Source organism: Candidatus Binatia bacterium (assembly GCA_029243485.1).
Taxonomy (GTDB): domain Bacteria; phylum Desulfobacterota; class Binatia; order UBA12015; family UBA12015; genus VGTG01.
Genome location: JAQWRY010000010.1, coordinates 1 through 95,061, shown reverse-complemented (window position 1 = coordinate 95,061; position 95,061 = coordinate 1). Strand labels below are relative to the sequence as shown.

At 64.8% G+C, this 95,061-nt stretch carries 97 protein-coding genes and 3 pseudogenes; 56 read left to right on the top strand and 44 right to left on the bottom strand.

Going from position 1 to position 95,061, the window contains the following annotated elements; translation table 11 throughout:
- The first annotated feature begins 152 nt into the window (after positions 1-152).
- A complete protein-coding gene (locus P8R42_05385; GenBank protein MDG2304080.1) occupies positions 153-1,358 on the top strand; it encodes a hypothetical protein in 1,206 nt (401 codons plus the stop codon).
- A gap of 73 nt (positions 1,359-1,431) precedes the next feature.
- Positions 1,432-2,526 (top strand): serine hydrolase, encoded by a 1,095-nt coding sequence (locus P8R42_05380; protein ID MDG2304079.1) that lies wholly within the window; start codon positions 1,432-1,434, stop codon positions 2,524-2,526.
- Positions 2,527-2,609: 83 nt separating this feature from the next.
- Here P8R42_05380 and P8R42_05375 read toward each other — a convergent pair whose 3' ends face one another.
- A complete protein-coding gene (locus P8R42_05375; protein MDG2304078.1) occupies positions 2,610-2,819 on the bottom strand; it encodes a peroxidase family protein in 210 nt (69 codons plus the stop codon).
- A gap of 211 nt (positions 2,820-3,030) precedes the next feature.
- Here P8R42_05375 and P8R42_05370 point away from each other — a divergent pair.
- A pseudogene (locus tag P8R42_05370) lies at positions 3,031-3,339 on the top strand (sigma 54-interacting transcriptional regulator).
- Between the two features lie 55 nt (positions 3,340-3,394).
- Positions 3,395-3,679, top strand: a complete 285-nt coding sequence (locus P8R42_05365; protein MDG2304077.1) for a helix-turn-helix domain-containing protein — start codon at positions 3,395-3,397, stop codon at positions 3,677-3,679.
- A gap of 30 nt (positions 3,680-3,709) precedes the next feature.
- Here P8R42_05365 and P8R42_05360 read toward each other — a convergent pair whose 3' ends face one another.
- The 7 genes from P8R42_05360 to P8R42_05330 all read right to left on the bottom strand — a co-directional run bounded on the left by P8R42_05360 (position 3,710) and on the right by P8R42_05330 (position 9,871).
- Entirely contained in the window at positions 3,710-5,113 is a 1,404-nt protein-coding gene (locus tag P8R42_05360; protein MDG2304076.1) for a sugar porter family MFS transporter, read from the bottom strand.
- A complete protein-coding gene (locus P8R42_05355; protein MDG2304075.1) occupies positions 5,110-5,751 on the bottom strand; it encodes an alpha-ketoglutarate-dependent dioxygenase AlkB in 642 nt (213 codons plus the stop codon). Before P8R42_05355 ends, P8R42_05360 begins: the two co-directional genes overlap by 4 nt.
- Positions 5,748-5,975, bottom strand: a complete 228-nt coding sequence (locus P8R42_05350) for a hypothetical protein (GenBank protein ID MDG2304074.1) — start codon at positions 5,973-5,975, stop codon at positions 5,748-5,750. The genes P8R42_05355 and P8R42_05350 overlap by 4 nt, the downstream gene beginning before the upstream one ends.
- Complete coding sequence (locus tag P8R42_05345) at positions 5,953-7,179, bottom strand: MerR family transcriptional regulator (GenBank protein MDG2304073.1); 1,227 nt, start codon at positions 7,177-7,179, stop codon at positions 5,953-5,955. Before P8R42_05345 ends, P8R42_05350 begins: the two co-directional genes overlap by 23 nt.
- A 110-nt stretch (positions 7,180-7,289) precedes the next feature.
- Complete coding sequence (locus tag P8R42_05340) at positions 7,290-7,952, bottom strand: Coq4 family protein (GenBank protein ID MDG2304072.1); 663 nt, start codon at positions 7,950-7,952, stop codon at positions 7,290-7,292.
- Between the two features lie 9 nt (positions 7,953-7,961).
- Positions 7,962-9,380, bottom strand: coding sequence for a glycosyltransferase family 39 protein (locus tag P8R42_05335; protein MDG2304071.1), 1,419 nt, complete (start codon positions 9,378-9,380; stop codon positions 7,962-7,964).
- A gap of 134 nt (positions 9,381-9,514) precedes the next feature.
- A complete protein-coding gene (locus tag P8R42_05330) occupies positions 9,515-9,871 on the bottom strand; it encodes a hypothetical protein (GenBank protein ID MDG2304070.1) in 357 nt (118 codons plus the stop codon).
- Between the two features lie 246 nt (positions 9,872-10,117).
- Here P8R42_05330 and P8R42_05325 point away from each other — a divergent pair, with 246 nt between their 5' ends.
- The gene (locus P8R42_05325; GenBank protein MDG2304069.1) at positions 10,118-11,917 is read left to right on the top strand and encodes a histidine kinase N-terminal 7TM domain-containing protein; all 1,800 of its coding nucleotides are present in this window, start codon (positions 10,118-10,120) and stop codon (positions 11,915-11,917) included.
- On the opposite strand, the gene P8R42_05320 is transcribed toward P8R42_05325, so the two are convergent.
- Positions 11,897-12,361, bottom strand: coding sequence for a wax ester/triacylglycerol synthase family O-acyltransferase (locus tag P8R42_05320; protein MDG2304068.1), 465 nt, complete (start codon positions 12,359-12,361; stop codon positions 11,897-11,899). The two genes, P8R42_05325 and P8R42_05320, sit on opposite strands and share 21 nt — an antisense overlap.
- A gap of 69 nt (positions 12,362-12,430) precedes the next feature.
- On the opposite strand from P8R42_05320, the gene P8R42_05315 reads away from it, so the two are divergent.
- On the top strand, positions 12,431-12,577 hold the full coding sequence (locus P8R42_05315) for a hypothetical protein (GenBank protein ID MDG2304067.1): 147 nt from the start codon (positions 12,431-12,433) through the stop codon (positions 12,575-12,577).
- 7 nt (positions 12,578-12,584) lie between these two features.
- Here the strand turns inward: P8R42_05315 and P8R42_05310 are convergent, their stop codons facing one another.
- On the bottom strand, positions 12,585-13,598 hold the full coding sequence (locus tag P8R42_05310; protein MDG2304066.1) for a hypothetical protein: 1,014 nt from the start codon (positions 13,596-13,598) through the stop codon (positions 12,585-12,587).
- Positions 13,573-14,988: an MBOAT family O-acyltransferase gene (locus P8R42_05305; GenBank protein ID MDG2304065.1), complete on the bottom strand. Its 1,416-nt coding sequence runs from the start codon at positions 14,986-14,988 to the stop codon at positions 13,573-13,575. The genes P8R42_05310 and P8R42_05305 overlap by 26 nt, the downstream gene beginning before the upstream one ends.
- 271 nt (positions 14,989-15,259) lie before the next feature.
- Here P8R42_05305 and P8R42_05300 point away from each other — a divergent pair, with 271 nt between their 5' ends.
- The 6 genes from P8R42_05300 to P8R42_05275 all read left to right on the top strand — a co-directional run bounded on the left by P8R42_05300 (position 15,260) and on the right by P8R42_05275 (position 20,525).
- Complete coding sequence (locus P8R42_05300; protein ID MDG2304064.1) at positions 15,260-15,655, top strand: hypothetical protein; 396 nt, start codon at positions 15,260-15,262, stop codon at positions 15,653-15,655.
- Positions 15,656-15,715: 60 nt separating this feature from the next.
- Positions 15,716-16,162, top strand: a complete 447-nt coding sequence (locus P8R42_05295; GenBank protein ID MDG2304063.1) for a hypothetical protein — start codon at positions 15,716-15,718, stop codon at positions 16,160-16,162.
- A gap of 51 nt (positions 16,163-16,213) precedes the next feature.
- Complete coding sequence (locus P8R42_05290) at positions 16,214-16,696, top strand: peroxiredoxin (protein MDG2304062.1); 483 nt, start codon at positions 16,214-16,216, stop codon at positions 16,694-16,696.
- 111 nt (positions 16,697-16,807) lie between these two features.
- The gene (locus tag P8R42_05285) at positions 16,808-17,932 is read left to right on the top strand and encodes a hypothetical protein (protein ID MDG2304061.1); all 1,125 of its coding nucleotides are present in this window, start codon (positions 16,808-16,810) and stop codon (positions 17,930-17,932) included.
- A gap of 437 nt (positions 17,933-18,369) precedes the next feature.
- Positions 18,370-18,822, top strand: a complete 453-nt coding sequence (locus tag P8R42_05280) for a nuclear transport factor 2 family protein (protein ID MDG2304060.1) — start codon at positions 18,370-18,372, stop codon at positions 18,820-18,822.
- A gap of 77 nt (positions 18,823-18,899) precedes the next feature.
- The gene (locus P8R42_05275; protein ID MDG2304059.1) at positions 18,900-20,525 is read left to right on the top strand and encodes a hypothetical protein; all 1,626 of its coding nucleotides are present in this window, start codon (positions 18,900-18,902) and stop codon (positions 20,523-20,525) included.
- A gap of 369 nt (positions 20,526-20,894) precedes the next feature.
- Here P8R42_05275 and P8R42_05270 read toward each other — a convergent pair whose 3' ends face one another.
- Positions 20,895-21,161 (bottom strand): hypothetical protein, encoded by a 267-nt coding sequence (locus P8R42_05270; GenBank protein ID MDG2304058.1) that lies wholly within the window; start codon positions 21,159-21,161, stop codon positions 20,895-20,897.
- A gap of 164 nt (positions 21,162-21,325) precedes the next feature.
- Here P8R42_05270 and P8R42_05265 point away from each other — a divergent pair, with 164 nt between their 5' ends.
- Genes P8R42_05265 through P8R42_05250 form a run of 4 tightly spaced genes read left to right on the top strand, consistent with a single transcriptional unit; the run spans position 21,326 to position 27,344 of the window.
- Positions 21,326-22,975, top strand: coding sequence for a carboxyl transferase domain-containing protein (locus tag P8R42_05265; GenBank protein MDG2304057.1), 1,650 nt, complete (start codon positions 21,326-21,328; stop codon positions 22,973-22,975).
- A complete protein-coding gene (locus P8R42_05260; GenBank protein MDG2304056.1) occupies positions 22,972-24,906 on the top strand; it encodes a biotin carboxylase N-terminal domain-containing protein in 1,935 nt (644 codons plus the stop codon). Before P8R42_05265 ends, P8R42_05260 begins: the two co-directional genes overlap by 4 nt.
- A 9-nt stretch (positions 24,907-24,915) precedes the next feature.
- Positions 24,916-26,673, top strand: coding sequence for a DUF1446 domain-containing protein (locus tag P8R42_05255; protein ID MDG2304055.1), 1,758 nt, complete (start codon positions 24,916-24,918; stop codon positions 26,671-26,673).
- On the top strand, positions 26,670-27,344 hold the full coding sequence (locus P8R42_05250) for a TetR/AcrR family transcriptional regulator (protein MDG2304054.1): 675 nt from the start codon (positions 26,670-26,672) through the stop codon (positions 27,342-27,344). Before P8R42_05255 ends, P8R42_05250 begins: the two co-directional genes overlap by 4 nt.
- Here the strand turns inward: P8R42_05250 and P8R42_05245 are convergent.
- The 4 genes from P8R42_05245 to P8R42_05230 form a co-directional block, all read right to left on the bottom strand.
- Positions 27,341-28,156, bottom strand: a complete 816-nt coding sequence (locus P8R42_05245) for an SDR family oxidoreductase (GenBank protein ID MDG2304053.1) — start codon at positions 28,154-28,156, stop codon at positions 27,341-27,343. The two genes, P8R42_05250 and P8R42_05245, sit on opposite strands and share 4 nt — an antisense overlap.
- 11 nt (positions 28,157-28,167) lie before the next feature.
- The gene (locus tag P8R42_05240) at positions 28,168-28,914 is read right to left on the bottom strand and encodes a VOC family protein (protein ID MDG2304052.1); all 747 of its coding nucleotides are present in this window, start codon (positions 28,912-28,914) and stop codon (positions 28,168-28,170) included.
- A gap of 104 nt (positions 28,915-29,018) precedes the next feature.
- The gene (locus P8R42_05235; protein ID MDG2304051.1) at positions 29,019-29,567 is read right to left on the bottom strand and encodes a hypothetical protein; all 549 of its coding nucleotides are present in this window, start codon (positions 29,565-29,567) and stop codon (positions 29,019-29,021) included.
- Between the two features lie 414 nt (positions 29,568-29,981).
- Entirely contained in the window at positions 29,982-31,469 is a 1,488-nt protein-coding gene (locus tag P8R42_05230) for an MBOAT family protein (protein ID MDG2304050.1), read from the bottom strand.
- 94 nt (positions 31,470-31,563) lie between these two features.
- Between P8R42_05230 and P8R42_05225 the strand changes: the two genes are divergently transcribed.
- Positions 31,564-32,784, top strand: coding sequence for a hypothetical protein (locus tag P8R42_05225; GenBank protein MDG2304049.1), 1,221 nt, complete (start codon positions 31,564-31,566; stop codon positions 32,782-32,784).
- A gap of 383 nt (positions 32,785-33,167) precedes the next feature.
- Here P8R42_05225 and P8R42_05220 read toward each other — a convergent pair whose 3' ends face one another.
- Positions 33,168-33,581: an SRPBCC family protein gene (locus P8R42_05220; GenBank protein ID MDG2304048.1), complete on the bottom strand. Its 414-nt coding sequence runs from the start codon at positions 33,579-33,581 to the stop codon at positions 33,168-33,170.
- Positions 33,582-33,885: 304 nt separating this feature from the next.
- On the opposite strand from P8R42_05220, the gene P8R42_05215 reads away from it, so the two are divergent.
- From P8R42_05215 to P8R42_05205, 3 genes are all read left to right on the top strand, one after another.
- Complete coding sequence (locus P8R42_05215) at positions 33,886-34,023, top strand: hypothetical protein (GenBank protein MDG2304047.1); 138 nt, start codon at positions 33,886-33,888, stop codon at positions 34,021-34,023.
- A 10-nt stretch (positions 34,024-34,033) separates the two neighbouring features.
- Positions 34,034-35,251, top strand: a complete 1,218-nt coding sequence (locus P8R42_05210; GenBank protein MDG2304046.1) for a cytochrome P450 — start codon at positions 34,034-34,036, stop codon at positions 35,249-35,251.
- Between the two features lie 68 nt (positions 35,252-35,319).
- Complete coding sequence (locus P8R42_05205) at positions 35,320-35,469, top strand: hypothetical protein (protein MDG2304045.1); 150 nt, start codon at positions 35,320-35,322, stop codon at positions 35,467-35,469.
- A gap of 85 nt (positions 35,470-35,554) precedes the next feature.
- Here the strand turns inward: P8R42_05205 and P8R42_05200 are convergent, their stop codons facing one another.
- The 3 genes from P8R42_05200 to P8R42_05190 all read right to left on the bottom strand — a co-directional run bounded on the left by P8R42_05200 (position 35,555) and on the right by P8R42_05190 (position 38,726).
- On the bottom strand, positions 35,555-36,328 hold the full coding sequence (locus P8R42_05200; protein ID MDG2304044.1) for an enoyl-CoA hydratase/isomerase family protein: 774 nt from the start codon (positions 36,326-36,328) through the stop codon (positions 35,555-35,557).
- A 47-nt stretch (positions 36,329-36,375) separates the two neighbouring features.
- Positions 36,376-36,684, bottom strand: coding sequence for a hypothetical protein (locus P8R42_05195; protein MDG2304043.1), 309 nt, complete (start codon positions 36,682-36,684; stop codon positions 36,376-36,378).
- 188 nt (positions 36,685-36,872) lie between these two features.
- On the bottom strand, positions 36,873-38,726 hold the full coding sequence (locus tag P8R42_05190; protein MDG2304042.1) for a pectin acetylesterase-family hydrolase: 1,854 nt from the start codon (positions 38,724-38,726) through the stop codon (positions 36,873-36,875).
- 346 nt (positions 38,727-39,072) lie between these two features.
- Between P8R42_05190 and P8R42_05185 the strand changes: the two genes are divergently transcribed.
- The 6 genes from P8R42_05185 (at position 39,073) to P8R42_05160 (ending at position 46,752) form a co-directional block, all read left to right on the top strand.
- Positions 39,073-39,828 (top strand): SDR family NAD(P)-dependent oxidoreductase, encoded by a 756-nt coding sequence (locus P8R42_05185; GenBank protein ID MDG2304041.1) that lies wholly within the window; start codon positions 39,073-39,075, stop codon positions 39,826-39,828.
- A gap of 5 nt (positions 39,829-39,833) precedes the next feature.
- The gene (locus P8R42_05180; protein ID MDG2304040.1) at positions 39,834-40,634 is read left to right on the top strand and encodes an SDR family NAD(P)-dependent oxidoreductase; all 801 of its coding nucleotides are present in this window, start codon (positions 39,834-39,836) and stop codon (positions 40,632-40,634) included.
- A gap of 22 nt (positions 40,635-40,656) precedes the next feature.
- The gene (locus tag P8R42_05175) at positions 40,657-41,820 is read left to right on the top strand and encodes an acyl-CoA/acyl-ACP dehydrogenase (protein ID MDG2304039.1); all 1,164 of its coding nucleotides are present in this window, start codon (positions 40,657-40,659) and stop codon (positions 41,818-41,820) included.
- A 24-nt stretch (positions 41,821-41,844) separates the two neighbouring features.
- Positions 41,845-43,473: an AMP-binding protein gene (locus tag P8R42_05170; protein MDG2304038.1), complete on the top strand. Its 1,629-nt coding sequence runs from the start codon at positions 41,845-41,847 to the stop codon at positions 43,471-43,473.
- 180 nt (positions 43,474-43,653) lie between these two features.
- Positions 43,654-45,333 (top strand): class I adenylate-forming enzyme family protein, encoded by a 1,680-nt coding sequence (locus tag P8R42_05165; GenBank protein MDG2304037.1) that lies wholly within the window; start codon positions 43,654-43,656, stop codon positions 45,331-45,333.
- A 123-nt stretch (positions 45,334-45,456) separates the two neighbouring features.
- Positions 45,457-46,752 (top strand): acyl-CoA dehydrogenase family protein, encoded by a 1,296-nt coding sequence (locus P8R42_05160; GenBank protein ID MDG2304036.1) that lies wholly within the window; start codon positions 45,457-45,459, stop codon positions 46,750-46,752.
- 86 nt (positions 46,753-46,838) lie between these two features.
- On the opposite strand, the gene P8R42_05155 is transcribed toward P8R42_05160, so the two are convergent.
- The 4 genes from P8R42_05155 to P8R42_05140 are packed head-to-tail and all read right to left on the bottom strand — an operon-like array spanning position 46,839 to position 49,086.
- Entirely contained in the window at positions 46,839-47,597 is a 759-nt protein-coding gene (locus tag P8R42_05155) for an SDR family oxidoreductase (protein MDG2304035.1), read from the bottom strand.
- A 52-nt stretch (positions 47,598-47,649) separates the two neighbouring features.
- Positions 47,650-48,534 carry a PDZ domain-containing protein gene (locus tag P8R42_05150; protein ID MDG2304034.1) on the bottom strand — a complete coding sequence of 295 codons (885 nt, stop codon included), beginning with the start codon at positions 48,532-48,534 and terminating at the stop codon, positions 47,650-47,652.
- Between the two features lie 41 nt (positions 48,535-48,575).
- The gene (locus P8R42_05145; GenBank protein MDG2304033.1) at positions 48,576-48,803 is read right to left on the bottom strand and encodes a hypothetical protein; all 228 of its coding nucleotides are present in this window, start codon (positions 48,801-48,803) and stop codon (positions 48,576-48,578) included.
- Positions 48,804-48,828: 25 nt separating this feature from the next.
- Entirely contained in the window at positions 48,829-49,086 is a 258-nt protein-coding gene (locus P8R42_05140; GenBank protein ID MDG2304032.1) for an FAD-dependent oxidoreductase, read from the bottom strand.
- Positions 49,087-49,132: 46 nt separating this feature from the next.
- Between P8R42_05140 and P8R42_05135 the strand changes: the two genes are divergently transcribed.
- A complete protein-coding gene (locus P8R42_05135; GenBank protein MDG2304031.1) occupies positions 49,133-49,519 on the top strand; it encodes a RidA family protein in 387 nt (128 codons plus the stop codon).
- Positions 49,520-49,536: 17 nt separating this feature from the next.
- Here the strand turns inward: P8R42_05135 and P8R42_05130 are convergent, their stop codons facing one another.
- A complete protein-coding gene (locus tag P8R42_05130) occupies positions 49,537-50,196 on the bottom strand; it encodes an HdeD family acid-resistance protein (protein ID MDG2304030.1) in 660 nt (219 codons plus the stop codon).
- A gap of 260 nt (positions 50,197-50,456) precedes the next feature.
- Here P8R42_05130 and P8R42_05125 point away from each other — a divergent pair, with 260 nt between their 5' ends.
- From P8R42_05125 to P8R42_05110, 4 genes are all read left to right on the top strand, one after another.
- Positions 50,457-50,633, top strand: coding sequence for a hypothetical protein (locus P8R42_05125; protein ID MDG2304029.1), 177 nt, complete (start codon positions 50,457-50,459; stop codon positions 50,631-50,633).
- A gap of 56 nt (positions 50,634-50,689) precedes the next feature.
- The gene (locus tag P8R42_05120) at positions 50,690-51,061 is read left to right on the top strand and encodes a DUF3127 domain-containing protein (GenBank protein ID MDG2304028.1); all 372 of its coding nucleotides are present in this window, start codon (positions 50,690-50,692) and stop codon (positions 51,059-51,061) included.
- Between the two features lie 475 nt (positions 51,062-51,536).
- Positions 51,537-52,205: a hypothetical protein gene (locus P8R42_05115; protein MDG2304027.1), complete on the top strand. Its 669-nt coding sequence runs from the start codon at positions 51,537-51,539 to the stop codon at positions 52,203-52,205.
- Entirely contained in the window at positions 52,151-52,780 is a 630-nt protein-coding gene (locus tag P8R42_05110; GenBank protein MDG2304026.1) for a PaaI family thioesterase, read from the top strand. Before P8R42_05115 ends, P8R42_05110 begins: the two co-directional genes overlap by 55 nt.
- Before the next feature lie 7 nt (positions 52,781-52,787).
- Here the strand turns inward: P8R42_05110 and P8R42_05105 are convergent, their stop codons facing one another.
- Together P8R42_05105 and P8R42_05100 are read right to left on the bottom strand one after the other, a co-directional pair.
- Positions 52,788-53,633, bottom strand: coding sequence for a phytanoyl-CoA dioxygenase family protein (locus tag P8R42_05105; GenBank protein ID MDG2304025.1), 846 nt, complete (start codon positions 53,631-53,633; stop codon positions 52,788-52,790).
- Between the two features lie 166 nt (positions 53,634-53,799).
- A complete protein-coding gene (locus tag P8R42_05100; protein MDG2304024.1) occupies positions 53,800-54,867 on the bottom strand; it encodes a GDSL-type esterase/lipase family protein in 1,068 nt (355 codons plus the stop codon).
- Positions 54,868-55,365: 498 nt separating this feature from the next.
- On the opposite strand from P8R42_05100, the gene P8R42_05095 reads away from it, so the two are divergent.
- Positions 55,366-56,910, top strand: a complete 1,545-nt coding sequence (locus P8R42_05095; GenBank protein MDG2304023.1) for a radical SAM protein — start codon at positions 55,366-55,368, stop codon at positions 56,908-56,910.
- 107 nt (positions 56,911-57,017) lie between these two features.
- Here the strand turns inward: P8R42_05095 and P8R42_05090 are convergent, their stop codons facing one another.
- The 3 genes from P8R42_05090 to P8R42_05080 all read right to left on the bottom strand — a co-directional run bounded on the left by P8R42_05090 (position 57,018) and on the right by P8R42_05080 (position 60,354).
- Positions 57,018-57,299 (bottom strand): hypothetical protein, encoded by a 282-nt coding sequence (locus P8R42_05090; protein ID MDG2304022.1) that lies wholly within the window; start codon positions 57,297-57,299, stop codon positions 57,018-57,020.
- Between the two features lie 261 nt (positions 57,300-57,560).
- Positions 57,561-59,924, bottom strand: coding sequence for a multiheme c-type cytochrome (locus tag P8R42_05085; GenBank protein ID MDG2304021.1), 2,364 nt, complete (start codon positions 59,922-59,924; stop codon positions 57,561-57,563).
- A gap of 220 nt (positions 59,925-60,144) precedes the next feature.
- Positions 60,145-60,354, bottom strand: coding sequence for a hypothetical protein (locus tag P8R42_05080; protein ID MDG2304020.1), 210 nt, complete (start codon positions 60,352-60,354; stop codon positions 60,145-60,147).
- On the opposite strand from P8R42_05080, the gene P8R42_05075 reads away from it, so the two are divergent.
- Both P8R42_05075 and P8R42_05070 read left to right on the top strand, forming a co-directional pair.
- Positions 60,353-61,756: an aldehyde dehydrogenase family protein gene (locus tag P8R42_05075; protein MDG2304019.1), complete on the top strand. Its 1,404-nt coding sequence runs from the start codon at positions 60,353-60,355 to the stop codon at positions 61,754-61,756. The two genes, P8R42_05080 and P8R42_05075, sit on opposite strands and share 2 nt — an antisense overlap.
- Positions 61,757-61,830: 74 nt before the next feature.
- The gene (locus tag P8R42_05070; protein ID MDG2304018.1) at positions 61,831-62,337 is read left to right on the top strand and encodes a phytanoyl-CoA dioxygenase family protein; all 507 of its coding nucleotides are present in this window, start codon (positions 61,831-61,833) and stop codon (positions 62,335-62,337) included.
- A gap of 14 nt (positions 62,338-62,351) precedes the next feature.
- Here P8R42_05070 and P8R42_05065 read toward each other — a convergent pair whose 3' ends face one another.
- Both P8R42_05065 and P8R42_05060 read right to left on the bottom strand, forming a co-directional pair.
- Positions 62,352-62,570, bottom strand: a complete 219-nt coding sequence (locus tag P8R42_05065) for a hypothetical protein (protein ID MDG2304017.1) — start codon at positions 62,568-62,570, stop codon at positions 62,352-62,354.
- A gap of 158 nt (positions 62,571-62,728) precedes the next feature.
- Positions 62,729-63,301: a lipocalin family protein gene (locus P8R42_05060; protein MDG2304016.1), complete on the bottom strand. Its 573-nt coding sequence runs from the start codon at positions 63,299-63,301 to the stop codon at positions 62,729-62,731.
- 93 nt (positions 63,302-63,394) lie between these two features.
- On the opposite strand from P8R42_05060, the gene P8R42_05055 reads away from it, so the two are divergent.
- Complete coding sequence (locus tag P8R42_05055) at positions 63,395-63,784, top strand: CbiX/SirB N-terminal domain-containing protein (GenBank protein MDG2304015.1); 390 nt, start codon at positions 63,395-63,397, stop codon at positions 63,782-63,784.
- Positions 63,774-64,856, top strand: coding sequence for a hypothetical protein (locus P8R42_05050; protein ID MDG2304014.1), 1,083 nt, complete (start codon positions 63,774-63,776; stop codon positions 64,854-64,856). Before P8R42_05055 ends, P8R42_05050 begins: the two co-directional genes overlap by 11 nt.
- Before the next feature lie 12 nt (positions 64,857-64,868).
- Here the strand turns inward: P8R42_05050 and P8R42_05045 are convergent, their stop codons facing one another.
- On the bottom strand, positions 64,869-66,416 hold the full coding sequence (locus tag P8R42_05045; protein MDG2304013.1) for a class I SAM-dependent methyltransferase: 1,548 nt from the start codon (positions 66,414-66,416) through the stop codon (positions 64,869-64,871).
- 870 nt (positions 66,417-67,286) lie between these two features.
- Here P8R42_05045 and P8R42_05040 point away from each other — a divergent pair.
- The 7 genes from P8R42_05040 to P8R42_05010 all read left to right on the top strand — a co-directional run bounded on the left by P8R42_05040 (position 67,287) and on the right by P8R42_05010 (position 74,605).
- Positions 67,287-67,691 carry a chalcone isomerase family protein gene (locus P8R42_05040; protein MDG2304012.1) on the top strand — a complete coding sequence of 135 codons (405 nt, stop codon included), beginning with the start codon at positions 67,287-67,289 and terminating at the stop codon, positions 67,689-67,691.
- Positions 67,688-68,281, top strand: coding sequence for a hypothetical protein (locus tag P8R42_05035; protein ID MDG2304011.1), 594 nt, complete (start codon positions 67,688-67,690; stop codon positions 68,279-68,281). Before P8R42_05040 ends, P8R42_05035 begins: the two co-directional genes overlap by 4 nt.
- Complete coding sequence (locus tag P8R42_05030) at positions 68,282-69,319, top strand: 1-acyl-sn-glycerol-3-phosphate acyltransferase (GenBank protein ID MDG2304010.1); 1,038 nt, start codon at positions 68,282-68,284, stop codon at positions 69,317-69,319.
- Between the two features lie 319 nt (positions 69,320-69,638).
- Positions 69,639-70,658, top strand: coding sequence for a PHB depolymerase family esterase (locus P8R42_05025; GenBank protein MDG2304009.1), 1,020 nt, complete (start codon positions 69,639-69,641; stop codon positions 70,656-70,658).
- 75 nt (positions 70,659-70,733) lie between these two features.
- The gene (locus tag P8R42_05020) at positions 70,734-72,209 is read left to right on the top strand and encodes a deoxyribodipyrimidine photo-lyase (protein ID MDG2304008.1); all 1,476 of its coding nucleotides are present in this window, start codon (positions 70,734-70,736) and stop codon (positions 72,207-72,209) included.
- 93 nt (positions 72,210-72,302) lie between these two features.
- On the top strand, positions 72,303-73,472 hold the full coding sequence (locus tag P8R42_05015; protein ID MDG2304007.1) for an acyl-CoA dehydrogenase family protein: 1,170 nt from the start codon (positions 72,303-72,305) through the stop codon (positions 73,470-73,472).
- Between the two features lie 17 nt (positions 73,473-73,489).
- Entirely contained in the window at positions 73,490-74,605 is a 1,116-nt protein-coding gene (locus tag P8R42_05010; protein ID MDG2304006.1) for an acyl-CoA/acyl-ACP dehydrogenase, read from the top strand.
- A gap of 32 nt (positions 74,606-74,637) precedes the next feature.
- Here the strand turns inward: P8R42_05010 and P8R42_05005 are convergent, their stop codons facing one another.
- Positions 74,638-75,543 (bottom strand): hypothetical protein, encoded by a 906-nt coding sequence (locus P8R42_05005; GenBank protein MDG2304005.1) that lies wholly within the window; start codon positions 75,541-75,543, stop codon positions 74,638-74,640.
- 141 nt (positions 75,544-75,684) lie between these two features.
- Between P8R42_05005 and P8R42_05000 the strand changes: the two genes are divergently transcribed.
- The 6 genes from P8R42_05000 (at position 75,685) to P8R42_04975 (ending at position 80,591) form a co-directional block, all read left to right on the top strand.
- A complete protein-coding gene (locus P8R42_05000) occupies positions 75,685-76,077 on the top strand; it encodes a hypothetical protein (GenBank protein MDG2304004.1) in 393 nt (130 codons plus the stop codon).
- Between the two features lie 19 nt (positions 76,078-76,096).
- Entirely contained in the window at positions 76,097-76,405 is a 309-nt protein-coding gene (locus P8R42_04995; protein ID MDG2304003.1) for a DUF378 domain-containing protein, read from the top strand.
- A complete protein-coding gene (locus P8R42_04990) occupies positions 76,402-77,778 on the top strand; it encodes a TIGR01777 family oxidoreductase (protein ID MDG2304002.1) in 1,377 nt (458 codons plus the stop codon). The genes P8R42_04995 and P8R42_04990 overlap by 4 nt, the downstream gene beginning before the upstream one ends.
- Entirely contained in the window at positions 77,775-79,229 is a 1,455-nt protein-coding gene (locus P8R42_04985) for an SDR family oxidoreductase (GenBank protein ID MDG2304001.1), read from the top strand. Before P8R42_04990 ends, P8R42_04985 begins: the two co-directional genes overlap by 4 nt.
- 318 nt (positions 79,230-79,547) lie before the next feature.
- Complete coding sequence (locus P8R42_04980; GenBank protein ID MDG2304000.1) at positions 79,548-79,697, top strand: hypothetical protein; 150 nt, start codon at positions 79,548-79,550, stop codon at positions 79,695-79,697.
- A gap of 57 nt (positions 79,698-79,754) precedes the next feature.
- Entirely contained in the window at positions 79,755-80,591 is an 837-nt protein-coding gene (locus P8R42_04975; protein ID MDG2303999.1) for a class I SAM-dependent methyltransferase, read from the top strand.
- 136 nt (positions 80,592-80,727) lie between these two features.
- Here P8R42_04975 and P8R42_04970 read toward each other — a convergent pair whose 3' ends face one another.
- A complete protein-coding gene (locus P8R42_04970) occupies positions 80,728-81,258 on the bottom strand; it encodes a fasciclin domain-containing protein (protein ID MDG2303998.1) in 531 nt (176 codons plus the stop codon).
- A 139-nt stretch (positions 81,259-81,397) separates the two neighbouring features.
- Here P8R42_04970 and P8R42_04965 point away from each other — a divergent pair, with 139 nt between their 5' ends.
- The 5 genes from P8R42_04965 to P8R42_04945 all read left to right on the top strand — a co-directional run bounded on the left by P8R42_04965 (position 81,398) and on the right by P8R42_04945 (position 84,961).
- Positions 81,398-81,610: a TIGR02450 family Trp-rich protein gene (locus P8R42_04965; GenBank protein ID MDG2303997.1), complete on the top strand. Its 213-nt coding sequence runs from the start codon at positions 81,398-81,400 to the stop codon at positions 81,608-81,610.
- A gap of 148 nt (positions 81,611-81,758) precedes the next feature.
- A complete protein-coding gene (locus P8R42_04960; GenBank protein MDG2303996.1) occupies positions 81,759-82,157 on the top strand; it encodes a class I SAM-dependent methyltransferase in 399 nt (132 codons plus the stop codon).
- A gap of 147 nt (positions 82,158-82,304) precedes the next feature.
- A complete protein-coding gene (locus P8R42_04955) occupies positions 82,305-82,505 on the top strand; it encodes a hypothetical protein (GenBank protein MDG2303995.1) in 201 nt (66 codons plus the stop codon).
- 57 nt (positions 82,506-82,562) lie between these two features.
- Positions 82,563-83,309, top strand: coding sequence for an SDR family oxidoreductase (locus P8R42_04950; protein ID MDG2303994.1), 747 nt, complete (start codon positions 82,563-82,565; stop codon positions 83,307-83,309).
- A gap of 227 nt (positions 83,310-83,536) precedes the next feature.
- Positions 83,537-84,961, top strand: coding sequence for a wax ester/triacylglycerol synthase family O-acyltransferase (locus P8R42_04945; GenBank protein MDG2303993.1), 1,425 nt, complete (start codon positions 83,537-83,539; stop codon positions 84,959-84,961).
- Between the two features lie 307 nt (positions 84,962-85,268).
- On the opposite strand, the gene P8R42_04940 is transcribed toward P8R42_04945, so the two are convergent.
- From P8R42_04940 to P8R42_04925, 4 genes are all read right to left on the bottom strand, one after another.
- Complete coding sequence (locus P8R42_04940; protein MDG2303992.1) at positions 85,269-87,941, bottom strand: FG-GAP repeat protein; 2,673 nt, start codon at positions 87,939-87,941, stop codon at positions 85,269-85,271.
- A gap of 33 nt (positions 87,942-87,974) precedes the next feature.
- Positions 87,975-88,388: a hypothetical protein gene (locus tag P8R42_04935; GenBank protein MDG2303991.1), complete on the bottom strand. Its 414-nt coding sequence runs from the start codon at positions 88,386-88,388 to the stop codon at positions 87,975-87,977.
- A 134-nt stretch (positions 88,389-88,522) separates the two neighbouring features.
- A complete protein-coding gene (locus tag P8R42_04930) occupies positions 88,523-88,744 on the bottom strand; it encodes a hypothetical protein (protein ID MDG2303990.1) in 222 nt (73 codons plus the stop codon).
- A 4-nt stretch (positions 88,745-88,748) separates the two neighbouring features.
- Complete coding sequence (locus P8R42_04925) at positions 88,749-88,943, bottom strand: hypothetical protein (GenBank protein MDG2303989.1); 195 nt, start codon at positions 88,941-88,943, stop codon at positions 88,749-88,751.
- 34 nt (positions 88,944-88,977) lie between these two features.
- Between P8R42_04925 and P8R42_04920 the strand changes: the two are divergent.
- Positions 88,978-89,595, top strand: a pseudogene (locus P8R42_04920) (DDE-type integrase/transposase/recombinase).
- 222 nt (positions 89,596-89,817) lie between these two features.
- Here P8R42_04920 and P8R42_04915 read toward each other — a convergent pair.
- Both P8R42_04915 and P8R42_04910 read right to left on the bottom strand, forming a co-directional pair.
- On the bottom strand, positions 89,818-90,795 hold the full coding sequence (locus P8R42_04915; GenBank protein MDG2303988.1) for a sigma-54 dependent transcriptional regulator: 978 nt from the start codon (positions 90,793-90,795) through the stop codon (positions 89,818-89,820).
- Between the two features lie 282 nt (positions 90,796-91,077).
- On the bottom strand, positions 91,078-91,296 hold the full coding sequence (locus P8R42_04910; protein ID MDG2303987.1) for a hypothetical protein: 219 nt from the start codon (positions 91,294-91,296) through the stop codon (positions 91,078-91,080).
- Positions 91,297-91,637: 341 nt separating this feature from the next.
- On the opposite strand from P8R42_04910, the gene P8R42_04905 reads away from it, so the two are divergent.
- Positions 91,638-92,240 (top strand): 4'-phosphopantetheinyl transferase superfamily protein, encoded by a 603-nt coding sequence (locus tag P8R42_04905; GenBank protein ID MDG2303986.1) that lies wholly within the window; start codon positions 91,638-91,640, stop codon positions 92,238-92,240.
- A 103-nt stretch (positions 92,241-92,343) separates the two neighbouring features.
- On the opposite strand, the gene P8R42_04900 is transcribed toward P8R42_04905, so the two are convergent.
- From P8R42_04900 to P8R42_04890, 3 genes and pseudogenes are all read right to left on the bottom strand, one after another.
- Entirely contained in the window at positions 92,344-93,798 is a 1,455-nt protein-coding gene (locus tag P8R42_04900; protein MDG2303985.1) for a sulfatase-like hydrolase/transferase, read from the bottom strand.
- Positions 93,799-94,285: 487 nt separating this feature from the next.
- Positions 94,286-94,420, bottom strand: a complete 135-nt coding sequence (locus P8R42_04895; protein MDG2303984.1) for a hypothetical protein — start codon at positions 94,418-94,420, stop codon at positions 94,286-94,288.
- A gap of 134 nt (positions 94,421-94,554) precedes the next feature.
- A pseudogene (locus P8R42_04890) lies at positions 94,555-95,061 on the bottom strand (integrase core domain-containing protein).

The window sequence follows — 95,061 nt, the reverse complement described above, 5'->3', positions numbered from 1 at the left end:
GTTGTACCCTGCCCGCCGACGCTGTAAACCCTTGCCCCCCCCCCCCCGCCCCGACGCTCAACCGGAGCGCCGCTCTGGACGCGAGCCTCGAGCAATGGCAGGAGGATGCCCTGGCCGTGCGCCACGGGCTCACGCCCCGACGACCCTCCTTCATGAGAACACTGGATTACTTCGGCCGCTTCACCTGTGGAGCGCTTCTCCTCTTTGTGATCGCGTGTTCCCCGCCGCCTCCGGAAGCTCCGGCCCCGCGGAAAATCCCGTCTCAGGACGTCGGCTCACGGGCCCTCTTCGGCTTCAAAGTAGCCCTCTCAAAGGACCTGATCGCGGTCGGGGCACCCCACGCTCGCGCGAACGATCACAGGAAGGCCGGCGCGGTCCTGCTCTTCGACCGCAAGACGCTCGCTCTCGTTCGCAAGGTCGAATCACCCGATCCGTCCGAGGGCGCCCTCTTCGGTTTCGCGATCGCCCTGCGGGGCGACCGATTGCTCGTCGGGTCCGCCGGGCGGACCGTCGATGGCGTCCCCGTTGCCGGTGCGGCCTACTTGATCAACGTGAGGACGGGTCTCTCCGTCCGCCGCTTCGTCGAATCCCCGCCCCACGCGAAGGCCGAGTTCGGATCGGCCGTAGGGTTCATCGGGGAAGACCCCGTCATCGGCTCGCCCTCGAGCGACGTACAGGGCCACGTCAACGCCGGGATCGCCTACCGTTTCAGCGCGAACACCGGGGAACTCCTACTATCCTACCATCTCCCGACGCCGGAGGATCACATGGCCCTCGGACAAGTCCTTACGGCGTCCGGCGACACACTGCTCCTCGGCGGACCTGCAGCGATGATGGACGGCGTCGCACATGCCGGCGCCGCGTTCGCCTTCGATGCCAATACCGGGGCGCTAAAGCGACGGCTCCTGGAACCGGCCGCAGGCGAAGGAAGCTCCTTCGGTGCGTCCCTCGCAACGGACGGAAAGTTCGTGGTGATCGGCGCGCCGAACGCGAACCATCGGGCCGGCCGAGCGTACGTCCTGGATCTCGCCAGCGGAAAAGTCGTAGCAGCCCTCCATGACACCGCGAACCTCGAGGACGGTGCGATGTTCGGCTACTCGCTCGCGCTCACTGACGACGGAATCATCGTCGGCGCGCCGCACGACACGGTGAAGGGAATCCCGGGCGCCGGCGCGGTGTACTACTTCGACCGCGCCACGCGGAAGTTCGTCGCGCGCCTCGCTGTGCGACCGGTCGGCGGCGCCGATTTCGGGATTGATGTCGCCGGCGCCGGCAGCGAGTATGTAACCGGCGCGCAGCGCGGCCCGAAGGGCGGCACTGCCTACATCTCCGAGGACGCACCCAAGGAAGTCCCGTAGAGGGCTCGCGCCGCCGAGCCCATCGCCATCACCCGATTTGAATCTTGGACGGGCCTCGGCCTATCGTCGACGCATGTCGCAATTCGGTGCGCAGCCCGCCAAGAAGCCGACCCTCCTCCCACTCCCTCCGCATCCCGAGGGACTCGCCTGGCCCACGCAGGAGTGGCCGCGCGACGAGTTGGATCCGAGAGTGGACCGCGCCTCGCTGGACCGACTGCTCGACCACGCCTTCACCGACCCGGGGCCCGACGACCTCGAACTCACCTACGGTGTCGTCGTGGTGCAGCACGGCGCAATCGTCGCGGAGCGATACTCGCCGAGCGTGTCTCCCGACGACGCATTCCTCTCATGGTCGATGGCGAAGAGCATCACGAACAGCCTCATCGGAATCCTGGTTCGTCAGGGCAAGCTCGACATCTCGAAGCCGATCTCGGTGAAGGAATGGAGCGCGGGCGACCCTCGCAGCCGGATTACGATCGACCAGATGTTGCGCATGGTAGACGGACTGCGGTTCCGCGAGGCGGAGCACCTGGGGGGCGGCTCAGTGCGCTACTACGACGAGAACGAATCCGACGTGATCCCGATGCTGTTCGGTGCCGGCAAGAACGACACGGCCGGCTTCGCTTCGACGCTCCCGTATCTCGCGCCACCTGAGGAACGCTGGAACTACAACAGCGGCGCCAGCAACCTCCTCTCACGGTTGGTCCGTGAAACGATCGGTGGCGGCGAAGCGGAGATGCTCGAGTTCATGCGCGAGGAGCTCTTCGAGCCGCTCGGCATGACGACCGCCGACCCGAAGTTCGACGCGGCCGGCAACTTCATCGGCTCGGCGACTTGCTACTGCAGCATCCGTGACTTCGCGCGGTTCGGATACTTGTTCCTGCGCGACGGGGAATGGGACGGACGACGGATTCTTCCTGCAGGTTGGGCCGACTACTGCCGGACGCCGACACTGCAATCTGACGGAACGTACGGTGCCCACTTCTGGACGATCCCCGGCAGCCTCGGGATCTTCTACTGCAGCGGCATGGGCGGGCAGCGGGTTCTGATCAGCCCCAAGCTCGACCTGATCGTAACGCGAATGGGCAAGACGTCACCGCACAAGGTCGCCGCCGTCGTGCAGTACTGCAAAGAACTCATCGACGCGTTCCGACCGACCGCCGACTGAGTCCCCCACCGCTTCGGGCGCGACGAACCCGACCCGGAGAATCCGAATCGGGTTCATCGAACACCCTTCCTGTCGGTCGTCGATCAGGGTGCAGGAACGCGGAACACGTCGTCGGCCAACTCGTCACCGACGTCGGTGTTGCGCCGAATGATGTCGGAGAGCAGCGTGGCCTCCACCTGAGCCCGCTGGTTCGGGCCGAGCGTGCGCGTGTACCAGAACCGATCTCCGTCTCGGAGCGCCGAGTTCGAGGTCGTGATTCCGTAGGAGCTACCATGGCCCGAGGTCGAAGTCATCGTGCGCACCGCGCACGGCACCGTCGACAGCGCGATCGAGGCGATGAAACTGGGCGCCTACGAGTATCTGCAGAAACCCACCAGCGGCCCGGCCGAGCTTCGCCTCGTCGTGAAACGCGCCCTCGAACGACGCGCCCTCCTCGACGGAAGAGAGGCAGCCTCGCGTGAGCAGGAGCCCGCAGGCATCAAGCTCTCGTTCGGCTCCAAGGTGATGAAACCAGTCGAGTCCGCGCTCCGGAAAGTCGCACGCACTGCGTCGACCGTTTTGCTGCAGGGAGAAAGCGGGACCGGGAAGGAAGTCGCGGCCCGCGCGCTGCCCGAGAGTGTCCTCGAAAGCGAGCTGTTCGGCCACGAGAAGGGCGCGTTTACGGGCGCCGTCGAACGCCGGCGCGGTCGAATCGAACTGGCCGACGGCGGCACCTTCTTTCTCGACGAGATCGGCGAACTGAAACCGGACCTCCAAGCGGCTCTTCTCCGCGTCCTCGAGAACCGGAGCTTCGAACGCGTCGGCGGTAGTCGAACGATCCGGGTCGACGTCCGCTGGATCGCCGCGACGAACCGCAATCTCCACGTCAATGATGCAACAAGGAACGTTCCGCGAAGACCTCTATCACCGCCTCTCGGTCTTTCCGGTCCGGCTGCCCCCCTTGCGCGAACGGCGCGAGGACATCCTCCCGCCTACCAACGCCCTCCTCCCACGCATCGCATCGGAGCTCGGCGTCCCGACTCCGGCGCTCTCGCCGGCTGCCGTCGACGTAGTCCTCGCAAGCAGCGACGGCAACCGAAAACAGGCCGCCGAGCGACTCGGCATCGGCCTGCGTACGCTCTACGACAAGCTCAAGCGCTACGAGATCGAGTAGCCCCGGCCAACACCCGAGGGCCTGTGAACGTCAGCCTTCCATGCTCTCGAGCTCGAGGCCCTTGGTCTCGTGCACCATCGCGAGGACGAAGAAGACCGAGAGGATCGCACAGGCCGTGTAGAAGCCGTACGCGCCGCCGAGACCGATCGAAGTCAGCATGATCGGGAACGTCATCGTGATCGCGAAGTTCGATCCCCACTGAAAGAGGCCCGCGACAGCGAGGCCCGACCCGCGAATCTGATTCGGGAACATCTCGCCGAGCATCACCCACATGACCGGGCCCCAGGACATGTTGAAGAAGAACACGTAGGCGTTCGCCGAGATCAAGGCGGCCGTGCCAGCGGCGTCGCTGAGGAGCAGATTTCCCTCGGCGTCGACGTCGGCGCCGGCGAATGCAAACGCCAGCGCTCCCAGGGTGACCGACATTCCGACCGAACCGAGGACAAGGAACGGCTTGCGCCCGAGCCGATCAATGAAAATCATGGTGATCGCACACGCACCGATACTCACGGCCCCAGTGATCACGTTGATCAGGAGGGCGTTACTCTCGGAGAAGCCCACCGACTGCCAGAGGACGGCGCCGTAGTAGAAGACGACGTTGATCCCGACGAGTTGTTGGAACGTCGCGAGACCGATCCCAACCCACACGATCCGGCGCACCCCACCTCTCTCGGCGTCGAGCAAGTCCGCGAACGAGGGGCGGTGATGATCGAAGGCGAGAGAAGCATCTATCTCGTCGGCTTTCTCCGAAGCCACGGCCTCGCCGTAAAGGCGCGCCAGCACCGCGAGCGCATCGTCCTTCCGCCCCTTCAGAACGAGGAAGCGCGGACTCTCGGGAATGAAGAGCAGAGCCAGGAGGAAGATCACCGCAGGCGTGATCTCGATCCAGAACATCCAGCGCCACGCCTCAAACCCGAACCACAACGGGGTGTTCGCCGATCCGGCGACGCCCGCGAGGAAGTAGTTGCTCAAGAAGGCCACGAAGAGCCCCGTGATGATCGCGATCTGCTGAATCGTCGACAGGCGACCGCGCAACTCCGCCGGAGCGATCTCGCTGATGTACGCCGGCGCCATCACACTCGCCGCGCCGACGGCGAGGCCGCCCAAGATCCGATAGATCACGAACTCCCCGGACGAGCCCGCGACGCCCGAACCCCACGCGCTCACCACGAAGAAGGCCGCGGAGACGAGCAGCAGCGTACGGCGGCCCAACGCGTCGGCGAGACGACCCGCGAAGAACGCGCCGACCGCACAACCCAGCAGCATCGAGGCCACGTTGAACCCGGTACCGACACTGTCCGACTCGAATGCGATGCGCAGCCCGTCGACGGTCCCGTTGATGACACCGCTATCGAACCCGAAGAGGAAGCCGCCGATGGTCGCGACGATACTGATGCGGATGATGAAACCGAGGTCGCCGCCGCCGTTGCTCATAACGCCCCCTCGTTCCGAATCCTGCGAAACGTCAGATTCACGCGTAGCTCCACGAGCCGTCGCGTCTTCGGAACCGCGTGGTGCCAGTGGGCCTGCGTATCGCCATCCATCACGAGAAGCGATCCGTGCTCGAGATCGAGCGCTACCGGGTCGAGGTCTTGCCGACGGTGCCGCAGGCGGAACCGCCGCGTCGCCCCGAGGCTCACAGAGGCGATCACCGGCCGCACGCCGAGCTCCGGCTCGTCATCACTGTGCCAGCCCATGGAGTCCCTACCGTCGCGGTAGGCGTTCAGAAGCACCGAGTTGAACGGATGCCCGGTGGCCGACTCCACCTCGCGGCGAATCTCATTCAGCAAAGGCGAAAAGGGTAGTGGAAGGTAGGTGTGACCCGAGTACGCGTAGTGCGCGCCGTCGACGCCGTACCAGGCCGAGAGCCGGGGACAGGGCACTCGCCGACCGGCAATTCGCACGTGATGCTGCGACCACTCGACCTCATGCCAGAGGCGATCCAGCATCTCGCTCGCCCGCGGCGGCTCGAAGAAGGACGACCAGATTCGCAGATGGCCGCCGGCGAGATCGTGATCGCGGAGCGACGGCGCAAACGGCAACGTGGGCTCGGCCAAAGCGTCCCGGCTCAACTCCGCCGAAGCGGTCCGCGGCGAGCCGGCTTCGACCCGTCTTTACCCACCACATCGCCTTCGGCGATCAGACGAAGGAGCGTGTTCTTCCGCAGCAGGCTGATTATCTTGTTCACGAGATCGATCCCGTGCTCCGCCATCTGTACGGCCGCGTCTCCTTCGACGCGTCCGGTGACCCCACGCGCGAACATGCGGAGCTCCTCACGTGCGAGCCACTCCACCATGTCGACGTACAGACCGATCTGTTCGGACGGGAAGCCCGCGTCCGGACTGTACCCAGCCTTCCAGATTTCCCCCCAAAGCTCGAGAACGGCGGGCGACCACGACGAGGCGCTCGCCTTCCAGCTTCGGGCTACCCTCGACCTGCGGGAAGAGCTTCCCGTCGAGATCCAACAGTGCCTCGACCTCAGCCCGCGACGAATCGCCGTCGCTCGCGAGCAGGCGCCCGATCACATTCAGCGGCAGGTATCGTTTCTCCTGCAGCTCCTTGATGAAGCGAATCTTCTCGACGAAGGACTCGTCGTACCAGGCGACGTTGCGCGCCGGCCGCTCCGGCTCCGGCAGGAGCCCCTCGCGGATGTAGTACCGAATCGCTTCGCGCCCGACCGCGGCGACCTCCTCCACGTTCCGATGACGCTCGTCGAACTGCAGTGCAACCTCCTCGTCGTTCCGACCGAGCTCTTCGACATTCGTATCGGCGAAGCCCAGAACCCCCATGTCCGCGTAAGCCTTCCGAACTCGGGGGCCCCACAGGCCGATGTCCTTGATGGTCGGAACGATCCGGCTGAACAGAGCCGAGCGATACTGACTCATGAACTCCGAACGTTCCGTCGCCGCCTTGCACTCCCTAACGGGCAACCCGAGCGTCTCCCAGACTTCCTCTCCGAGGAAACGATCCCGCAGGAGGTAGGAGCCTTCGACCACAAACTCCTCGCGCTCGTCGCGCTCTTTGTCCGTGAGGTGGGGGTAGTAGTCGCGTAGCGCGAGGCGCCCGAACGCGACGTGGCGTGCCTCGTCGACCACCTGCGTCGACGCGTAGAACTTGGCGTCCATGTTCGGTACCTGCTGAACGATCTTGGCGGTGCAGACGAGCGCGCCCTGTTCGCCGTGCAGGAACTGCGAGATCTGCCACGCCTGGAAATGGCGACGCACGTTCGTGCGGCCCGCCTCGTCGAGGCGGTCCCAGATGTCAGTGCCGTAGATGCCGAGCACCTCGTCGGGCAGACCCCCGGGATTGTGCTCGTCGAGCTCCTGCGACCAATCTATGCGATCGGCGGCATTCCACTGGAGCTTCTTGCCCTTCTCGTAGAGGCTCAGCAGGTTGTCGCGGCCGTCGTCGTACTCCCAGCAGAACGTCGAGTCGAAGTTCTGCGCGACATTCCATGTATCGGTCTCGGGGCGGGTCGGACAGCGGTCTGCGGTCGACATGGGCTCACCCCTCTCGTTCCTGGTTACACAGCACGTAGCCATACTACGCATTCAAGCCCGAATTTAACCCCCTTCTGAAGTGGTCCGCCCTCGACCCGCCGCTGGCTCCCCTATGCCAGGTCGTACTCGGCCCGAAGCTCGGCCAGGGGCCGCTCCCAGTGGTCTTCCCAGTGAACCGGCAGCAAAGATTTAGCCTTGCGGCCGAGAGCCCAACCTTCGGTGATCGCGTCCATCACGACGGGTAGGAGCTCGGGTTTGTACAGGACCATCTGCAACGGACGACTCGCTATGATCATCGCGGGATACGGCGCGGGGGTCTGCGCGACGGTGAAACTCACCACGCGGACCTCGCCGAGCGGCGTCGTGTCGAAGCCCGTCAGGACGTGGAACAGATCGTGGAGCTGGAAGCCTCGCTCCGCGAGGTAGCCGACGTCGTCGCCGCGCTCGCGGTGCGCCGGAATGAACGCGGATTCACGTAGAAGATTCGCATCGAGCCCGTTTTCGGTCAGATACCGCTCGAACTCCCTGCCGAGCGTACCGTCCGGCAGCGTCGCGAGGTACGCGACGTCCGGCGCGGGACTGAGGTAACGGTCCTGCAGCATCTCCGGCGTGCTCGGGTTCGCGAGCGCCATCGCATCGAAGCCCTTCAGGGCCTCCTCATCGCCGACGCGCATGTAGGTGAGTGCGAGCGGAACGGACGCACGCGGGTCCCAACTCGCAAGGGAATCGAGAAGCCCCTGCACCAATTCCGGATCTAGCTTTGGAGATTCCATGACAGGAGCCTAGCGCACGGTGCCCTTCTCTGGGAGGTGCCGACGGACCGGTCGGCGCGCGGGTCGACCGAACGCCGCCGCAACCTTTCCGCCGTTCTCGAAGCGCTCCAGGATCTCCCACCGCTCGCCTTCGGCGCGTGCGACTAAACTCTGCGTGAATGCGTCCCCCTGCGCAGTCCAGGCGAGGATCTCCGGATGCTGATGCGTCGATGCGGAATTGAGGGGGACCGAAACGTATCCGAGCCTGGGCTCGCGCAGCACTTGGCCGAGCGGCCATCCGGCTGCGATCACCGCACCTTGGTGATGGGCCTCGAGCCACGCCGCCAGCTCCCGGTGCGTCTCGACCACATCGACGTACTCGAGGTTGTTTTCGTAGGACCCCGAGCCCTCGCGCGTGCCGTCAATCGTGAGCGCGAACGACGCTCCTGCCGCGATGACGGCCACGACCGGCACGAGCTTCCACCTTCGGCCAAGCGCGACCACCCCCAGGCCCGCCGCCACCGACAGGAAAGGGAAGGCAGGAAGGAGATACCGCGGGAGAACGTACAAGGCGCCGAACGCCGCCCAGAAAGGGATCACCACAAGTGCCAGCAGCGGAAGTTCGCGGAATCGGTACTCCCGTCGTCCGAACGTCAAGGCGACGACCGTGCACGCCGTCAGAATCCATCGCCCTTGCTCGACGAAGAGCCAACGAGAAACCCACCGCACCTTTTCGAACGAGAGCGTTACGAGCGTGTTTGTGTCGAAGTACGAGTTGTTCAGGAGCCGACCGGTCGTGATCCACGACGCCGCGAAGAACGCGGCGAGCATGAGCCCGGGTGTCGCCAGCACGACCGCTTCCCGCAAATGCCGAGGCCGGTCGGATCGAACGAGTGCGTGGTACACCGCAATGCCGACCACGATGCCGAGGCCGGTTTCCTTCGCGAGCAAAAGCGCAACGGCGGAGACGAAGTACGGCAGCCGCCGCTCCTCGAGATAGAAGAGGGTCGCGGCGAGTCCGAGCGCGGCGACGGCCATGTCTCCGTGCATCAATCCGGCCTGGGCGAAGAACAGCGGATTCAGCAGCAGGAACAACGCCGAAACGAATGCCGCGGCAGAACCTCCGATCCGCTCACCGACGCGGAACGTTAGATAGAGGGTCGTCGCTCCGAGAGTCACGGCCACGAGATGGGTCAGCCAGATGCTATGTCCGAAGAGCCGGTAGGCCGACGCCAGTAGCAGATAGAGCCCCGGTGGATGACCGAAGAACTGGGTCGGCGGATGGAGTCCGGGCAAAGCGCGGTGAAGCCCCGAATCGGCGAGCCAGAGCGCGCGCGAAACATACGCGCCGGCCTCGTCCCAGTGATACGGAAGCGCCAGCAGCGGCAGCTTCAGAACAAAGAGCGAGCCGAAAGAGAGCGCCGCCAGGGCCCGGGATCGTCGCTCCACGCGTCTGGCCTACCACCAAGGGGCTCGACGCCCAATCGCCACCTTCCGGCCGGCGTACGACCGACTTTCGCTCAAATCCCGAGGGAGGACGCTTCTTGTCGAAAGAGCCTCGGGAAGGTTCCCGCGAGCGTGGACTACAGCGACCTCGCGCAGCTCCCATTCCCGGCCCCGTGAAGATCTCTCGCGCCGAAACGAATCTCGACACGCTCGCCCAGAAAAAGTGCGTCCAGGGTGGCGCCTCGGCCCCGGCGGCGCTCGGCTTCGTCAATCGCACGAGCCCCGGCGAGACCATTCCCATCGCCGACTGCATAGACGTAAACGCGTGCCTCGTGTGCCTCGCCGACACCCACGCCAACTCCGAATCCGACTCCGACTCCGACGCCCACACCGATCCCCACCCCGACACCGAACCCCACACCGACGCCCACGGCGGCGGCTCGGATGTCGATCTCGATTCCGAGACGCGACTGCCGCCCGGAACGCAGTACCACGTGAATTACTACCAGCGGTTCGGCTTCATACCGCCCAGGGTGGGGGGCCTGCGTCAGCGGCGCCAAGGTGAACGTGAACTCGACTGGCTGGGACCTCCTCCTGGCCCAAATCACGATCACGAACCACAGCAACGTCCACAACGGCGTGCACGGCACGCTCCTCACCCACACCCCGCGCTGACCGAACCGGGACTTTCGGAGAGCATTGGTCGCCCCGGCCACCGAGATGGGGTAGCCTATCGCGTCTTGGGCAACGTCGTCCTCAACATCCTGTACCTGCTGTCCCTTGCGTCGATGATCCCATTGGCGACGGCGGTCTGGAGAAGGCGCACAGCCCCCGGCGCGCCCGGCCTCTTAGTGCAGATCATCGGAATCGCGATCTGGTGCTTCGGATACGGACTGGAAAACGCATCGTGGACGCCGTGGTGGAAACTTCTCGGCACCAAGATCGGCTACATCGGCATCGTGATGGTGCCGCTCAGCTGGCTCATGTTCACCGCGAAGTTCCTGCGAGGCCGCCCTCTGCCCAACGGCTGGATCGTTGGTCTCGCGGTGATCCCGGCGATCACGCTCATCGCGGTGTGGACCAACGGGCTCGAGGGGGGTCTCCAATGGAGCCGGCTCGAGTTCGACCCACCCCACCTCCGCCTCACTCCCGGCCCTTGGTACTGGGTCGCCTACGGGTACAGCACGGTCGTCTTCGTGATCGCCACCTGGTCCGTGATCCGCGGGCTTTCGCATTCCACCAAGCTGATGAGACGCCAAGCCCGCGTACTGCTCGCGGCAGCGCTGATCCCCTGGATCGCGAACGTGACCTACACCACCGGGCTCAGCCCGTGGCCCGACGTCGACCTCGCACCATTCGCGTTCGGCCTCGCCGCCGTCCTCGTCACGTGGAGCCTCCTGCGTATCGGCTTTCTCGATCTCGCGCCGATCGCCCGGGGGATCGCCGTCGAGCAGATGCGCGACGGCTGGATCGTCGTCGACCACCGCGGCCGCGTCGTCGATCTGAATCCGGCCGCGGAGAGATTTCTCGGTCGCCCGACGTCGCTCGTGAACGGCTGTGACCTCGCCGACATTCTTCCCGAAGGACCCGACGCGCTGCGGCTCGCGCACGACAAGACGGGCCGGCTCGAATCGGCCGGGATCGAGATTGCGCGCGGTAACCTCGGCGACCGCCGCTGGTATGAGCTTCGCGCCTGGCCGCTCAAGGAGCGCTCCGGCCACTTCGTCGGCGACATGCTCGTAATGCAGGACCGAACGGAGAGCATCGTCATCGCGCGCTCCCTTGCCGATGCGCGCGACCTCGCACAATCCGCCGACGACGCAAAGAGCGACTTCCTCGCGACGATGAGCCACGAGATCCGGACACCAATCCACGGCATCCTCGGCATGACCGAAATTCTCCTCGACTCCGATCTCCAAGACGAGCAGCGCGAGTGCGCCGAGCGCTCCCGGGCGGCGACGCTCAACCTCCTCAACATCATCAACGACATCCTGGACTTCTCGAAGATCGAAGCCGGGAAGCTCATACTCGAGCGCGAGCCGTTTGAACTGCGCCGGGTCGTAGACGAGACCCTCGGTCTCGTCGCGACCGCCGCCGTCGAGAAAAAGCTGGCATTGACCAGCACGATCGAGCCAGGCGTTCCCGAACAGGTCCTCGGAGACGTGGGCCGGATCCGACAAATCTTGCTGAACCTCGTCGCCAACGCCGTGAAGTTCACCGAGACCGGAGAGGTCGCCGTGCGCGTCGACGCCTGCCGTAACGGCGGACCGAAAGACCGTCTGCACTTCGAGGTGCGCGACACCGGCATTGGGATCCCCGACGAAGCGAAGGAGAAGCTCTTCGAATCGTTCTCCCAGGTCGGCCCCTCGATCGCTCGCAATTACGGGGGAACGGGACTCGGGCTCGCCATCGTGAAGCGCCTCGTCGAGCAGATGGGCGGCGAGGTCGGCTTCGAGAGCGCTCCGGGCGCCGGCAGCACCTTCTGGTTCCGAGTCCCGCTTGCCGCCGAAACCGCGGGTTCAACCGCCTCCGGGAACTGACTCCGGCTGGGCCTCGGCGAGCCGGCACCGGGCGATCCAGTCACTGCCGATCGATCCCACGTAGAGGTCCAACGGTGCCCGCAGGCCGCGCTTCGCTTCGTCCGTCAACAGGGTGAGACCACTCGGCGCTTTGCGCGGACGCCACGGGGGCGCCTCCTCGATCGAATCGTCGGGCTCGACCAGCATCAGGACGGTCGAGATGTCGACGCCCGAGACGCCGTCGATCATGCAGTGATGCGTTTGGGTGACCATCGCCCACTGGCCGTTCGGGAGCCCCTCGACGATCCACAACTCCCAGAGCGGACGATTTCGGTCCAATCGCTGAGACATGATGCGCCCGACGAGCGCCTTCAACTTCGCGTCATCACCGAGACGCGGAAGCCAAGTGTGGCGAACGTCGTACCGCACGTTGAATCGATCGTCGTCGGACCTGTTGTTCGACACCATCCGCGATCAGTTCGGCAGCATCCGGGAAGCACCGAGAGACGGGATCGAGCGCGCGCCGGAATCCCCGTGGGGCTGATGAGCTACGACGGCCAGGTCTGCTGGTGCATGACGTCGGATGCGAAGCTCGTCCCCGACATCGAGAAGTTCGGCTACGCCCTCGGGGCGTCATTCGCCGAGCTGCACGCCTCGTTCAGCGAAGCCGCAACCGTATAGGCCCGGCTCAGCTCGGCCCGGCGAGCTGCCGTTGCAGCACTCGCGCAAGCGCCCGCGTGAACTCCGGCGCGTCGCGAAAGTCGATGTGCGAGCCGTCCGGCGTGGCGATCGACCGTAGCTCCTCGTAGTCCTCGAAGTGGATCGCGGGACCACCGACGCGCCGCACAAGCACTTCCCAGAAGCTCTCGCGCGGAAACTTCTGCTCCTCCATCGCCGCCAGCGCTCCACTTCCCGGCATCCGGACCAGGACGACCTCTCCGCCTCGCGCGCGAATCGCTTCCACAGCCTTCGCAACCTCGTCGAGGATCCGCCCCCGGACGACGGCTCCGGGCGGCTCCTCCGCGGCCAACCGTCGCACCCAGCGATTCTCCAGAATGGCGGCGCGAGCGCGCGAGAAGTCCATCTTCGCGGACCGGTCGGGAAGAACCCACCGCTCCCGCGGCACGAGCGCGAAGCCGCCGTGAGCGAGGCCGAGCATTCGATCGAAAGACAACTCCGGATTACGGAACGCGAGATGGCCACCGACGGCACCGTCGATCCATGCCTCGAACGTCTCGGTCTGGCTCGCCGCGAGCGCGTGGCTCTCCTCCACACGCCGCCGCGCGCGTGCCTCACGCTGCCGCGTCCATTGGAAGAGGATTCGTTCCGTCACCTCGACAATCACGAGCCCCGAGAAGGACGCGTCCGCCGCGAGATCTTCGAGCACGGGAAGCGGCGAGCGCCCTTGGAGAGCCAGTTGGATCGGCGCGGGCCAACCGGTCTCGTCGGCAAACACGTCCAGATCGAACCCGTACTGCGCCCGCGACGCGCCCACGATCACGCTGCCCGGCTGCTCGACGCCGTCGGCCCGACGTCGCTGCGCACTCCACAGTCGCGCGGAGTCGCTGACCGCGACTGTAAACCCGCGCGCGCGCCACTGCTGTTCGGCGCCACCCAAGACGAGCGCCGCCAGGACGACCGCCAGGAGCCACGTGCGCCCCCACGGCCCACCGACCTCAGAACTGGAAGTAGAGGAAGGCACGGTCATTCCCGGGGCTGAGCGCGATTGCCACCAACATCGCCGCGAGCACGACGGACCTCCCCCACCAGGGGAGAAGTCCCGCCGTTCCCGCGAACGTGCGTTCGCGCATGAGTTGATTGCCGATGAGCATGAGGGCCGTCGCAGCAAGCCCCAGCTCGAGTTGGACGCGATCCAGGGCGAGCTCGCCCGCACCGCCGGTCCACATCGTTGAGGACATGGACAGCGCGCTCCCGAGATCAGGCGCGCGGAAGAAGACCCAAGCGAAGCATACCAGAAGATAGGTCCCGACCGTCACGAGAGCGCGGCCAAGTAGTCCACCGGGCTCGACCCAGTGCGGATAACGCTCGCGGATCTTCCTCTCGACCATCAGGTAGAAACCGTGCAGCGCTCCCCACACGACGAAGAGCCAGCTCGCCCCATGCCACAGGCCACCGAGCAGCATCGTCACTAGAAGATTCATCGACACGCGAATCGGAACCCGCCGGTTCCCACCGAGCGGAATGTAGAGATAGTCCCGCAACCAGGTCGACAAACTGATGTGCCAGCGACGCCAGAAGTCCGAAAAGCCGAGAGACGCGTACGGGCTTCGGAAGTTCGTCGGGAGCGTGAAGCCGAGGCAGCGCGCCGCGCCGATCGCGATCGTCGAGTAGCCCGCGAAATCGAAGTAGATCTGCCCCGAGAAGGCGAACACGCCCGACCAGGCCGCGATGAATCCCGCCTTCTCCGCGTCGGCGAAGACCGTATCAGCAAGCGGCGCCAGCATCGCATCGGCCAGGACGGTCTTGAAGAACAGCCCGACGACGATCAGCGACAAGCCCCAACCGAGATCCTCGTCGCTGCTTCGTCGGGATTCGCGACACTGCGGAAGGAACTCTCCCGAACGAACAATCGGACCCGCGACCAGTTGCGGAAAGAACGTCACGTACAACGCGAAGTCGAGGAACGACGGCCACGGCTTCTGCCCGCGATACACGTCGATCGTGTAGGACAGCGTCTGGAACGTGTAGAACGAGATGCCGACCGGAAGCACGATGTTGGGCGCGGCCGGCTGGAAGTCGCCGCCCATCGACTGGACGAGCGCAACGAAATTCTCGAGCAGGAAGCCGCCGTACTTGAAGAAGCCGAGGAGACCGAGGTTCGTCGCGAGACTCAGGCCCAGAAACGCGCGTCGCCGCCCGATCGTCGTCGCGCCTGCGATACCCCGCGACGCGAACCAGTCGATGACCGTCGAGATCCAGATGAGCAGAACAAACGGCGGATTCCAGGCAGCGTAGAAGACGTAGCTGAAGAGCAGCAGCATCCCCTTCCGCCACGCCCACGGCAAAGGGAGCTGGTAGCCGGCGACGACTACGGCAAAGAACAGAAGGAAGCTGAAGGAATCGAAGACCACCGGCGTGCGAACTCGGATCGCCCACGATAGTGCCGCGCCGCGGGCGCTGTTGGCAACCCCGCATGGCCCATATTGACAACTCCCCCCCCCCGCGGGGCCGAAGCTCCCCTCGTCGTGCCCCCGGCCCGAGCGCAGAACTTCGACTATTCCCAATCGCCCGTTCCCGTCCGCGACGATATCGTCAGAGCAAACGAACGGGCCTCGGATCAGCTCCGCCATGCGGGCAACCGGTGGGCCGGATTGTCACCGATTCCACCCGCCTCACGCACGATTGGGTGAACAAGATCGCCGCGCAGGAGGCCACCACGTCGAACTACTCGGCATCGTCGTCACGATCATCAGCATCGACGAGTTGCATCGCGGACTCGGCATCGCGCTCCTCCCGCTGCCGACACCTACACCCGGTGAGCCCACGCGGGTCCGACCCGACGGCTTGGCCGAAGGCGTCGCCTGGGGCCCGATGATGACCGCCGGCGGCTCCCGGAACGGCCCGAACGCGGACCTCTTCGAGGGCCTGCCGATCGTACCGAACGTGATCGCCGCAATGAGCCTCGTGCCCTATGCCGTTCGGGAGCTGAAGGACCTGTCCGAATCGTACTACGTCCCACTGCTCCAGGTCGCGAATCCTAGCTCCCACGGCAAGGCGCTCAACCAGTGCTTCTATTGAACGAGTGCGCACGCCGGCCTGCTCCGTGCGAGTGGCCAAGCCCAAGGGACCGATCTGAACGTGAGCGCCATCGCCGAAGGGGCCTCGCGCGCCAGTGATTCCGGCATCGCGCACGCCGACCTTCTGATTCGATTCGCCGAAGCCCTCGTTGCGTACGACGAGGCCGCGCTCGCAAAGCTCCGCGGCCCGATCACCGAAGCCGTCGGGCCGGAGGACTTCCTCGAAGCTGCGGCCGTCGCGGCGAACTTCCAGCGGATGGTGCGCATCGCCGACTCGACCGGTACCCCGCAGGACGCTCCCGTGATGGCTCTCGCGGGCGACGCCATCGACCAGCTCGGGCTCCGCGACTTTCCGCCGGCCGCGAACACCCCGCCGACTAGCATGATGGCCCGCGTGATCGGTCCGCTGATCCGGCCGTTTGCCGCGAAGATCAGGACGTTGAACGCCCGCCTCATGAAAAGTACTACCGCCAATCCCACGCTTGAGCGCCTGCTCGCCCGCAGGTAGCAATCTGGACGAACCCAGCCGTGGCCTCGGCCACGCCAAAGTGAGGAAATCATGGCAATCAAAGAAGGCGACTCGCTCCCCGGCGTCACTCTGACCGAAATGGTCGACGGCGCACCCACTCCCACCGCGCTTGCGGACCTGACCAAAGGCAAGAAGGTCGTCTTCTTCGCCGTTCCCGGTGCATTCACCCCGACGTGCTCCGCCAAGCACCTGCCCGGCTTCGTCGAACAGGCCGGCGCGCTCAAGGGTAAGGGCGTGGACGAGATCGTCTGCCTCTCGGTCAACGACGTGTTCGTGATGGACGCCTGGGGCAAAGCCCAGAGCGCTGGCGGCAAGGTCCGCATGATCGCCGACGGCAACGGTGAGCTCGCCGCCGCGATGGGCCTGCAGATGGACGGCAGCAAGTTCGGGATGGGCCAGCGCTCGCAGCGCTACGCCATGATCACGAACGACGGCAAGGTCGAAAAGCTCCTCGTCGAGCAGGGCCCCGGTTTGGACGCGTCCAGCGCCGAATCGGTTCTCGGTAACCTCTAGGATTCCCGTTTCGAATCGGAACCCGGCGGCGCTCGAGAGGGCGTCGCCGTTTTTCGTGGAACCAGAGCCGCACCTTTACAAACGAACCAGAGCTGTTGTTTACCTGCTTCCGTGACTGATCGACTCAAATCCGCCCACCAGACCTGGCTCGACGCCCAGGGGCGTGTCGTCGAGATCCTCGAGCAGGCGAAGCAGCCCGGCGCGCCGGCCGATTGGGCCGAGGGATATCGATGGGCGACCCGGCTCGCGTCCATCGCGCTCGAATGGGTCGTGGAGAAGAACGATCCAGAACACCCGGTGATGTTCCTGCAGCAGGATGCCTACAAGAAGTTCATCGTCGACAACCCCGACGTGAGCTATCACTTCTGCGTTCTGGACGACGGGCAGAGCTATCGCCTGTCCGGGAACCGTGGCGAAGCACCCTACGTGGGCCTCACCTTCGGCAGTGACATCTTCCACTGGGGCCAGGGAGGGGGCGGGGGGGGAACGCTCGCCCAATCGAATCTGGACGACTTCGAGATCGCCGACGACGGCACCTTCGAGATCACGATCAGCCGGGAGCGGTGCGACGGCAACTGGGTCGAGATGGTGCCCGAGATCCAGCACCTCGCCGTTCGCGAGACGTTCTTCGACAAGGAGACGCAGCGGGGCGCGGTCCTGCACGTCGAGCGCCTCGGCGAACCAGTGCCTCCACCGCGCCTCACGCCCGACGCATTCGCGGACAAGCTCGAGCTCGCCGCGAGCTTCCTCACGTTCGTCGCGCAGACGTGCGTGTCGATGTACGAGGGGACCACAGCCAACACCAACCGCATCACGGGCGCGCCGGGACAAGCCCACGTCGACGCTCAGGACGACGAAGTCGACACGCACTGCAGCACGGAGATGCTGTACATGGGCGGTCGCTGGAAGATCGAGGACGACACCGCACTGATCGTCACGATCAAGCGACCACCGGCGGACTTCATGTACTGGGGACTCGTTCTCGTGAACCCCTGGGCTGAGTCCTACGACTACCGCTACGCGCCGACGTGCACGAACAACCACCGCGCGACGGCGAGCCCGAACGGGGACTGGCGAATCGTCATCGCCGCACGCGATCCAAGCGTTCCGAACTGGCTCGATACCGGAGGACGGCTCGAGGGTCAGATGCTCCTGCGCTGGGTCCTGGCCCCGAACAGCACGCAGAACCCCGAGTGCGCGGTCGTTCCGCTCGACCGCGTCTCCTCAGTCCTCTGAGGAAACGTCCGGCACCGTTGCTTACGGAACGCAGGCCGTAGCAGCAGGTGCGTTCCGGGGTTCCGGACTTAGAGCGTCGCACCGAAGCCTTGTCGGATCCCCGATCTCGATCGACGAGTCACGCGAGGTGAGCGTCAATCGGCGACCCGCATCCGAGCGAAGGCCGTCCCTCATACGTAGAAGCCGCCCGCTTGCGGCGCGCCACGCAGCTCGCCTCAATCCGGCTCCCCGAACAGCAGATGAGTCTGAAATCCGGCGACATCGACCGGCGCACCACTCTCGACGCGCGGCGTCACCAAATCGATCAGCCCCTGGGCCTTCGCCGGCGTGTACTCGGTAAAGTTCTCGCTGAGAACCCGCTGCGTCGTCGGTGCCCCGTCGCGGGCCAGTCCACCCGGACAGCTGGAGTGCCGCCCGGAGTCCCAGTAAGCTCACGCATGGCCGACAGCGCACGTGAGATCGAAAACCTCCTGTACACCTACGCCGAACGGATCGATGCCGGGGACCTCGGCGGGGTGGCCGACCTCTTCCAGCACGGGCGGATCCTCCCCTCCCCCGATGCAGCGCACGAAGTCGGGTTCGAAGGAAGAGACAAAGTCCTCGGCATGTACCAGGCGGCGACGCGCCTCTACCAGGACGGCACGCCGAAGACGCGCCACATGACGACCAACGCGATCGTGGAAGCGAACGACGACGCCGGAACCGGGTCAGCGCGAAGCTACTACACGGTCTTCCAAAGTACCGATGCGCTCGCCCTGCAACCGATCATCTGCGGCCACTACCACGACACGTTTCAGCGCATCGACGGCCAGTGGTGGTTCGATACTCGGACGATGTTCATCGACCTCGTCGGGGATCTGAGCCAACACCTGCTCTACGAGCTCGGCTGAGGCGCAACCGGCCGAAAAAGTTCGTTGCCGCGCGGGGGGCGCGGTCGTGTATAAGGGAAGGCCAATCGGAGGTCCTTATGCCCAGCTACTCAGCCCGCTTCTTCTCCGTTTCCGTGGCCGCCCTCGGCGTGCTCACGGCCGCGCTCGCCCTTCCCGATACGGCCGCTGCCCTGTCGAATGAAGCCACCTGTCTCGTGAAGATGAGCAGCGGCGCCGCGAAAGTCGCGAAGGCACAAGGCGGCGAAGCCCGGCGCTGCCTCAAGGCGCGCGCGAAGGGCGACCTCGACGCCGCGGAGGCCACGGCCTGCCTCCTCGCCGACGGGAAGGGCAAGGTGGGCAAAGCGACGGGCAAGACCACCGACACCGAGGCATCGAAATGCAGCGCGATCCCGAGCTTCGGGTTCAGCGGCGCCGCACAGGTAAACTCGAGCGCCACAACAGAACAGCTCGGCGTGGCCCACGAGATCTTCGGAGCCGACATGGGTGACGCGGCGATTCTCTCCGCAACCGATTCCACCGGAGCCTCGTGCCAGGCCGCCGTGCTCAAAGCGACCGGCAAGGTTGTCGCGCAGGAGCTGAAGGCCTTCTCCAAGTGCCAGAAGACGGGCCTGCAGGACGACTCCATCAGCGACACCGTGTCGCTCGCTGCTTGCCTCGACGACGTCGCGGCTGACGCGAACGGCAAGATCGCGAAAGCCCGCGCCGGCATCACGAAGGCACTCGACCAGAAGTGCGGAGGCGTCGATCTCGATACCGCTCTTCCCGGTACGTGTAGCGGCTCAGGCGACTTCTCGGCGTGCCTGTCTAGGCGCGCCGATTGTCGGGCGTGTCTCCTCCTTTCCGACTCGAGCGCACTCGGCGCCGGCTGCGACTTGTACGACGACGGCACCGCGAACCTGAGCTGCATCCAATGCAATGGAGCCGCATCACTCTGCGATCGCCCGTTCGATGAGGTCTCCTACGCGACCTCCCACAACGCGATGTCGACCGACGCCGAGGGCTGGCTCGCACCCAACCAACAGGTCTCAGTGCCCGACCAGCTCGACGCCGGAATTCGGTCCTTGATGTTGGACACATGGTATTGGGGTGGCGACGCCGTCCTGTGCCACGGCGGCGAGATCGCCCCCGGCCTCGGCTGTGACATCACCGGTGAAAAACCCCTGGACGTCGGCCTCGCGGAGCTCACGACCTACCTCGATACCCACCCGCACGAAGTGCTGTCGATCATCTTCGAGAGCTACATCTCCGAGGCGGACACCGCGGCCGATTTCGCGGCAAGTGGGCTCTTGGCCCACGTCCACACGCAGCCCGTTGGCACACCCTGGCCGACGCTTCGCGACCTGATCGCCGCCGGCACCCGCCTCGTCGTGTTCACGGACGACTGGGGCGGGACGCTCCCCTGGCATCACTACGTATGGGCCCACGCCTGGGAGACGCACTTCTCGTTCACCACCCCGGCCGCCTTCTCCTGCACGCCGAATCGCGGCTCGACGAGCAACGCGCTGTTTATCCTGAATCACTTCTTGACGAAACCGTTCGCGTCTCAGGCACTGGCCGAGATGGTGAATCACAGCCCACTCTTCATCGATCGGGCGGAGCAGTGTCAGAGCGAATCGGAGGACCTGCCGAACTTCGTCACGGTCGACTTCGAGAACATCGGAGAGGTCTACGACGTGGTGCGGTCGATGAACGGCCTCCCTTGAAATCGCACGCCGTCCAGAAGTAGATCCGCAACGGCCCGCACGCGCGGGACCGATGGCATACCGCACGCGCAGACGAGGTGGAGCTCGCTCGACGGCGCGAAGCTTCTCGTCGGCGATGCTACTAGCCACACGGCGTGGGGCTGGGAGAACAGCATCGAGCCCGGAACCTTCTCCCACGACGGGCCCCGTAGTGTGGCGATCCTGCACCGCCTGAGAAGGCGCGCCCGCGAGCATCCGGCCCTCGAGGTCCATCTCGGCCACCAGCGGTTCCCCTGAACGCGACGCCTGGCTGCCCTTCGGGAGCACCCGGCACCCTGACGCGCGAAAGCGCCTGAGTACCGGGGCCCAAAAGGCTTGGTTACTTCAGAATCAGCCGTTCGCGGGAACGCGCTTCATCATGGGGACCTTCAACGGGCGATAGCGCCGCGGCGAAGAGTTCTCCCACTTCCAGTTCGAGACCGTCACCGGACGGCCGGTCCGCGAGTACATCTCGTTGCGCTTTTGAACCTGGTTCCTCTGGATGTTGCGCGCCTGGATGCCGAAGTTCTTCCCGCCCACGTTGGGGCCGGCATGACCGGCAGCCACCGAAACCAGAACGAATGCTCCTGCAAGAACTGCGATCCCCATCTTCTTCATTTGTCGTCTCTCCTCCGTTTACTTCCGAGCATTACCGCTCGGTCGACACCATGGTTAGCCGAGTTCGATGCTGTGGCAATGTCTTGCGGTAATAATGCTTGATTTTCATTACCGGCCCGGATAGCGAAGGCGCTTCAACGCTCACCGCTTTTCGGAGGACCAACATGCAACCAGCGCTGCTCGCCCCCCCCCTGCGCTCGACGCTCGACCCCCGTACCCCGGAGTTCCAGGAAAACCGCGATTCGATGGTCGAAAAGCTTGGGGAGATCGAAGAACTTCTCGACCAGGCCGAGATCGGCGGAGGCCTCCATCACCACGAGCGCCTGGCCAAGCGGGGGAAGCTGCCCGTCCGCGAGCGCATTGCCCTCGCCCTCGACCCGGATAGCCCGTTCCTCGAGATCAGCTCGCTTGCCGCCTACAACTCCGACTACGCGATCGGCGGAGGAGCCATCGTCGGGATCGGGGTGATCGCCGGCGTCGAGTGCGTGATCTTCGCGAACGACCCCACGGTCCTCGGCGGCGCGCTCACCGACTACGCCGCCAAGAAGTGGATGCGCGCACTCGAGATCGCGCGCGACAACCGGATCCCGTACGTCAGCTTCGTCGAGTCCGCCGGCGCCGATCTCCGGATGGAACCCCCATCCGACAAGAAGACCCGCCGCCCACCCAAGACGACTCACTTCGCCGAGACTGGACGGTTCTTCTACGAGATGATCGAGCTCTCGAAGCTCGAGATTCCGACGGTCTGCGTCGTCTTCGGCAGCTCGACCGCGGGCGGGGCGTATCAGCCCGGGATGTCCGACTACAATGTCGTCATCAAGAAGCAGTCGAAGGTCTTCCTGGCGGGACCACCGCTCGTGAAGATGGCGACCGGCGAGGAGTCTGACGACGAGAGCCTCGGCGGCGCGCAGATGCACGCCGACATCTCAGGCCTCGCCGAATATCTCGCCGAGGACGAACCGGACGCTCTGCGGCTCTGCCGGGAAGTCGTTTCCCACCTGAACTGGCGCAAACCCGGACCGGAGCCGTCGCTCCGCGCCGACCCGCCGGTTCTCGAGCCCGAGGAGTTGCTGGGCATCATCAGTTCGGATCACCGCCGCCCCGTCGAGATCCGCGACGTCATCGGACGCATCGTCGACGGATCACGCTTCGAAGAGTTCAAACCGCGGTACGGCGCGACGCTAGTGTGCGGCTTTGCCTCGATCCACGGATACCCGGTTGGCGTTCTCGGCAACAACGGCGTCGTCTACCCCGAATCGGCGGAGAAGGGCGGGCACTTCGTCCAGCTCTGCAACCAGATCGATCTTCCGATCCTCTTCTTGCAGAACCTCACGGGCTTCATCGTCGGCCGCGACTTCGAAGAAGCCGGCATGATCAAGAAGGGGTCGCAGCTCCTCAACGCAGTCACGAACTCGATGGTGCCTCACCTTACGGTCATCGTCGGCGCGTCGTATGGAGCGGGCACCTACGCGATGTCCGGGCGGGCGTTCAACAACCGCTTCACGTTCCTGTGGCCCAGCGCGAAGATCGCGGTAATGGGCGGCAAGCAAATCGCCGGCGTCATGTCGATCGTGCGCCGCGGCCAGGCCGCGCGAAAGGGAGAGCCCTTCGACGAAGAGGCCGATGCGCAACTCGTCGCCGCCGTGGAAGCCATTCAGGAGAAGGGGTCGGTCGCGCTCGAAGCGACCGGCGCCATCACGGACGACGGCATCCTCGACCCGCGCGACACCCGGACAGCCCTCGGCATCTGCCTTTCGGTGGTCCGCAACACGCCCATCGAAGGCGCGAACGGATACGGAGTGTTCCGCCTGTGAGCTTCACGACGCTACTCGTTGCCAACCGCGGGGAGATCGCCCGCCGAATCATGCGCAGTGCCGCCAACATGGGGATCCGCTCCGTCGCCGTCTACGTCGATGCCGACGCGGATGCCCCGTTCGTGAAGGATGCCGACGAAGCCGTTCGCCTCGAGACCTCCTACCTCGACGGCGCCGCGATTCTCGCCGCCGCGAAGACGACCGGCGCCGGCGCGATCCACCCCGGCTACGGCTTCCTGTCGGAGAATGCGGGCTTCGCCGCCGACGTCGCGGCCACCGGAATCGCCTGGGTCGGCCCCTCTCCCGAAGCCATCGAGCAGATGGGAGACAAGATCGCCGCGAAGGCCCTCGCCGTTGCGTCCGGCGTCCCCACGCTGCCCGGGTCCGAAGATCTGGCGAAGGCAAGCGAAGTGGGTTTCCCCCTTCTCGTGAAGGCCGCGGCCGGTGGTGGTGGCAAGGGCATGCGCGTGGTCGCGTCGGCCGATGCGCTCGAGGAGTCTCTGGCCGCCGCGAAGCGCGAGGCGCTCGGAGGATTCGGGGACGACCGCGTGTTCCTCGAACGATACGTCGCTCGCGCGCGTCACATCGAGATCCAGATCCTCGGAGACGGGCACGGCAACGTCGTTCATCTGGGCGAGCGCGAGTGCTCGATCCAGCGAAGACATCAGAAGATCCTCGAAGAGTCCCCGTCGCCGCGCATCGACGCTGCGCTACGCGCCACGATGGGCGACGCGGCGCTGCGGCTCGCGAAGGCCCTGGGGTACCAGTCCGCCGGCACGGTCGAATTCCTGGTCGACGACGACACCGGCGAGTTCTTCTTCCTCGAAGTGAACACGCGTCTCCAGGTCGAGCACCCTGTGACCGAGCTAGTGACCGGAATCGACCTCGTCCGAGAGCAGTTGCGCGTCGCCGCGGGAGAACCACTCGGATACGCCCAGAGCGACATCACGTTCGCTGGCTCCGCGATCGAGGCGCGCCTGTACGCGGAAGATCCCGCCGGCGATTTCCTCCCTGCCATCGGAACCCTTGCCGCGTTCCAGCCGGCCGAGGCCCCCATCGTGCGTTGGGACTCCGGCGTGGTCCAGGGCTCCGTAGTCGGAACCGACTTCGATCCGATGCTCGCGAAGGTCATCTCCCACGCCCCCACCCGCAGCGAAGCCGCGGGCCGCCTCGCGCTCGCTCTGGCCCGCACGCACCTCGGCGGCGTCGTGACGAACCGAGACTTCCTGGTCGCGACCCTGCGCACGGCCGAGTTCCTGGCGGGCGATACGACCACCGACTTCATCGACCGCGTTAAGCCCGCGCGAGGACTCTCGCCCACCGACGCCGACCGTGAGCACGCGGCGCGCGTCGCCGCCTTGTGGGTCCAGGGTGTGAACCGGGCCGACGCGACGATCCTCGGCATGGCACCGTCCGGCTGGCGCAACGCACGTCTTCCCGATCAGAAGCTCGTCCTCGACCACGGCGAAGACAGCGTCACCGTGTCCTATCGCTCACAGCGCGACGGCCGCTTTCGCTTCAGCGACGGAACGCTGGCCCGCATACACGATTGGCGCGAGGGCGGGATCGACGTCGAGATCGGCGGGCGGCGATCCGAAGCCCGCGTCACCCGGAACGGAACCGAGATCATCGTTCAGACCCCACACGGCGATCTCACCCTCAAGGAACGACCACGGTTCAAGGTGCCCGGCGCGGACGAGGCCGAAGGCGGGTTCGTTGCGAAGATGCCCGGAAAAGTGATCGAGCTTCGCGTGAAGGTTGGGGACGCGGTGCAGGCCGGCGAGACGCTCCTCGTCCTCGAAGCCATGAAGATGGAACATCCCATGCGCGCCGCCGAGAGCGGCACCGTCACCGAAGTGCGCGTGACAGAGGGCGAGCAGGTCGACGCCGGCGCTCTGCTCCTCGTCGTCGAACCAACGGAAGAAGGATAGGAGGCCCCCATGGCTGATCCCATTCGCATCGCGAACTGTTCGGGTTTCTTCGGGGACCGACTCTCCGGCGCCCGAGAGATGGTGGAAGGAGGACCGATCGACGTCCTCACCGGCGACTGGCTCGCCGAACTCACGATGCTCATCCTCGCGCGCACCCGCCTGAAGAGGCCAGGGGGCGGCTACGCCCGCACCTTCGTCACGCAGATGGAGCAGGTCATGGGAACCTGCCTCGACAAGGGCATCAAGGTCGTGAGCAACGCCGGCGGGCTCGACCCCGACGGCTGCGCGGAAGCCGTTGCCGAAGTCGCGGACAAGCTCGGCCTGCATCCGAAGATCGCGTACGTCTGCGGAGACGACCTCCTCCCGCGGATGGACGATCTCGTGGCTGCCGGCGCTCTCTCGCATTTCGCGCGCGACGCGCCAATCAAGGACGCGTCCGCCTTCCTCACGGCGAACGCCTACATCGGCATCTGGGGCGTCGTCGACGCGCTAAACGATGGCGCGGATATCGTAATCACCGGGCGCGCAACTGACGCCGCGATCGTCTGCGCCCCCGCGGCGTGGCACCACGGCTGGGGGCGAACGGACTGGGACGCGCTCGCGGGCGGCGTCGCCGCGGGCCACGTCATCGAATGCAGCTCCCAGGCTACCGGCGGGAACTACTCTTTCTTCAAGGAGGTCCCGGGGATGAACCGCGTAGGCTTCCCGTGGGCCGAGGTTGCCGCCGACGGTTCGTCCGTCATCGGCAAGCACGACGGCACCGGCGGCCAGGTCTCCATCGGAACCGTGACCTCGCAGCTGCTCTACGAGATCGGCAGTCCGCGGTACTTCGGGCCAGACGTCACGACGCGGTTCGATACGATCCAGCTCGAACAACAAGCGACCGACCGCGTCCGCATGTACGGCATTCGGGGCGAGCCCCCGCCGGAGACGCTCAAGGTCTGTATCAATCGCCACGGTGGGTTCCGCAACGAGATGAACGTCTGCCTCACCGGTCTCGATATCGAAGAGAAGGCGACGCTCGTCGAGGAGAGCTTCTGGGAGGCGTGCCCGTTCTCCCCCGAAGACTTCGCGCACGTGACGACCCGCCTCGTGCGCACCGATCGTGCGGATCCGGAATCGAATGAGCAGGCGGTCTCGATCCTCCGTATCAGCGTGAAGGATCCCGACGAGAAGAAGGTCGGGCGCGCCTTCTCGAACGCGGTGATCGAGCTCGCGCTCGCGAGCATCCCGGGTTTCTTCGGCGTGGGCGGCGGGCCCGGCCCGGGACGCCCGTTCGGCGTCATGGAGGCGGCCCGCATTCCGGCGTCGCTCGTGCCGCAGGAAGTCGTGATGCTCGGCGGCGAAACGCGGGAAGTCTCCTCCGTCATCCCGACCGCCGACGTCCTTGTAGAGCAAACGGCGGGGCCGACGGTCGCGGTCCCCACGGGGCCGACCCGGCGCCTGCCGCTCGGGACGATTTACGGTGCCCGCTCCGGCGACAAGGGGGGCAACGCGAACCTCGGCATCTTTGCCCGGAGCGACGACGCCTTCGTGTGGCTCGAGCGGTTCCTCACTACACAGAAGCTGAAGGAGCTTCTCCCCGAAGCTGCCGAGCTCACGGTCGATCGCCACCCGCTTCCGGCGATCCGCTCGATCAACTTCCTCCTTCACGGGCTCCTTCAGGAAGGCGTCGCGGCCTCGACGCGACAGGATCCGCAAGCCAAGAGCCTCGGCGAGTGGCTCCGTGCGCGAGTCGTCGACCTGCCGGAGGCATTGCTGTCTTGAGCAGCGCGCTCGCGCCGAAGGACGATCGCGTACGCTTTCCCGGCGTGCGCGCGCCGAAGCCACTGCTTTCACCGAAGGCCGAACGGGAACTCAGCGACCGTCAGCTCGATCTCCTCGACGCGTTGGAGGCTCAGCTCACCGCCGGCGGCGTGGCCGATCTCACGATGGCGCAGATCGCTGCTCGCGTGAACTGCTCCCTTCGAACACTGTACGCGATCGCCCCGAGGAAGGACGAGCTGATTCTCGTGGTCGTCGACCGGCGCCTGCGCCGCATCGGTCGCGCCGCGGTCGAAACCTTCGACGCGTCGATGCTCCCGCTCGACGCACTTCGCGCCTACCTCCAGGCCGCCAACGAAGCCGTGCAGCCCGAGGCGGTCGCGCTTTCCGCCGACTTCGCCAAGGTCACCGGCGCTGAGCAACTCCTCTCCGCTCACGAGGACTACCTGATTGCGGTCACACAGAACCTGCTCGACCGCGCGGTCTCGGAGCGGCAGATTCCACAGGTCGATACGGCCGCGGTCGCCCATGTCCTCGGAGGACTCGGTCGCGAGTTCGCCCGGCCCGAACTCGCCGAGACGATGCGTACCTCTCCGAAGGCGACCGCCGATGCGATCACCGATCTCCTGCTGGCGGGACTGCGCGCGGGCTCCCGGCCCGATGAAGTCTGCTAGTAGACCGCTTTCACCCACCCGCCGTCTACGTTGATCGCCGCGCCGCTGATCCAGCTGGCGCGCTCGGACGCGAGGAAGGTCACGATCCCCGCGAGATCCTCCGGCGTCCCGACGCGCCCAACCGGGAGCGGACGGCGCGGAATGTAGTACCGGTTCACCACCTCGTCCGCCGAAAGCCCGGTCACGTCTTCGCCCTGCTCCTCTAACCTCCGGGCCGCGCTGCGCTCGACCGCGGGGGTCCTTGTGAGACCCGGCACGACGCAGTTCACGATCACGCCGTCTTTGGCATACGCCGTCGCGAGCGTCTTGGAGAGGGCCATGAGCCCGGCCTTCACGCAGTTGTAGTGGACCACCACCGCGTCGGGCTGCCGAGCCGACGTCGACGCGATGTTGATCACGCGCCCCCAACCGCGCTCGACCATGGTGGGGATCAGACGGCGCGAGAACCGAACCGCGGACATCAGGTTCAAATCGAATGCGGCCTGCCAGTGTTCGTCAGTGAGGTTCTCGAAGCCGGCGGGTCCCGGCGCACCGCCCACGTTGTTCACCAGGATGTCGACGCGCCCGGCCTCGGCGAGGACCACATCGCACACCTTGGTCGCACCTTGTGGCGTCGCGAGATCCGCTGTGACGACTATCGCGCGACGCCCCTGGGCCTCGATCGCCTGTGCCGTCTCGAGAAGTGGATCGCGGCCACGCGCGCAGACCGCGACGTCGGCACCTTCCCGCGCGAGCTCGACGGCGATCGCGCGTCCGATGCCGTATCCCGCGCCAGTCACCAGAGCGAGCTTCCCCTGCAGAGCCAGTTCCATGATACGTAACCTCAGGGCGCCTTGAGCCGGATCGAAGTTCCGGCGATCGTGACGCGGTCCCCGTCCACCGGAAGTCCGCGTTCGCGCGCGACCTCGAGCGCCTTGTCCCGCCCCGGTGCCGTCAACTCCATGCCGTGGAAGCCCTCGCGCCCGGTGCCGCGCACGAACCGCACGGCGTTCCCATCGAGCGGCCAGTCGAAGCCGTCTCCCTGCGGCACGAGCTCGCGGCCAAACAATTCCGTCCAACGACGCCCCACCGGATCGGGCGCTTCAGTGTAGACCTCGGCCGCGCGAATCTCGCTCACGACGTCGGTCGAAACCGCTTCTCTCCACGTGCCCCCGGCCCAGCGCCACTCGTCCGGCTCTTGGCACTGGTCGAGCGAGACGATCGCGCCCCCGACATCCCGCGGGTGGAGATGAATCGTCGCGATGTCTTCCAGCTCGACCTCCCAAACGACGCGAGCGCCGCCGGCCAGGACGCGAGAGCGCGCGGTCGCCAGATCATCTGTTTGGAGAATCACCATGTACCCTCCGTCCCCGCCGTTGCGCTCGAGTTGCCGGCCCGCCGACGTGCCGTCCGTCGCCGGAGATACCACCTCGAGGAACTGATTCCCGATTGGCATGAGCGCATTCACAAGGCCGAACGTCGCGACCCCCGGGTCACGAAAACAAACCGACACGCCGAGAACCGCGCAGAGGTCCTCCACGACCGGTTCCAGATCACGCGCGACCAGGGCCAACTGACGGATTCGCAGCATGGAGGCACTATTCTTCGCCGCCGCCGCGCGCGCAATGCCCGGACGACGACGCGGCCCGCCGAAAAAGCGGGGCCGCGCAAGGGGGCCGAGAGAAACTCGACCGGTCAGTTCCGCAAGTAGAGCCTGTCGTTGCGGTGCAGAAGAGGAGTCGATTCGAACTCGTAGTGGCCGGTTCCGTGGGACGACTCGTGCCGGACCTCGACGTAGACCGCTCCACCCAGGGCATGCCAGTGCGCGCGGAAGTACACGACGACCGACCAGAAGGGACCGTGGCGGGGATCCTCCTGGAGGAAGGCCTGGATCGGTCGGCACCAGGCATCGCGGAAGATCCGCTTCGTGGGCAGGTGACCGTTGGTCTGGATCAGGTCGAGGTAGAGGTCGTCTCCCGGACAGTGGCAGCACGACTGGACGCACACACAGCTCTGATTCGGCTGCGGAGGCGCGAGCTTGTAGACGTCGACGTCACCGGGGTAGTCGAGCCGCGCATCGACGACATCGCCGGGGCGCACACGGGTCGCATTGTGGCAGGTATTGTTCGGATTCTGGCGATTCTGACGACGCTCGCAGGTGTCCGCGATCGGGATCGCGCCGCCGGGCAGCGTAGGGAAGATACACTCGAGGCCGGGAGTGCACTGGCTGGAGTCTCCGCACACGTCGCCGTGGTCCGCGCGACACGTACCGCCTGTAGCGGCTCGACCGACACGTAGTACTGGCGCAAATGCAGCGGCACGCCCGTTGCGAAGTTGTAGCTGTGACCGCTGTCGTCATCGCGCGCACCTCGCGGCAATGGGCGTCGTCGAGCCGCCCCAACGTGTCGATGTGACTCTCGGCAGAGAGCCGCACGTTCACCGGAGAATGTCCCGGAATCCAGATGGAGAAGAAATCCTTGTCACCGGGCCGGTCGATGTCGCCCGGTAGGCTGTCGTTGTGCCGAAGCACGGTAGCGCCGTGACGGCGATTGGAATGATCGTCGATCGTTGCAAAGACGGGCGTGGCCAATATCGTCGCGGACGTCATGAACGGCGGTTCATGGCCGCCGCAGGTCGCGCACGCCGCCGGGACGGAGCTCAGAACTGGAAGTACAAGAACTCGTCGGATCGCTCGAGGTAGAGGATCGACAGCGCCGCGAGCAGACCGACCAGCACCGCCCATCCGGTGCCGAAGCCGAGTCGAGGCCAGTGCGACGGAACCTCGGCCGGGTCCGACGGGCGCGGGAAGTCCAGCGCGGGCTCGAAGTCCCGCAGGAGCTGCTGCGTGTTCGGGCCGAAGCAGGCGATCGCGAGAAGCGCGAATAGTACCGCCGCCAGGGTGACCATCTCGCCGGCGAGAGGCAGACCTAGACCGTTCGTACCGAGCATACCCGCGTAGACCCGGCCCGCGGTCGAGAGATCCTCTGCGCGGAACAGAACCCACGCGAGCACCACCGCAACGAAGGTGAGCGCCCACGAGAGTGCGCGGCCGGAGGCCGTCGGCGGACCGCGCTCCCCACGCACCTTCGTCCAAACGTTGTCGATGCAGAGGTACAGGCCGTGCAGTCCACCCCAGAGCGCGAAGGTCCACGAGGCCCCGTGCCAGAGGCCGCCGAGCAGCATGGTGATCAAAAGGTTCGTGTAGCGGCGGGACTCGCCCCGCCGATTTCCGCCGAGAGGGATGTACAGATAGTCGCGCAGGAAGGACGAGAGCGTAATGTGCCAGCGCCGCCAGAACTCAGAGATGCTGGTCGAGCGGTACGGCGAGTCGAAGTTGAGCGGCAGGCGGATACCGAACAGGCGCGCACAACCAATCGCCATGTCGCTGTAGCCTGAGAAGTCGAAGTAGATCTGAAGCGCGTAGGCGATCGAACCGGTCCACGCCCTCCACAAGCCGACGTCCGCCCCGCCCGCCGCGTCGGTAAACATCGGCGTCGCGTAGAGCGCGACGCTGTCGGCGCAGATCACCTTCTTGGCGAGGCCCACCACGAGGATCGTCCCACCGATCGCCACGTTCGACCACGAGGTCCGACGTCGCCCCTGGGCGAGCTGCGGAATCGTCTCGTCATGCCGGACGATCGGGCCGGCGATCAGCTGCGGAAAGAAGCTGATGAAGAATGCGTACTGAAGCCCACCGTATGTCGGCGCCGTTCCGCGGTACGCGTCGACCAGATACGCGACCTGCTGGAACGTGAAGAACGAGATGGCGAGGGGCAGTTCGATTTGCGCGAAGCCGAACTCCGCTCCGCTCATGTTCTCGATCGACGAGACCAACAAGCCCGTATACTTGAAGTACCCGAGCGCGAGCAGGTTCGCGGCGACGCCGGCCGTGGCCACCAGCTTCCGGCGCCCTCCCTCCGTCCGCGGATTGAGCCGGGCGAGCAGACGCGCCAGCGCGAAGTTCATCGCCATCGAACCGACGAGAAGCGGCAGATAGACCGGGTTCCACCAGCTGTAGAAGACCAGCGACGCGAGGACGACCCACGCGAGTGCCGCGCGACCCCACCCGTAGTGCTCCAACGCGAGAAAACCCGCGAAGCTGATCGGGAGGAAGACGAACAGGAACTCGTAGGAGCTGAAGACCATGGGTTTCGGGTGCCGCTGGGCCCGTCTCTATACCACGGACCCGCCGAGACGTTTCCCTCTGGGCCGCGTTTGCCAATCGGGGTATACGAGCCCGGTGCGCCCCGACGACACCCGAACGCCGCGGCTGAGCGGCCGGCGGTTCTTCACGATTGCGGCCTCGTCCTGCCTCGCCGCGCTGCTCGTCGTCGTCCTCGTGAACGCCCTGGTCGATCCCCACGATACGGTCGGCTGGGCCGAGATCGACGGCTGGACGGACCGGAAGATCCCGGATGCGCCTTACGGCGGCCGCGCGGCGCTCTCGCTCCAACTCGGGCATCAGGACTACCGGGGCGTGATCCTCGGCACGTCCCGGGAGCGGTTCGGCTTCGCCCCGAAAGATCCGCTCCTCACCGAACGCGGCATCAAGAACGCCGCGCTCGCCGGAACGAACCTCGACGAAATCGCGACCGTCCTCGACTTCGCGCAGGAGCAGCAGGACCTCGAGATCGCCCTCATCGGGCTCGATTTCGTCGCCTTCCGCGGCGGTCGCGAGGCGGGCGGTGATTTCGACGACTCGCTGTTCGCCGGCCGCTCCCCCTGGGCCGTCCAGCTGGGTCGGCTCGCCTCCGGGCTGACGCTTCAGGACTCGATCCGTACCGTACGAGCGAGCCGAACCGGGCAAGGGCCCGCGGTCTCCGAGGCAGCGGAGTTCTTCGAGCAGTCGAGCGGACCCGCCTGGAATCGCTTCGCGACGAGCCTGTTGTCGTACGCAGCAAAGCACTACGTCTGCTTCGCGTACGACCCCGCCCATACCGAACGACTCGGTGCCGTTCTCCAGCGCGCCGTCGCGGCCGGCGTCGAGATGATCCTCTTCTTTCCGCCAGTCCACGCGACGCAAATCGAAGCGATCCGTGCGGCGGGTCTCTTCCCGGCCTACCAACAATGGCGACGTGACGTCGTCGACGTCGTCGCGCGCATCGCGGCGGGTCTGCCGGAGAACGAGCGAAGCCGTGTGCAGCTCTGGGACTTCTCGGGCTACGGTCCGTTTACGACAGAGCCCATCTGGAAACACCGACCGTCCGACTGGTACTTCGAGTCCGCGCACTTCCGCCCGGAGCTCGGATCGCTGGTGCTACAGCGCGTGCTCGAAGAGCCCGAGAAAAGTGATACGTTCGGCGTTCGCATCGATCCTGCAACGTTCGATGCGCACGCGCGCCGGCAACGGGCAGAGAGAATTCAGTGGGCTCGCAGTCACATAGGCGATGCGAAGCTCGTCCGGAGAACTTTTCGAGCAACGGCGGACCTCAGAGCCGACTGCCCACCAGACGTCGGCTGAACTGCCCCATCAAAGCGCACATCAGGCGAGGAGAAGACCCGCATAGGCCTCGCTTTTCTTCATCGACGATGCCGACCCATCTCGGGTCAGGCTCCTAGCTCAGATCGCTGTCGCGTCACCCGCCCGACGCGTAGCCATCCAACCCGGAGCGAAGCTCGCCGGTCTCGAGCGCCTTCATCCCGTACTCGAGCTCCCGCGGCCGAGCCCGACAGCTTTCGGCACTTGCTGCAGTGGCACTGAGAGATGTCGAGGAACGGCGACGAAACTTCGCACCAGACCTTTCCGCAGAGACAACTTCCGGGAACCGTCATGGCGATCGGCCCATCAGAATCCCCGCGACGGATGCACCCCGACCGTTTCCACGGCCAAGGATGCGAGATCGATCAGGTGACGGCTTTTCGGATCGCCGCGATGCCGCCCTGATAAACGCCGGTAAAGAGCTTCGCACAGTCTTCTTCCGCAACGCCCTTCGGATCGAAGCTGCCCTGCCACGTGACGCGCGCCTTGCCCTCGGCCGCGTCGTGGATCGTCATTGACGCGAGGTAGTTCTCCACGGGCACCGGACCGGAGATGATCGAGTAGGAAAACGTGCGGCCGGTGTCGTCGATGTGCTCCAGACGTTCCTGGATCTCGATGCCGCCCATCTTGAGCGTGCGGACCGCACCGATGCCCGAACCGTCGACCTCACAGCTGTCGATCCCGTCGTTCCACTCCTTGACGCCGCCGAACTCGCGGACGAGCGCCCAAACTGTCTCCGGCTTGGCGTCGACCTCCTCTTCGACTCGAATTTCACCCATGGTGGTCCTCCCTTCGCTCCCAAGGCGTACTCTGCCCAGCCCGCGGGAGCAATCGGGGCACCCGAAGGCCCGTAGGCTCCTCCCGACCACCTGACGGCCACTGTTCCCGCAGGTCGACCGTGGCTATCCTGGGCGACATGCAGCTCCTCTTGACCGCGCTCTTCCTCGTGGCCGCGATCATCAATTTGGCCCGGTGACCGGCGTTCTCTCGGCCGACCGCCTGCATGCGCGGTAAGGGATCCCCCTGATCGCGGCATTCCATCCCCCGCTGCGCCCGCTCGCGACCGGAGTCGGGCTCGTCAGCATGGTCTCCTATCTCGTGATCGGCGTCGGCGTCGGTGGCTACAATGCCGAGTTCCAGCGGGTGGTCGTCGTCGACCTGATCGGTGTAGCCTCCCTCATCGGTGGCGAGGCCTTGAGCGCCGCCGCAGCCAAGCGCTAAGAGCCCTTCAATGCCCATGTCCACAGGACTCGACCTTTCTGATCCGCAGACCTACGTCGCCGGGGTCCCGCACGACTACTTCCGCATGCTGCGGGAGAGTTCGCCGGTCCATTGGCAACCCGAGTGCAAGATCCCCGGTGCGCCCCAGGGCGCCGGCTATTGGGCACTCACGCGGTACGAGGATGTGGCATTCGTCTCGAAGAACTCTGAGCTCTTCTCGTCTGAGCGCGGCAGCAGCGTCATGACCGACCTCCACCAGAGAGATCTCGAGAACATGCGCGAGCAGCTCATCAACATGGATCCGCCCAAGCACACCGAGCTGCGCAAGGTGATGACACCGCACTTCAAACCCCGCACCGTGAAGTCGACCGAAGAGGACACGCGGGAGATCGTCTGCCAGACGCTCGACGCGCTCGAAGGTCGGGCCGAATGCGACTTCGTCGAGGACATCTCCGCGCCGGTCTCCCTTCGCGCCCTATGCCACTTCCTCGGCGTGCCCGACAAGGACTCTAAGAAGTTCTACAAGTGGACCAACAAGCTGATCGGCTCTACTGATCCCGGGGTGAGCAGCGCGTTTCGCGGCCGCCTCGCCGTGATCGAGATCTTCATCTACGCGGCCTTACTCGCACGCAAACGGCGCAAACATCCCACGGGCGACATCTTCTCGAGCCTCGCAAACGGCAGCGTGAGCGGCGTCCCCATCGACCGACTGAAGCTCGGCATGAACTTCTTCCTGCTGATCATCGCCGGGAACGAAACCACCCGGAATGCACTCAGCGGCGGCGTGCAGGCGTTGTCGGACAATCCCGAGCAATTCGAGCTGCTTCGGCGCGACCCGAGCCTTCTCCCGCAGGCCATCGACGAGATGCTGCGCTTCGCGACGCCGGTGATGCAGTTCCGCCGGACCGCCATGCGCGACACCGAGATTCGAGGACAGAAGATCCGGGAGGGAGACAAGGTCGTCGTCTACTACGGCGCCGCGAACCGCGACCCCGACGTCTTCGAGAGCCCGGAAGTGTTCGACATCAGCCGCAAGACCGATCCCCACCTCGCGTTCGGCACCGGCACGCACTTTTGTGCGGGGAGTCACATGGCGCGGCTCGAGATGCGCGTCGCCCTCGAAGAGCTTCTACGCCGCTTCCCGAACATCCATCTCAACGGCCCGGTCAAGCGCCTTCGCTCGAACTTCATCAACGGCATCAAAAGCATGCCCGTCGCGTTGCAATAAACGGAGCTGAGTCCGATGCCCGCGGCGAGCCGCAATCCCGCCACGGAGTTCCTCTTCAGGATACACCCTTGGATCCATCGGCGTTTTGCGGGCGCGTGCTCGGCAGCGAGGAACGCACGACGGACGTCCGCACCATCCCCGTCGCCGTGCTCAAACGCGCGACCTCCCCGACGCCGAGAAGCGGTCTGATGTGCACGATCGGGGCGCGACAGAAGTGACGACTAAACAAACGGCCGAGACTAACGAACGTCCCTACTTCAGACACTGCCTGAGACTTGCAGGGTGGTGGGGATTTCCCCCGGCTCAGAACCCGGAGAGGCGCTCGGCCGTATCGCGGATTTCCGGATACAAACGGGCCGCTTCTTCGACGAGGCCGTCTTCGATGTCGCAACCGGATTGGGCGACGGCGTAGAGGTCCTTCATCGCGGCGACGGCGGCACGGGAGTTCTTCGTGATGGCGTTCGCCCGCTCGAGAACGAGCGCGTCGAGCGCGTCCTTGTCTGCGACGGCCGCATTCGCAACGCCGAGCGTGACCGCTTCCTCCCCCAGGAAGGTGCGCGCCGTGAACGACAGCTCCTTCGCGCGACGCAGGCCCACGGCCTGCGCCAACGTCTGCGACATCCCCCACGTCGGCCGAAGCCCGAACTTCGCATGGGTGTCCCCGAACTTGGTCGCAGCCGTCGTCAGGATGAAATCGCAGTGTAACGCCATCTCGAGCGCGCCCGTGAAGCAGGCACCGTGAACCTTAGCGATCACCGGGCGGGAGCACCTCCGCAGGGCTAGGTAAGCGCGCCGGGCCGAGTCGTCGAAGACGTTGCCGATCTTGCCGGCTTGCGGGGTCTCGTTCTGCAGAACCTTCAGATCCACTCCGGCGGAGAACGCCCTGCCAGCGCCCTCCAGAACGAGTACGGCGACATCCTCAGAGGTCGTCGCAGCCTCCGCGAACTCGGCAATCCCGATCAGCATCTCGGGCCGGAAGGCATTGAGCGCGTCGGGACGGTTCAGGCGTATAGTCAGGATCCCGTCTCGGAGGTCCGTCTCGAGGAAGTCGGTCGTGGGCTCGAAGATCTGCGTCATGCCGATTTCCTAGCAGCAGGCGCCGATCGCCGCCGCGATCGCCTAAACTACCACCGCAAGGGGTTATCTTTGTGGGCTGAAGCCGGAGGCTCGGCGTGAGCGGAATCCAACTCGACGTGATCGACGCTGCCGATTCGGGTGGCGCGTAGGAGCCCCCGATCGGCGGTAGGCACGAGGAAGGATGTCGGCAAGACGACTTCCCCGACAAGCAGGCACCTACAAGCCACCCCGTCGTCGAGACGGCAATCCGGGGCGTCGAAGCCCCGATAGGTTGCTTCGTCGGATACGAGCACGATGCGATCGCAGGACAGGACGATCGGTGGGCGGCCGTCCGTGTAGAAGACGTTGCCCGACACGAACCCCTCTTGGATCCGGTGATGGATCGACCACCGCTCCGGACCAAAGTCCTTCTGGATGAGGGTCGCGGCGCCGTATCGGCTTTACTGCACGGACGACTCCTGCGCCGGCGCGGAAGACGCGCCGGCGAGGAGACTCCCGATCATCGCCAGAAGAACGGACCGCATCGGCCAATCCTGCGTCCGGCTCACGGCGCGACCTCACACGGATACGGCTCGACGCCCGGGATCGCGGTCACGAAGTCACCCTCTTCGGCGCGGTCCTCGACCGTGTCGGGATCCGTGATTGCGCGCCAGAACCAATCGGCCATGACTTCACCGTCGACTTCACCGAGCCAGAGATTGCCGCCCAGCGAAACGACATGAACGCTCTCGTCGGACACGCTCGTGAAGTAGTACTGGATGCCGTTCAGGTCCTTCGTGTCGCAGTACGACTGCCGGAGCGTGTTGATCCAGAACGCCTCGTCATCGAAGAAGGCGTCGTTCTGCTGCGTGTTGTCCTTCGGGTTGCTGAGGATCAGCATCTGCTGCTCGGGAACCTGCTTCAATCGCGGCGAGATCGCGTTGTAGAGCGTCGGGCCGACGGCGCATTGACCGTCGAAGCAGTACGACGGCAGGTTCTGGAGGGTGCCCCAGGCGGGGATCTTCACGTCGCCGAGCCCGCTCACGCCGAGGACGGATCCGTTGTCCAGTGCAAGCCCCGCATCGGGGAAGGCCGCGGTCCGCGGCCACTGCAGGTCATCGAGAAGCCAGTGGTAGTTGTACAGCGTGCCGTACCCACCGGCCGACCAACCGCCGAATAGCGCGACGATCTCATCCGGACGGAAGCCGGCGTCGCCTTCCTCGTCCATGAGCTTCCAGACGACATCGCGCGTCATCTGCACTGCGGCCCGCAGGTTCACGCCGCCGTATCGGGGAATCGAGATCTCGTCGAACTCTTCGACGACCCCGCCGCCGGCGAAGACGTCCTGGTTGCAGTAGGGGAGGTAGATCTTGGTCCAATTGGCGAACGGGCTGATCTCGGGATCCGTCGACGCGATGCCGATGCTAAACGGCTCGTCATCCATCGCCGTGAAGAGTCCCGGATTGCCATTGAAGCGCGCGCTGCAGTCGTTGCCGAAGAGACAAACGCCGCCGCCCTGCAGGCCGATCAGGATGCGATCGAGAGGCTCGCCCTCGGGCGCGAGGCGGACCTGAAAGGCAAAGTCGGAACCGTCGCCGCACAGCGAACCCCACTTGTCGCCGTCGACGATGATCTGCTTGTACTCGCCGCGCGGCGCATCGAAGTCCGTGTTGGACGGACCACAGTTCAGGTTTACGCCGGTCGTATCCGGCTGACCGGTAGCCGTGATGCAGTCGATCTGATGCGCCGAGCGCGCGACGTACGTTTCGGGCGTGACCGCGATCAGGCTACTGAGATCGTCGCACGCGGCCTCGACGTCGGACTGCATCGTTGCGGCCAGTGCACTTCGATCCTGTTCGACCGAGCCGCAGTCGCCACTCGCGAGACACGCGTTGATCCCGGCGAGCGCCTGGTCGACCATGCTCGATGCAGCAACGTGCGCGGCGGTGAGACACGACTGCCCGGTGCCATCGACACTCGGGTAGACGGCACCCTGGGGACCGCCGTACGTACGCCAAGCCAGCGACGACGCTTCGGACGAACACGAATTCTTCAGACGACCGACGAGCGCGTCGGCGGAGAGCGACAGGAAGTCCCCATCTGCGCAGTTATCGCGCACCGCGGTCTCCAGGTCCGACGTCGCCGCGTTTACCGCAGCGTCGTTCCCGGCACACGGTGCGCCATCATCGCTGTAACAACTCGCGACGGCCGCCCCGTACGATCCCAAGCAGCTCCGCAACGCCTCCGACGCCACCTCGGCACACGACAACTCCGGCGCGGGCTCCGGCGTCGGCATCGGCATCTCCGGTCTCTCGCCCCCCGAATCCCCCGAGCCCTCGTCCGAGTCAGAACAGCCCACCACCCCAAAGCTCAAAACGAGGGCAGCCACGAGCACGAGTCGCCGAATTCCAATCTGCATAGCCGCGAACCCTAGCACGGCTAGGAACGTTGGTTAGTCGCCCAAAAACGTTTAGTAGCCAACCGGTCGACTTTACTGCGTCTCCGGGACCCACCGCCAAAGCACCTGCCAAAGCGGGGACGTCTTTTAATCTCGACCGAACCTTTAATCGTCAGAATCTGACCGGCTGGGCGTGCACCCCAGAGCCCTGGGACCGTCGCCGGTCCGACGCGGACGGCACCTGGACAGCCGCGACGCTTAAGCACTTGGCCGAGATTAAAGAACGTACCTGCTTTCCCTCACGGGTCCGTCCAGGGTAGTGAAAACTCACTTCCGCAGTGGGCGGGGGCAACGAAAGGCATTCGGCATGGATTTGGGGCTTCGAGGGAAGGCGGTCGTCGTGACCGGCGCGAGTCGTGGGATCGGCAAGTCGATCGCGCTGGGATTTGCGGACGAGGGGGCGAACATCTCGCTGTGCGCGCGCGGGACGGAGGCGCTCGAAGAGACCGCCAACGAGATCCGAGAACGCGGCGTTCGCGTGAACGCAGAGGCGTGTGACGCCCGGGATGGAGCGTCGCTCGCAAGCTTCCTCGAGGGGAGTCGCGCGGCGCTCGGCGGCGTCGACATCTTAATCAACAACGCCTCGGGCTTCGGCGGCACCGACGACGAGGAGAGTTGGCTCGCCGGATGGACCGGCGACCTGATGCCCGCGGTTCGTGCGACGTGGACGGTCGCGCCCTGGATGGAAGCGGCGGGCGGCGGCAGCATCGTGCACATTTCATCGATCGCCGCGCTCGAGGGCGGCATGCCCCCCGCCTACTCCGCGGCGAAGGCCGCGATGATCAGTCACGCGAAGAACGCCGCGGTCGCACTCGCATCAAAAGGAATTCGCGTAAATTGCGTCGCCCCCGGCTCGATCGAGTTCCCCGGCGGAATCTGGGACCAAGTGAAGCAAGGCGTACCGGCCCACTACGAAGCCACCCTGGCCAGCATCCCGTTCGGTCGACTCGGCCGACCCGAAGAAGTCTCCGACGCCGTCGTCTACCTCGCGTCAAACCGGGCTAGCTGGATCTCCGGCGAGTGCATTGCGATCGACGGCGTGCAGCACAAGGGAACGTTCTAAGGATCGTGTCGGGCAAGCTCGAAGGAAAGCGAATCATCGTGACCGGTGCCGGCTCCGGGATCGGCGCGGCATCGGCGGCGCTGTTCGCGTCGGAAGGCGCTTCGGTCGCCGCGGTGGACCGCAGTGCGGAGGCCGCGGCGGAAACCGCGAGCAAGATCGCGACGGCCGGCGGTACGAGCATCGCGATCACCGCGGACGTGTCTTCTCTTCCCGACATGGAGCGCATGGCGCAGGAAGCGGCGAGCGCCTTGGGCTCCATCGACGGCCTCTTCGCGAACGCCGGCATCACCGGCGTCGGCGATGCGATGTCGATGGACCTCCAAACCTGGGACCGCGTCATCGCCATCAACCTCACGGGCGTGTGGCTCTCGAACAAGGTCGTGCTGCCGTTCATGGTCGAGAACGGTGGCGGGTCGATCGTGAACCAGGCGAGTATCGGCGGCCTCGTTGGCATCCCGGGCATCGCACCGTACGCAGCGGCCAAGGCCGGAGTGATCGGCCTCACGCGTCAGATCGCAGTCGAGTTCGGCAACCGACACGTGCGCGTCAACGCGCTCTGCCCCGGCACCGTCCCCACCCCGCTCGTCACGGCGACATACGCCGAACGCGCGGCGCAGAACATTCCCACCGCGACGGGATCGATGAGTGCCGAGGAAGGCCTCAAGAATGCAGTGAAGCGCTACCCAATCGGACGCCTCGGCACCCCCGAAGACATCGCCTCGTTCGCGCAGTTCCTTCTCTCCGACGAGACGGGCTGGATCACCGGTGGCGTCTTCGCCGCCGACGGCGGCTACACCGCCCTCTAACGCCGCAAAGCGAGAACCCACGATGAATTTCGACCTGACCGAGGAACAGCACCTCTTTCGCGAATCCGTGCGGAAGTGGGTCGTGAACGAGTGCCCGAAAGACTGGTGCCGCGACCTCGAACGCCAAGAGCACCAGTACCCGCAAGAGTTGTGGGACCGCCTCACGCGTGCGGGCTTCCACGGCGTGGGCGTCCCCGAAGAGTACGGCGGCCTCGGCGGCGACATCATCACGCAAGCTCTGTTCGCGCGCGAGTTCGCGCGGCACGCCGGCGGGCTCGCCTGGATCTGGGGCATCACCTCGTTCTCGGGCGCACACTCAATCCGGGTCCACGGCAACGAGGCGCAGAAGCAAGAGTTTCTTCCCAAGATGGCAGCCGGCGAACTCCGTGCAGCGATGGCGTTCAGCGAGCCGAGCGGCGGCACCGACCTCCTCGGCGGGATGAAAACCGAGGCGCGCCGCGACGGTGATGGCTGGCGCGTGAACGGCGAGAAGATCTGGAGCACGACTGCAGACAGCGCCGACTATCTTCTCCTCATGGCGCGCAGCGAGAAGAACCCGGCGCGGCGCACCGATGGCATTACGGTGTTCTTCGTTCCGCGCGAGACCCCCGGCGTCACCGTGACTCCACTTCCGAAGCTTGGCATGCGCGCGCTCAGCTCCTGCGCCGTCCACTTCGAAGACGCGTTCGTTGCCGACAATTTCGTCCTCGGGGAAGCGGGCAAGGCCTGGTACGAGACGACGAAGACCCTCAACAACGAGCGGATCCTCAACACGGCGATGTGCCTCGGTATGCTCGACGGCGTTCTGGAAGACGCGCTCGAGCACATGAAGACGCGTACCGCGTTCGGCAAGACGATCGGTCACTTCCAGGTTTTGCAGCACTACATTGCGGACATCGCGATGTCGCAGAAGCAGGTCGAGCTGCTGCTCTACAACACCGCCTGGTTGCAGGCCGAAGGAAAGCCCTGCGGCGTCGAGTCGACCATGGCAAAGACAGTCGCATCCGAAGCGGTCTCCAAGGCAGCCGACCGGGGCATCTCGATCCTCGGCGGGATGGGCTACTCCGCGGAAACCGACATGCAGCGCTACTGGCGCGACTCACGCCTTCTCTCAATCGGACCCATCAGCAACGAGATGGCGCGCAACATGATCGCTCAGGGCTTTGGACTGCCCCGGTCGTTCTAGGGAATCAGGACGGACGGTACGAGCGTGACGGAACGAGGCATCGAGGCGCGAACGCTCGGAGATCTGATTCTCCGCGCAGCCGACCGCTGGGGCGACCGAGAAGTTCTGGTCTTCCCCGACCAGCGCGTGACCTACGCAGAACTCCTGCGCCGTTCGAATACCCGCGCTCGATCCCTAGCCTCACTCGGCATCGGCCCCGGGGATCACGTCGGGATTCTGGCGCCGAATCTCGTGGAGGTCGTGGAGCTGCTGTTCGGGATCGCACTCTGCGGCGCCGTCGCCGTCCCCATCAATGCACGGTACAAGACGCGCGAGCTCGCGTACGTCATCGAAAACGCCGACCTGAAAGTGCTGTTCACCACGACGCGCATCGCCGACTACGTCGACTTCGTGGAGTTGCTGCAGGGAGCACTACCCGAGCTGCTCGACGCCACCGATCCTCTCACACTCACCCTCTCCGACGCGCCGCTGCTCCGCACGATCGTGTTGCTCGAAGACCTCGATCGCTCCGGCCTGATCGGCCTCGGCCAGTTCGATACCCTCGCCGACAGCGCCACGGACGAGGCCGTCCGGCGACGAGCAGCCGACGTCTCTCCCGAAGACCCGTGCGTGATGATGTACACTTCGGGCACGACGGCGAACCCCAAGGGGTGTCGTCTCAGCCACGACGCGATCACGCGAAACGCCGGTGCCGTCGCCGACCGGTTCGAGATGACCGAAGTCGATCGACAATGGAACCCGCTCCCGATGTTCCACATGAGCGCGTACATGCCGCTGCTCGCACAGATGCGGACGGGCGGTTCGTTCGTGACGGACACGCACTTCGAGCCCGACGCCGCGTTCGATGCCATCGAAGCCGAGAAGCCGACGATCCTCTTCACCGCGTTCCCGACGATCATGGGTGCGCTCACGAGTCACCCGCGCTTCCGCGCCGATGCGCTGCCCCAGGTCCGACTCATCAACAACGTCGCGCCGCCCGCGCAGCTAAGAGAGAACATGCAGCTGATCCCGCAGGCCACACACATCAGCGCCTACGGCCTGACGGAAGCTTCGGGCATCTGCTGCTTCGGCAGCCGTCACGAAGACGACGAGACCCGCGCAACGACCTCGGGCCGACCGTTCGACGGTGTCTCCGTTCGCATCGTGGATCCTGAAACGAGCGCGGAAGCGGCCACGGGCACCACCGGCGAGATGACGCTCAAGGGCTTCTCGCTGTTCGAGGGCTACTACAAGTCACCGGAGAAGACGGCGGAGGTATTCGACGACGGCGGCTGGTTCCACACGGGCGACTTGTGCTCCGTCGACGCGAACGGCTTCGTCTCCTACCACGGCCGCATCAAGGACATGCTGAAGGTCGGCGGCGAGAACGTCGCGGCCCTGGAAGTCGAGTCCTTCCTCACCGGCCACCCCGCCGTCCAACTCGTCCAGGTCGTCGGCGTCCCCGACGCAAAACTCCTCGAAGTCGTCGCCGCCTTCCTCCAACTCCACCCTGGCGCCGCCTGCACCGAAGACGACATCCTGACCTACTGCAAAGGCAAGATCGCCTCCTTCAAGATCCCCCGCCACATCCGCTTCGTCACCGAATGGCCCATGTCCGCCACCAAGATCCAAAAGTACCGCCTGAGGGAGATGATTGGAGGGGACGTTGGTTAGTCATGGCTAAAATGTTTAGTCGTCGAGATTGTGACCTCGTTCCCTTTGAACATGGAGCGTCACGTAGTTTCGGGAGATCGGGATCCACCGCTGACGTTCGACGACTAAACATTTTAGCCATGACTAACCAACGTCCCCTCCCACGAGCGTTCCCAGCGGCGCTGCGATAGGTTTTCAGGCATGGATCGACGAGAGGCTCTTGCTGCCCTTACTGCGCCGGGCGAGGTTTATGAACTCGAAGAGGTTGATGTGTTGGGTCGGGCCTGTCGGGCGTTTCGGAATGCACCACCGACGCTGCGCGACTTGTTCGACAAGGGGCGGAGCGATCTCACGTTTATCGTGTACGAGGCCGAACGCCTCACCTTCGAGGATACGTGGGGGCACGCGGCGCGCATCGCGCGTCTCCTCAAGGATGAGTACGGCGTCGACAAGGGCGACCGGGTCGCGATCTCGATGCGAAACTATCCGGAGTGGATCACCGCCTTCACAGCCGCGACGTCGATCGGCGCGATTGCCGTGGCGATGAACTCGCTCTGGCAGCCCGACGAGATGGCCTACGGGCTGAACGACTGCGGCGCGAAGGTCCTCTTCGCCGATGCCGAGCGGCTCGAGCGCCTCTCCCGCCAGAACGAGACGTCACCGGACTTGAAAGTCGTCGGCGTTCGAACGCACGACACGCACGGCGTGAAGGCGGATCTCCTCGAGGACCTCCTCGCAAAGACCCCGGCGACCGAGATGCCCGTCGCGGACATCCACCCGAACGACGACGCGACGATCTTCTACACTTCGGGCTCGACCGGGCACCCCAAGGGCGTCGTGTCGTGCCAGCGCAACATCATCACCGCCCTGATGTCCTGGGAACTCGATGCGCACGCCATGGCGAAGATGCTCGGGCGCGAGATGCCCGTCCCACAGGAACAGCCCTCGACGCTCCTCGCCGTACCGCTCTTCCACGTGACCGGTTCCCACGCCGTGTACCTGTCCTGCTACCGCGCACAGCGTCGAATCGTCTCGATGTACAAGTGGGACGTCGACACGGCCGCGGCCCTGATCGAGCGCGAGCGCATCGCTTCGGTCGTCGCGCCCGCCGCGATGACCGGCGATCTCGTCACAGCGGCCGAGCGGACGAACCACGATCTCAGCTCGCTCGACTTCGTCGGCGGCGGCGGAGCACCGCGCGCGCCCGCCCAAGTCCGCAACATCGACAAGGCCTTCAAGAAAGCGAAGCCGAACACCGGCTGGGGCATGACCGAGACGAACGCGATCGGCACCGGGATCGCTGGGCGCGACTACCTCGAGCACCCCGAGAGCTCCGGTCGCTGCTCTGCCGTGCTCGACATCCGGATCGTCGACGACACCGGCAACGCGCTCCCGACGGGAGAACGCGGCGAGGTTCAGATCCGCGGCACGACGGTCTTCCGCGGCTACTGGAATCGGGACGACGCCAACGCCGAAACCTTCATCGGCGACGGTTGGATGCGAACCGGCGACGTCGCCTACATGGATGAAGACGGATTCCTCTACATCGTAGACCGCATCAAGGATCTCGTGATCCGAGGCGGCGAGAACATCGGCTGTGGTGCCGTCGAGGCAGCCCTGCTCGAGCATCCCGACGTCGTGGAAGTCAGCGTCTACGGCGTGCCCGATGAGCGGCTCGGAGAAGAAGTCGGCGCGACCATCTACGCGCTCGCCGCACTCAGCAATGAAACGCTGACAGAATTCCTGCAGCCCCGCCTCGCCCGTTTTGCGATTCCCCGCCATCTACGGTTTTCGGATAGCCCTCTCCCGCGGACGGCGTCCGGCAAGATCCTGAAGCGCCAAGTCCGCGACGAAGCCGTGGCCGCCCTCTCTAACAAGTGAGCAGTTTCCGCCGCGCTTGGTAGGAAGAAGCAGCAACGGAATCCACCCAGCATCGCCCGCCGCCCGGCAGGCGCGCCATTGAAAGAGGAGAATACCGTGCCCGGTCTCGAGAATACCGACGAAATGTTCGACCTGCGGATGTCGGAAGCCGCCAAGCCGCTCTACGAAAAGGTGAAGACCTTCATCCGTGAGGAAGTCGAGCCGGTTGCGATGGAGTTCTTTCAGCTCGGCGAAGGCCGCGCGGATCGCTGGTCCTGGGCCCCCGGACAGCTGGAGCTCCTCCAGAGCGTCAAGGACAAAGCCAAGGCGCAGGGCCTGTGGAACTTCTTCCTCCCCGACGCCGACACCGGCGAGGGTCTGAAAAATCTCGACTACGCGTACATCGCCGCCGAGCTCGGGCGCACGCCTCTCGCGTCCGAGTCACTCAACTGCTCCGCGCCGGACACCGGCAACATGGAAGTACTCGAGCGCTGCGGAACGGAAGCGCAGAAAGAGAAGTGGCTTAAGCCTCTGCTCGCCGGCGAGATCCGCTCCGCCTTCGCAATGACCGAACCCGATCTCGCGTCGTCAGACGCAAAGAACATCTCGTGCCGCGCCGAACTCGTCGGTGACGACTGGGTGATCAACGGCGAGAAGTTCTACATCTCCGGCGCCGGCGACCCGCGCTGCAAGATCATGATCGTGATGGTCCAGACCAACCCGGACGCCGCACCGCATCTGCGCCAATCGCAGATCCTCGTTCCCAAGGACACTCCCGGCGTCGAGATCCTCGGCGGCATGCAGGTGTTCGGACAGGACGACGCGCCCCACGGCCACATGCACCTTCGCTTCAACAACTGCCGGGTCCCGAAGGAAAATATCCTCCTCGGCGAGGGCCGCGGCTTCGAGATCTCGCAGGTCCGCCTCGGGCCCGGCCGCATCCACCATTGCATGCGGTCGATCGGTGCCGCCGAGCGCGCGATCGAGCTCATGGCAAAGCGCGGCCTGTCCCGCGACGCCTTCGGCAAGAAGCTCGCTCGTCTCGGAAAGAACGTGGAAGTCATCGCAAAGGCCCGTATCGAGATCGAAGCGATGCGCATGATGGTCCTTAAGGCCGCGAAGGCCATGGACGTTCTGGGCAACTCCGAGGCCCGCGTGTGGGTGAGCGCGGTGAAGGCGATGGTCCCCGAGCGCGTCTGCAAGATCATCGACGAGGCGATCCAGATCCACGGCGCGACCGGCGTGTCGCAGTGGACTCCGCTTGCCGCCCTGTACGCGGGCCAGCGCACGCTGCGCCTCGCAGACGGCCCGGACGAGGTCCATTGGTTCGTGGTCGGGCGCTCCGAGTTGTCGCGCTGGTCTCAGGAGGAGATCGATGCGTACAACCCGAAGGAGATGTACGAGAACCGGTCCGCGGGGAAGGCGTTCACCGGTCCGTGAGACCGCCGGGCATATGCAGTCGACTCTTCGTCGACTAGAAGAGCAGCATCGCGGCTCCGGGGGCCCGCCCCGGAGCCGCAGTGCGTTTACGCCCGGATGATCTGCCCGCCGTCGACCGCGAGGATCTGGCCCGTCACCCACGACGCGGCGTCCGACAGCAGGAACAGGCACGCTTCGGCCATGTCCTGCGGCGTGCCGAGGCGGGAAAGCGGGATCGACGCGACGAGGCCTTCTCGATACTCCGCGGGGACCTGCTTGCCGAGCGCGTCGGTGTCCGTCGGTCCAGGCGCAATCGCGTTCACCCGGATGTTCTGCGGGCCGAGGGTCCGGGACATCGAGTGGGTGAGGCCGTTCACAGCCATCTTCGCGAGGCCGTAGTGGTTGACGCCCATCCACGCGGCGGTCGACGACTGGTTCACGATCGCGCCGCCGCCCCGACTCGCCATCGACGGAGCGCAGGCACGGATGCACAACAAAGCGCCGTCGAGATTCACGTTCATGAACGTCTTGTAGTAGCCCCACTCGACGTCGAGCAGTGAACCCTGCTTCATGTTGCCGAAGATCGCGGCATTGTTGACGAGATAATCAATCCCGCCGAACGCCTCTTCCGCCGCCTTCGCCATCGCGAGCGTGGACTCCTCGGAGCCGACGTCCGTCTGGACGAAAACCGCCTTCGCCCCCGAGGCGCGAATCGCGGCCGCCACCGCCTCGCCCTTCTCCGTCTCGAGTTCGGCGATCACGACGCTCGCGCCTGCCGATGCCAAGGCACGCGCGTAGCCCTCGCCGATGCCGCCGCCGGAACCCGTTACGATCGCTACCTTGCCGCTGAAGTCGTGGGTGGTCATGGATGGGACTGTAGGGATCGGACGGCGAACATCAATGCCCGAGCCGAAGCCGTCACCCGGGCCGCTGCGGCTCCGCAGCAGCCAGGTCGACGCGAACTCCGAGCGGTCCTCGCGGAATCATGAGCCGCGTGCGCCGACCGTTCCGGATGATCTCGACCGGCGTCAGCTCACCGACCTCTCCGCCGACCGTCGCATCGCGCAGATCCGACGGGCTGAAAATCCTCTGCCCGTCATAGCTGATCACGTAATCGCCCGGCTGCACACCGACGTCCGCGGCCGCCGAGCCACCCATCACGTCGGCGACCTCGACCCGATTCTGGTGACCGGTCGTATAGAGCATCCAGTCGTAGAACTCGTCGCCGTACTCGTCGCGCGTCGACGGACCGTCGACGCGGAGAGCTTCGGTCTCCTCACGAAATCGCTGCGAGTTGAGCCAACCTTCTCGCGACGCGATGTCGCGGAGGTAGAGTCGGTCGAGCTCGCGCTGATCGGCGTCCTCCTTGAACTCCCGAACGGTCGCTTCATCGAAGCCAGCGACGACGAGCGCGTCGACATCGAGGCCCCGCCGGCGCGCGCGGGCCCCGTCGACTTTATCCCGAGCGGCCGCGGCGTGCGACGCGGAGGCATGCGCGACCTGCCGGGTGCCGCCGCTCGCCTGAACTCGAGCAAGCTCGTTCTTGAGAGACGCGACTTCAGCCGCGAGGCTCAAGCGCTCTTCCTTCTCGCGCTCGACAGCGTCGGCGAGTTCCCGGATTCGCGCTGCGTAGTCTTCGACCGTGCCTGCCGGAGACCTCGCGGAAGCCTCGCGGGCCGCGGGAGTGCCCGGCTCGGCAACCCCACCGGTCTCAGCCGGATCTTCGGAAAAAAACGTGAGCGCGCCGACCGCCAGCGAGGCGACGACGACAAGGGAGAGGGCGAACTGGCTTTGACGATTCATCTAGACACCTCCCGACAGAGTACGTGGCCTGTCGGGCGTGTCTACTTCGATCTTTGACCCTCGCCGAGACCACTCAGATGCCTGGGCAGCTGCGAGGTCGACGCGCGATTCCCGGCCGCAAGGGTGTTGTGGACGTCCAGGAACTGGCCGGTCGTCACGTCCGCCGCGACGTTCCCCCACTGCGCCCAGACGCCGCCGATGTGCGGCACGTTCTGCCATGCGATGGTGATGCCGTGACCGAGACCGTCGGCGAACTCGTCTCCGGCCATCTCCCGAGCTCCCTGCCGAGCCGAATCAAGTCGCTCCTACGGCAAGAACTCGCCCCGGTCCGGTATTCAGGTACGGCTCGTTCTTCTCGGGCTGAAAGGTGCACGTCTGCACGATCGTGCCGCGCTCCTTCGTCTCTTCGACGACCGTGTCGCCGTTCCGTTCGGTATGATTGCGACCACCGAGCCGATCATTGGCTTCGGGGATCGTGACGCGATGGTCGCTCTTCTTCGAGAGCAGCTCGTAGGCCGCCGTGCGACCGACGATCCCACCGCGGGCGATCACGACGTGCTCGCCGCGCCCGCTTCCCGGATCGACAGGAGGACGCAGAATGCCCGCTGGAACAGAAGCGCAATTGACGGAGGTCGGGATCGAGCTACTGGAGGTTTTCCTCCCCGTCGGGAACTACCTCGGCTGCAAACAGGTGGGGAATCTCTTGTACGTGGGCGGACACGGCCCGACGTCGAAAGGCGAGATCATCACGGGAAAGGTCGGCGGCGAAACATCACTCGACCGTGTGAAGCGGGTTGTGAAAGTGTTCGGGATGGTGAACACGTCGCCCGGGTTCAATCAAACGCCTGCGGTGATCGAAGGGGCTTCGGACGTGCTCGTGAAGATCTTCGGCGAGGCCGGGCCGCATACGCGGTCGGCGGCGGGGATGGCGGAGTTGCCATTCGACATCAGTGTAGAGATCGAGATGGTGTTGGAGGTGGAATGAGCGACTGCGGACCTCCGTCAGCCGGCGGTCGGTGCGGCCGCGGAATCGTCGACGTCCGGGAGGTTCTTCGCGGATAGGGACAACATCACGAGGGACCATCCGTTGAAGAGCATCTCGATGCCGACAAAGAGCCCGATGACCCAGAGGCCCGACACGGGCCACTCTGCCCAAATCATGAGCCCGAGGGCGAGGCTCATCCCGCCGCTCAGCAGGACCCAACCCCAGTGCGGGGGTTTGCCGGCGAGCGCTGCCACGATGCGGAAGATGCCGCCGATGATCAGGAACATCGCGATGATCAGCGTCAGAGCCACCGCACTCGCCGCCGGATTCGCGAGGAGCATCCCGCCGACGACGAAGTAGAGAACGCCTCCGAGGAGATCGAGAAAGAAGCCACCCCAGTCCTTCCGCCAGAACGCATGGATCGCCTCGGCCAGGCCGCCGAAGACCATGAGCCAACCGAGCAAAACGATCGACGCGATCGTCATGAGCAGCGAGGAACTGATCGCGATCGTACCGAGCACGATCAGGACGATCCCGAGCGCGAGGTACCACCCCCAGTTCTTCTTGAGGTTGGCGAGACCGACGCGGAAGAGGTCGACTCCGGCTTCAACTGCTGCTGGCGAAGGTCCGTTCTGGTTTTCTGTCACAGGCGCAAAATACGCCATTCGATCGTTCATGCAACGAGACCGCAGCCCCATCGCTCGCTCTTTCGTTTAAAGTCGTCCTAGGGTTCGACGTGACGAAAACCCGGCCCACCCCGGAGAACCTCCTGACCTCCACCCGCCCCCTCTGTGCACTGCTGCGAAACCTGGCAGGTGCTCGCGACGAAGGACGAGGTCATCGCGAACCGCCCCGAGCCGCCAGAGACCTGGGCTGCGATGGCGCCGCTCGACGAAGAGCTGCCTGGCCCGCTGGAGAATGAGTTCGGCGGCGTCGCGTGGCCACCAAGAATCTGCCCTACGACCGAATCTACCTCTACGACGCCGCGCGGCCGTTGCACCTGAGCTGGGCCCCGGAGCCCGACGCAATGGTGGTCCAGACGTACGAGGCGCGCCCGGGACGCCTGATGCCGCGCTCACTGAGCAAGGAGAACGTCGTAAAGCTCGGCGATTGAGATTTTGCGCGCAGTGCCTACTGCCATTCCGGGTGCGGAATGCTTATGGTCCGTAGATGGGATTGGAAGCGACAGGGACCATCTTCAAACTCTTCGACGCCAAGCAGATCACCGAGCGCTTCAAAAAGCGTGAGTTCGTGGTGCAGATGACGGAAGGCAACCCCGAATACCCGCAGTACGTGCTCTTCCAGCTGACGGGCGACCGCTGCGCGACGCTCGATGAATTCCAGCAGGGCGACGAGGTCCGCGTGGAGTTCAGCCTGCGTGGCCGCGAGTGGACGAGCCCGACGAACGAGGTGAAGTACTTCAACTCGCTCGACGTCTGGACCGTGCAGAAGCTGAATGGGAGCGCGGGCGGTGGCGGTGGCGGTGGCGGTGCGAAGGAGGATTCCGGGTTCTCCGACGAGGGGGAAGAACCCCCGTTCTAGGAGGACCCGCTCGTCCTTGGGGGGCTGTCATCGCTCAGGCCCCTCACGAAACGCCGCGCGTCTGCCCTTCGCCCAACAGAGCTCGCCCGACGTCGCTCCGGTCTCCGAAGTAGGGACGTTCGTTAATCTCAGCGCTTTCGTTAATCGTTACTCTCGCCGCAACTGGTCGGGCGAGCCTTCGGTGTTTCGCCTTGGCCTCCGGTCATTCCGGGGGCTTCTACTGATTCCCGGGCGGGCGCGGATCGCGGGACGTCGACCGGATCGTGGGTCGGCTGTTCGTTTTCTCAGCCTGCGCGAGAGGAGCGCGGTGTGATGGTCGCCGCCCAACCCGCACGTCGAGTTCCGCCCACATGGGTCCTGTACTTGGCAGTGGTGATCGTATTCTGGTCCGCGAGCCTCTACTTCGCCGGGATCCGCGGGGAGAGCATGTGCTCGCGGTACCTCGTGCTCGGCATCGTGCTCCTGCTTCCCGATGATGTGGCTTCCGCTTCAGACCCTTCGTCCGGGGATCGGGTCAATCGCCGCAGCGACGTTGCTCATCGGCATGCTCGGCTCCTTCGAACCTACCGAGCGGTACGACACGCGAGTGTGGATCACGGGTAATCCGCACTTGGAGATGCGAGACGTCGCGTCGTGGATCTCGTCGAGCGAGTTCAAAGATGACTTCGTTCTTCTGACCGACATGGGGTGGACCGCGTCGTATCTCGCGATGCACTGGCCCGAGATCGCAGACCGCAGGGCCATCGTCTCGGATTGGGTAGAAGACCCCTGGGTTCGCGAGCAGGCCGTCGATCGGGCTCCAGGGCTGTTGGTGACGCGGGCGGCGGACCTCCGGCAGCGAGCGCGCGTCGAGGAAGCACTGAACTGGCAGATCAATCGCGCGGCCCTGGTTTACGAGCACGGCGGTGTCGAGGTCTACGATCTCGAACGAGCCCGGCCTGCGCACCTCGAGGTCACGGCCCAAAGCGCCTCGACAGGGAGTCTCGGAGATCGAGGGAACCAGAGCCCCGTTGACCGGCCGCACGCCGCTCCGTACGAGTCTGCTTCATGGACAGTGACGAGCGCGCCGCCGCGCGAGTATCGGAGGTCATGCGAACCGCACCCGGGGCGCTTTCACCGCTCGCCACCGAAACGCACGCGCTGATCGAGCAAATCCTTCGGACGGTGGACGGGGCGAAAGACTTCGAAACCGACGTCGCGTGGGCAGCCGAGCAGATCGACGCGATCCGCGCGCGACTTGCGCCCCACGCGCGACTTGTGGGCCTCAACCTGGGCCGTCCGGCAGATCCACCGGCCGGGAGACCGTTCTACGTGTCCGGCGTTCTCGGCGGCCCGCACCATCCGATGACGATGCCAATCGACCTGGCGACGTCCGAGGGTATCACCACCGGTCGCGTGAATCTGGACATCGCGTGGGAAGGTCCGCCCGGCTGCGTGCACGGTGGCTACGTCGCCCATCTCCTCGACTGCATCATGGGCCAACACAACCTGAACGTCGGCATTCCCGGAATGACCGGGACTCTCACGATCCGGTACCGACAACCGACGCCGCTCTGCACGAACCTGCGATTCGAGGTCCGTACCGACGAACGCGTGGGCCGGAAGATCGCGTCGAAAGCCGAGATCTGGGCGGGCAAAGCACTGTGCGCCGAGGCCGACGGGATTTTCATCGTCCCCGCGCGACCGCTCGGGGATGCACCCGGCTGGGACGAGGACTGAGCGGCACTCAGACGCGCGAGTTCAGGAGCGCCAGCGCCGGATCTCCCACTGGCTGCAGACATCCCTCGAACGTCTCGCCCTGCACCGAAGTAAACCCGTACTCACTCAGCTGCGGTCCGAGCGGCACGCACTTCGCGCTCGCCATGTGCAGCGTCACCACGCGCCGATGTTCGGTGGTTCGGTTGCCGCCGGTTCGGTGGAGCATCTTGGTACTGAAGAGAACACAGTCACCAGGCCGAAGCTCCAGTGTGATCGCCTCGGCGTGATACGCGTCGTTTCCTTCGATCCCGGCCGCCGCGAGCGCTCCGAAATTGATGCCTTCCTTGATCTCGTGCTGCTGAATGGGAAGCCGGTGCGAGCCGGGAACGATCGTGAGTCCACCGTTCGCCTCGGAGACCGGGTCGAGAGGGATCCACACCCCGACGCACTGCTTCTGCGGACGGAACGGGAAGTACGCAGCGTCCTGGTGGAACGGATGCACGGACTGCGCGACGCCGGGCGGCTTGTAGATGAACATCAAGAGAAAGGCGAGAAGGTCCTCGCCGATCAGGCTGGAAACGGCCTCGAGGACACGTGGGAAGCGCAGGCACTCGGCCATCGTCGTATCGAAGCGATCGGGGTTGATGATCTTCCAGAGCGCGTGCTCGGGATCGTCGGGCATCGGCAGCTCGCCCTTCGCGAACTGGATGTCCTTCACGAGACGGTTCGCAGCGCCGTCTGGGAAATCACCGCGTGCGATCTCTTTGGCACGCGAGAGGTAACGCTCGATCTGGTCCGGTTCGAGAACGCCGGGCACCACGACGTAGCCGTGCTCCCAATAGTGATCGATTTGGTGTGTCGAGAGGCTTCCCACGGGACGGTCTCCTAAACGCTACGGCGTTTCGCGAACGGCACTCGTTATCCTAGCGCTCGCCTGCCATGCGGACCAATCGAAGCGGGGGAACGGTTGTGGAGGAGCTCAATCGACCACCCGACGCCGTCGAAACGCCAACGGGCCTTCCGCTCCACCGCCGCCGCTGCTAGTGGCCTCGCGCCGTCGCGATTCGGTCCAGAAGGACTTCGGCGATCAGACCGTGAGTGATGGCGGAAGGGTGCGGATCCGTCAGCGACACCGTCATCTCGGACTCCTGGTAGTGCTCGAGGTCGTTAGCGCGGATGTACCCGCCGATGGCCGGCTCCGCGAGCACGGTCGTAAAGCCGCGGGCTTCGCATGCCGCGAGCATCCGATCCAGAGGCGCCACCTTCCAAAGGCTCACCGCCACCACGTCGAAGCCATGCGCGTCACGCATCTCCGCGAGCTCGTCGAGCGCGGCCTCAAAGGGCGCCCAACCCACCATGTCTTCGTACTGCGGTGGCACCCGGTGCGGATCGCTCTCGAACCCGAAGCCGCCATCGCCTTCGCGCGGCGAGTCGACGAGGCCCTTCGGAGCCGCGGCAGTTCCCGCATCGAGACCCTCGCGCGCGACCCTGAGCAGGAACGACTCATTCAGCGCGAAGACATCCGACCGGGCACGGATGAAATTCGGCAGCTGCAGATCATTCGCGACCAAGCCAAGCACGACGAGATCGGGCTCGAGATCGAGCGCCTTCTCACGCAGCGTCCGAACCTCCATGACCGTATTGTAGCCGGGGACACCCGTATTGACGGCGTCCCAGTGTTGGCCCCCTTGCGAACTGAGGCCGCGTGCGAGGAGCTCGAGATAGGCTTCCTCTCGCTCGACCCCCCAACCGAACTGCGTGGAATCCCCGATCCCGACGATCCGTTTCCAGCCCCTGGGCTTCGGCGTCGTGACCTCGGGTCCACGAAAGCCGCGCTCGTTGGTAGAGAGGGAAGCGCCAACGAAGGAGACATCCTCGATGGCCGGACGAAGCTCGTAGACGATGCGATCATCGGCACTGATCTGCAGAATCTCCCGCAACCAGGCAGATCGGTCGGTCGGAAGGGGAGCCGGATTCGCAAGAGCGAACTCCAGGGCGCGTCGGTCCTCGCGCCACGCGACCACACGAAAAACGACTTCGAGGGACAGCAGCGTGAGGGCGGTCGAGGCGACGAACAGTAAGAACCGTCCCCGGAGTCCAGAGCGCATGCGCGCAGACTACCAGGCCGGGTCCGGCTTCGCGGCCGGCATTGTCGTACTCCGCTTCGGTCCTGGCGAGGGGATAGGACCGGTCCGCCTGCAATACAAAGGATCGAGATGAGAGGGTGGCGCGGCGCGGGCGTGACGGGTTCGGCTCGGCTCGGAGCCGCTTCGCGGCGCAAAAGACTGTCGAGTCCCCGTCGATTTCTTTTTTTCGGGAATATTTCTTCGCGCTCCGGCTCCGAAGCAATGAGCGATGCTGCCTTCCCCTCTCGAGGAGCGTGTGTATGCGCGGGGCTCCTCGCTGGGCGTTGCAGCAGTAGGGCGGACCGGCCTTCGACCCGCTCCGAGCGGCTCGTTTCGCGATGATTTCGTTGCCGGGCCAGAGAGAATCCTGCCTTTCGGGGCCTCTATGAGGGTCCTTTTAGGAGGAAGAATGTCTCAACCCGAGCGAGAATTCGATAGTTGGGCAGTGGTGCTTGGGTCAGAACCCTGTAGGGATCAAACATGAAGGTCTTCCTGATTTACGTCCGCGACGAGGATTTCTATCGCATGTTGCCGGCAGAGCTCGGCGGCGGGGAATCTGAGGAGGGGCGCGTCAAGGTCATGGCCTTCCCGCCTCTCGGAATCGAAACCCTCGCGCCCGTCCTGCGCGAAGCCGGACACGAAGTCCGCATGTTCGACACCTGTCATCCGGAGATGAAGGAAGAGAACATTGCCGAGGCCGTCGTCGAAGAGAATCCCGACGTCATCGCGCTCTCGTTCTTGTCGACGACTTCGTACCCGACGACGAAGCAAATGGCCGCGCGCCTGAAGCGCGCCGCGCCGGATACGCCGATCATTCTCGGCGGCGTCTTCGCGTCGATGAATACCCGACAGTGCCTGATCGACTGCGAGAATGCCGATGCCGTCGGACGCGGCGAAGGTGAAGAGTTGTTGCCCGACTACCTCGCCAACCTGGGGAATCTCGGACTCGTCAACGGACTGGTCTGGCGCAACGGGGACGACATCGTCGAGAATCCGCCCCGACCGATCCTGAAAGATCTCGACCGCTTCCCCTACCCCGACCGCATGTCGCTCCCCATCGACTACATCGAGTCGATGCCGCTGGACGTCCCCACCGTGCTCTCGCTCGACAAGTTCTGCACGATGCAGAGCTCCCGCGGTTGCCCTTACCCCTGCGTGTACTGCGACATCCCGGCGCTGGCGGATGGAAAGTGGCGCTGCCGCTCGGCCGAGCACGTGCTCGGCGAACTGCAGCAACTGAACGATCAGGGCTACCGCTCGGTCTACCTGACGGACGATCACTTCCTTCTGAAGCGCAAACGCATCAACGAGATCTGCCAGGGCATCATCGATCGCAAGCTGGAGATCCGCTGGGGCTGCGAAGGACGCGTGGACTCCGTCGCCGTCGATCAGTTTCCGATCATGGGACGCGCAAACTGCGGCTTCCTCGCGTTCGGAATCGAAGCGGGCACGCAGAAAGTCCTCGATCGTCTCAAGAAGAGCCAGACTCTCGAGCAGTGCGAGAACGCCGTCCGCGAAGCGAAGCGCAACGGGATCGAAACGTGCCACGGCTTCTTCCTCCTCGGCTCACCCGACGAGACCGAGGAGGACATCGTCGAGAGCTTCCGGTTCGCGGCCAAGCTCGAACTCGACACGTTCGGCTTCAACCGTCTTTGCGCCTACCGGGGCACGCCACTCTGGCGCGAGTACCTCGACCTCGGGATCATCGACGACAAGCGCGACTGGTATAAGTGGTTCAAGTGCTCGGACATCGACTCCCGTGTGCTCCCCGGTGAGGTCATTAATCGGGCGCGACAGAAGGGCTACGCGATTCTGTTCGCAAAGAGGATCTTTCTGCGGCCACGGAAGACGTTCAAGCTTCTGCGAAACTTCTCCCGGTACATGAAGACGTCGGACATCCTCGAGTTGCTTGCGAGCCCGTTCCGCAGGAGGACGCTCACGCATACGAATGATCTTCCGGCGGCGATGCTGGACAAGGGGCAGAGTGTTCCGGTTCGTGTGACGAGCGCGAGCGCCGGGGCGTAGACACTCGGTGTCATGTCGGCGTGCGGATGAGATCCTCGCGCGATATCCCGATGCCGGGCCGCGGGCACTCGCGTAGATCGACGTACTCCTCGCGCTCTGTCGGGATCTCAGGACCGAGGGCCACGCCTGAGCTGCCGCACCACGTCAGAATCTTTCAGGATCGAAAAACTTCCACTTACGCCCGCACGTTCCAGCTCAGGTCGAAACGCTCCTCCGCCCTTCGGCGACCCGCCTCGCCGAAGCGACGTCGTAGCGCGGGGTCGCCCGCCAACCGCAGGATCGCCGCCGTGACCGTCGCCCGGCAGTACGAGAATCCCGTTCACGTCGTCCTCGACCAGTTCGGGAATGGCGCCCGAGCGACTGCTCACGACCGGCAGCTCCATGGCCATCGCCTCGATGACGCAATTGGGCGTGATGCCACGGCGGAAAGGACGAAGAAATACGCGGTGCGCTATCTCTCAACCACGCCCTCGAACGCAACGGACCCCACGAAGTCCACCTCTTTCTCGAGACCCACATCGCGCCGGAGGGCTTGAAGCGGCAGCTAGCAGTTCACCTCACGCGCCAATGACCGAGAACGGGGCGCGGCATCGGAGTGACGCTCGCTCTCGTCGGACCCAGAGGCGCATCCTCAGCCTCCCGGCCAACCGTCAGGGGTACGCGACGTTCGTGTAGTCCGCGATCGCCGGGCCGATCGCCGTCTCGAGGCACGCCTCAACCGCCACCAAGCTCCCAGCGGTTGCGCAGCCCGGGATGCTGCCCAAGTCGTCACACTTCGCGACGCGGTTCGCGGCCTTGCCCTTGACCGCCTGGAGTTTGCCGGCGGGCTCGACAGAGCAGTCCAGGGCGGGCGCGTTCTTCCCGGAAGCATTGTCTCGCTCGCAGCGGGCGACGACACGCATCCACTTGTGGCTGTGGATGCTCGCCGCCTTGTCGAGCGACGCCTGGCACGCACGCTCCGTCGGGAGCAGGACGTTCGGCAGCGTCTGCGGCTGAGAGCCGTAGGCCGCCTCGAGTGCTTCGCCGTTCAGTGCGTCGGCCTGACAGATCGCGCAGGAGGCGAGATCGGCCATGTCGAAAAGAACGATGTGCTGACACGGCATGGGACAGACGGTTCCATGCCCGAGGCTCAACGGCGTGAGGCTCGATCCCGCGCACTTCGCGTCCTTCACACCACCGAGCCGTTCGCGTAGCGTCTCGCCCGCGCGATCAACGCGCACCAGCGTGTCGACGAGATCGCAAGGAAGACCGCTGACCTCACGCTCGTAACAACGTGACCATGCCCGGTAGTGTCGCTTGCGGTACTTCGCTTGAGCCGTCTCCACCGACTTCCGGCAGGATGCGACCGCCTTCGGACCCACGCCGACGAAGGCCTGCGCCATCGCAACCGGCGAAGACGGATGGTGCTGATCCCAGAGGTCGTAGAGAATCGTACCGGCTGCGTTCGTCGTGTTCTCGGCGTCCAGAAACTCGACGTATTCGCGTGATGCCGTTTGGTAGTAGAGCGTCACCCCCGCCTGGACGGCACTCGGACCGACGGGATAGGTGACCTCGTCCCAGTATTGGAAGTCGGCGTAGGTAGCGGAGACGGGCTCTGCGTCGACCAACTCGAAGGCCGCGTTCGTGAAACCTCGCGGCGGAATGCGGTTGTCCTTCAGCCGAACGTTGTTCAGCGCGAGATGGAAGCTCTTGCCGACCGGCTGCCCGTTCACTGCCGCCACTGCGGCGCTGAGGCCCATCTCGGATTCCCACACGTGAATATTCGGGTCACTCTCGAGCGTTGCGGTCGCGTCGGTGTAGCTTCCGGATTCGAACACCACATTGTTCTGGGCATCGAAGGCCTGGACGTGCAGCCACATCCGGCGGCCTTCGGGGTAGCCGGTCGGAAGCTTGTGGCCGGACTCGTTCGTGACGCGCACCACGAGGTCGCCGGCAACGATCCCTGCTTCCAACGAGGCTGCCTTGCGCAGCATGTCGACGTTGCGTGCGGCGCCCTCGAGCAAGAGGCCGGCGTCGACCTCGCTCCCGAACTGGGGATGGAAGGGCAGGACGTACGGGATGAACGTGTTCGCACCCGCGAAGCCGTGGGCCGGCACGTCGTCACGCTCGATGCCACCCGCCGCAGCGCGTCCCGACACGTCGACCATGTGGCAGTCCTGACAAGTCGATACGACCTGCTTGTTGCCGCCGAACTCCGGCGCGAAGACGCCGGTAGACGCATACTCGCTGTTCGCCCATTCGTCATACGTCGACTGCTCCGGGAAACCCTTGGTCGGCTCGGCGCTCGCCGTGTCGACCGCATTCAACTCCCACTCTCCCGTCACGTCGTTCTTGGTGAAAGCGGGATTGCGCACGTTGTGACACGTGCCGCAGAGCTCCGAGCTCTCATGGAATGGGGAGACGAGCGTTGAGACCCCCGCCGGGTGTGGGTCTCCTCCCAGATCTCCGATGAGGTCCAACGGGCCGCGCAGTCGGTCGAACGAATCGACCACCATCATACCGCTCTCGAAAGCAGGTACCGGTGCAGCGAGGCCGGCCAGGATCGCAGCGTCCTCTGCGGGGTTCGCCGGATCGGCGAAGGGATCGACCATTCGGTGACAGACCGCGCACTGCACACCTTCGCGATCGTCAGCCGTCATGGAAGAACCATCCGGGTTCGCCGAGCGCCCCTCGAGCCACCCCTTGGGCAAGTGGCATCGCAGGCAGGTCTCGCCCGACGCCGGCACGTCCTGGTTGGCGATCGCCAGCGCGGCCCACAGGAGAGGATCGCGTCCGGCCTGCGCGAGCATGGAACCCTCCCACGCACGCATGGGCTCGGCGCCGGGATCGCCGAAGCCGGAGTGACACCCCGCGCACTCTGCGGAAGTCGAGAAGTCGTCGACGACCGTGAGCGGCTGCGTGCCCGGGAGAAGGAAGTCGTTATTGGTCGTCGCAGGAGAGATGGCGGCGGCGGCCACGGGGTGCAAGCATACGAGGGCAACGACGACGGAAGAGAGAAGAGCGAATCGCGTCATACGGGTGAGATCCTACCTTGAAGTAGCTGGGGGCACCTCCGGCCCAGGCGGGTTCCAGAGGGAGTTAAGGTAGTGAGGACGGGCTACGCGTGTCAACGGACATTCTGGCCGAGCAGGGCTTGGGCCAGGTTCGACGAGGGGTTCGCTGGACGTAACCGTACTGCCAGGGTTCGTAGTCATTGCGGACCAAGTTCTCGCGAATGGGAACGCGCTGGCTATCTCAATCCCGACAGAAGAAGCCTCCTGCATCCGGCTGGATGCTGGTCGCGTACTTCCCGTCCAGAAACTCGTTGCCCCGCATCGTCCACGGCCCAGTGCACTGGGCCGCGGCGATCGCGTACGTAGGCTCACACCCAGGCGAGGCGACACCCGAGCCGCGAACCGTTCCGACTTTACGCAGCACCGTTTCCGAGCGATTCTTCGGCGACATGGCTTCCCAATCAGGATCGCTTCGCTGTTTCTCTCCCATTGATGGTCAGCTCTTCGTCGAGCGGTCGCTTGCAGACTCGAAAACCATCGACCGGACCCTCGACCGTGCTCGCGTCGCGCAACGGGAATGGCGAGCAACCCCCCTGGACGAACGCTGCGCACGCCTCGGGAAAGCGGTCGATGCGTTCGTTGCCCAGCGCGACGAGATCTCTCTAGAGCTGACACTCCAGATGGGGCGTCCGGTCGCCTACACCCCCCTCGAGGTCGGTGGGTTCGAGGAGCGCGCTCGAGAGATGCTGCGACTCGCGCCGCAGGCACTGGCTCCGGTCGTGCTCGAACCGAAGCCTGGGTTCGAGCGTTTCATCCAACGTGACCCGCTGGGTGTCGTGCTGGTGCTCGCTCCGTGGAACTTCCCTTACCTGACTGCCGTGAACGCCATCGTCCCCGCACTTGCCGCCGGGAACGCGGTGGTGCTCAAGCACTCCTCCCAAACGCCGCTGTGCGCCGAGCGGCTCAGCACCGCCTTCGAAGCCGCGGGACTCCCTACCGGCCTGCTAGCGCATCTGCACTTGAGTCATGACGCCGCACTCGCCGCCGTCGGAGACGCTCGGGTCGACTTCGTTGCGTTCACTGGCTCGGTACCGGGAGGGCGCGCCGTGCAACGCGCGGCCAGCGAACGCTTCATCGGCATCGGACTCGAACTTGGAGGCAAGGACCCGGCCTACGTGCGGCAGGACGCCGACCTGGCGCACGCCGTCGAGACGACGGTCGACGGCGCATTCTTCAACTCCGGACAGTCTTGCTGCGGGATTGAACGCGTGTACGTGCACGCATCTCGGTTCGACGAATACGTGGAGTCGGCGCGCTCCTTGATTCAAGGCTACGTGCTCGGAGACCCGCGCGAGGGGACGACGACTCTGGGGCCCATGGTGCGCCCCGCCGCGGCGGACTTCGTCCGCGGACAAGCGGAAGAAGCAGTAAGCGCCGGTGCGCAGGCCCTGATCGACCCCGCCGCCTTCGCCGCGGCGGCCCCGGGCACCGCATACTGCTCGCCGCAGCTGTTGATCGACGTAAATCACGACATGCGCGTGATGCGGGAGGAGAGCTTCGGCCCGGTCCTCGGAGTGATGTCGGTGCGCGATGACGACGAGGCGGTGCACCTCATGAACGACAGCGACTTCGGGCTCACGGCAGCCGTCTTTACCGACGACCGCGACGCAGCCGTCGCGATCGGCCAGCGGATCGAGACCGGCACGTTTTTCCTCAATCGGTGCGACTACCTCGACCCCGGCCTCGCGTGGACCGGCGTCAAAGATTCCGGACGAGGGGTCACGCTTTCGTCGCTTGGCTATGAAGTGCTGACCCGACCCAAGTCGTTCCATCTGCGGACGCAGTTGGCCTGACTGAGAGCGCAGACGGAATGCCGGGATCGTCGCGCGCCATCGCCTGATCAGCCGTCCGGGCAGCGTGTACTTCTATCCGCCCGGAGCTCGTCGACCGCGTGTCGCACCTGCTCGGCGAGGACATTCTGCAGTGGGGCGAGATCCGGTTCGAGCAAGCCCCCCAGAGCCACCTGCACTGGCACACGGACACGGAGTACGACTACTGGAGCGGGGTGAGCGTGTGGCTCGGCGTGCAGAACGTGACACCCGACAGTGCCCTGAAGCTGATGCCGTGCTCCGACCGATTTCCGCGAACACCGGAGGACTTCCAGAGCTCAGGCGGCATGAGCATGGCGGACTTCGCCTGCGATGAGCAGGTACTGTCGCTTCTCCGTCGCGAAATGCCGGACCTCGAACCGCGGATCGTGCAACCCGCCGTGCATGACGGCGAGTTCCTCCTCTTCAAAGGCAAGCTCTGGCACGGCAGCCAGAACCCGAGCGACACGACGCGCGTGGCGATGGGCCTGCGCTATGCGACGCCAGACCGGCGGGTGCGGACGCCGTTCACGTGTCTTCATCCGGTCGCGGCGCCTACGAGCTGAGCCCGGGCCGCAGATCAAGACGAACCATCGGAGGCACCGCCGACGGCAGCTCCGCAGTCCTCGCAGAAATAGCGAGGCTCGCCGACCGAAGCGTCTTCGATGTCCTCGAAGTCGTAGTTGCGCCGGCCGCTCGACTCGAAGCATTCCGGGCAGAACGAATCTCCGAGCTCCTCGGTGGAGAGGGAGAGGTGGCACTTGCAGCACCGCCGCTTCACCTCGACTTTGGCGAGCACTAAGGTGGTGTGTCGGCAGGACTCCATTGGTTCGGTGGACCAGCTCGCGCACTTCCCTTCGCGAGCTAGGTCGCGGGAGTTGCGCAGTCGCCATTGTCGCTCGCCATTTTGCCGGCGACAAGGCTCTCGAGGCTAGCGCACAGCTCCGAACGTCGCGCTCACTCGTCCTGTTCCAGGGCCGGGTCGTCGCGGTCCTGCTCCACCCAAACGAGCGCCGCGACGTCGAAGCCCCCGTCGCGCGCAACCGAGAGAAGGGCTTCCCGCCGCTCGGCCGTCAACGACCGATCCCGAGCGAGGAACCAGAGATAAGATCGGTCCGGTCCCACCACCACGGCCCAGCCGTAGTCCTCATCCAGGGCGATCACGTGATACCCCCCGTAGAACGGGCCGAAGAAGCTCACCTTCAGACTTCCGATCCCGGGATCTCCGAGCGGATAGGCGAGGCCGACGGCTTCGCGCCACTCCGACGCCGTAGGGTCGTAACCACGGTTGACCACTCGAATGCCGCCGCCGGATCGCGCGGAGTATGTGGCAGACACGTCCTGCAGTCCGCGCTCGAACGAGTGGTCGAGTCGGGCGATCTCGTACCACGTCCCGAGGTAGCGCTCCGTTCGGAACCCCCCGACGGGCTCGAGACCCTCGGGGATCCCGGTGCATCCGATTGCACCGAGAAGACCGAGGGTGAGCAAGGCGCGAACATGCCGAAAGTTCACTCGTGTCGAAGAACCCATCCTTCGAGCTCTAGGCCGTTCGCGACATCGTGCAAGATGAGAGATCGTGAAATTGGCGCTTTCGTGCCCTCCGGGATCCTCTATCGTCTTCGTATGAATGATGGAGATGCGATAGTCCTGGTGGACCACGGCAGCCGTCGCCCGGAGGCGAATGGGCACATCGACAAGCTGGCCTCTCTGCTGATCGAGCAGCGGCCTGGATGGCTGGTTTGCAGCGCCCACCTGGAACTGTCAGAACCGTGCGTCCCCGAGGTCATCGACGGCTGCGTCCGTGAAGGTGCGTGTCGGATCTTTCTGCACCCCTTCTTTCTCCTTCCCGGACGCCACACCCGAGACGACCTTCCGCGGCTCGCCGAGGAAGCACGAGAGCGCCATCCGGGCCTGAGCATCCACGTGACCGAGACTCTGGGCCTCGATCCCAAACTGGTGCAGATCGTGCTCGACCGAATCGATCAGGCCGCAAAGGCAGCCGATGAGACCTGATCTCGGAAACCCCTCCCTGCACCGGCGGTTTCCCAGCGCGCGTGCCGTCCGCCGGCCGTCCTCCATCCGGCTCTTGCTTCGCGCAACTGTCGTCGCCGGACTCCTCCTGCCGGCCGCGAGCACCTCGGTGCGAGGTGCCGACCTCGATCCGTCGTCGACGAAGAACGATGCCGTGCCGCCGGCGGAAACAGCAGCCGGCCCGGCTGGGGACGACAAACCAGCACCGCGATCGGCCCGCGGCCCTCTTCTGGCGGCCGGCTACCTCCACGCGTTCGATGCGTCGATCGACGAGGGAGGCCGTTTCTCCACCGATACGGCCTTCATGGCCGGTCGCCTCGGTTTTCCGGTTGGTGCCGGCCTGATCCTCGGGACGCAGCTCGCGTGGCAAGGCGACTGGTACTCATTCGATGGAGAGAACCCCGTTGCGACACCACCGGATGCAAAGCCGTGGGGCGACGTACACAGCCTCGCAGGCTCGGTGAGCCTTGGACGAAAAGTCGGAAAATGGTGGCTGAACGGGGCGTTCACGGCACGGTTCTCGTTCGAAGTCGGGGCATCGATCGGCGAGAGCTTCAACCCGGGCGGCCTCGTCGGCGCGCAGTACACCTTCTCTCCAGGGCTTCGACTCGGTGGTGGTCTGCTGATCGCCGCCCGACTCGAGGAGTCGCCACTCATCGTGCCCATCCCCTTCGTCTACTGGGAGATCACCCCGCAGTTCGTGCTCTCGAACACTATCGCGCCCAGCGCCTACCCCCGGGGGCCCGGAATCGAGTTAGCATGGCGTCCTACCGAGGATTGGGCTCTCGCATTCGGCGGGCGATGGGAGTTCCGCCGTTTCCGCCTCGACGACGGCGGGCCGTTTATTCGACAGGGCGGCGTCGGCGAGGACGAGGGTGTTCCGTTGTGGCTTCGCCTGACGTGGCGACTCGGCGAGCATCTGCGAGCGGATGTGCTCGGCGGATACTCCGTCGCCAACCGGCTTCGTCTCTCCGACGCGAACGGAAACGAACTCCGATCGTCGGGCACGAGCTCGATTCCGTATCTCGGGGCCTTCGTCTCCTGGCAGTTCTAGAGTGGACGAGCGCTACCGCGCCTTCGCTGTCACCGGCTTTTCGAAGACTAGGAGGTGCTGATCTGGGAGAAAATCCCGAACCCCGACCCACCGAAGTCCCGCCGCCTCCAACTCGGTTCGGGCCTGAGCCACCGTCATCTTGTGGAGCGGCTTGATGGGGATCGTGTCGTCCTCGCCGCGATACTCGACGAGATAGAGTCGGCCACCCGGAGCGAGCGCCTCCGCGATCTTCTGGCCCATCTCCTGCGGGTGAGAGAACTCGTGGTACGCATCCACCAACAGCACGGCATCCACACCGGCTTCGGGAAGCTTTGGGTCGACGGACGACCCCAGGATCGTTCGAACGTTCTCCACACCTAGGACCCGCATCCGCCGATCGATGATCTCGAGCATCTGCGGCTGGATGTCGACGGCGAGAACCTCCCCCTCGGGCACCACGTCGGCCAGACGGAAGCTGAAGTACCCGGTGCCCGCACCAATGTCGGCGACAACCGCGTCCGGGGCGAGCTGCAGCTCCCGCACGAGCCGGTCCGGCATCTCTTCGTCCGAACGTTCGGGTCTCTCCAACCATCCCGCCGCTCCGTGCCCCATCACGAGCGACACTTCACGGCCCATGTACACGCGACCCGTACCATCGACATCTGGCGACCGGGCGCCATAGGGCGACGACGGATCCTCGCCTACCTTCTCCAGCGCGAGCGCGCGGATCGACAGGTCTTCCGACCGCGTCTCCTCGCGGGGTTCGAGAGCAGCGATGTCGCGGAGAATGCTCAGTGCCTCTTCGCGAGCCTCGTCACGCGTCTCCAGAAGAGCCACTCCGTAGATGACACGGTTGCCTCGATCCTCAGCATCGAACGCGAGCGCCTTCTCGGACTCAGAGACCGCCAGATCCGTTTCGATCCAGCCCGAAATGAAGGGAATGCTCGGGACCGTGGCGTGAAGATACGACCGGAGGCGGTGTGCGCCGCCTAGCTCGTAGCCGGGATCGAGCGTGATCACGACCTTGGTAAAATCGTACAGGCGATTCGCCACGCCATCGCCGATCGCGCTCAGCGTGCCGGTCAGCTGCGAGAGCGCCCCCCAGGAAACGGCTGTCCAGTAGTAGATGGCCGCGACCTGTTGCCGCCGCCCCGCAGGGACACTCGCCTCGATCTCGTCGGGCTCGAGGTCTTCGAGGTGCGTGCCATCCCCAAGTTCGGCAGCAAGCTGATCCATCCCGATGCGCCCGACCTCCCGCGCATGCTCGAGCCGATCTTTTCGTTCCTCTCTGGACTCGCTCGAGTGATCGCCCGCGAAGTACAGAGCGCGGAGAAGCCGCCAACGAACCTCCAAGTCGAGAGGACGTTCAGTCAAAACCCGTTCGTAAAGGCCGATTGCCCTCGCGATGGGTCCGGGCGCCGCGCGCCGATCCGAGTCGACGTCGCTTCCGCGGCGATCGTAGGCAGCGTCCGCCTGCGAAATTGCCGTTCTCCAATCGGCGGCTTCGCCGTCCGCCCAGCCGACTCGGCCCGACGCAAGCAATGCCAGAACGACCAGGAGCAAGCTAGCTCGTCGCAACACGAACCATCCCTGCCCGTCGCGGTTCCCCGAAACGGGTTCGCCAGCCCTCTTCATGATGCGCGTCGAACTCGACCATTGTCCCACACTCCAAAGTTACAGGCACATCTCGTCGAGACAACAGTAAATCGATCGCGCTCGGACGATCCCGGACTAGTATGATCTCCTATGAGTAGCGCGATCGCGACTTCTCTTTCCGGACTAGCCGCGGCCCTCACCGCGTTGTTCTTCCTGTCGCTGGCCAGCCTGCGCCTGAAGGACGCAAGCATCGCCGACATCTTCTGAGAGCCTGGCTTCGTCCTCATAGGGTGGGTCACCTTCCCTCTGGGCGGGGACGACCATACCCGCGCGACGATCTCGCCCGCCTGCACGACGGCCTGGGGGGGGGGAGCGCGGTTGGGCGCGTAGCTTTTGTGGCGCAATGCCGGTCACGGCGAAGACGAGCGGTATCAGGCAATGCGCAAGCGCGACCCGGATGGGTTTTCACTCCGAGGTCTCGTGACCGTCTTTGGACCCCAGGGAGTGCTGATGTGGGTCGTATCCTTCCCCCTGCAAGCCGTGATGACCGACTCGGGCACTGCACCTCGGATGGATCGAGGCCTCCGGGCGTGGACCCGTCACCCCAACTACCCCGGCGACTTCACCCTCTGGTGGGGCATCGGCCTCTTCGCGGTCGCACTATCGAATGCCGCCGCTCCCAGGCGCGGAGCACGTGTTCCGAGATCCCCGTCGCTTCGACCACGACCCGAACCGGGTAGGTCGGCTCAACAGAATTGGGAATAAGTTGTGCCTTCCGTCATAGGCTATTATTGCTGTCTGGCTTCTGTCTAGATAATTGCTCGACAGAAGTTTGGCCAGCCGTAGGGTTGGGGCATGCACTGCAAGAAATCGATAGATCGGGGTTCTCTTCGCGGCGCCGTCGCCGCGGCGATCGATGAGACCGCCGGCCGCCGGCTGGAGCTCGAGTACTTCTGGTCCATACCCGCGGCGGGATTTGCAGACGCAACACGCAAAGGCATCACCAGAAACGTGGACGAAGCCACGTACCTCGAACTCGAGGTCCGTATCGAGCGCTCGAACGAACTCTACCGCGACGTGGAACCCGGCGACCGATACGCCATCACCTACATGCCGGACGTGGGAACCGAGCTATCTCTCAACGGCGAGCGCCTAGGCGTTATCCAGGGAGAGGATTTCGCATCATCCCTCTTCGACATCTGGCTCGGCGAGGATCCGCTCGACGCGCCTCTGAAAAACGAACTCCTGGGGGTATCATGAGTGCAGCGACCAAACCTCTGCAAGGATCCCAAGCGCTCTCGAGCGCGACGCACCAAAGGATGTTCATTGCCCTGAACATCATCGGCGGGGTCGCAGTGCTCGCAAGCTACGTCGTCGGCATCGCAACACACCCCGAGAGTTCGGGAGCGGTATGGGGCGGGGTGCCGGAGGGCCTCCAGCCGCTCTACACGATCTCAATGCTGCTCGCGGCCGTGGGGTACTTTCTCTTCACGGGTTACATCCTGTTCTCACTCGATACTTCGAACGTGCGGATCTTTGGCCGATTCGGATTCCGAGCGTTCAGTGCCATCTACGCGGCGATTCTCATTCCCTCCGCGCTGTGGATGCCTCTCACTTTCCAGATGATCGAAACACCCAACTCGGCTTTGTGGCTTTCGATTCGAATCGTGCTCACCGTGGTCGGAGTAGCCTCCCTCGCATTGATCGCGTCGATCGCCACGGCCGCGCCGTCCGGCGCGCGTGGGGCGCGGGCGCTTGCCATCCTTGGAGCCCTACTCTTCTCCTTCCAAACCGCAGTGCTCGACGCGCTGGTCTGGCCAGCTTTTTTCCCTGTCGTTGCGGGCGGCTGAATGTCGGATCGCGTAACACGAGCCATGCGCCGGTTCGTGACGGTGCCCCTGTTCATCCTTTCCTTCCTCCTGGGCCTCGTTTCTCTTCCACTCCTCCTCCCGCTGTGCGCCGCCGCAGACATCGTCCGGGGAAGCCGCTTCGCGATGACGCGAGGAGTTGTATTCCTCGTCCACTACTTCGGATGCGAAACCTTCGGCATCCTCGGGAGCGGGTGGTTGTGGCTACGTTTCGGCCTCACGACGGGAAGAGCGGGTCCGGCTTGGGTCGATGCTCATTTTCGCCTGCAATCCTGGTGGGCCTCCACCCTCCTCACCGGGGGCCGCGTCCTGCTCGGGTTCTGCGTCGACGTAGAAGGGAGCGAGGTAGTCCCTCGCGGCGATGGACCCTTTCTTCTTTTCGTTCGTCACGTCAGCGTCGTCGACACAGTGCTGGCAGCCCACTATCTCTCGGCCGCGCATGGTCATCGTCTTCGCTACGTCCTCAAGCGCGAACTCCTATGGGACCCTTGTCTCGACATCGTGGGGCACCGACTCCCCAACTGCTTCATCGAGCGTGAGGCGAATATCAGCGAGCCGGAGATTCAGAGGATTCGCGGACTCGCGCAGGACCTCGGACCAAGCGACGGCGTGCTCATCTATCCGGAAGGAACACGCTTCACACCAGAACGCCGCAAGGCGGTGCTTGCACGGATCGAAGCGCGCGGCGACACGGTTCTTCTCGCGCGCGCCCGCGCACTGGAGAACCTTCTCCCGCCCCGACTCGGCGGCTCTCTCGCCCTGCTCGAGGAATGCCCCGAAACCGATGTCGTCTTCTGCGCGCACGAGGGACTCGAGGGCACCATGCGCCTCACCGATCTCCTCTCGGGGAGTCTCGTCGGGAGTCGCGTGAAGGCGGCCTTCTGGCGCGTGCCGGCCATCGCAATCCCAAGCAGCCGTGAGGCGAAGTCCGAATGGCTCTTCAACCGATGGGAAGAGATGGATCTCTGGATCGCCGCGCGTCTACGAAGACGAAGCCATCCTCGGTCAGCGCAGCGCTGACAGCCGGCAGAGCCGTTTCGAGAACCGCCGACCGCTACACGATCGTACTTCTTGACCGGCCGTAAAGTCCGGCTAGGGTCTACTCACGCCCACACCAGATTCAACAACCAATCGAAGACCTAATTCGGGATTCACCGGCGACCATCCCTATTGCCGCGCAGGGAAAATACTATATGTTCGCCAGCCTCACAGCGCGGGCAATGAAGACTCCCGCGACGGAAGGAGCGGTCGCCAGATGACATCCTTCGACAAAAGAACCGTTCCGGCCGCAACAGTCGCCGTCTTCGCGCTGGTTGGCGTCGCGTGCTCCCCCCCGCTAATGCGTGGGCCGTTGAGCCTTCAAACCTTCCTCCCGGACCCCGACGGAAGCGCGCCCGCCGACCCCGACGAGTATCGTCTCCACCTGCCTCCAAACTGTGCCGCCGGCGACCCACGTCCACTCATCCTCGCTTTTCACGGAGCATTCAGTTCGCCCGAGGAAATGGCAGAGGAGAGCAGTCTCGACGCGTTGGCCGACCGCGAAGGACTGATTGTCGTCTACCCGCGCGGCTCGGGGTTCCTGGGGCTACTACAGCACTGGAACAGCGGCCACTGCTGTGGGCCCGCCAACGAAGGAGACGTCGACGACGTTGCATTCACTCATCGTGTGATGGCTGCGGTAGACCGGCGCGCGCCCGTCGATTGGTCGCGCGTCTACATCGTAGGAATGTCCAACGGTGCCATGATGGTGCATCGGGTCGCCTCGGAGATGTCGGATGTCGTCGCAGCCGCCGCTGCCATATCAGGCACGGTCGGTGGGAGTCCGGCAGAGGGCGAGCAAGTCTGGCGCATCACCTCCCCCTCGCGGCCCGTGCCAATGTTACTCATGCACGGGGACGCCGACCAGGTGGTCCCCTGGGACGGCGGGATCGACCCCATAGGATCGAAAGGTCGAACGTTCCTTTCGGTAGCGGAGTCCGTGGACTTCTGGCGGAGCGCCAATGGAACATTCGCCGAACCCAGAACGGACTCACTGCGGAGGCAGCGGATTACGCGTTCACAATGGCAGGGCGCCGAGCCCGCATCCGAAGTCGTGCTGTACCGTGTTGCCGAGTGGCCACACGCCTGGCCCGGCGGCAAGTACACACGAGACCTTCCGAGCGACGATGCGATGGCGGGGTTCGAAGCCGTCGAGGAAGTTTGGAGCTTCCTCTCCCGACACAGCCACCGACCAGCCCACCGCGATCCCGGCACAATGCCCGACACTCTGACGCCATGCGGCCCCGTGCCGGTCGAGAGTTTCCACTCCCACGATCTCCTGGGCGTTCGCACCCCACCACGCACCTCCCAAGATGGCTGAGCAGTCCGATCGCGAAGTGAGGTCCGTGGGGAACCTTCTGGACCGAGAAGCCAGAACCGTGCGTGCGGCCACACCATGAAGCGGATCCTTCATTGGTTCCGGCGGGACCTTCGCCTCTGCGACAACACCGCGCTCAGCGCGTCGTGTCGCGACGGAGACACCGTCTTTCCGATCTTCGTCCTCGATCCCAAACTCCTCGAATCCACCGACATCGGAGCTCCACGCGTCGCGTTTTTACTCGACGCGCTAGCGAGTCTGCGGAGAAGCCTGGAGGAGCGCGGCCTGCCCTTGCTCATACTCCACGGCGAGCCACGAAGCGTCGTGCCGGCGATCGCGAACGACCTCGAGGCAGACGCGGTGTTCACCAATCGAGACTACAGTCCCTACGGAAGAAGGCGCGACGCTGGGGTCCAGGCGGCGCTCGGAGAGCTTGGGATCGGGTGGCGTGACTTCGCGGACCTCGTGCTGGTCGAACCGTGGGAGTGCGTCAAGGACGATGGGAGCCCTTACACCGTCTTCACCCCGTACGCTCGACGGTGGCGCCAGGTCGCCAAGTCCCCTCCGCTGCGACGACCGAGCATGAAGCCGACCACACTGCCCCGCCAATTCCGTTCAGTCGCAAGCTCTCTTCCCACGCTGTCCAGCCTCGGGTTCTCCCTCCACGCCAGGATCATCGCCGGGGGCGAGCCCCAAGCCGCGCGGCGCCTCCGCCGATTCGTATCGAGCCGACTTGCTCGCTATCGGTCGGACCGCAACACGCCGAGCCTCACCGGAACGTCGGGGATCTCCGCGGACCTGAAGTATGGAACGTTGTCCTCTCGACAGATCTACGCCACCGTCGCGCGCTTCGTGGGAGAGGAGCATGTCGACCTCGACCCCTCCCGCTCCCACCTTGGAATGAACCGAGAGGAGAAGCATCGGCTCCAGGAAGCCGGCGCATTCGTGACCGAACTCTGCTGGCGTGACTTCTACCACTCCGTGCTCTTTCACTTCCCACGCGTTCTCCGAGGCCCCTTCCGCAGACAATACGAGCACATGATCTGGCCGGAGAAGCGGCCCGAGATCATCGAAGCCTGGACCGAGGGGCGTACCGGCTTTCCGATCGTCGACGCGGGGATGCGACAGCTGAATGAAACCGGCTGGATGCACAACCGGCTGCGGATGATCACCGCCTCGTTTCTCAGCAAGATCCTTTTGGTGGACTGGAGAATCGGAGAGAGGGCCTTCATGCAGCGCCTGGTCGATGGCGACCCAGCCGCCAACAACGGGGGCTGGCAGTGGTCAGCATCCACAGGGACCGACGCGACACCCTACTTCCGGATCTTCAACCCATTGCTCCAGTCGAAGAAGTTCGATCCCGAGGGGAAGTACATCCGCCGCTGGGTGCCCGAGTTGGCGGATGTCGAGGCTCCGCTGATTCACGAGCCGGCTCGCGACCCGTCGACCCTCGCCCGAACGGGCTACCCACCCCCGTGCGTCGATTACCAAAAGCGGAGGGCCGCGGCCCTCGACCTCCTTCGGGGCGTGTCCCGGACCAATATCGCAAAATAGAGTCTTGTCAGGCTCGCAAGAGCATCTAGGATTTCCCACGAGAGTTCTCAGTGAGCGCCTCCTTCGCGTTCGCTCAAGCGCCCTGGAGTGCAGATGTACGTTGATTTCACGCCCGACCAAAAGGAGCTGCGCGGAAGAATCCGAGAGTACTTCGCCGGCCTCATGACCGACAGTACGCGAGAGCGTCTGAGCCAGAGTGTAGGCGGCCCCTTCTACAAGGAAATCATCCGGCAGATCGGAAAGGATGGATGGCTGGGAGTCGGCTGGCCGCAGGAGTGGGGAGGCCAGGGGTTCACGGGGATCGAGCAACTGATCTTTCTCGACGAGGCGCGCCGAGCAGGAGCGCCCCTCCCGTTCGTCACGCTCAATACGGTCGGTCCCTCAATCATGCGTCACGGTACGGAAGAACAGAAGAGCCAGTTCCTACCCCTCATTCTCGGCGGCGAAGTCCACTTCGCGATCGGCTACTCAGAGCCCGGTGCCGGCACGGATCTCGCCTCTCTCACAACCAGCGCCAAACGCAACGGCGACGAATACGTCGTGAACGGCACGAAGATGTTCACGAGCGGCGCGAACGATGCCGACTACATCTGGCTCGCAGCGCGCACCGATACCAACGCAGCGAAGCACAGGGGGATTTCGATACTGATCACGCCGACCGATCAGCCGGGACTGAAGATTGCGCCCATCTTCACGGTCGGCGACGGGCGCACCAACATGACGTACTACGACGACGTACGCGTGCCGGTCACCAATCTCGTCGGCGACGAGAACGCCGGCTGGAAGCTGATTACGACGCAGCTCAACTACGAGCGCATCGGTCTCGGGGTCTGGGGCTGTATCGCCCAGCGCCTGGTCGACGACACGATCGACTTCGCGCGGTCGACCACGACCGACGACGGCAGACCCCTTCTCGCACAAGGTTGGGTTCAGACCACGCTCGCCGAAGCCTACGCCCGCACCGATGCGGCCAAAGTCATGAACTGGCGGATGGCGTGGGAACTCGAGAGCGGCAAGCTCGAACCTGCTCGCGCATCTTCGGTAAAAGTCTTCGGCACCGAAGAACTGATTGAGATCTATCGGCTTCTCCTCGACGTCCTCGGAGCACCCGGCCTGCTCAAGTCGGGCTCGCCGGGCGCCGTCCTGCGCGGCGAAATCGAGATGCAATACCGTGCGTGTCAGATCAACACGTTCGGTGGCGGGGTAAACGAGATTCAGCGACAGATCGTGGCATGGATGGGCCTCGGCCTGCCGCGCTCCTGACGAAGGACGGGGACATCATGGATTTCGCACTCACCGAAGATCACAAAGCCGTACAGGCGCTTGCGCGTCGCATCATCAACGATTGGGCGACCGACGACCGCGTAAAGCAGCTTTCGGAAGACCCAGGGTGGTACGACTCCGAGCTATGGAGAGAACTCGCGACCGCGAGTCTTCTCGGCGTCGCGCTTCGCGAGGAATTCGGCGGAGCAGGCTTCGGGATGGCCGAGCTGGCCGCACTGTGCGAGGAGGCCGGCCGCTGCGTCGCACCGCTGCCGGTAGTATCGACGCTGGTGCTCGGCGCCTTGCCAATCCAGGAGTTCGGATCGACCTATCAAAAGAGGATCCTCACGGACGTGGCTGCCGGCCAGGCGCTCCTGACCGCCGGCCTCGCAGAACTGGGGCACGTCGACCCAGCGCGGCCGGCAACGACCGCCAAGGTCGACGGCGACCGATGGGCAATCGACGGCGTGAAAGTATGCGTCGCTGATGCAGATCGGGCCAGATTCGTTCTGGTTCCCGCGCGCACGAACGGCGAGGCGATTGGCATCTTCCTAGTCGAGCCCAGCTCAGCCGGCGTCTCGTTGGAACGCGAGATCACGACGAACGGCGAGCCTCAGTTCACAATGACGCTATCAGGTGCGAGGGCCGAGGCCCTCGGCGACCCGGCGCGCGGCGCCGCCATCGTCCGCTGGATCGAGCGCCGCGCCACTATCGCGCTGAGCGCACTGCAGCTCGGTATCTCCGACGCAGCTCTCGAGCGAACGGCGAGGTACGGCGGGGAGCGTAAGCAGTTCGAGAAGCCGATCGGTAGCTTCCAGGCATTCGCGATGCGTTCGGCCGATGCTTTCATCGACGTGGAGGCGATCCGATCCACCCTCTACCAAGCGATCTGGGCGGTGAACGAAGAACGCGATGCCGACCGCGCAGTCGAGGTCGCAAAGTGGTGGGCATGCCGCGCCGGCCACCGCGTCGCACACTCCGTGCAGCACCTCCACGGCGGAATCGGAGCCGACATCGAGTACCCGATCCATCGGTTCTTCCTGTGGGCCAAGCAGACCGAGTACGCGATGGGTGGTGCTTCGGTCCACCTCGCTCGGCTCGGCGCTCTGCTGGCCGACGAAGCAAAACCCTGAGGCCTGCCGCTCGCCAAGTCGAGCAACCGCCTTCAATCCCGTTGGCTCTGCTCGCCTGAAGACGCCCCTTTCGCGGCAAGCAACGCTCGGCCGAACCCCGAGAGCTCCTGCAGAGACTCGAAGGCCTGAGTCCCAGCCAAGAGCCCGCGCGCCGAACGACAGGCGCGGCCGCCTAGAACGAAATCGCATCCGAATTCTTCGGCGTAACCCCGAACCGATGTGACCTCGCTCAGCCAATCTTCTCCACGGGGGACGCTGCTGATTGACCGCCAAAGCAGAGCGGGTCGTTCACTCCGCGCGGTCGCTAGGATCGCCGACGCAGGAGTGTTTGGCCCCGTGTTGATCGCGCGGAATCCGATCTCTTCCAGGACCATCGCGACAGACAAGCTGGGCAGAATGTACGGATCGCCTTGGATGGCACCGCCGATCGCGACGGGCGCGTCCAAGGGCGGCACGACGAGCTGCCGGATTGCATTCAGTCCCTCAAGACACGCGTCGACTGCTCCGTGCTCGATCGCGACGCCCTCTTCGCCACTCAAGTAGAGCTCGCCAACCGCAGCCAGCGCCTGACGGATCGGACCGTCGCACAGCTCGGCGATGCTGCTGCCCCCAAGGTAAGCGGCGAGCACGACTCGAGCCGCGTCGCGACCGCGGTGCTCAACAAAGAGCGCCTCGAGCTGACCACCCTCGGGCGGGCCTACCTCCGGATTGATCTCTCCCAGATCGGGAAGCCCCAGAAGAGCTGGGTTCACCAATCGGAGCTGCGCATCGCGAACGAACCGGATCGCCTCGCTGATGGGAATGCGGCGGTGGCCTCCAGCCGTCCGCCGCACCTCGAGAAGCCCGTCATCCGCCCAGCGCTTCAAGGAAGACTCACTGACATCCACCGCTGCAGCGAGATCGCGAGGACTCACATCGTTTCGGGTCGATTTAGCCATTGTTGTTCTATCTTGACCGTTTTGAACGATTTAGAAAGCCCAATTTGCTAGTTTTTCCTGATAATATGGACTTGACCTCTTCAATTTGGACATGTATTGAACGTTTTGAACGTTATTCAGAACGAGGCGGAGGACTAGACAATGAATTCACATTCACGGAAGAAGCCCATCCAAAGACTCAACCCCGGAGAAGTCGACGGGATAGTCGAGCGGCTCGTGATGGCAAGCGCCGTCGATCCGGCCCAGGTCTCGATGAACCAGCCATCGAGTCCCGATTCGCCGGAGCTGAGCCTTCACCGAGCGATTCTCTTCGACGCCGTACAGTGCGCCATCCGACACGCCAGATCCCCATCGAGCGCTCAGCGCGCTGCCGCGAGGTCCGCCATGCGCTGGATCGAGGCCGAGGACGAATCCTACTTCCTGTCGTTCGTACCTCTCTGCCAGCGCTTCAAACTGGAACCCGAATGGATCCGTCGCCTCGTACGCGCCGAGACCCGTCCACGAAGCCCGCTTGCCGCAGCGCAAGCAGCGTAGCCAGACGAAGGAATCGACAATGAAGAGCATCAGCCTGAGAACCCTGGACATCCTCGCCGCCGCACTTGCCGTCGCAGGAGGACTGAATTGGGGATTCATAGCGATCTCCGGAGTGGACCTCACATCCTATTTGTCGGGTCTCGACTTCGGCCAATTGGGAGAACAGAACCGCCTAATCTACGGCGCCGTCGGACTCGGCGCGCTCTATCAGGTCCTAACCCTCCCGAGCCTTTGGAAGCGTTGGGGAATCGTCGGCGAGCCCGCCGCGACAACCCTGCAGAGCTGGCCTCTACCTAGCCGGCTCGAACAAAGAGAGGGAAAGGCATGAACGTCGTTGTCACGGGGGCAACAGGCTTGATCGGCCGGAGTCTGACCCAAGAGCTATTGGCCAACGGACACGACGTGGTCGCCTGGACCCGATCCCCCGAGGCGGCGGTCTCCTCTCTCCCGGCGCGCTGCAATGTCGTTCCATGGTCCCCCGGAGACCTGCCAATGGATACTCTGATGGACGCCGACGCGGTGATCCATCTAGCCGGCGAGAACGTAGCCGGCGGTCGTTGGACTCCGTCACGGAAACGAGCACTCGAGGCCTCGCGTATCGACACCGCGACCGCGATCTTCGATGCCATCGCTTCGCTCCCCCGGGACAACCGACCGAAGTGCCTCCTGTCCGCATCTGCGATCGGCTACTACGGCGACCGGGGCGACGATGTTCTCGACGAGGGTTCCACCCCGGGTACCGGCTTCATGCCGTCCCTCTGCACCGCCTGGGAAGCACCGATTCGTAGAGCCGAAGAGCTCGGCGTGCGATCCGCCGTTTTGCGAATCGGCATCGTCCTAGACGACGAAGGCGGCATGCTCGGACCGGTGTTGCCGATCTTCCGAGCTGGACTCGGCGGGCGGATCGCCGGCGGAAAGCAGTGGATGAGCTGGATCCACCTGGACGACGTCGTACAGCTATTCGTTCACGCTCTCGATAACGAAGATGTCCGAGGACCGGTCAACGCCGCCACGCCAAACCCGGTTCGCAATTCCGACTTCACCGCCGCCCTCGCCGCGTGCGTCGGACGCCCCGCATTCTTGCCCCTACCCGCCTTCGCACTGCGCGCCGCGTTTGGCCAAATGTCCTCGATCATGACCGCCAGCCAGCGCCTGATCCCCAGAGTCGCCGAGCAATCCGGTTTCGAGTTCCGCTACCCCACGTTATCCGAAGCACTGGGGGAGATCTGCTCCCGTGACGCACACGAACTGGTCTTCGAACAAAGAGTCGAACTCCCCCTCGAGCGGGCATTCGCTTTCTTCGCCGATGCCAAAAACCTCGAGAAGATCACTCCGCCGTTCCTACACTTCTCAATCTCCTCTCCACCAGAGAGTGACATGCGCGCAGGCAGCCTCATCAATTACCGGCTTCGACTGCACGGGATCCCGATACGCTGGCGTACGCGCATCGACGCGTGGCAGCCACCTCACAACTTCGTCGACATCCAGGAGAAGGGACCGTACTCGCTCTGGCATCATCGCCACGAGTTAGAGGGCCATGACGGAGCGACCATCGTCCGCGACCGCATCCGTTACCGTCTACCGTGCGGCGCGTTGGGTGATCTGGTTGCCGGTTCGCGGGTCGCCAAGGAGCTCGAGACCATCTTCCGCTATCGCCGCGATCAGATCGTGCAGCTCCTGTCCACGGAGGCCGCGACATGAGAGACGGTGATACCATTCTCGTCACCGGTGCGACCGGCTACATTGGGGGACGACTCCATCCGACGCTCGATCGGTCGGGCTATCGTGTTCGCTGCCTCGCCCGACGACCCGAGGCGCTGCGAGGGCGCGTTGGACCGAACACCGAGGTCGTGCGCGGCGACGTTCTCGACGAGGAGAGCCTGCGGCTAGCGCTCCAGGGCGTGACCGTAGCCTTCTACCTCGTCCACTCGATGGGTTCCGAAGACTCGTTCGAAGAGGTCGATCGAGACGGAGCTCAGAACTTCGCCCGCGCTGCACGCGCGGCCGGAGTGCAGCGCATCGTATACGTCGGCGCCCTGGGCGACAGCCACCTCCCCCTCTCGGCCCACCTAAGGAGTCGGCACGAAGTCGGTAGGCTCCTGCGAGAATCGGGCGTGCCGGTGATCGAGCTGCGGGCCTCCATCGTGATCGGCGCCGGGAGCCTATCGTTCGAGATGATCCGAGCCCTTGTCGAGCGGCTCCCCGTCATGATTACGCCCAAGTGGGTTTCGATCCCCGCACAGCCGATCGCTGTCGATGACCTTCTTCGCTTCCTGATTCTTTCGATCGAGGTGGAGGATCCCGGCGACGGCGTGTTCGAGATCGGTGGCGATGACGTCGTCACGTACGGCGAGTTGATGCGCGAGTATGCGCGTTTGCGGGGACTGAACCGATGGATGCTGCCGGTACCCGTCTTGACACCGCGGCTCTCCAGCCTCTGGCTTGGCCTCGTGACGCCTCTCTTTGCGCGGGTGGGGAGCAAACTCATCGAGAGCATTCAGCACCCGACTATCGTGCGCGACGGTCGGGCGACATCGGTCTTCGACGTACGCCCGGGTGGAATCACCGAAGCGATGGAACGTGCGCTTCGCGACGAGGATCAAGAGCTCGTTCAGACGCGCTGGTCCGATGCCCTCTCGTCGGCCGGTGCGGAGACGAACTGGGGCGGGGTACGCTTCGGGAACCGCTTGGTCGACTCCCGGACCATCGACGTGCCGCTTTCCTGCGCGGCGGCGTTCGCCCCCATCCAACGGATCGGGGGCCGGACCGGATGGTACTACGGCGATTGGCTCTGGGCGGTCCGAGGGGCACTCGATCTGATCGTCGGCGGCGTGGGCATGCGGCGGGGCCGGCCGCACGTAGACACGACGCACGTCGGCGACGCTCTGGACTGCTGGCGCGTAGAGGAGTTCGAACCCGGACATCGACTCCTTCTCTCCGCCGAGATGAAGCTCCCCGGACGAGCTTGGCTCGAGTTCGAGGTCACAGACAACGGCGAGGCGTCGACAATTCGACAGACGGCGGTGTTCGATCCGATCGGACTCTCCGGGCTAGCCTATTGGTATGGGATCTACATCCTTCACCAAGCAGTGTTTCGCGGTATGCTCCGCGGGATCGCCCGTACGGCGGGTTCCGGATCAGGCGGCGTGTGACAACGGACCATGAGATGTTCACGACGGCCGTGCACGCGCGAAGGTCTCCGGTGCACTCGGCGGCCTCGTGCGGTCGGGTCTGCTCGACGCGGTGCTCCTGTCTCTCTAGCTCATTGTTCGGTCTCAGATGGAGACGGATGGCAACGGGTGCGTGTCCCGAGCCACCTAATCTCAAGCTAACTGCGCATCGACGCCATAAAACGGGAGAGCAGCGTCTAATTCACGATACGGACGACCGAAACCGTCCCAATCACGAAGGTACGACCGCGCCCCGCACGAGGAAGGATACTGCCGACACCACTCAAGGTCGCGGACGGGTTGATCTGCGCAGCCACCCTGGTCGAGTTGGTGGTGCTCGATCAGTTCCTGTTGACGACGTTCGTGGTCGCCACCTCGTGGGCGCTGCTGTCGACCGCCTTCGGGCGAGCCAAGTCCAGCCTCCGTGCGATCCGCGACGTCATCGCCTAGCCTCGAGCAGGGCGCCCGGGAGAGCCCTCCAAATTGTTTTCGTCAGACCAATACGCGTTGCTGGATTTCGGCTCCGGTCGAAAGCTGGAGCGATTCGGTGATGTGGTCCTCGATCGACCGTGTCCGGCGGCCGAGACTGCGACCGTGCTCGATGAAGAAGCGTGGAGCACCGCCGACGCGCGGTACGAACGCGCGGCCGGAGAGAGCGGACGTTGGGTAGCCGCGAAGGCGCTGCCGGAACGCTGGGATGTACGCCATCACGGCCTTCGGTTCGAAGTTCGACCCACGCCGTTCGGGCACGTCGGCCTGTTCGCGGAGCAAGCAGAAAACTGGACGTGGCTGGCGCAGCAATGCCGCCGGTTCACGGGCTCCTGCACGGTGCTGAATCTCTTCGCCTACACCGGCGGGAGTACGTTGGCGGCGGCCGCCGCGGGCGCAAGCGTCGTTCACATCGACTCGGCGAAGAACGTAAACGCGTGGGCTCGTCGCAATGCCGAGGCCTCAGGGCTGTCCGACGCCCCCCTTCGTTGGATCGCGGAAGACGCGGCGAAGTTCGTCGCTCGTGAAGTGCGCCGTGGCAACCGGTACGACGGAGTCATTCTCGATCCACCCAGCTACGGCCATGGCCCGAAGGGGGAGCGTTGGAAGATCGATGAAGACTTGCCGCCCCTGCTCATAGACTGTGCACGCCTCGTGAAGGAAGACCGCGGCTTTGTCTTGCTCAGCAGTCACTCCCCGCGGCATCCGCCGAAGGTCCTGGGTTCTCTCGTCGAGGAGACGTTTCGCCGCAGTCCGCCGTGGCGGCGTGAACTGCAATCCCTCACGATCGACGACCCGTCGGGGAGGCACCTAGCCTCGGGCAACGCTGTGCGCGTCGTCGGCGGTGAAGGATAGGGACCGCGCCGATCCAGAACAGCGCCCCCTCGAGTTCGAACGGAGCAGGATGCATCCCCCGCTCCCCCGGCAGGGGGCGCCATCCGTAGCAACTAGAATCGGCAAACCGGAGAGCTCAGAAATGCTTCTGCCGAGGCTACTCGGGAAGAAGTACGGCGTCGATCACATGAATGACGCCGTTGGACGCGAGGACATCGGCCGCCACGACGTTCGCGTCGTTCACCCGCACGGCCCCACCCGACTCCTCAATGATGACTCGCTGTCCGTTCAGGGTCTCGGCTGATCCGGCCGCGATCGCATCCGCCGCCCTCACCTCTGCGCCGAGGACGTGGTAGGTCAAGATCGCGGTCAGCGTCTCGATGTTCTGGGGCAGGAGGAGGTCTTCGACCGTGCCTGCGGGTAGCGCCGCAAACGCATCATCGGTGGGCGCGAATACCGTGAAAGGACCGTCGCCGCGCAACGTGCTCGTCAGGCCCGCGGCTTCTACCGCTGCCAAAAGAGTTTGAAACGACCCGGCGTCATCCGCGGTCTCAATGATGTCGAGAGTCGGAGCGCCGTCGGAACCCTGACCAGCCTGGCTCGCGCCGTCGCCGCAACCAACCAATAATAGTGCCATCGTCGTGACGGACACCGCGGCACAGCTTTGCAGTATTTTGATGCTCTTCACGTTTCTTGTCTCCTTGTTTGTTTCGTGAAGGCCTTGCTACCTCCACTGGCACGAACGCTACGTGCATTCTCGGGACCGGCAATAGACAATCTTTGCAAACCTTCGCGCCCGCTGCGCGCGGACGTCATCCGCCTCCGCCATGAACCGCATCCACCCTCGGAAACTGCTCGACAGCAAGTGGAGCGCGCGCCGCCCTCGCGATGACGAAAAGCACTTCGTGGTCAAACGGATTCTCTACGAGGGTCACCGCGCCGATCGGGTCGTCCTCGAAGCCATCCACTCCGGTCGCACCTATGAGATCCCTTGGCGCGAGCTCTCCGGCTCCGACAGCTGGCAGATGGGTTGGGTATGAACCCGGAGGAGCCCCTCCGCGCGGCCCTTGAGAGCGTGATCCGGGACCAGCCGTTGATGAACATCTCGATTCCAATGAACAAGCCGATGTCCCACAGGCCCGAGACGGGACATTCCGCAAAGTGCAGGAGCACGGGCTCTCAGGCCCAATGCCGTTCCGCTGCCACGACTACCGCTCGCCCGAAGAGACCTTCGGTCGTGCGAAGAACACCGTCGACTTCATCAAGCGGTACATATTTCCCGGCAGTTGCATCCCCTCGGTCGCCGCGTTGTTGCCATCCGCGGTGCGGGCCAGCTTGATAAAGCTCGTACACCTGGAGGACCTAAACACCGCACTACGCCGAAACACTGCGCCGATGGCGATCGGGCTTCTCGACAACTTGGGCCGCGTACGCCAGCTCGGTTTCTCCGAGGAGTTCATCCGCATATGGGAGTTCTACCTCTGCCACTGTGAGACCGGCTTCGAGGAACGCTCTATCGGTGACGTTCAGCTTCTGATGGCGAAGCCGGAGAACCGGAGCACTTCGATTCTTCCACCTCTGTCCTGAGCTCGACGCGAGCTCTCCCCAGAGCTTACCCAAACGCCGAGGGGCAACGGTTTATCGAAGCCGCGCTGGATCGGCAGGCGACTCCACATGTTCGAAACCATGCCGATTTTCGCTTGGCATGACTCAATGCGCGCGTACCCTGAAGAGGTGAACGATTCTGATTACGAGCCGAATCGCCCCGAGGTTCTCCTTCGTGCAACGCGCATACGCGCTCAGTTCCCTCGCGCACCGCTCCACTATTTCGCGCATTCGCTCGCCTACGAGCTCGACATGAAGCCGGGTCACATTTTGCAGATCCTAAACGTGACATGGGGCATAAGGGGGCAGGGTGTTCCTCCTGCGTCATGAAGCTCTGCGCGCCAAACGATCGAAGACGCGAGAGCCACCAGTTGGCGAAACGACGATATGGCTGAATGCTCTCTGATTCAGGGAGCCAGCCGCGGCATCGGCCATGCGCTCGTCCGAACCCTCTTGGCGAAAGCAGAGGTCGGGACGGTTTATGCGACCTGCCGTGACCCGGAAAACGCCGGGGCGCTTTGTGCTCTGTCGGATGACCCGCGTCTGGTAGTCCTTCCGCTCGACGTCACCCGCGAGTCGACGATCGAGGCGGCAGCGGCTGCGGTCCGAGCCGGCAACGGTCGCCTGGATCGAATTGTGAACGTCGCGGGCATTCTGCACGACGAGAGCGGCGTGGCTCCCGAGAAGCGACTCGACGCAATCTCGGGGGATGCTCTTCAGAAGGTGTTCGCCGTAAATGCCTTCGGCCCACTCCTCGTAATGAAGCACTTCCACCAGCTGCTCCGGCACGACGGCCGCGCCGTTCTTGCGAACGTCTCGGCGCGCGTCGGGAGCATCACCGACAACCGACTCGGCGGATGGTACGGGTACCGCGGCTCGAAGGCAGCATTGAACATGTTCACGCGAACCGCCGTGATCGAACTTGCCCGACGTGCGCCCAACGCGATCGTGGTCGCCATTCATCCGGGAACCGTCGACACGGAGATGTCCCGCCCGTTTCAGCGGGGCATTCCGGCAGAGAAGCTCTTCGACACCGATCGAGCCGCGGCACAGATTCTCAACGTTCTCGCCAGTCTCGAGCCGGAGCAGTCCGGGAGTTTCCTTGCGTGGGACGGCTCGGCAATCCCGTGGTGACGCGCTTCACACGGACCCATGTGCGCGTCCACGCGAGGCTCTTCGGACGATCCCGTCTGGCTCCGCTGGCGAAGGCCGTTCGGCTGCGTCTCGAGGGGTCTCGTTGGAAGTGGGACCTCTTCGGCCCAGCCGCTTGCGAAATCCTCGATCCGCCTCGCCCCCTCGGCTCACCCATCCTCGTAACGAAGCCTTACGCCGATCGGCGAAAGTGACTAACCTGCGAACGCATGCCGGAAGTGTACTTCCCGAAACGCATGGGCCCCATCGACGCGATGTTCTGGTCGCTCGAGAAGGACCGTCGTCTGCGCACCACGGCAATCGCCATCTCGATCTTCGATCAGGCGCCCGACCGCGAAGGCCTGCGCGAGATTCTGCACCGGGCCACCCAGCGCATTCCTCGCCTCCGACAGCGTGTCATCGAGGTCCCCGGGGGTCTCTCCGCTCCCGTCTGGCACGACGACCCGGACTTCGCTCTCGAAGACCATTTGCGCTTCGAGACGGCACCCGACGGCGGTGCCTGGTCGTTCGTCTTGGATCTTGCCGCCGCCATGGCAGCGAAGGCCTTCGACCGAAGTCGTCCACTCTGGGAGTTCGCGGTGGTCGAGCAGCTCAAAGGGGGCCAAGCGGCCCTCGTGCAGAAGCTCCACCACTCTGTCGGAGACGGCGCGGCCGGCGTCGCGCTGATGTCGGAAATTTATCAGCTGACCCGGCACGCTCCAACCCGAATGCGTGAGCACGTTCCCCTCGAGGCGCCGGAGCCATACGGGCCCGAGGGTGGCGCTCTCGCACTTGCCGCCGAAATCCTACGCGAAGATCTGGCGAGCGCACCCGCCACGCTCCTGGCCGCCGTACGTTCTGGCCTCCAAGCGGTCCAGAAACCCATCGAGAACGCAACGTACGCTATCGATCAGGTGCGGGCCGTCAGCGAGATCATGCGCAGTGGCCCTGGCCCCCTAAGTCCGATCATGCGAGGGCGCTCGAGTCGCTCCACCTTCGCCGCCCTCACGCTCCCGACCGCGCAGCTAAAAGCCGCCGCAGCCGCCTGCGACTCGACCCTCAACGATGCCCTCCTGGCCGCTCTAGCCTCTGGGCTCAACCGGTATCACGTTCGCAAAGGCGCACCGGCTGACGGACTTCGCGCAGCGATCCCAATTAGCGTACGCGATGCTTCGGGCGCCCTCACCATGGGTAACCGCCTGGCGATCGGGCGATTCACTCTCCCCTGCGGCGAGAGGAGCGCCCGCGAACGCATGGCCGCGATTCACCGGACCGTGCAAGAACAACGCGAGCCCGCCTCTCTGGCCGCGTTCGAGGCCCTCGCGACACTCGTCAACTTCTCACCGACCGACCTGATCCTGCCGCTCATTCTCGAAGAGATGCTGAAGAGCGACGTGGTCGCGACCGCAGTAACCGGACCTCCGGCTCCGCTCTACCTCGCCGGTAGCCGGGTCGAGTCACTCTTCGGTTTCGGACCGACAGCGGGCGCCGCATTGAACGTCACCCTCATGAGCTACCTCGACGAGGCGAGCGTTGCCTTTACGATCGACTCATCCGCCGTCTCGGACCCGGAACAACTCATCGACTGCATGGAAGCGGGATTCGGCGAGATCGTGGGCTTGGTGCGACGCCCGGCCGCCTCCTCGCGGACATAATCGGTCTCGACGAGGAGCTGGCGACGCCCTTCCTCTGCGAGCGGGTAGAGATCGAAGCGCGTGGGTATTGTGGGCAGCGTAGAACGGCGGATCCACTCCACGACCCCACCCCCCGCACCGTCGTCCGGGTCGTCCACGGCGACACCCTGCTCCTGGACGGGAAGGGACGCGGGCGTGGCCTCTGGGCCATGGAGGCCCCAACTGCCCCGCCCCCATGAAACTCCTCCTCTGGAACGTCGGAATGGTGGCGCGGCTTGTCGTCATGGCCTCGAGCGCCGAGACAGCGGCCGCCCCGCCCCGCCGCGCCTCACTTCGCTTTGAACAGGGTCGGGGTCGCGGTCTTTACGTCGGTGAGGTCGGCCGAGTAGCAGGTGCGGGTCGCGTGGCGCTGGATCTGCACTGTCACTTCCTGCGCTCCCACCAGGCGTCCGGCGATGCCGGTCGGCAGACTCTCGATCCCCTTGGAGGCGTTGTTCCCCGCCTTCAGGAGGATCTTCGACTTGCCCGCCGGGCCCCCCAGGAACTTCGCCCCACTCACTCCGTCCTCTTCCGCCGCCTTGTCCTTATACAGAAACCCAAACCCGCCCGCGGGCTTCCAGCACGCCCGGGTCCCGCACTCCTCGCCCGCTCGGTCCACCACGAGTTCCGCCACCAACGGAGCCTCCAACGGCAGCAACCGTTCTCCGTCCGCATATAGACAAATCCCGTAGGCGCCGCCGCCCGTCGTGATGGGATCGCCCCAGTCCATGCCGAGGATCTCGGGCCCGCCAATGAGCTTGGCGATGATCTTCTCCTTGCCGGCCTTCTTCTCGTTCACCAAAAGGCTCACCTTGGCCCACGGCCCCTCACAATCGTCGCGCGGCTCCTCTGCGCAGCCCGCCGGCGGGTCGCTCGGATCGAAAAGGTCCGCACCGATCCGGTACTCCTCGCCGTCACTGCGGCCATCGTCGTCCGAGTCCGCATCGTTGGGGTCGCTGCCCGTGTCGCTCGAGTCGACGTAGGTGCCCGTCGCCGTCTCCGAGCCGTCGCTCAAACCGTCGTCGTCGCTGTCGGAATCGTTGGGGTCGGTACCCGTATCCGTCTCGCTCGTATAGCCACCGGTATTCGTCTCGCGATTGTCGCCCAGGCCGTCGCCGTCACTGTCGGTCGTCTCCAAGCCATCACCGGGAAACGCGTCCTCGGGGTTCGGCACGCCGTCGCCGTCGTCGTCGTCCAGTCCACTGGGCTGATCCACGGTCGCGTGGATGCTCGACGGGAAGGTCATGGTCTCGCCTTCGCCGAGCATGATGTCGGCGTACAGAGCGATCACGCCCGCGCCGGCCGCAAACGTCCCCGAGGCCAGCGCCGTGGCCGACATGTTCTGCGGCGAGGCCACCGAGCCGCCGCTCGTCCAGAGTGCCTCCGCGCTGCCCGGAGGTGGTGCCCCCGTGACGTCGGTAAACGACGTCCCAAAGGCGGTGATGCGTAGTTCTTCATCGCCCACCGTGTTGGACCCGGACGCCGTCGAAAGCTGACCGGCGACGTCCACCCGAATCGTGCCCGCAGTCGCCTCCTCGTAGGTGGAGAATTCCGCGCACGCGAAGAACAGATCCTGCACGTCCATCATCGGCCCCGTCCCTGAAGTCTCGGCGTGCGTGATCGTAGCTTCCGCCACGACGAGCTGCGCCGGTGCGGGGTTGCTGGCACCGGCGAAAGAGACCGTGCCGCTGAACGTCGCCGACGCGTCGCCCGGTACGGCCACGTCCACAACCTCGATGACGCCGCAGGCGGGGGCCACGTCGCCGGGACCATTGTCGTAGACCTCCGACTCCGTCCACGGAAAGATCGCCAGGCGCGCCTTGCTCACGGGGTCGATGAAGTTCGGTTCCGGGCAGGTATCGACGTAGTAGGGGCAGATAAAGTCGCCGATGAGGTAGCTATCGAAAACGTAGGCCGCGCCACTGCTAGACTCGCTGTTGTCGGAATGGTTCCCATTCACGCCCGTCGCGGCGCTGGCCTCTCCAGGGGCCCCGACGACGATGGTGTCGCCCGAGATCGTTACGCTCCGGCCGAAGTAATCATAGCCCTCGGTGTTCGAGGCCTTGAGATAGGCCTGCTGCGACCAGGTCACGCCGCTGCGCTCGAATACGTAGGCCGCGGCAGTGTAAGCCGCGCTGTTGTCGGACTGGTCCCCGTTCACGCCTGTCGCCGCACTGTCCTCACCCCAGGCCCCAACGACGATGGTGTCGCCCGAGATCGCTACGTTTGAGCCAAAATGATCCTCGGCCTCGGTATTCGAGGCCTTGAGATAGGCCTGCTGCGACCAGGTCACGCCGCTGCGCTCGAAAACGTAGGCCGCGCCACTGGCGTACGCGCTGTTGTCGGACTGGTCCCCGTTCACGCCTGTCGCCGCACTGTCCTCACTCCTGGCCCCGACGACGATGGTGTCGCCCGAGATCGCTACGCTCGCGCCGAAGGAATCATAGCGCTCGGTGTTCGAGGCCTTGAGATAGGCCTGCTGCAACCAGCCCCCGCCGCTGCGCTCGAATACGTAGGCCGCGCCACTGCTAGACTCGCTGTTGTCGGACTGGTCCCCGTTCACGCCTGTCGCGGCGCTGTCCTCAAACTTGGCCCCGACGACGATGGTGTCGCCCGAGATCGCTACGCTCGCGCCGAAGGAATCAGGGCTCTCGGTGTTCGAGGCCTTGAGATAGGCCGCCTGCTGGACGAGTGGATCGATCGTCACCGGGTAGCGCGCCTCGCGCTCGTCGACGAGAACGCGCAGGTCGGCACCCCGGGTCTCGAAGCGGGCCGGAAGGTCGCGGCCGTCCGCGTCGAATACCTTGAGGCCCGCGTAGTTCACGACCTGACGGCCCGACGCGTCCACGAAGACCACGTCGCGCCCGCCGTCGCGCAGCGCCGGGCGTAATTCACCCCGCACCGACAGCGTCACCGCAAGCTCTTCGCCCGCACCGTCCTCGCGCGCCGGGCGCCGCGCCACGGTGTACCCGTGCTCCAGGCCGCGCTCGTCGTTCTAGTACCACTCCTCCAGGTCACTGCCCCACGCGTAGGTTGCCCGCTGCCCCTGGGTCCGAACCGCATCCGGGGCGCCCACCGCACGCTCCTGCCCAGCAAAACCAAAGGCCACCAGATCGAGTCCCCAGCTCCACTCGCCCTCTTGCGGCGTGACCTCGAAGCCCCGCCCGTCGAAGCGCGCCTCCAACTGCTGCCCGGGGTTCGCCGCCACGTACCCCCCAGCCTCACGCCGCAGCGCATGGCGCTGCATCTCCCGGGCCGCGACGATCCCCTCCCAATCGGCCGCCCCCACGCCCGCCTCCTGGGCCGCCTCCGGGACGGAACGGCCCGAGGACAGTGCCCCGCCTGCGCTTGCGACAATGAATGCGGCGACCAGCAGAAAATGGGTGACGATCCGGGTTCGAGCCTTCATGCGAGCCTCCTCATACCGTTGCAGCCGGGCCGGACTCCGACCTCACAAAACACGCGGTTTCTCAAATACCCTGTCCGCCTGACCAAGGGACCAAGCATATCGCCCGGGCACGAATATAGTCAATTTTAAAATAATCAGACGTATCCGCCGGGCCCCGGCTCTTCTGACAACGCGGCCTTCAACATTTTCGTCAAGTACAGACGCATCGCGGTCGGAAGAACGAGGTCGCCGATCGAGCCGACCTCCTGCGCACGCTCGATCGTGTGTGCGGCGTCGAACTCCGCCGCAATCTCCCGTTCGGCGCGGTCGAGATCCACTCGACTTCCGCAGGCGCCGAGGGCTTGCGAAAGCCGCATGACATCAGGGTCGGCCCGAGCGCTGTGCCTCGCGCGCGAACACGACCGTGGCCGCGGCGTTGCCACCGATGACCGACGCGTACGACCCGTGGAGGGCTGCGGCTCGGACGGAGGGGTTCAGCTCTCGCGAAAACACGACGTACCCGCCACCATGGTACCTCGACACGACGAGAAACACGATCGGGCCTTCGAAGTTCACCACGGCGCGCGCGATCTGGGCGGCGAAGAGAGCATTGCGGCTCCGCGCCGCCGATTGTTTCCAGCATCCAACGAAGCGACCGAATGAGCTTTGGCAGACGGACTTCAGATACCTGCGCGTCGTGAGCTGGGGCTGGTACTACCTGTCGACCGTGCTCGACGATTACTCGCGCTACATCCTGGCGTGGACGCTCGGTACGACGATGAAGGCGTCGGACGTGATCGAGACTCTGAACCTGGCGCGAGCGAAGGCAGGAGTCGATGAAGTGCAGGTCGTGCACCGACCTCGACTGCTGAGCGACAACGGCCCCTGCTACCTCTCGGGCGATCTGGCGACCTACCTCGGTCGCCACGGGATGGAACACACGCGAGGAGCGCCGCACCACCCGCAGACGCAGGGCAAGATCGATCGCTACCACCTGTCGATGAAGAACGTCGTGAAGCTCGACAACTACTATAGCCCGTGGGAGCTCGAGCGTGCGATTGGCTGTTTCGTCGAGCACTACAACCACCGGCGCTACCACGAGTCACTGGACAACGTGACTCCAGCTGATGCATATCATGGGCGGCGCGACACGATCCTCTCGCGCCGAGAACAGATCAAGAAGAAGACAATGGCCCGTCGCAAGCGGCAGAATCTACGCGCAGCGTAGGCGGGCAAACGCGCCGGAAGTGTCTCTTATAAATCAGGCCCACTGATCCCGACGTCTTTGACGACGTACACTTGCCGCTGTGCTCACTGTGCTATCCCCGCCCCCAACCGCCTTTTTTCGACGAAGGTGGCAGAAGGGGTAGAGGATCTGGTCGACGAAGCGCTCGGGGAAGCGCTTCGTCCTCCAGGCCGATGGGTGGATCGTTGTGAGCGGAATCGTCGATTAGTCGCCCGGGATCAGGGCCTGCAGGCTGTGGACCTGGATCTGATAGCGAAGCGTGCTTCGCGGCATTTCCAGGCGGCGGGCCGCACGAGCGACGTTGCCGCCGGTCTGAGTCAGGGCGGCCACTAGGCGCTCTCGCGCGCCTTGCGCGGGCACCTCCTCGCTGAACTGGTCGCTCGCGGCAGGCGGCGCCTGGGCCGCGACGAATCCACGGGGGCCCTCGTCATGAAGTCCGCCCAGGTCGATCTCGTCCGCCCGAAGCCGCCCTTCGCGTCCGAAGATCATCGCGCGCTCCACCACGTTCAGGAGCTCTCGTACGTTCCCGGGCCAGCTGTGTCGCGCAAGACTCGCCAGAAAAGATTCGTCCAGGTAGGGCACCTCGACCCCCAGCCGTTCGGCGAGCTCTTCGATGCAACGATCGAGGAGAAGCGGGATGTCCTCCGGACGCTCCCGAAGTGGGGGTGTCGAGAGGGACACGACCTTGAGCCGATAGTAGAGATCGGCCCGAAACCTCTTGGCCGCAATGGCCTGAGGTAGATCTTGGTTGGTCGCGGCGATGACGCGCGCTGTCATTTGGAGTGTGCGTGTTCCGCCAATGCGCTCGTACTCGCGATCTTGAAGCACCCGGAGCAGCTTTGCTTGGAGCCGCGGCTCCAACTCGCCGATCTCATCGAGAAACAGAGTCCCCCGCTCGGCGAGTTCGAAGCGGCCTTGTCGACGCTCAATAGCGCCCGTGAAGGCCCCACGCTCGTGTCCGAAGAGCTCGCTCTCGATGACGCTCTCGGCGAGAGAGGCGCAGTCCACGTGCACAAAGCGGCCTTCGCTTCTTCGCGAAGCGTCGTGAATCAGCCGTGCGACAAGCCCTTTTCCGGTTCCCGTTTCCCCGGTGATCAACACCGAGGATTCGGTTGGCGCAATCGCATCGATCTCGTACCGCAGTCTGCGAATGACGGGGCTCTTGCCGCCAAGTTGTTTCATGAGATCCTCCCGTTGGGTTGCTTTCATTCGAGTACCTTTCGCAGCTGACCGTAAATTTCGAGGTGGGACGATTCGGATTTAGAGCTACGGGCTTCACAAAAGTGACATCGCTATGGTGCTGTTTCGTCGCGAATACGAAGGCAAATTGCTTTCCGCGTGTTGGGCAGCTTCCGATACCGGCTGGCCGAGTGTCAATCTCTTCCCAAACTGTATTCGCGGTACCCATGGCGCGATCCGGAGAGCTAGGGAGCAGCGGGGCACCGCCGGGCCGACGGCGATCTCCTACCGATACAGCGCCGCGGAAACCGGTGTCGTCTTCGGCCCGACGATGCGACGCACTCCATCGCGACGGCCCTCGAGCACGCGGCGAAGAGGCTCGGACGCGATCTCCTCGCCGTGATCGCATACCGCCTCGATCACCGGGTTAGGGACCGGCGCGGCGTCACTAAGGTCGCTGACGCCGTCTGACGCGCCGACGGCGACGACATGCCACCCATCCACGGCTCGACGGCTTCACCCGTGCGCGCGACGAGCGCAATCCCCAACAAGACGACGATCACTCCGCCATCGGAGGCTGTGACCCGTACCGCAGTGAAGGTCTGCCGCCGGTCCCGGAACTCTCTCTTGCGCACGCCCGTGTGGCGAACCGCGCGTCGGTCGCGCGGACGCGGAGTGGCGGGGGGCGCGATGCGCCAGGCATCGTGGTCGGCCGAATCGTGATGGACTCGTTTCCTAGCAATCTGTTATGCGGTGGTTGCCGAGGAGTCTTCCCCCAATGATGCGTCGTTGGGCCCGGCGCGAGGGGGCTGAGACACCCCAGCCCGATCGACGAGGCGTCCCTATTGATCGAGAAACTCCTACCCCCCGCTGCGTCTTCGGCCGAAGCATTCGACGACTCGAAGGACGTGGCGCTGTTTCCAGAGGAAGAGAGAGCGCTTGGGCAGGCCGTCGAAAAGCGTCGACGAGAATTCACGACCGCCCGCATGTGTGCGCGCCGGGCGCTGAAGCAGCTCGGCCTGCCGCCGTCACCCATCGTTCCTGGACCCCGCCGGGAGCCGCGCTGGCCCACCGGCATCGTTGGAATCGATGCGGAGCCGAACCGCCCGCTACCGGACGGGGTCTTTGCCGACATCGCCGACGACGAAGAGCGCCGGGCATCCGCCGGCTACGGAGCGCTGAATCGCCAGGTGTGTTGGGACCGCCTACTCTTCTGCGCCAAGGAATCGGTCTACAAGGCCTGGTTCCCGCTGACCATGCAGTGGCTCGGATTCGAGGACGTTTCGATTGACATCGATCCCGTGGCTGGCACGTTCTCGGCGACGTTGAACCTTCCCGCACCCTCCTTTGGCGCGCAAAGCTTGGCCGAGTTCGAAGGGCGATGGATGGCCGACCGCGGTCTGATCTTGACCGCAATCACACGACCAACGGGCAACTCGATCGGATAGGGACTCCTCGGGTCGGCGACACCTGCGCTCTCCTCCCGCGCGGCCTCCTTCGGGACGTTACCGGCGGATCGTACTTCCACGTCCGCCAGGCCGCAGCCAGGGATCACTCTTGGAAGCGGGCGGGCAAGGAATCACGCCAGACGAAATCTCGCCAATACTTCTCGAGCCACGGCCAGGGATTGCGCAAAACCCACTCGAACGGCTTCGGTGGAATCCCCTTCGAGACGCCCTCGCGCCAGAGGTCATACTGGGGCGCGCTATGCCGGTCGAAGAACTCCTCTAGGCGGGAATCCAGCTCCTCCACCAGAGGGCTGCCTTTCATCGCAGGGTAGAGGTCCACGCGTTGCTCCGGGTCGGCCTGCATGTCGTAAAGCTCCGGCTCCCCGAACCCCTCGAGACGCTTCCAGTAGGCATGACGCTCGGTGCGGATGCCACGGGACTCCTCCTGCTCGAAGAAGACCCCCGCTCTCCCCCGCGCCCCCTCCAGTTCACCACGAACTTCGGCGGCAAAGCTCCGCCCCGGAGATCCCTCGAACTGGACGTCCTTCACTCCTGCCAGTTCGAGCAGCGTCGAAGCCATGTCGTATTGTCCCACGAGCGTCTCACTCACCCCCGAGAATCCGCCCGGGTCTACGATGATCAGCGGGATGCGCATCGCCTCGTCGAAGAGGTGTGCGGGGGAACGCCAGATCGTGTGGCCCCAGTGGCCGTGCTGTCCAAAGCCGTTACCCTGATCGGCGGTATAGACGAGGACCGTATTCTCCATCAGCCCCCGAGCCTCCAGAACCTCGCGCACTCGGCCCACCGCGTCGTCGACCACCTCGTTCTGGGAAAGAAAGTTCGCATACGAAGCCGGATCCCCCTGCATGCGAATCGTGCGGTGCAGCAGATGGTCCCAGATGAGATCGATGTCGCGCAGCTTGAAGAGCTCCTGATCCCGGATATACGGGCCTTGCAGCCGAGTGAGGATGTGATCGCTGACGGGCTCCAGCGGCATCGACTCGAATCGGCGGCCTTCGTGTCGCGCGTAGTGTCGATTCCGGGCCGGGCCATGCACCGCAGGTGGAAGGGCGTAGGGCCCGTCGAGGTTGAGCTGCAGGTAGAAGGGCCTCGAAGGATCGACCTCTTCCAGGTACTCCACCGCCTCCTCCGCGAGTGCGTCGACGATGTGGCGCTCGTCGATCCGGCGCCGATCCCCGTTTTCCACGAGTTCGTTGTGCCAGAAGTCGATGGTGTGCCCGTAGGGAATTGCGACCCAGTGGCCGAAGCCGAGGTCTGGGCGCCGCGGATCGCCGAGGTGCCACTTCCCGATCATCGCCATCTGATAACCGCGATTCGCCAACGTCAGAGAGAGGGTCCGGAACTCGCCAACCCCACTCCAACCGGGACCCTGCTGGTCGACCCAGGGGTCTGAGAGCGCGTTGTGCAGGCCGTGCTGGCTGGGCATCAAGCCCGTGAGCAACGTGGCCCGGGTCGGCGAGCACATCCCGCTCGCCGCATAGGCGCGATCGAAGCGGACGCCTTCTCGGGAGAGCGTCGATGTGCGGGGTGGCGACATCCGCGTTGCCATAGGTGCCAAGCGCGATCGCCGACTGGTTGTCCGCGACGATGAGAACGATGTTGCGGCGCGCAAGGGTCTCGCCCGCGACCGGACCCGGTCCCAGGAGGCCTGCGCAGACCAGGAAAGACACCAGCGCGTGGGCTCCGCACCGGCCCCTCTTCCCCCACCCCGATCGGGCATCCGCCACAACGCCCGCCGCCCCAAGATGATCGGCCGACATGGTCTGCAGAAATAACCCAGATTGGGCCCGGGAGCAGCGCTCGTTCTTCACTTTTCTGCGATTCTTCTAAATCTTCCTCAAGGGCCGCATAGACCAAGATCGGCTTCATCGAAGTGCAGAGGCGACACTGTTCGCAGAAGACACCTAGGCTCTCGTCGAAGCATTCGATTTCTTCCAACGAAGGCAAAGCCTTCGCGTTGCCAAACAGCAGGAACTAGGACTCAGCCGGCCACCTTTTGCGACTATCGGGTAGCGAGCGGTCTCCTATGCGGCGGTCTGGACCTCCCTTCCGAAGACCCGAAGCGACGAGAGCTCTTCGAGCGCCCGAAACGGGTCCGTCACTTGCTCTAGGAGCGACACGATGAGCGTGTCTACACCGGCAGCCGCGTAGGCTCGCACTCGCTTTCGACAGGCGTCGGCAGAGCCCGCGTACCAGTGCGCCTCAACTGCTTCCCGGGGAAGCGCGGCCGTGGCTTCCTCCCGACGCCGTTCGCGGACCTGACCCGCCCCCGGTTGTCGTACCAGCGGCTACGTTAGAGCAGCGCTCTGCATGGGTGTAAAGATCCCGCGCCGGAACGGCAGCGGTTCGATGGCCTCGGGAGCAGGGGCTCTATACCCGAGCGCGCTGTGCGGTCGCACGTGGTTGTACTCGAGCCGCCACCGCCCGGTCAGTATCTTTGCCTCCTGCACCGTGTAGAAGATCTCGCCGTTGAGAAGCTCGTCGCGGAGTCTGCCGTTGAAGCTCTCGATGTAGCCATTCTCCCACGGACTACCCGGCTCGATGAAGAGAGTTTTCACCCCGACCCGGTCGAGCCGGTCGAGCACCGCGGTGGCCGTCATCTCCGGGCCGTTGTCCGAGCGCAAGTACTGCGGCGTGCCGCGCTCCACGAAGAGCTCGGTCAGGACATCGAGCACGTCCTCGGAGCACATCCGTCGCCCGACCCGAATAGCAAGACTCTCGCGTGTGAATTCGTCGATCATCGTCAGCATGCGGATCGGACGTCCGTCGTGCGTCCGGTCGTGCACGAAGTCGTAGGACC

What these genes read in the sequence shown, in the direction of transcription:
- P8R42_05385 (MDG2304080.1), top strand. Translation starts at nt 153, where the DNA reads ATGAGAACACTGGATTACTTCGGCCGCTTCACCTGTGGAGCGCTTCTC.
- P8R42_05380 (MDG2304079.1), top strand. Translation starts at nt 1,432, where the DNA reads ATGTCGCAATTCGGTGCGCAGCCCGCCAAGAAGCCGACCCTCCTCCCA.
- P8R42_05375 (MDG2304078.1), bottom strand. Translation starts at nt 2,819, where the DNA reads ATGACTTCGACCTCGGGCCATGGTAGCTCCTACGGAATCACGACCTCG.
- P8R42_05365 (MDG2304077.1), top strand. Translation starts at nt 3,395, where the DNA reads ATGATGCAACAAGGAACGTTCCGCGAAGACCTCTATCACCGCCTCTCG.
- P8R42_05360 (MDG2304076.1), bottom strand. Translation starts at nt 5,113, where the DNA reads ATGAGCAACGGCGGCGGCGACCTCGGTTTCATCATCCGCATCAGTATC.
- P8R42_05350 (MDG2304074.1), bottom strand. Translation starts at nt 5,975, where the DNA reads ATGGTGGAGTGGCTCGCACGTGAGGAGCTCCGCATGTTCGCGCGTGGG.
- P8R42_05345 (MDG2304073.1), bottom strand. Translation starts at nt 7,179, where the DNA reads ATGTCGACCGCAGACCGCTGTCCGACCCGCCCCGAGACCGATACATGG.
- P8R42_05340 (MDG2304072.1), bottom strand. Translation starts at nt 7,952, where the DNA reads ATGGAATCTCCAAAGCTAGATCCGGAATTGGTGCAGGGGCTTCTCGAT.
- P8R42_05290 (MDG2304062.1), top strand. Translation starts at nt 16,214, where the DNA reads ATGGCAATCAAAGAAGGCGACTCGCTCCCCGGCGTCACTCTGACCGAA.
- P8R42_05280 (MDG2304060.1), top strand. Translation starts at nt 18,370, where the DNA reads ATGGCCGACAGCGCACGTGAGATCGAAAACCTCCTGTACACCTACGCC.
- P8R42_05275 (MDG2304059.1), top strand. Translation starts at nt 18,900, where the DNA reads ATGCCCAGCTACTCAGCCCGCTTCTTCTCCGTTTCCGTGGCCGCCCTC.
- P8R42_05270 (MDG2304058.1), bottom strand. Translation starts at nt 21,161, where the DNA reads ATGAAGAAGATGGGGATCGCAGTTCTTGCAGGAGCATTCGTTCTGGTT.
- P8R42_05265 (MDG2304057.1), top strand. Translation starts at nt 21,326, where the DNA reads ATGCAACCAGCGCTGCTCGCCCCCCCCCTGCGCTCGACGCTCGACCCC.
- P8R42_05255 (MDG2304055.1), top strand. Translation starts at nt 24,916, where the DNA reads ATGGCTGATCCCATTCGCATCGCGAACTGTTCGGGTTTCTTCGGGGAC.
- P8R42_05245 (MDG2304053.1), bottom strand. Translation starts at nt 28,156, where the DNA reads ATGGAACTGGCTCTGCAGGGGAAGCTCGCTCTGGTGACTGGCGCGGGA.
- P8R42_05240 (MDG2304052.1), bottom strand. Translation starts at nt 28,914, where the DNA reads ATGCTGCGAATCCGTCAGTTGGCCCTGGTCGCGCGTGATCTGGAACCG.
- P8R42_05230 (MDG2304050.1), bottom strand. Translation starts at nt 31,469, where the DNA reads ATGGTCTTCAGCTCCTACGAGTTCCTGTTCGTCTTCCTCCCGATCAGC.
- P8R42_05220 (MDG2304048.1), bottom strand. Translation starts at nt 33,581, where the DNA reads ATGGGTGAAATTCGAGTCGAAGAGGAGGTCGACGCCAAGCCGGAGACA.
- P8R42_05215 (MDG2304047.1), top strand. Translation starts at nt 33,886, where the DNA reads ATGGTCTCCTATCTCGTGATCGGCGTCGGCGTCGGTGGCTACAATGCC.
- P8R42_05210 (MDG2304046.1), top strand. Translation starts at nt 34,034, where the DNA reads ATGCCCATGTCCACAGGACTCGACCTTTCTGATCCGCAGACCTACGTC.
- P8R42_05200 (MDG2304044.1), bottom strand. Translation starts at nt 36,328, where the DNA reads ATGACGCAGATCTTCGAGCCCACGACCGACTTCCTCGAGACGGACCTC.
- P8R42_05190 (MDG2304042.1), bottom strand. Translation starts at nt 38,726, where the DNA reads ATGCAGATTGGAATTCGGCGACTCGTGCTCGTGGCTGCCCTCGTTTTG.
- P8R42_05185 (MDG2304041.1), top strand. Translation starts at nt 39,073, where the DNA reads ATGGATTTGGGGCTTCGAGGGAAGGCGGTCGTCGTGACCGGCGCGAGT.
- P8R42_05175 (MDG2304039.1), top strand. Translation starts at nt 40,657, where the DNA reads ATGAATTTCGACCTGACCGAGGAACAGCACCTCTTTCGCGAATCCGTG.
- P8R42_05165 (MDG2304037.1), top strand. Translation starts at nt 43,654, where the DNA reads ATGGATCGACGAGAGGCTCTTGCTGCCCTTACTGCGCCGGGCGAGGTT.
- P8R42_05160 (MDG2304036.1), top strand. Translation starts at nt 45,457, where the DNA reads ATGTTCGACCTGCGGATGTCGGAAGCCGCCAAGCCGCTCTACGAAAAG.
- P8R42_05155 (MDG2304035.1), bottom strand. Translation starts at nt 47,597, where the DNA reads ATGACCACCCACGACTTCAGCGGCAAGGTAGCGATCGTAACGGGTTCC.
- P8R42_05150 (MDG2304034.1), bottom strand. Translation starts at nt 48,534, where the DNA reads ATGAATCGTCAAAGCCAGTTCGCCCTCTCCCTTGTCGTCGTCGCCTCG.
- P8R42_05145 (MDG2304033.1), bottom strand. Translation starts at nt 48,803, where the DNA reads ATGGCCGGAGACGAGTTCGCCGACGGTCTCGGTCACGGCATCACCATC.
- P8R42_05135 (MDG2304031.1), top strand. Translation starts at nt 49,133, where the DNA reads ATGCCCGCTGGAACAGAAGCGCAATTGACGGAGGTCGGGATCGAGCTA.
- P8R42_05130 (MDG2304030.1), bottom strand. Translation starts at nt 50,196, where the DNA reads ATGAACGATCGAATGGCGTATTTTGCGCCTGTGACAGAAAACCAGAAC.
- P8R42_05120 (MDG2304028.1), top strand. Translation starts at nt 50,690, where the DNA reads ATGGGATTGGAAGCGACAGGGACCATCTTCAAACTCTTCGACGCCAAG.
- P8R42_05115 (MDG2304027.1), top strand. Translation starts at nt 51,537, where the DNA reads ATGTGGCTTCCGCTTCAGACCCTTCGTCCGGGGATCGGGTCAATCGCC.
- P8R42_05110 (MDG2304026.1), top strand. Translation starts at nt 52,151, where the DNA reads ATGCGAACCGCACCCGGGGCGCTTTCACCGCTCGCCACCGAAACGCAC.
- P8R42_05100 (MDG2304024.1), bottom strand. Translation starts at nt 54,867, where the DNA reads ATGCGCTCTGGACTCCGGGGACGGTTCTTACTGTTCGTCGCCTCGACC.
- P8R42_05095 (MDG2304023.1), top strand. Translation starts at nt 55,366, where the DNA reads ATGAAGGTCTTCCTGATTTACGTCCGCGACGAGGATTTCTATCGCATG.
- P8R42_05090 (MDG2304022.1), bottom strand. Translation starts at nt 57,299, where the DNA reads ATGGCCATGGAGCTGCCGGTCGTGAGCAGTCGCTCGGGCGCCATTCCC.
- P8R42_05085 (MDG2304021.1), bottom strand. Translation starts at nt 59,924, where the DNA reads ATGACGCGATTCGCTCTTCTCTCTTCCGTCGTCGTTGCCCTCGTATGC.
- P8R42_05075 (MDG2304019.1), top strand. Translation starts at nt 60,353, where the DNA reads ATGGCTTCCCAATCAGGATCGCTTCGCTGTTTCTCTCCCATTGATGGT.
- P8R42_05080 (MDG2304020.1), bottom strand. Translation starts at nt 60,354, where the DNA reads ATGTCGCCGAAGAATCGCTCGGAAACGGTGCTGCGTAAAGTCGGAACG.
- P8R42_05060 (MDG2304016.1), bottom strand. Translation starts at nt 63,301, where the DNA reads ATGGGTTCTTCGACACGAGTGAACTTTCGGCATGTTCGCGCCTTGCTC.
- P8R42_05055 (MDG2304015.1), top strand. Translation starts at nt 63,395, where the DNA reads ATGAATGATGGAGATGCGATAGTCCTGGTGGACCACGGCAGCCGTCGC.
- P8R42_05050 (MDG2304014.1), top strand. Translation starts at nt 63,774, where the DNA reads ATGAGACCTGATCTCGGAAACCCCTCCCTGCACCGGCGGTTTCCCAGC.
- P8R42_05040 (MDG2304012.1), top strand. Translation starts at nt 67,287, where the DNA reads ATGCACTGCAAGAAATCGATAGATCGGGGTTCTCTTCGCGGCGCCGTC.
- P8R42_05035 (MDG2304011.1), top strand. Translation starts at nt 67,688, where the DNA reads ATGAGTGCAGCGACCAAACCTCTGCAAGGATCCCAAGCGCTCTCGAGC.
- P8R42_05030 (MDG2304010.1), top strand. Translation starts at nt 68,282, where the DNA reads ATGTCGGATCGCGTAACACGAGCCATGCGCCGGTTCGTGACGGTGCCC.
- P8R42_05025 (MDG2304009.1), top strand. Translation starts at nt 69,639, where the DNA reads ATGCGTGGGCCGTTGAGCCTTCAAACCTTCCTCCCGGACCCCGACGGA.
- P8R42_05020 (MDG2304008.1), top strand. Translation starts at nt 70,734, where the DNA reads ATGAAGCGGATCCTTCATTGGTTCCGGCGGGACCTTCGCCTCTGCGAC.
- P8R42_05015 (MDG2304007.1), top strand. Translation starts at nt 72,303, where the DNA reads ATGTACGTTGATTTCACGCCCGACCAAAAGGAGCTGCGCGGAAGAATC.
- P8R42_05010 (MDG2304006.1), top strand. Translation starts at nt 73,490, where the DNA reads ATGGATTTCGCACTCACCGAAGATCACAAAGCCGTACAGGCGCTTGCG.
- P8R42_05005 (MDG2304005.1), bottom strand. Translation starts at nt 75,543, where the DNA reads ATGGCTAAATCGACCCGAAACGATGTGAGTCCTCGCGATCTCGCTGCA.
- P8R42_05000 (MDG2304004.1), top strand. Translation starts at nt 75,685, where the DNA reads ATGAATTCACATTCACGGAAGAAGCCCATCCAAAGACTCAACCCCGGA.
- P8R42_04995 (MDG2304003.1), top strand. Translation starts at nt 76,097, where the DNA reads ATGAAGAGCATCAGCCTGAGAACCCTGGACATCCTCGCCGCCGCACTT.
- P8R42_04990 (MDG2304002.1), top strand. Translation starts at nt 76,402, where the DNA reads ATGAACGTCGTTGTCACGGGGGCAACAGGCTTGATCGGCCGGAGTCTG.
- P8R42_04985 (MDG2304001.1), top strand. Translation starts at nt 77,775, where the DNA reads ATGAGAGACGGTGATACCATTCTCGTCACCGGTGCGACCGGCTACATT.
- P8R42_04965 (MDG2303997.1), top strand. Translation starts at nt 81,398, where the DNA reads ATGAACCGCATCCACCCTCGGAAACTGCTCGACAGCAAGTGGAGCGCG.
- P8R42_04960 (MDG2303996.1), top strand. Translation starts at nt 81,759, where the DNA reads ATGCCGTTCCGCTGCCACGACTACCGCTCGCCCGAAGAGACCTTCGGT.
- P8R42_04950 (MDG2303994.1), top strand. Translation starts at nt 82,563, where the DNA reads ATGGCTGAATGCTCTCTGATTCAGGGAGCCAGCCGCGGCATCGGCCAT.
- P8R42_04945 (MDG2303993.1), top strand. Translation starts at nt 83,537, where the DNA reads ATGCCGGAAGTGTACTTCCCGAAACGCATGGGCCCCATCGACGCGATG.
- P8R42_04935 (MDG2303991.1), bottom strand. Translation starts at nt 88,388, where the DNA reads ATGAAGGCTCGAACCCGGATCGTCACCCATTTTCTGCTGGTCGCCGCA.
- P8R42_04930 (MDG2303990.1), bottom strand. Translation starts at nt 88,744, where the DNA reads ATGCGGCTTTCGCAAGCCCTCGGCGCCTGCGGAAGTCGAGTGGATCTC.
- P8R42_04915 (MDG2303988.1), bottom strand. Translation starts at nt 90,795, where the DNA reads ATGAAACAACTTGGCGGCAAGAGCCCCGTCATTCGCAGACTGCGGTAC.
- P8R42_04900 (MDG2303985.1), bottom strand. Translation starts at nt 93,798, where the DNA reads ATGTCGCCACCCCGCACATCGACGCTCTCCCGAGAAGGCGTCCGCTTC.